The following is a 115,343-nucleotide window of genomic DNA, read 5'->3' as shown; positions in this document are numbered from 1 at the left end:
AGGATCCTTCCATAGGCGCGGATTGAAACCGTGACGCAAAATAATTACGTCTCCTTGCATCCAACGCGGTCTTTCATCGACATGCTTGATGAAGGTTGGTAAGCATGTGGTTGGAAGGATATTTGTAGGTATGATATTGTTACCAAGCAATGCGTTTGCAAGGGTTGACTTGCCTGAGTCAAAATTCCCGAGGATGCAAACGCTTGGTTTTCTATCTATCTCTCTAATTAGACTATTTGATAAACTGGCATACGTATTCCCTGATGAATCATCTACTTCTATATTCGGGATAGTCTCAATATAAGATTTAAGGAGACGCAGATTTCTATCATACTTTTCGTAGGGATTTTTGCGATCAAAAACACTACTATCTATTTCGCGTAAACCATTTTTCATTTTCTTTCGTCCAACAAGCTAATTGTTTACTAGAATCCCAAGTGTCAAGCCTAAAAATCGCTGATAAAACCAGATTTCCGCAAAATTGTTGTTCGAAGAGACAATTCAGCGCACTCTTCGCAACCAAGTCCAAAGTTCATGTTTCTTCGTCATATATCAAAAAACATCTTTGAACTCACTAAACTTATTGCTAACTATACATTTAAGGACAACACAGAACATATGTTCGCAGAACCTGCAATCTGGACAAAAATAATATTTATAAATTTAGCATGCACATATCAGAGTGTCAATTTCTTCATAAAAGTTGAAATAGTTGCGATTGTCAGCCAAGTGGAGATCCATCCTGGCAGTTTGAGATGGATGTGCGTACTGGAGGAGCTTGCTCTTGCAGTTTGCCGTCCAAAAGTTGAGCCGTGGCAATAGAAGAAGGACGAGAGTATTCCGTTTCGAAGGTGCGCAAAGTAGCAGAGTTAGTTTCCCAAGGGCTTACTTACTGCAAGCAGAAGCCATTCAATTCCCAAAGTAATTAACGTATTCACGCCCCAGTTTGTGAACATCGCTTGCCAGTTTTCTTCAGAGACCTCACGAGCACGTGCGGTTACCTGGCGGTTGGCAAAAAGACAGAGCGATCGCACAGCACCCTTCCTCGCTCCTCAACGGGGGATCGCCATCGTTTTGGGACTGTTGGGAGTTGCACAACCTGAATATCAACATCCCTTCAGTCTCGACATTGACTACATCAAGGTGGCGATCGCCTCGTACTTGAATCGCCACTGACTTAAAATGCGATCGCGAGCATATCTGAAAGCTAGATCGTAAAAATGCCGAAACTTCAGTTTTGTGGACATGAAGCTTCGGCAACGTTCACCGAGGGGAGCAAGCTCAGGTGATTATTAGACTCGGGTCTAGCTCTTAGGCTTGGCTTCGGGCAGCATGCATTTATCCGAATCGCAACCCGCCGGACCGGCCTCCACGAGTTCCGCCGTGTCGTACTTCGCGAGCGCGGCGTGAAAGTCGTCCGTCTGACGGCGCACCAGCACCATCTCCATCAGCCGTTCGTAGGTCGCACGATCGATGGGCTCGAATGGCAAACGCGGGAACGTTTGTAGGTCATCGAATCGTGCCAGTAACGCTGCCGAGATGTAGCCCTCATCATTGGCGATCGACTGATGGATCCGCTTGCCCAGGTCTTCGACCTCATGCGCGCGCAACTCCAGCGTCGACGAGGTATTGTGCGTTACGTAATGCCGCTGTACCTGCATTGAGAAATCGAATTGAGCTAGCGCCGAAAACTGCGACACGTCGATCGCGTCGGCACCGGGCAGGTCCGCCCAAGGCACGGCCACGGGGATCTCCACCAACCACTCCGTGCAACGCGGATCGAAAGGATCGTCCAACAGATGACCGCGATCGTCCTTGTCCGACTGCGACGGAACGACGGTATAGCCGTAGTCGATGCATGCCAGTGCGACTGGATCGTTCTTGCGGAAGGTGACGCGGCGTATGAAGCGAACGGCCTTCGGCGGATGCCAGCCCGGCGACGCCCCCGACAGCAGCGACTTCGTCCCGCTCGGTTGAACCGTCGTACAGCGGTTGGGACGCTTGATGCCGCGGCGATCGCAATACTCCCACACGGCTTTGCAAACGGTGTCGCGCCACCGCTCCAGGTACTCGCGTTCTTGCTGCTTGAACTGCTGTCCTGCGAGGGTTTCCGGGCGACCGTCTGCCCACCAATGCAGCCAGTTGACGCCGAACGCGCGCACGCAAAAGTCAAACAGCCCCGTGAAGGACACCCCCACGATCGGATCGAGTTCGCGACTGTACTGATAGCGCGGCTCGATAAAACGGTGGTTGAGCAGCGCCGCAACAGCAATGCCGCCAGCCGCAAAGGCCTCGCGCTGTTCGTCGAAGTCGTGGGGGTCGAGCTGATTGAGGTGGATTTCAGCCAGATTGCAATGGAAATCCGCCCCGATAATCTCGCCGCAATTGTGCACGACAAAACCATTGGCATCGAAGCGCGATACGGCCGGTACGGTGCAATCGAAGACCGGCTCGATGCCATCTGGGGTCAAGCTCGCAACCGTTACCGCAAATTGCTCCCCACTCCAGCGGCCGCGCTCCAGGCACTGCGCCAGTTTGTTGCGCTTGCTCGGTTCCCGGAACCCGACCACTTGCTCGAAGCGGCACAAGTTATCCTTCGTAATCGCTAGCTCGCGCTCCGGGTTGCCGCCGAATAGCCGCGTACTCGATCGGCGATCGGCGATCGCCGAGGCCACCCCCAATCGCAGCAACATCCGCTGCACGGCTTCGAGCAACTGCGGATTGCTGTGCTGAAGCCGGATGCTGGCAGCCCCTTTGGACGCACCGCGCAGCGTGCTGCTGGCATCGAACAACCCTCGCAAGAAGCCGCGATAAAACTCGTAGCTCCCGCGCTCGATCTCTGGCGTCACCGTCAAGCAGTCGCGCTCGATCCCGTGAGCGGCGGCAAGGCGATCGAGGTTCGCCGCGCCAACATAGGTGCGATTGGCATCGTTGCTAATTGCTGCCAATGCCGTGCCCGTAATGCCCTGAATCGACTCGATGGCATGCAGCGCCATGGTCGCCCGCGACTCTCCGGAGTAGCGCAAGACCGCCGTAGCGCGATCGCGGCGGCGCTCGGTGAAGCACCCGTCGCCGACCAAGCTGCCCAACAACCAGCCATCTTGGAAGTTGCCCTTACCGGCCCACGGTTGCAAACCGGAGTGGTTGTGGATCAGCACTTTGTCGCCGGGCTTGAGGGCTTCGGCTTCAACCCACTCGGCGTACTGACGCTGCTGGGTTTGAGCGGTTACCTTCAAAACTTGGTGGTTGCCCGTCAGGCGCAAGGAATACCCTTCGCGCGTGGCGAGCTGGAAGATCGGCTTAACCCCGGTCGCGAAGAAACCATCAGCAGTGGTATCGAACAGCTTGCCGTTGACGTACACGCGCGTGGGTTGTCCGAGCAATTCTTTGATCTGGCGCGCGCCGAATTCGGTATGTACCCAGGTGTCGGCCGTCAGGCAAGGATTGAGTCCGTAGCGCTGGAGGCGATGTTCGAGCTCGCGATCGCTGACGTCGCCCGGCAGCCGCGCGCGCAGAAAGGCTTCAGCCGTTCCGGCTTCGTAGGCGCGGATGAACGCGCGCTTCTCCTCGTGGGAGCTGATAAGGTCGGCATTACCGCGAGCGATCGCCTCACCGGCCCACTGAATTGCACCTTCGCCGGAGTGATACTGAGTACGGACGGCCTCGACGATTTCGGCTTCGCTGGGCTTCTGATGGAACACCCGCGTGTGGTTAGCCATGCGCAGGGCATCGCGATCGGGGTCGATGCGCCAGTTGCCGTTTTCGTCCGGCTGCCACAGATTCTGCTTCAGCAGTGGCGAATCTCCCTCGAACTGACGCATCCCCGCACTGCGGCGGATATTCCCGGCCACGATCGTCGCCGCAGCTTCGTCAATGAGCAAGCAGCACTCCTCTGCATCGAGCTGCCGGCCGATCGCGCGATTCAAAATCCGGGCCGCACGCGGGAACAGTTGCGGTAGCTTCACCGGATTGGCCATGCCACCGAAGCCCTTGAGGGTTTCCCCAGCCGGTCGGATGTGCCCGAGGTCGATCCCCACCTCGATCTCGGCGGCGAAGCGATCGTCCGACGACAACTCCAGCAGTGCTTGATAGGCTTTCACCCAACCCAGGCGGCTGTCACCCGCGCAGATATTGACGCGATCTGCGCTTTCAACGCGCACGTCAGTCGTTTCGCGGCGCTCCGCTGGCGACACCCGACCGATCTCGCGGATCGCACTCACGTTCAGGCGGTTGCGAATCGATGGCAGTTGGCTGATATAGCGGCGCTCCAAGACGGCACCCGTCCCGCACCCCATCATTGCCAAATCCATCATCAAGCCGAAGGCATCCCAGTCCACCACGTCCGTCGACGTGCAGTTGTAAGCTCCCGAAAAATTCTGCGGGTTCTCCAACCATTGCGTACCGCCCACCCATAGCCAGCGACCGGAGGGCAGGCTTCGCAGCGATCGCATCATGCGCTCGACCAGATCGGCTTCAGCATCGGTCAACTGACCGAGCTCGATCAAACCACCCAGGGCGCGATCGCACACCTGCTGCCAGCTCTCGCGGACGCCCTGGTTGCGCCGACTGTAGGTCCGAAAAAATACCGGATTTGCGGCCGGGGCCGACGCAGGAAAATCGGCAGTGCGCTGCCGTCTCATTTTCAGCTCTTTAACCATATCGAAATCATCTGACTGCATTTGTGGCTAGAGCTCCACTATATTTAGGGTCAGAAACGCTGTCAATCCTACTTTTGACGCTGCAGGTGACGTACAACGAGGAAATGAGGGTTTGCAGTACGCGCGATCGCGCGACGCGCGGATGACATCCCGCAGCTAGAGTCGATCCTGGGGAATGTGGCGAAAACTTAACAGATATAGTGCCCCAAACTTTAAATTTCAGGCACTAGCACAATTCTACCAAGATCGTTCGTACTACCAGCTTAATCTAACCGTGGCAGCACTCGGTGTGAGAGAAATGCCGTTCGCCCTCCTGAAGGCTAACCGTGATTTCCCGCGAAGTCATAAAAAAACAGCACCGAGAACGATGCTGTCTGCTTTTCAAACCAATTGAGAGTTGAGGAATTGAGAAACAAATTGAGAAATCGAGCGAACGCGGTTGGGGCAGATTAGCCGCGCGTGCGGCGAATATGGTCCATAACGCGTTGCTTGCGAATGTCTTTCTCTAACGGGCGGGATGAGGGTGTCGAACCGAGGCTTAGCGAACGGCTGACGTGGTCGAGGATAAGGCGTTTGCGGTCTACTCTAACCATGGTGCAAATGGTGTGGGGTGAGTTTACACCTGCCAATTTACCAGCCGACGGGACGCGATCGCGCCGACCGCTGGAGGTATTGGACCGACGCCGTCGGAGTCGTATCAAATCTCTGAAGCATAGTTACGAATAGGCAAGCGAAACATCCTTGCAAAGTCTTAATTTAATTTACGTTAACCGGTTAAATCACCTTTCGATCGGTAATAGAAGCTTCTGGAAAAATAGTGCTTCCAAGCTGGATGCGGCAGGTATTCTACAGACAATCGCCCACGTCTCCAAGTTTCTGTACCGAGAGGAATGCCTTGCCCTGGATTATTCAGCAGGCTCCTTAAGAAAAACTCTAGAGTAAAGCTGGGTTACGTTTCGGACTTTTCCTGACTGAAGCAATGTGTGGGGTCAGGAATTCTACCGTGTCTTCTGGGGAACTCGGCGCATCCCATCTTCTCAACCTTGTCTTCTGGGAGGATTTCCCTTGCCTATCTTCCTCATTGTCTTGCTTCTGGGCACCTCAATTAATTCGCCCGCGACCGAAGGTTGGCATGGCATCAAGGCTATTTCAGCCGCCGGGACGCCTCAATCCGGCAATTGTTCGAAGTACCCTTCGGAAAGTTCTCTTTCAAAATCTCGAAAAGTACCATGTCCACATTGTCCCAGTACTCCCATCAGTCTTGCTTGATACTGGATATGGAAGCTTTGCTCCTCAGTATTTTGACATTTTGACGATCTCGACCTGGTTTAGGAAATAGACTTAGCAGCTCTGGTTTTTCTAGGGAATTGCTTTTACTTCGATGGCGCCCGTTCCGAAAGTGCTTCTGGATCGAGGGCGACTTCACGTTTGCTGAAGGGTAGCTCGTCGTTGATGGCGTCGATCGCCTCTTGCTCGGCGGCGTCGATCTCGCCGATGTAGTGCTGCAGGATCTGCGCCATGCGCGGATCGGTGAAGCGGTGCAGGCTGAAGTTGGGCGTTGCCGGGAAGCCTCGTCGCCGTTTGTGACGGCCGCCCGCCCCGGGGTCGAAGGAGTTGATGCCCTGTGCAATTCCCCATTCAATTGGCTTGTAATAACATGCTTCGAAGTGCAGGCAATCGTAGTCTTCGAAGCAACCCCAGTAACGCCCATAAAGGCGATCGCCCTTGCGGATGCAGAAAGACAGCCCAACGGGATGCGGTTCGTCTTCGGGGTAGGCGACGAAGGTCACAACGCGATCGCGGTAGTTGGGATAGAGCTGTTCGAAGAACTGGCGCGTCAGGTATTTGCTCGAACTGAAAAACCGATCGCAGGTGTGGCTGTAGAATCGATAAATTAGCGGATAAAAGCTGCGTGGGATCTCTTCCCCGACATGAGCCTCCACGCGCAACCCGGCATTCATCACTTTCTTGCGCTCTTTTTTGATGTTGCGACGCTGATTGGCATTAAAGGTTTGCAAGTAGTCGTCAAAGCCTTGATAGTTGTTGTTGCCCCAAATGTAGCTGTGGTGCATCCAACTGCTGAAGCCCAGGGTTTCTAGCAGCGATCGCCAGTCGGGATCGACGAATAAAAAGTGACAGCCGCCGAGCTGCTCGCGATCGCAAAAGCGATCGATTTCTGCAACGATCAGCGCGGTCAGGGCGGCTTCGTCTTCGCCAGGTGCGATTAGGAACCGGTAGCCGACAGCCGGGGTGAACGGCGTCATGCCTAGGAGCTTGGGATAGTAACGCGCGCCGAGTCGGTAGGCAAGTTCGGCCCACTGGTGGTCGAAGACAAACTCGCCGTAGCTATGGCCTTTGACGTACAGCGGAGCCGCTGCCACTAATTGGCGATCGCGGCGGACGACCAGATGGACGGGCTGCCAACCCTCGCGCGGGGTTGCACAACCGGAGGTTTCCAGGTTGTGCAGCCACTCCCATTCCAGGAAGGGGGTTGCCAGGGGAGCGGCGAGTTCGTCCCATTCGAGCTGGGGAATATCGGCAATTTGCGCGACCCAACTGGCGGTGTAGCCTGCGTTGCGTTGTCCGAGCATCGTTTCTTCGGCAGCGGTAGGTACGTACAGCCTAATCCAATCTTCTGCGGTCGTGCCGATTGCAATCGGGTGGAAGCATTCTTCGATCGCGGCGATCGCGGCGGGCGTTGCCGGGAGGCAGAAACCAAGGGCGACAAGCACCTGCGGGTTGTCTTCAAGAGCCATGCGGGCGATCGCGCGGTAGTGCTCAGCCAGTCGGGCAGGGCGTCGATCGCGGCGTACCGCTGTTCGAGGGCGGGGCGCGCCTCGGCTTATTCGGTTTCTTGAGCGAGAATGCCGATGATGCATTCGACAGATTGCTAGCGACGGCGACTGAAACGCTGCAGTATTGGCGACAGCCGCGCGGTGAGAATCTGCATTTCCGGAAGCCGTAGTTGTAAGACGAGGATGCCGAAAAGCGCGATCGCTAGCCCCGCACAAACTCCCAGCTCCAGGGCTTGCAGCCACCACTGCTCGCTGCCGAGGACGCGTTCCCACAGCTGACTTGCCCCCCAGCTCGCTCCCGCTGCGATCGCGCTACAGCCGCACAGAGCCGCGATCGTTCCGTTCCAATCCAGCAACGGCAACCCACCCAGTCGGCGGTGCAAAATCCACAGCAGCATGGCCATGGACGTGATGTTGACCCCGATGGTCGCTAGTACCAATCCTGGCGTCGCGAGGGCGCGAACGAGGAAGAAGTCGAGAACGGCGTTGAGGAAGATGTTGGCAATGCTGATGCGAAAGGGAGTTGCACCGTCGCCAAGGGCATAGAACACGCGCACGAGCACGTCGCGACCGAGATAGAAAAACATCCCCAAGCCGTAGACCATCAGCACCGGCGTCACAAAGTCCGTAGCCGCAGCATCGAAGGCGTAACGTTGGTAGATTAACCGCACAATCGGTTGGGACAGCGATAGAAATACGGCCGTCAGCGGCAGCATCGTCAGCGCCGAAAGCACGATCCCTTGTCGGATGCGCAGCTTGAGGTCGGTGCGGCTTTCGGGTGCGGTCAGGCGCGACAGCACGGGTAACATCGGCACGAGCAGGGCATTGGAAATGATGCCGAGCGGCGTCAGCACGATGAGGTTGGCGTACTTCATCGCGGCTGCGGCACCTTCGATATAGGACGCAAAAAACAAGTCGGTGTAAACGTTGATATGCAGCATGCCCGATGACAGCGTTGCCGGAGCCATCACGTTTGCCACCTCGCGGACGCCCGGAGTGCGCCAGTTGAAGTTCAACCGCAGCGACCCCATACCCGATCGCCACTGAGCCTGCAGCTGCATCAACCACTGCCAAACCGCCCCGAGTAAAGTACACGCAGCAAGCACGATCCCCCCCAATCGCGCCGCTGACGGATCGAGCAAATCGTCGCCCAAGTACCAAACCAATCCACCCAAACCGACGATGACGGTCAGGCTGGAAAACAGCGGACTCACGCTCGGCAGCCAGTATCGATCGGAGGCGTTGAGGGTGCCGAAGCCGATACCGATCGCGCCAGCCAGCACCGCCATTGGAGCCATAATCCGCAACTGCAGGATAGCGACGGAGCGGACTTGCACGCCTTCTGGCGTTTGGCTTAAACCGGGCGCGACGAGATCGATGAAAAATCCGGCAAAGAAGATCAACGCGATCGCCACCACCAGCAACAGCGAGCCGACTAGCGTCGTAACGGCTTCCACGAGCGGCGCGGCTTCGGAGCGATCGCGTCGCGACAGGACGCTGACCAGGGCGCTGTGAAACGGACCGTTGATGCCGCCGAGCAATATCAACAAGAATCCCGGCACAATGTAGGCGTAGGCGTAGGCGTTGACCACCGGACCGACACCGAACGCAGCCGCGATCGCTTGTTCGCGCACGAGCCCGAACACTTTGCTGACGAGCGTGGCAATCGCGACGATCCCGGCAATTCCAGTTAGCGATCGCTTGGCAGGAGAAGATTTAGAAGACGATTCCGGCACGGCAAATCCTCGTATGGCAAGTGGGCGAACGGTGGCAAACCGCGCGGACCTATCGAGTCTACCGTTCGAATGCAGTCAGTGGAGACCGCACCGCGATCGCGTCTTTGGGTTCCCTGGCCGCCCTGCGGCAAAGTAGCCGGGCAAGCGGCGGTACCAGCAAAAGGGTATTGTCAATTGAACGGGCGTGCATCAGAAAATCGACCATATTTTTCGGATGAATGCCTCGGGTCGTTCGTTACGCAGCCGCGCTCATTCCTGTCAAATTCTGCCAACTTTCACATCGTTGGCTGACTTCCCGATATTGTGCAAAGTTTGTGTTGATGAGGGTGGAAATATCCTCGTATTGGTTCGAAGGCTGACCGGAAGCCCTAGCCTGACCTCGAGATTTGAACCGAGCTATCCGCCTTACCCTCACTCGCGTTACTCGGTGCGGGTTCTCCGCTCGATTGTTCAAGCTCATGTGCTGTTAGTGCTCCACCTTTCCAAGCAGCTTCTGCTTCGGCGCACCCTGGCTCTTGAGTTTGTTTGTGACGAGCACTCGAAGAGGACGATCTTGAGGCTTGAGGAGTTTGCGAAAGAACGTGTCGGCGGCTGCCTCATATCGTTGGCTCTGTATTAGATTGTCGATGACCGGATGTCGATGACCTGACATTGCCGGTTGACAGCTCGCCAGAAATAGTCCTGTTTGCGTTTGATTTTGATGACGGCTTCGTCAAGCTGTACCTTGTCGGCGGGTCTGAGGCGATGGCGACGAATTTGGTTGGCGTCAGCTTGGGCGAACTTGCGGCCCACTTCCAAATTGACTAGACAATGACCTGGATGCGGCGGTAGAACATCATCATCTCAATGTCGCGGAAGCCGAGGGGGAAGGAATCTTAGAGCCAAACGCAAGCGGAAATGATTTCTGCCGGGAAGCGGCCGCGCTGGGAGGAATTGCTCATCGGGCAAGGGTCTTGCGAGTCGCGATACCCGGGCAACACGGTTCAGTTGTCTATCCCCTAACGAAGGGTATGCGGGAGTAGTCGCGCGATTGTCATCTGGGTAGAGTGTGCCTTCAATGCGGACCGTCCTCCTGTATCTCGACCTTCGTGCCAAGATAGTCAGGAAAAGCGAAAGAGAAAAACTCGAGGTTCGTGCTCGACTTACTCGCGATCGCGTTGCTGGGATTTTTAGGAAGCTTCGGACATTGCGCGGGCATGTGCGGCCCCCTGACCGTGGCGTTTTCCCTAACCCGCGCGGGCTCGGCCGATGATGCAACCCCCACAACAGCTAAGTCGTCAGCCCCGACTGCTGCTAGCGCATGGCGGTTCCACCTGCTGCTCAATCTCGGCCGTCTTGCCAGCTATGCTGTCGTCGGCGCGGCAATCGGCGGACTCGGCTCGGTACTGGTTGCCGGCGGTCAGATGGCCGGTGTCGGCAGCGACCTGCGGCAGCTTTTGACAATTGCCACCGGTCTGTTATTGATCTGGTGGGCGATCGCCCAGCTCGCACCGGACGTCCTGCCGCGGGTGCCACTGCTACACCCGCTGGCTGCCCGACTGCAGGAGCGCTTGCATTTGGGGATGGGAACCCTAGCGCGATCGACGCACTGGTGGACGCCGCTCGGACTGGGCGCAGTGTGGGGGTTAATTCCCTGCGGCTTTCTCTACGCCGCCCAAATTACCGCCGCCCAAACTGGAAGTGTCTGGCTCGGTGCTGCCACAATGTTTGCCTTCGGAGCCGGCACCCTGCCGATGATGGTTGGCGTCGGGACGGTCGCCGCGCGCCTTAGCCGCGATCGTCGCAGTCAACTGTTTCGCTTGGGCAGCTGGATCGCACTCGGTATCGGCATCCTAATGCTGGTGCGCTCCGGCAATGAAATGACCGATTACTCCGGTCACGCTTCGCTGCTGCTGCTGGGGTTGGCACTTGCCGCTCGCCCCCTGTCCCGTCTTTGGGCAGCCCCGCTGCACTTCCGTCGCGCGCTCGGCGTCGGTGCTTATATCCTTGCCTTGGTTCACGCCGCCCACACCAGCGAGCACGCGCTGAATTGGAACCCGCAGGCGATCGCGTTTCTGCTGCCGCTGCACCGGTGGGGCGTGCTCTTCGGGATTGTCGCGTTGCTCCTGCTCACGCCTGCTGCCCTTACCAGTTGCGATCGCGCCCAAAAGTGGCTCGGCCCGAACTGGCGGCGGCTGCACCTGTTGAGCGTTCCGGCGTTGGGATTGGTAGCAGCCCATGCGTTGCTGGTGGGGTCGCACTATCTCGGTTCGTCGCGCGATACTCTTGGCACCCGAGCGCGTGTCGTTCTGCTGGTGGGTGGCACAGCTGCAGTTTTTCTCGCACGATCGGTTTGGTTCACATCGTTATTTATCCGTGGAGATGCCGATGGTACAGATCAGACGCCGTCATAACGCGATCGCCTCCGCGATCGTCGGGTTGGTTGTGGGCTGGGGCGCGATCGCGTCTGTTCCCGGTAGCGCGCATCAAGTCGAGATTCAGAACGACGTCGGTGCCACGCTCCACATCGAGCCCGACGACACGCCGCAGGCTGGCCGGCCGACCCTAGCGTGGTTCGCGCTGACGCGCCGAGGCGGTCGCACGATCCCACTGTCACAATGCGACTGTTCGCTGGCAGTGTATGCCTTGCCGCTTAACGCCGGTGAACCGCCATTACTAACGCCACCGCTGCAGCCCGTCGACGCCGAACGTTACGCAGGCATTCCCGGAGCCGAACTTACCTTTCCCGATCCCGGTGCCTATCGCTTGCAGCTCAGCGGCTCGCCTCAAGCCGGGGAGGACTTTACGCCTTTCGAGTTTGCTTTTGACGTGACGGTCAGTCGCTGAATTAACCGGTTGCCGAGCCGACCGCTAGCCGACCGGGGAGTTATCACGAAGACTAGCGATAAAACCAACTGCGGGCGAGCTTGAACCCCACCGAGCGAACGCTCGAGCACGAGCGACAGCAATAAGAAAAACGCGGATTGACCCGAAAGGCAAACGTCGCCCCCCCGCAACTCGGGCAACGTGCCGGGAGCAGCCGCTTGCAGATCTGGACTGGAATTGCTCCACCCAGCAAGATGAACAGCGGCATCCCCAGGGCTAAGATGAGACCGACAAGTGGCGTCGGCAGTCTGCCCGGCAACGGAGGTGGATTATCCAACCACTCCAACAGCCACGCTCCATAGTACAGCGCGCCGACAAGACCGGTAAGCTTACCGGCAACGTGCAAGACAACGGTCAAAAGGGCGTGGAGCTTCAGCGGCATCGCAAGTAACCCCGACGCGCGGGCGGGACCGTAAGCCTATCGTTTCTCAAGTAGTATACCCAACGCGATCGCCGTCGGAACTGCGATGACAACGAAAGGGAGTGTCTGGACAGTCTCCAGAACGGAAGTTACAAATCTTCGTTCGATTCAGGCTTGAAATGCTCGAACCAGCTCCTCAACTGCTACGCCAACACACCAGTTACATCTAGGCTGAGGTCTGCGCTGTTTGCTCGTGCAGCAAATAAGAATGCAAGTCTGTGCTCCCCACACGCAAATCGAAAGACTGGTTAGGCGAGCCAGGGTTTCGTGACAAAGTCGCATCTGAGCGCAAATTTGTAAAAATTTCCCGGAGCGAGACTAAGCTCAATATTGGGCTGCAGTCAGTTTGTGTTGGGGCACGCGCGCCCCATTCGGCGATGTTGGTCGTCCTGCTGAGGTTGCTCGGACGGAACGCGAAGGAATTGAACATCAGGTTAACAGTCCCGTTGTGATGTATCAACAAGCTTTGTAGCAAAGACTACTTTACAAAGCAGCGAGAATGATTATGCTGAAGCCAACATCATGTTGTTTCTAAACTGTGTCCCCCTAACACATTTTTTACGCTCCAACAGAGTGTTTTGCTCTGTTTGCAATGCTTGCGAGTTTTAGCGGCATTCCAAGCGTAATAAGGGGGACTAGGTTGGCACAATAAGATTGCTTCTAGGGTTCCGGTTCGAACGGTTTCGAATGTCTGGTCCGAGAGAAGCCAGCTTGCCATCGGGCGCGATCGCCCCGGCAGGTTACACGGCGGGACAAAAGCCCGGGAGAGATTGATGGCATGCACGCGAAACCTCGTGTGACTTGCTATTGTCTGCCCGCGGTTTTTTTTGTTGGATTGGTTTCGTTCAGTTGATAGAGTTGCCCAGACCCAAAGCCTACTGCAATCAGATAATGACCGGATCCCCACCCTTTCAGCCGCCGGATGGCGGCGACACCGAAGCCAATCGCGCGCTCGCTCGCGAGGCCCAGTTGCCCTTGACCGGGTGGCAACAAGAGGTCGATCGCGGCTTGGAATTCGGTTTGGAAGCTGCCGATAGCATTCGCGATCGCTCGATTCCCACTTTTTCACGTGGCGAGCTCCCTCATTATGCGGGAATCAATACTTTCTTGAAGGCACCCTATCTCGAAGACGTCCGCGAGGTTGGCAATTACGACGTCGCGATCGTAGGCGTACCGCACGATTCGGGTACGACTTATCGACCGGGAACGCGGTTCGGTCCCCAGGGAATTCGCCGTATTTCGGCCCTGTATACGCCCTACAACTTCGAGCTAGGCGTCGACTTGCGCGAGCAGATTACACTTTGCGATGTAGGCGATATTTTTACGATCCCGGCTAATAACGAGAAGTCGTTCGATCAGATTTCGCGCGGGGTCGCTCACGTCTTCGCCTCCGGTGCATTTCCAATTATCTTGGGCGGCGACCATTCGATCGGATTCCCCACCGTCCGCGGAGTCTGTCGGCACCTCGGCGACAAGAAAGTCGGTATCATTCACTTCGATCGCCACGTAGACACCCAAGAAACCGACCTCGACGAGCGCATGCACACCTGTCCGTGGTTTCACGCCACGAACATGAAGAACGCTCCGGCCAAAAACCTAGTCCAGCTCGGCATCGGCGGCTGGCAGGTGCCGCGCCCGGGGGTGAAGGTCTGCCGCGATCGCGCCACGAATATCCTTACCGTCACGGATATCACGGAAATGGGAATCGATGCGGCAGTCGAGTTCGCCCTGGAGCGGGCGCTCGACGGCACCGACTGCGTCTACATCAGCTTCGATATCGATTGTATTGATGCCGGGTTTGTCCCCGGCACGGGCTGGCCGGAGCCGGGCGGCTTGTTGCCGCGCGAAGCATTGGCGTTGCTCGGCAAAATCGTCGGTCGCGCACCGGTGTGCGGGCTCGAGATCGTTGAAGTTTCGCCGCCCTTCGACATCAGCGACGTCACGTCGCTGATGGCAACGCGGGTCATCTGCGACGCGATGGCCCATCTCGTGCTGTCGGGTCAATTGCCGCGCCGCGAGCGCCCGGGCTACATCCATACCGAACCGCAACCCGACTTGGGCAGCGATTGGGTTTAAATTTCCAGCCGGGCGATTGCGATTTGCTTTACCTCACGAGCAACCATGCACGAAACAGACATGACCAAAGCCCTCATCCACACCATAAGAGACTGGTGGGAAGTTGAAGGCCGCCCGCACATTGAAACGCTGCATCTCGTCGTGGGGGATTTTACTTGTGTCGAACCGGAGAGCCTGCAGTTTGCCTTCGCTGCTCACACGCGAGGCACGTTCCTCGATCGCGCCTCGCTCGCCATTCGCACGACCCCCCTCATCGCGTTCTGTCATAGCTGCCAAGCGGAATACGAACCCGAAATCGGACGGCACTATGAGTGCCCGATGTGTAACGCTCCCATGGACGATATTCGATCCGGTCGCGAGCTCAAAATCGAGCGCGTCGAGTATACCGCGCTAGCAGTTGGTCGAGCTGCAGGGTAGTCCGGCTCGGCAGCGTTCCGGTTGAGTCACTCCCAGACCGCACCGGTTACGCAAGTCTCTCAGCTAAACGATGAATTTCCGTCCGATCGCCCGCGATCGTCGCCACCATGCACCAAACCCTTGATGCCGCTCTCGAAATAAACCTCCTCCACGCCAACCAGGCCGGAGCAGACCACAACCGCGCGCACTTCGATGCATGGGGAATTACGTGTCTCAATGTCATGAGCGGTCCCGGTGCAGGCAAGACAGCACTGTTAGAAAAAACGCTCGCGGCGTTGAGCGCTGAGTTTGCAATTGGGGTAATTGCAGGCGATATGACCACCGAACTCGACGCCGATCGCCTGCGCCGTTTTGGGGGTCCGGTCGTGGCAATTACGACTGGGCGGGCTTGCCACCTCGATTCGAAGATGGTCGCTGGCGGGCTGCATCAACTCGAGCGCGAGTGCGATCCCAGCAATCTCGACTTAGTGTTCGTGGAGAACGTTGGCAATCTCGTTTGTCCGGCAGAGTTTGAAGTCGGCGAGCATGCCAAAGTTGCGCTGTTAAGCGTTACCGAAGGTGAAGACAAACCGCTGAAATATCCCATTATGTTTCGCGAAGCCGACTGCTTGCTAATTACCAAAATCGATCTTGCACCGTACCTCGATGCAGACCCGAAACGGATTGCTGCAAACGTCCGACAAGTCAACCCCCATGCCACGATCGTGCCCGTTTCGGTTAAAACCAGCAGCGGATTGAATGTGTGGTTCGACTGGGTACGCAGCTGTGTTGCTCGCGGTTCCAAACGCGCGATCGCTCCCCACTAAAGCGACTCCCGAGCGCAAACTTCCCCTCGCATCTAGGTACTTAATTCTCCGCATCGCAATCGAAAACTTAACCCAACATGCACCATGAGACGCAACAAATTCTTCTCCCGCTGTGCCTTGTTTTTAGCGAGTTTGATGCTCGTTGCGAGCTGCAACTCATCGAGCGAGCCGCCTGCCGAGACCGCTCCTGGTTCCGAATCAACGTCAGCTTCGGCCGTTGACAACGGGCCTCCCGTGGTAATGGGCTATAGCAGCTGGGCTGGCTGGTGGCCGTGGGCGATCGCCGAAGAGGAAGGATTGTTCGAAGCCAATGGTGCCAATGTCGAACTCCGCTGGTTTGATGGCTATCTATCATCGCTGGAAGCGATGGCAGCCGGTCAGCTCGATGCCAACTGCCAAACGCTGAACGACACGGTTTCGTTTCTCGATGCTGCTGTGAAGGGTGAAGTCGTCGTTTTAGTGAACGACAATTCGTTCGGCAACGACAAGGTTATCGTCACTGATGAGATCGACTCTTTAGAGGATTTACTGGGCAAACAGATCGCACTTGAAGAAGGTGTTGTGGGTGACTTTTTGCTGACGCTAGCCCTCGAAGAAAACGGATACGCTCGCAGCGAGGTGGATATCGTCAACTTGGAGACGGGGGCTGCTGCCGCTGCTTTTGCAGCCGAGAAAGTCGATGCGGTAGCCGTATACGCTCCGTTTTATCTGACAGCGCTCAAGCGTGAAGGGAGCAAAGAACTCGTGACCTCAGCCGAGTTTCCCGGCGCGATTCCGGACTTATTGGTCACCAGTCAAACGTTGATCGACGAGCGACCCGACCAGGTCCAAGCGCTGGTCGATACTTGGTTTGCCGTCTTGAATTTCATCGAGCAGAATCCCGAACGTGCCGATGAGATTATGGCCAAGCGAGCAGAAGTCAGTGTTGAAGAACTGCAGCTCCTTAAAGAAGGTACGAAGATTTTCACCATCGAGGAAAATCTCGAAGCCTTTAGTGACGGCGATTCGATGGCGAACATGCCTTTTGCGGCCGAACGCATGGCGGACTTTATGGTGAGCGTCGATTTCATCCCTGAAAAGCCCGACATGAGTCGATTGTTCGACGATCGCTTCGTACGCAATTTCGCGGAGCGCAATGGGGACTGATAGCGTACCGAAGATAGTGGCGTCGAGCTCGTTTAGCCATCGCCAGCTCCAGACCGACCCACGAATGGAGACGCAGCGATTGTGATGGAGACTATCCCGAAAACCGCATCCGAGCGATCGCAGCCGCTGCTGCGCGGGTTGCCGCCCACGTTACTCTGGGGCATCGCCGAAGAGATTCCGAAAGCGCTGTCCTATGTCCTTGCCGGGTTATCGATCGCGCTGCCGTTTGCTGCGTGGTGGGCGCTCTCCAATTTCACGGGCATCAACTCTGCCTTCCTGCCGACACCACAGCAAGTGGTTGGAGCCTTCGGACGACTGTACGCTGAAGGACATCTTCTGCAGGATACCCTTGCCAGCTGCTTGCGCGTTGCCGCTGGCTTTGGGTTGGCAGCGCTGCTGTCGGTCCCGCTCGGAATTACCATGGGCGCATTCGCCAGCATCCGCGCGTTAGTAGAACCGCTCTCCGGACTGTTGCGATACATGCCCGCGCCGGCATTCGTACCGCTGCTGATTATTTATCTCGGGGTCGGTGAGGAACCGAAGATCGCTCTAATTTTCATCGGAACGGTATTCTTCAACATCCTGATGATTATGGATGCCGTGAAGTTCGTGCCGAAAGAACTGATCGAGACCGCTTATACGCTTGGCGGATCGCGCTTGCAGGTGCTGTTGTGGGCGATCGCTCCCTATGTCGTCCCCAACATTATCGACACCTTCCGCATCAACATTGCTACCTCTTGGAGTTTAGTCGTGGTTGCCGAGCTGGTTGCTGCAGAACAAGGCTTGGGCAAGCGCATTCTCATCGCTCAGAAATTCCTCAACACCGACGAGATCTTCGCGTGCTTGATCGTACTCGGCGCAATTGGTGTGGCGATCGATCTGTCGTTCCGCGGCTTGTTACGCGCCACGTGCAGATGGTCGACTGAGTAAGAGTTGTAAGCTTGCACCCTGCGGCAGGCAATCGCCTCAACGTCCACAGGAGCGATCGCGATCGCAACCAACTGCAAGCGGTGCTGACTTTCTCCCAAGCTGTAATTCCGACACTGTAATTCCGACACTACAATTGCGAGATCGAAATCGTGCATTTAGAAGTCAGCCATCTCTTTAAGGAATTCCCAACCAAACACGGGACGATTCGCGCTCTTGACGACATCAACTTGCATATCGAAACCGGCGAGTTCGTCTGCGCGGTCGGTGCATCTGGCTCGGGAAAATCGACGCTGCTCCGGCTGATTGCCGGTCTTGAGCGGCCGACGTCGGGCGAGATTTCCGTCGATGGCGCGCGCGTTATCGGTCCGGGCAGCGATCGCGGCATGGTCTTCCAGCGTTACACGCTTTATCCGTGGCTATCGGTGGCACAGAATGTGGAGTTCGGGCTGAAACTACAAGGACTGCCCCGCTTGGAACGACGCGAGCGCGTCCGCTACTATCTCGACATCGTCGGATTAACTCGGTTTGCCCGCGCCCATCCTAAAGCCCTCTCTGGCGGTATGAAGCAGCGGGTGGCAATCGCACGAGCGTTAGCTTGCGAACCGCGGGTGTTGCTAATGGACGAACCGTTTGGTGCACTGGACGTTCAAACCAAAGAGACGATGCAGCAGTTTCTCTTATCAATCTGGCGGCGAACCGGCACTACTATATTGACGATCACTCACGACATCGAAGAAGCCGTTTATCTGGCACAGCGAATCTACGTGTTGAGCGCGCAACCCGGTAGGGTTCAGCGCGAAGTCCACGTGCAGTTACCCCAGGACAAAACCGGACTGCGACCGTTTTCCGCGCGCGGACTGCCACGGTTCAACGATTACCGCGAAGAGATTGCCGGACTCTTGCGTGGAAACTCAGGTGCCTTGGCAGTTTGAGGGGGGCGCGGTGCTATCGGTACGGGGGCTGTGGTGCTAGCGACCGGTTCTGCAAGTATCCTCTCTGGAAATTGCCGTAATGTTGCGATCGATATTACCGACAGCTCGATCGCGTTTTCAAATTAAATTTATCCGTCCCCTAGAAGCCATGTCACCCGAGCAGTTTGCTACCTTGCGCGATCGCAGCTCAGCGCGCTTTCTGCCTGCCTGGACTTACACCGATCCCAACGTGCTTGCACTAGAGCGCGAGCGCGTATTCCCGGCAGCTTGGATCTATGCTGGCGATGCTAGTGGTCTGCAGGAACCGGGAGACGTGTGGGTTGGAGATGTGGCGGGACTGAGCACGATCGTGACGCGCGATCGCGGCGGTCAACTGCGCGCCTTCCACAACGTTTGCACGCATCGCGCCGCGCAGATTTGCTTGCAACCCGGCCTGCAGAAATGCCACCGGCTGGTTTGCCCCTATCATGCCTGGACTTTTGGGCTGGACGGGCAACTGCGGGGGGTGCCTGCGGAAGATCGCTTTCCTGAGAGCTTCCGGCGCGAGGACTATGGATTGACACCGGTGCGAGTGGAGGTGTGGGAAGGCTTTCTGTTTGTCAACTTAGACGGTACGGCCGCGCCACCGCAAACATACCTAGGAATTTTGGCACGGGATCTTGCGGGCGTGCACCACCCGAAGACCCAGTTGCTGGTAAGGAAGCAATACTATCCGCGTTGCAACTGGAAGGTCTATCACGACAATACGTTGTGCGACTATCACGTCGAGATCGTACATCCCAGAACCCTGAGCCCGCTCCAAGGACCGGTGGATGGCTATCGTTATGAATTCGATAAGTACGTTAACCTGCTGTACTCGCTTGTGTCGCCGGAGTGGCGAGCGGGCAATACCGTATTGGCGGGATTGAGCAATCGAGCCAGCACCCAATTGCTGACATACGGAATCTTCCCGAATTTACACTTGGTTGCCATGCCAAATGGCAGCTTGGCGTGGATTCGCATCGACCCAGTGAATGCGGATACCTGCCAGGTCAGCGTCGAGATCTACGGTATTCAGGACCTAACAGAATCGGTCGATAAACTAGTCGCTTTTTTTGACTCATTTATTCAAGAAGACTTGGTCGTGACGGAGGCGGTACAGCGCGGATATGCTAGCGGCGTTTACTCCAGCGGCATTGCGAACGGCTTAGAAGTTCGTATTCTGCACCATCAGGACCTATGGCGATCGCATCTGAGCGCAAAGCCTGCAAGCGATCAAGAGGCGACGCGGGATGCAGCTAGCAGCCGTCGTGCAGGCGGCCGCGCTCAGCTGAATTTATAGTGCTTTTTCACGCCGCTGCGGATATCCCAGGTACAGGACATTCCAGCCGGGAACGTAACAAGATCTCCTGTGCCAACGCGTACAGCTTCGCCGCCGTCTGGAGTGACAATGACATCGCCTGCCAAAAAGTAGCAAGTTTCCGGCGAGTCGTAGGTCCAGCGGAACTGAGAAATGGCTTTGGTCCAGATCGGCCAGTTCCCCACGCCCAGTTCTTCCAATCGTTCCTGCGCTGGCTGACGTTCGACTTGAATCTCCATGACGTCTACCATAACAACTCCTGTATTCTGCTAATACTTCAGACTAACGGATGCTTGCCGGACTGGGATGCAGCTTTCCCACCCAGATAATGGATATATCTGTGCCTCGAGAATCATGTGTTGAGCCAGCTGGGGTAAGGCCGATTTGTAAGCGACAACGCTGGTGGTTGCGAGCAGCCAATCAGTGTCGCTCGAAATGTTGCTTGGAGTCCTCAGCTAGGGGAACTTGTCCGCTCGCCCCTTCGACCTGCCAAGCAGAAGCAGGATCGCCTCGATCCGCTTGAATTGGGACCGCTCGCGCCATGACCGACTTGAACTTTTGGACCCGGCTGGCAGATGCCAAACCGCGTTTGCTGGACCTGATGGATGGTTTCAGTCGCGCGCGCGTGCTCGCCATCGGCGATCTCACCCTCGACGAGTTCCTCTTCGGGCAAGTCGAACGCTTGTCACGCGAGGCTCCCGTGTTGATCCTGCGCCACGAAGTAACCCGTCAAATCCCCGGCGGTGGGGCCAATGCCATCTACAACCTGGCTAAACTCAACGCGCACGTGACCGCGGCTGGATACATTGGTGCCGACAGTCAGGGGGATGCGCTCCGCGACCTGCTGGGGACTGCCAACATCGACACCCGCAGTATTCTGAGCGATCGCGACCGACCCACTGTCACCAAAACGCGCATTTCCGGACACGCCCGTCAATCCGTTACCCAGCAGATCGTCCGTATCGATCGCAAATCCGACGACCCGCCCGCTCCCGACCTCCAAAGGGAACTGGCCGCGCGCGTTGGGGAACAATTGGCAGACACCGATGCGGTTGTTTGCTCCGACTATGGCGACGGCGCGCTTTCCCCGCCCACGATCGCTGCGGCGCTGCAAGGCAATCTCGTTGCCGTTGATGCCCAAACTGGCTTGCACCGTTATGCTGGGGCCACAATTTTTACCCCCAACTTGCCCGAAGCCGAGCAGTCCGTTGGCTACGGGATCGTCGATGCGGACAGTTTGGTACGCGCTGGTTGCGATCTGCTCGCACTCACCCGCGCCGAAGCTATTTTGATCACGCGCGGTGAGGACGGCATGAGTCTCTTTCAGCGCGATCGCCCCGTCGAGCATATTCCCGCATTCAACCGCACCGATGTATTTGACGTCACGGGAGCGGGCGACACCGTTATTGCGGCGTTAACCTTAGCTATTTGTGCGGGCGGCAACTTCTGGGAGGCTGCCATTCTCGGCAACCTCGCTGCTAGCTTAGTCGTCCGACAGTTTGGGACGGCAACAACCTCAACTACTGCCATGCAAGAAGCCCTCCAGGTGCTAATCGAGGAAGCCGATGGCTTGCTCTAAATGATGTAGATAACTGCAGATAATCGAGGAAAAATGAGTCTTAACGTTAGGAAAAGAGGAAGCCAACGATCGGGGTTGAAGCTGCTAGAGCAGGCCGCGATGTTGCCGGAGGGAATAGCTTGCCGACAGCACCTGCAATAGCGGCCCGACGCTCGTTTTGCCCGACGGCGACCAGCTTTTGAACTGTCACACATGAACAGACAGGGCTAAGGGGCGCGCGTAGGATGCCCACCATGGGCGATATGTGAGGCGTATTTTGCCTTATTTATTACGTTTTCGCCACACAATACGCTAGCCTAACTAAGAAGCTGATTTCCGCAGCCAGACCGCGCCGCATAAGGCGGCTACGACCCGGAGAGAGGAGTGGACTCGTGCAAGTTGTAAAGGAATACGTGCGGCGCTGGTATGAAAGCGATCTCGATCCAGATGAATATATTTGTCACCGGAAAGATGGCAACTTAGTCGAAATCGAAGCAGCAGAGACTGGAGAGCGTCATACAGTTACGACTTTCTGCACGAATGACGTTCTCGGTTTAGTACAGGAACCGTCCGTCCGCAAGGCAGCGATCGCCTCGATCGAACAGCTTGGCACCTCGAATAGTTCTTGCTCGGTGCTGAGCGGGCGCATTGACTTGCACCGCCAGCTCGAATCGACGATTTCGGAATTCAAGCACTTGCCCCACACGCAGCTTTTTATTAATGCGTGGATGGCAGCTCAAGCTCTAGTCGATGCCTTTTGCCACCTCGCGATTCCGGTGCCAGGGTTCCAACACACCCGCGAAACCCTGATCCTAACCGACGTGCTCAATCACGGCTGCATCGTCTCGGCAGTCTCCAATTCCAGTACGCGCTCCGGTAAAGTCTTCGGCTACAGTCCCGACGTACGTGTTAAGTCCTACCGCCACTGCAATCCGGATGATTTGGCACGCAAGTTACGCCGCTATGTAAAACCAGGCGATCGTATATTAGTTGTTACCGACTCCGTGTTCTCGATGGATGGCGACATCGCACCGCTACCGGAGATGCTTGAGGTGCTGCAAAACTATGACGGCAGTGTCTTGCTATTAGACGAAGCCCACGCGAGTGGCGCGCTCGGCCCGTCCGGAGGCGGTATTTTTGACCATTTTGGGCTACTGCCCCAACAGGCAATCGAGCGCGGCGTCATCCCTCTGATCATGACGACCTTCTCTAAGTTTGCCGCCTCGGCAGGCGCGGCAATCAGCACCCACGTTGCCGAACTCGTGCCACTGCTAAATGTCTCGCCCACCTCGATCGGGACGATTTCCCTGGCACCGCCGCTGACAGCAGCTGCCCTGGAGAGCATCCGCCAGGTAATGAGCCGCCCCGAACTGGTACGCCGCCTCCAGGAAAACACCCACTACTTGCGATCGCGTTTGCAAGACGCAGGCTTCCACGCCATCGGCGAGACCAACGTGATTCCGGTGCTGTTACCCGGCGAACTCAACCCGAAGGACTTCGGACGCACGTTACTGTCCGAATACGGTATCTGGGTTTCGCCAATTTGGTTTATTGCCAAGCCCCGCCTGAGGATTACGGCAAACGCCCTGCACACCAAAGAGGAAATGGACCGTTTGGTCAGCGCGATGGTTGCCACACGCGAGCGTCTCTATAAGCCGGTCATCAGCGCCTAGATCTTACTGCGTCGCGCTGGGCGTTTGGCGATCGCGAGGGCTGAAGAGAGGACTCAAATGGCGGCAGTAGCACCACAGATTCGGATCCAGCCGGTGACAACGGCTGCAGAGCGCGAGCGCTTCTTAGACGTTCCTGCCCGCGTGTATCGCGACGACCCCAACTGGGTGCCGCCGCTGCGGAGCACGATTGCCAAGGAAATCGCTCCCGAGCGACCGTCTGACGACGACAGCGAGCGTCAGTTCTTCGTCGCGCTGGTAGCAGCCGAGCCGAATGCCGAGGCGATCGGGCGGGTTGGCGTGGCGATCGACCGGCGGTTGATCGAGCGCGAAGAGCGCTCCGTTGGGCTAGTCGGGTATTTCGAGTGCGTGCCGGAGTTTGCCGTTGCCGACGCGCTGCTTTCGGCAGCGTGCGACTGGCTGCGGGAGCGCGGGATGGAATTGGCGCGCGGTCCGATCGACCTCTCGACCCACATCCGCTGCTTGCAGTTGGTCGATGGCTTCGAGCAGCCGTTCGTGATGATGCCGTATAACCCGCCCTATTATGCCGAATTCTGGGAGAGGGCGGGCTGGATGCAGGCGATCGATGCCTACTCGTATCGATTCGGGTCCGACAGCATGTCGCGGGAGATGTTTGCTCGCGCCTACCGCGTGGCAATCACTTCGGGCGTGACCTTCCGACCGCTGCGGTTGCGAGGCAAAGAGTTTGAGGAAGACGTCAACGCACTGTATGACCTCTTTACCCGCGCATTTGCCAACAACTGGAGTTCGGCCCCGCGGACGCGCGAGGATTTTATGGAGGAGGCGCGATCGCTTCAATCACTGGTCGATCCGGATATTTTCCCGATCGCCGAGTGTGACGGTCAGATGGTGGGTTTTTTCATGGCGCTGCCGGACTATAACCAGGCGCTCAAGCACGTCGACGGCCGGTTGAATCTTTGGGGGCTGCTGAAGTTTTTATGGTTTCGCCGCCAGATCGATCGCGTCCGGGTGCTCGTACTGTGTTCGCTCCCTGAGTACCGCCGCAAGATGGTTCCGCTGGCACTGATTTACCTTGCCTTTATCGGCGGCACGCGCGAGAACAAAGGCTACCAAACGGCGGAGCTAGGCTTTGTGTTCGCCAACAACTCGCCCTCGCGGCGCCTGATCGAAGCCGCCGGCGGCACGATCTCAAAAACCTACCGCGCCTATGAAAAGCCGCTTTGAGCGCGGCTTTTGTCCCCGCGACAGCCGTCACCTGCATTCATACGGAAGGTAGTTCTATGAAGGCATTCGTTACGGGAGCTACGGGCTTCACCGGTTCGCATTTAGTCGCGCGTTTACTCGCCGACGGAGCAACGGTTGTCTGTTTGGTCCGAGCGAGTAGCGATCGCCAGCGGCTGTCAGGATTGCCAGTGGAATCGATCGAGGGCGACTTGGGCGATCGCGCCGCGTTGGCACGGGGGGTCGCAGGGGCTGACGTTGTGTTCCATACGGCAGCGTATGTCGAACTCGGCATCGTAGACGAAATAGCCATGGAGCGCGCGAACATAGACGGTACGCGCGCGGTGTTGGAAGCAGCACGTGACGCAGGCGTTTGCAAAGTGATTTATTGCAGCACGATCGGCGTCCTCGGCGACACGGGCGGTCGCGTTGTAGACGAAACCTTTCAGCGCCAGCAGGCGGGTTTTTCTTCTGCCTACGATCGCACCAAGTTGCGCGCGCAGGAGGTTGCCGACGAGTTCGCGGCAGCAGGCTTGCCAGTGGTTAGCGTCTTGCCGGCCGGCATCCTAGGTGCAGACGACCCGCACTTCGGCAAGATCTTACAGCTGTTTTTGCGCGGCAAACTACCGGTTTGGGCCGGCGGCGATCGCCCGACGGGAGTGGTTCACGTCGACGATTTAGTTGATGCCATGCTGCGGGCAGCGGAGGTAGGACGTGCGGGGGATCGCTATATTATCTCGGCGGGCGAGCTTACAACGCGAGCGATGTTCGAGATTGCCGGCAGCGATCGCGGAATTCCGGGTCCGCGCGAAATTCCGCGTTGGTTGGTCCGTACACTCGGCACTATTCTCGACCCGATCGGACGGCTAACGGGCTGGCAGCCACCGCTCAGCCGCGAGCGGGTGCATTATCTCTACGATCGCTGCGTGCGCGTGGACGCGAGCAAAGCAAGGCAGGAGTTGCAATGGCAGCCGCGATCGCCGGAAACGCTACTGCGCGAGTTGGCGGCTCAGCTGAGCGAAGATTGAGGTAGGACTGCCTGACAAGCGGAGGCAAACAGATTTGAGGCGATCGCGGCTGTCTAGGGAAGGCGTTTGAGGCAGATCGGATAGCTGCATGGCGGTCTGCGGACGCACTGCAGCCGCTACTGCACGGGAACTGCTGCGAGATCATCAACACAACCCTTCAAGCTCCAGTTCCTCGATCGTTTGCAATCCACGCGGGTCGCCGAGTCGCAGCAGGGCAGCTTTGGCATCCTCCTGCACGCCCAAGTCTTCGTCTTCTACCATGGCCTCGAGCAGCGCGTCGACGGCCGTCGCGTAAATCACATTACCCGGCAACTCGCGGCAGAGCTGACCCAGCGTCCAAGCGCAGTTACTGCGAACGGCAGCTACCTCGTCCCGTCGCAGGGCTTCGATCGTCGGCGGCACTGCCATTACTAAATCTTCGTAGCTCAATTGTATCAACTGCACCAGTGCACTCGCCGCCCAGAGGCGCACGGCCGCTACATCGGTGCTTAACGCCTGCAGCAGCGGTTGCAGGGAGCGGCGATCGCGGCAGTTCCCCAATGCCCACACCAACCCTTTGCGCACGTAGCCGTTCCAATCACTTGCCAACTGCGCGATCAGCGGTTCGACTGCATGCGGACTGGGATTGTGACCCAGGGCATAGGCAACGCTCACGCGCACGAGCGGACAAACGTCGTCGAGAAGCGCAATCAACGGCACTACGGCTCTTTCATCGGCAACTTCGCAAAACGCTCGCGCAGCCTGCATCCGCTGTGCTGCCTCCGGAGAGGCTAGCAGCAGGAGCATTGCCTCCGGATCGGGCAACGGTTCTGACTCGCTGTCGGCGGGCTCGAGCCGATCTAGCGGGCTGTCGAGCTCGTCATCGACGGCGAGTACGATCGGGTCGTCATCATCATACATAGCGGCCAAAGTAACGTATTTCGGCATCGCCGACCAGTCGCCTACCAACAATTCGCCCGGTAGAAAGCTTCCGATCTTTGGCATGGTGTAATCAGCTGTTCGGTCCGACAGATACCAGCGAACTCCGAACTGCAGTCGTGGCGAACCGGTCAGAACACTCAGTTCATACCATCGAGTCTTTGACAGCGAGCACTCGGCCGGCTGCGTTGCTGCAGTTGCGTCAGCTCAATTCAGATCCTGGAGGTATCCCAAGCTATGTTAATTCCCAAAGCCGTTCGTCAACTCGGCAGCTATCTGGTCGTTGCCATCCTCAGTGTCGTGCTGACGTCGATCGGGTTGCACGGCGTTCCCGGTGGATTCGCACCCGCGATCGCGGACAGTGGCGATCGCGCATCCGCACCGGTCGAGGTCGCCCAAGCCCCCTCTTCGAGCGGCACGCGTAATTTCGTCGCCGCGGCTGTCCGACGGGTAGGTCCGGCCGTCGTCCGCATCAATACCGAGCGCACGGTTGCCCAAGCCAACCCGTTCGACGACGACCCGTTCTTCCGCCGGTTCTTCTCCGATCGCAACTTCCCACCGCCACAGCAACGCGCGCGCCGGGAAGTCGGTCAGGGCTCGGGTTTTATCATCGACAGCAGCGGTATCGTCCTGACCAATGCCCACGTGGTGAGCGGTGTCGATGCCGTGACGGTCGTGCTGCGGGACGGCCGTCGTTTCCAAGGTCGAGTCCGCGGCCTCGACCAGCTATCAGACCTAGCTGTCGTGAAAATCGACGGGTCCGACCTGCCGGTTGCCCCACTGGGCAACTCCTCGCAAGTCAGCGTTGGCGACTGGGCGATCGCGGTCGGCAACCCTCTGGGATTGGATAACACCGTGACGTTGGGAATTGTCAGCATGCTCGATCGCTCGAGCAGCGATGTCGGCATCCCGGACAAGCGCCTGGATTTAATCCAAACTGACGCGGCGATCAACCCCGGCAACTCCGGCGGACCGCTGCTCAACGATCGCGGCGAGGTCGTGGGCATCAATACGGCGATCCGCAGCGACGGCCAGGGCATCGGCTTTGCCATCGCGATCGATCGCGCGAAAGCCATCAAAGATCGATTGGCGCAGGGCGAGCGCATTCGCTACCCGTTCATCGGCATCCGCATGATGACCCTGACGCCGGATACCGCGAGGGATCTAACGGCCGAGTTCGAGCTGAGCCCACCTCTACCGGAGACGAACGGGGTATTGGTTGTCCGCGTTCTCCCGAACAGCCCGGCCGCTCAGGCGGGCGTTCAACCGGGTGACGTGGCGATCGAAGTCGGCGGCGAACGTATTACCGATGCAGGACGGTTGCAAGACATCGTGGAAGCCACGCCGATCGGGCAGCCGCTGGACATTGCCATCCAGCGTGGCGGTCAAACCCTGCGCTTGACAGTCAGTCCGGGCGAACTCGACCCGACAGCCCTACGGCGCTAAAGCGTCGCGCCAGCGCATGTCCTCCTGTGGCGCCGGTACGCGATCGTCTACTAAATCTACAAGGACGATCGGGCCGCGCCGCATCTGCTCGGGCTGGAACAGTTCGAGCGCGTCGGCAAGGGACTCGCCGGCCAATCCCAACCAAGGCAGTATCAACTGCCAAACGCGTGCCGGTTCCCAACCGGCTGCGCGCAGGGCTGCGATCGCCAGACCATTGTGGGATTTGGAAAGCTTGCAGCCGTTTGCCCCAACGACTAGCGGCGCGTGCAACCACGTAGGCGGCGGCGCGCCCAGCGCTTCCCACAAGCGCATTTGGACGGCGGTAAAATCCAGTAAGTCGGCTCCGCGTACGACCTCGGTGACGCGATCGCGCCAGTCATCGGCAACGACCGCCAGGTTATAGCTGTAGATGCCGTCGCGGCGCTGCAACACTGGGTCGCCGAAGCGACCGGGATCGATGCGACGCTCGCCCCAACAGCGATCGCGAAACGCTACCGCCCCGGGGGGCAGTCGGAAGCGCAAGGTACCTGCCGTCAGCCCGAGATCGCGACAGGTTCCGGGATAGGTACCGCCGCCCGCCCGAATTTGCGCACGCGTGCAGCGGCAGAAGTAGGTGCGGTCGCTGAGGCGCTCGCGCACCACCTCGTAATCGCGTGCTTGCTGCCGCGGCGTTTCCACATCCCACGTCAACCCCAACCATTCGAGGTCGTGCCGCTGGTCGGCTTCTACAGCGGGGCGGGCGCGAGTTGTATCGAGATCCTCTATGCGCAGTAACAAGCGTCCCTGCTGCGATCGCGCCGACAGCCACGCGGCTGCGAAGGCACAAATATTGCCCAAGTGTAGCTGTCCTGATGGCGTCGGGGCTAGGCGACCCGTGACCTGCATGGACTGATGTTCCCGGAACGGCACATCGCTGGAGGCGCTCATCTGCCGTATCCTAGCGCTCCCGAGCGCAAACGATTCTGTCCAATTGGTATTTCAACAACTAATCCGCGAGTCGCTAACCAGCAGGCAGTATCTCAGATTGGCTATTGCCAGTAGGTGGTGTAAGCAAAGCAAGTTAGGACGAGCACGCCCACAGCTCCTGCCGGACTTTTCCCGACTTCCTGCCACCGAGAGAACTACGCAGGGAGACCTAAGCAAAAGTTCCTTCGCCCATTACTGCCGCTGCAGCAGTCCCAGCACATCAAAAAATGTCGGTTGCTCTTTTCGGTACCGCGCTGTCTGGGGCCGTTCCCCGTTACCGTCTTTCTGACTCCGGTGCGCCTGCAGCACCCCCAACGAAACTAGACCGAGCAGCGCGGTCGAGGAGCGGGTCGATTATTAGCAGGAGCTGTGGGAAATCCATCGGTCGGGAGCTAAATCAGGATTTTTCTATCCTGTCAGTAGCTAGTTTGCTGGCATGCCTCAGCAAAATGACTCAAGTCGAGCTAAGGTGCAGTTAAAGTAAATGCAATCGCTAGTGTTAACACGGGTCAATTACTAGCGATTGCGATGGACTTCAACAAACCGGAATTAAGCCATTACTTCTTCGTGCTGGAAGTGATCGCGCAAGGATGTTTCCTGCTCGGTAGAAAGATTGGACTGGATAAGCTCCATCTTCTGTCCGGTGAAGGCGGCCTGAACTTTGTCGATAGTGACTTCCGTCGTCAAGAGAAACAGAGCCGATGTGCCTTCTGTAACTTTTGAACGCACTTCGTTAATGAAGTCGTCGTCGATACCGTAGTCGGCGAGGCTGCCCGAGAACATACCCATAGCCGTTCCGATTACCAAACCGAAGATCGGCACAAAAAACAGGATGCCAAAGAGCAAACCCCAGAAGGCTCCGTCGAGGGCCGAGATGCCAACGAGATTGACTGCTTGACGGGTCTTGGGCTTCCTCTTGCCAGATTTCCACGACACGATCGCGGCATCTGAGATTTTAATGAGGTGCTGCTTTTGCAACTCCGCTAGTTTCGAAAGTGCCTGTTCTGCGCCGTTCGGAGTATCGAATTTCCAGACAGTAAGATCGGCCATGAATGGTGCTCCTTGCAATCGGTAATGAGTGGATCTTTGAAGCTATTTAGCCAATTTACAACTCGCTATTGCTGTTGCAAATCGAGCGAACAAGCTTGAAATGACTGGTTGTTAGGACAGCAGGCCGCGTCATGACAACTAAGCCGCAGTTCGCATTGCCAATATCATACACGGATAGCAAATTGCAGAGAGCACGCCGAACGATGGTTTTCAACAAGCAGGGCAAGTGCAAACTGCTTGTATAGCCGGGGAAGGGAGTGTCAGGACAACTTTTAAAACGGAAGTCTTGATAGCACCGTCGTTTCAAGCTTGAAATGTTTGAACCAGCTCCTTGACTGCTGCGGTAAAAACCTTACGTGGCAGCCGAGTGCGGAGGGGTGGAGTCGTGGATTATTCCATGAGCAGGGTATTGCTGATTATCTTGTGAATGCCGAGGGCATCCAATTGCGTTGCGATCGCACGATCGTCCACCGTCCACGCAACGATCTCCACACCAGCAGTTGCTGCTTCCGCAATGCGAGACAGATCGCTAAGGAGTATGTCGTAGGCACACATCAATACAGCGTTACCGACACGAACCGCAGATTGCAAGGCAGGGACAAACTCATCCGGTCGGGCAATGTTAAAGCCGAGCGCGACCCAAGGGGCCCGACCGCGCAGCTTCTGTAAAAATTCATAGTTGAATGATGCCACGACTGCCCGATCGCGCCACGTGCCATCGAGCTGCGCCAACAGCGACGCGATCGCCACCGACGGCCAGCCATCGGCTTGCTTGACTTCGGGAAACAACCGCAACGACGACGGGGCAAGCAGTGTCAGGACGTCCGCAAGCGTCGGAACGCTCTCGGCGGCAAACTCCGCAGCGAACCACGAACCCGCATCCAGCGATCGCAGGGCTACGGCTTCAATGCCCGATACCGGTCCGCACCCATCAGTCGTGCGCTCCAGAGACGGGTCGTGCAGTACTACAGGTACGCCATCCGCCGACAGCCGAACGTCAAACTCTACCCCCGCCGCTCCAGCTTCGACAGCAGCTTTAAAGGCCGCCAGCGTATTTTCCGGCGCGATCGCCGAATAGCCCCGGTGGGCGATGAGCTGCATGGCGATCGCCCGTGCTATTCCGGAATGGGCGTGAGGTCGAGGGGAAACATCTCGGCGGAGATGCAATCCCTGACGGCAATTTCTGCTGGCTCGGTCGCGAGCTCGACCACACCGACGACGCAGTCGGAAAAGCGGAGCGGGAGCAAACTCCTCTGGCAGTTCTCGACGGCAATATCGAGCTCGACCGGAACGCGGTCGTTGATTTCCAGGACGCAGGTTGCCAATTCCAGCGGGCGTCGCACTTGGAAGCATGCCGACAGCGCTGCCTCGGCAGCGACGCCGGCGTCTTTGTTCATGCTGAGAACGCAGAGTGAAAGGTCGTCCGGAATCAACGCTTGCCCGCAGGCAGCCGAGGCATCATCGGACGAAAGTCCGGCTTCGAGCAGCTCTTTCGAGCAGGTCCGGAAGGGATTGCGTTTGGCGTTAGCCGCAGGCGCATAGAGCGCGACAGCCATCCAACCGATTTGCAGCGCGGCAAACGCGCCGAAGGTCGTGCGGCGGACATAACGATTCACATGCATGGCACTTGCCCAAAGATGAAGAAGGATGCCCGAGAAAACATTAATACTCTGGGACCGATGGGTCAATCTCTCGGCTCCACGCGAGGATGCCGCCTTTAAGGTTTGTGCCCTCAATACCCGCTTCCTTCAAGAGTCCCAGCGCCTTTGCCGAGCGCCCACCCATTTTGCAATGGACGATCAATTGGTGCCCGTTGACGAGTTCCTTGACGCGCTCGATGCCTGCACCACTCTCAACCTCTGAGAGAGGTACCAGCTTCGCGCCGGGAATATTGGCGATCGCGTATTCGTTGGGGTTGCGAACGTCGACGAGCACGTAATCGTCGGTGCCGGAGTCGAGAATTTGCTTGAGTTCTTGGACGGTCATTTCGCTAAGCTGGGCGCTAGCTTGCTGGGCTTGCGCTTGGGCTTGGGGAATGCCGCAGAACTGTTCGTAGTCGATGAGCTTTTCAATGACGGGGCGCTCGGGGTTGCGGCGGAGCTTCAGCTCGCGAAAGCTCATGTTCAGCGCGTTATAGAGCAGGAGGCGGCCGCTGAGCGTATTGCCGGTGCCGAGAATAATCTTGACGGTCTCGGTGGCTTGAATGGTGCCGATGATGCCGCAGAGGACACCGAGGACGCCGCCTTCAGCGCAGGAGGGCACCATCCCGGGCGGGGGCGGCTCGGGGAAAAGGTCGCGGTAGTTCGGACCCTCCTGGTAGTTGAAGACAGAGGCTTGACCCTCGAAGCGGAAAATCGAACCGTAGACGTTGGGTTTGTTCAGGAGGACGCACGCGTCGTTAACGAGGTAGCGCGTTGGGAAGTTGTCGGTGCCGTCGACGATGACGTCATAGGGTTCGAGGATGCTAAACGCGTTTTCCGAGCTCAGGCGGGTTTCGAAGAGGTCGACCTGGCAGTATGGGTTGATGTCGAGAATGCGGTTTTTAGCCGACTCGATCTTGCGCTTGCCAACCCAGGACGTGCCGTGGATGATTTGGCGCTGGAGGTTGGAGCGATCGACGATGTCGAAATCGACGATGCCGATACGACCGATGCCAGCAGCGGCGAGATAGAGGAGCAGTGGCGAACCGAGTCCGCCCGTACCGATGCAGCAAACGCTGGCAGATTTGAGGCGCTTCTGCCCTTCCAGCCCGACTTCCGGGAGAATAATGTGGCGGGAGTAGCGCTCGAATTCTTCTTTACCGAGTTCGATCGCGTCGAGGTTTGGGTTGAGCATGATGGGTCGGTCGCAGACACTCACAACGCTGTAGTAGTAACGTACGCCACTTGAGGGAGGCGGAAGCAAACTCAATTCTAGCTTGCGAACTCAGCGACCCGCGTCCGTGCTTTGCAGAGCATTGAGCGAACCGACGGGAGGCGGTCCGGTCGATCGTCCGGCAAGTGGACTGACATCTACAACAGGTATCGCTTGCTGCACGGACGCAAGCTGCATTGGATACGTTGGAAATGCTGTTAGCGCAGAAGAAAGCGATCGATCGCGACCGCAGCGCCATCGGCTTCGACATCGGGGGCAACCCAGTCGGCAACGCGGCGGACGGTGTCGGGGGCGCTGCCCATCGCTACGGCGACACCAGCGTATTGCAACATTTCCAAATCGTTAAAGTTGTCGCCGATCGCCATCACTTGGCTGGCGTCGAGACCGAGCAAATCCTCCGCTAGGTAGCGCACGGCCGCACCCTTATTGACCTGCGGATGACAGGCCTCAAAAAATGTTGCTGTCGATTGTGTGAGATACATCTCGGCCGGCGTATAGCACTGCTGCAAGCGATCGAACAGCTGCGAGATTGCCTCGGGGTCTTCGCTCAACGCCAGGAGCTTAGTCGGCTCGGAGGTTACCAGCAGCGCGCGTAAGTCGCTAACGACGATATCGGTGTTGCTGCGCTGTCGGTAGGCCTCGGTAGCAGGACAGAGGTGTTGGACGTGCAGCGTGTCGTCTACGTAGAGATGCACCCCCAACGGGAGCGGCATTTGTTCGCAGACCTCTAGCAGCTGCAGTGCAAGCGCGGACGGCAGTCCCAGGTGATATAGCCGCTGTTGCTTTCTCAAGTCTTGGATCCACGCTCCGTTATATGCCACTAGCGGTTGGTCGATTGCGAGAACCTCGGCGAAGCGCCGGGCCGAGTGGTACATGCGCCCGGTTGCGATCGTTACGCAAATACCCCGCTCCCGAGCGGCTCGGACTGCCGCTCGCACATGGGGCCGTACGTCGTTGGATTCGCCCGCGATGGTGCCGTCGATATCGAGCACGAGGAGCTGGATATCCGTTGGATCGTTACAGTCACCCATAGTCATTAATCTTGCTGGTGCCAGCGCTTACCGCTATCAGCCTACCGGCAGACGCGCGAACGCGCTCGGCGACCTTTAAGTCCAGCTGAGCAACTCGAACGGCGCAGGTGACGATCGCGCGCTGGGGCAACCCTTTAGAGTTCCCTTACACGCGGATCCAACCTTTGTGCTATAACCCACGTGTTGTTCGCGCGCGAAAGAGTAATGTTTGGCAGGATACAACGCCCGCACTGGCTGCAATTCCGAAAGCCGCATCGCTTCCTCGCCCTCTGTTTTGCGGCGATCGCGACGGTTTACACCCTCTCTTTTATTTACACGACGCGCTCCGCATCGGCTGCCTATCCAGCCGCAGAGTTACGCGGCGTATGGTTGACGAATGTCGATAGCGAAATTTTATTCTCCAGCAAAGGCACCCGCGATGCACTCGATCGCTTGGCTAGGCTGAACTTTAATACGATTTACCCCACCGTATGGCAGAACGGCTACACCCTGTTTCCCAGCCAAGTGACCCAGAGCGAGTATGGCGTGACGGTCGATCCGGCAACCAGTGAAGGCGGACGCGACATGCTTGCCGAATTGGTCGACGGCGGACACGCGCGGGGGATGACGGTCATTCCCTGGTTTGAGTTCGGATTTATGGCTCCCGAGGACTCCGAACTCGTCCGACAACACCCCGATTGGTTGACCAACCACTACGACGGGTCGTTTGTTCAGCTCAAGGGCGACGGCACCTTCCGCGCGGTGTGGCTCAATCCGTTCAACCCCGAAGTGCAGCAATTTATCCTCGATATGGTGCTCGAAACCGTCAAGACCTACGACGTCGACGGCATCCAATTCGACGATCACTTCAGCTTGCCGATCGACTTCGGGTACGATCGCCTTTCAATCCGACGGTTCGAGGACAGCCTGCACGGTGTCAAACTGTCGGATGCCCAACGTGCCCATCAGTGGACGCGGTGGCGAGCTAACGAACTGACAGCGTTCATGCAGCGCCTTCACGACGAGGTAAAGGCGATCCATCCAGACTGCATTATTTCGCTTTCGCCGAATCCGTTTCTGTTCGCACTCACCTCGCACCTACAAAACTGGTTTACCTGGCAAGAACTCGGCTTAGTGGATGAGGTTGTCCTGCAGGTCTACCGCGATGACCTCCAGCGCTTCGTCTCCGAACTCGATCGCCCGGAGATCCGTTTGGCACGCGCACGGGTGCCGATTTCGATCGGGATTCTCAGCGGCTTGAAGAATCGCTCGACGCCAATTAACGTCGTGCGAGCGCAAGTCCAAGCGGTCCGCGATCGCGGCTTTTCTGGTGTATCCTTTTTCTTTTACGAAAGCCTGTGGAGGTGGGCGCGCAGAGAGTCGTACTTCGATCGCGAGAGGGCGCTGTATCAGTTGTTCGCGCGACCCCTCTCGCGTCCGGTAATTCCCACGAGTTAGCGCCGGCACATCTCCGCTTGCCCGGCTGCTGGCGATGCCGCACCTCGGGCACAAATGTTGCATGAGGTTTGCGTTCGAGCGGCTATACCTGACGGGTTCCTAGGCAATGGTTGCGGTCGAGCCTGAAACCGCGACAATTTGATTGTGTCCCCGAGTTCCACTCTTGCGGTTTTTCCGCAACCGATTTGTTGCCGTGCAACCCACCATCACCTCCATCGAGCTGCAGCAATTAGCCTCGGGCGATCGCCTTGCGCTGCAGGTATATAAATTCGTCGGCGCGCAACCCGGCAAAAAAGCTTACGTCCAAGCCAATCTCCACGGGTGCGAAATTGTCGGCAATGCAGCGATCTTTGACGCAATCGAGTATCTCGGCACCCTTGACGCGGCAGACTTGTGTGGCGAGATCTGGCTGGTACCGACGTGCAACCCGCCCGCCACCAACCAGCGCGGGCACTTTTTTTCGACCGGTCGTTACAACCCCTACGACGGACGTGACTGGAATCGAATCTTCTGGGATTACACTGCTGAAGCCAAGGACTTGCCGGACTTCGCCCGCGATCGCCTCGATTGCGACCCCGATGCCATCCGGGGCGAGTTCGTCGATCGCATCCGCACCGCCTGCGATCGCGCCCACGGACGCATCGGCAGTCACAGTAGCCTGCCTTATCGCGAGCGGTATCGCTATCGCCTGCAGTCGCTGTGCTTAGACGCCAACTATCTCATCGACCTGCACGCGTCCAGCAATCGCGGCCGAGAATATCTCTATTGCTTTCAGAGCCGCGAAGCAAGCGCGCCCGACTTCCTGATCGACTGCGGCGTGTTGATGCCCACCTACGATGGATTTGCCTTCGACGAAGCCTTCATGAAACCCTGGCTTGCCTTGGAAGCAGCCTTTGCCGACCTCGGACGCACCCTGCAGTTTGATGTCGAGGCTTGGACCCTCGAACTCGGTGCGGGCAGCACGATCGCGCCAGCGTCGCGAGCGCTCGGCACGCGCGGGATACTCAATTACCTCGCGCGCAAAGGGATGCTCGCGCTACCCGACTTGCCACTCCCTGCAGCCGAGCTACCCGACGTACGGTTTTTCACTCGCGAGCAGATTCGACATTATCACGCACCGGTCGGCGGGATGGCGGTCGATCGCCTCGACCTCGGCACGATTGTCCGGGCAGGCGACCTCCTGTACCGGCTGCAGTGCTTCGATCGCGACGGCAACCTGCCCCACATGCACGATGTTCGTGCGGAAGCCGACGGTCTCGTTTTCGACATTGCCGTCAACCAATCGGCCAACCAAGGCGATTATGTACTATCGATCCTGGAAGATGAGTCAAAATAACCCCGACCCCGCCGCGCGAACGCCCGAGCTGCAGCCATTATCGTGATCGACCCCACCCCAATCGACCGTAACCCGACCGCATCCAACGTCCCTGAAGCTGACGCGGACGCCGGTCCGGCAACTACCGGGCGGCACGTCGTGCCCGGACCCGACGTCGGCGCGCGCGACCGCGCCTTGCCCGCACCGATCCCCATTGCCCCTGAAAGTTTCAAGTCCGGCTTCATCGGCATCGTCGGCCGGCCGAACGTCGGCAAGTCCACGTTGATGAACCAACTCGTCGGGCAAAAAATCGCCATCGCCACGCCCGTCGCTCAAACCACGCGCAATCGTCTGCGCGGCATTCTCACCACCGAGACCGCGCAGTTCATCTTCGTCGATACGCCCGGTATCCACAAACCCCACCACGAACTCGGTCGCGTCATTGTCAAGAATGCACTCGCTACCGTTGAAGCCGTGGACGTGCTGCTCTTCGTCGTCGATGGCTCCGTGCCGGCTGGGGGCGGCGATCGTTTCATCGCCCAGATCCTCCAGCGCGCTGATGTGCCGGTCGTGCTGGGTGCCAATAAGATCGACCGGCGCGCCGAGGTTGATGCCGAGGCGATCGCGGCAAGTTACACCGAACTCCGCAGCGATCGCGACTGGCCGCTGGTAGACTTTTCGGCGCTGACCGGCAGCGGATTGGACGCTCTGCTAGCCCAGCTCGACGAGCGCCTGACACCCGGACCGTATTACTACCCACCGGACCTCGTCACCGATCGACCCGAGCGCTTTATTATTGGCGAGCTGATCCGCGAGCAAATTCTTCTCCACGCGCGTCAGGAGATCCCGCACTCCGTTGCAATTGTGGTCGAAGCCGTTGAAACAACCCCGACCATTGCCAACATCCTCGCTACGATTCACGTCGAACGCCAATCGCAAAAAGGCATCTTGATCGGCAAAGGCGGCAGCATGCTCAAAAGTATCGGTAGCGCTGCTCGCGAGCAAATCCAGAAACTAATTGTGGGCAAGGTTTATCTGGAGTTATACGTACGGGTACAGCCCAAATGGCGTCAGTCGCGCTCCCAACTGGCCGATTTTGGATATGCCATTGAAGACGCATGAATTCAGGGGCGGATGAAGGCTGCGAGCGAGTTCCATGCAGTTGATAGCAGCACGCAGCTCGCCCGGCAATATCCTGCTCGATGGTGCGTTTTACTCTGCGGGATTATACGCAGAACCCAAGGTTTGGCGACGCGAACGAATGCCGTTTCGATCGCCACCTCATTGCCCGGTTTGCATTTAGAATGCTTCCAAGAAATTGGGCATTCCGCACGGACGTTGGGGACGATCTTCGGTACATTAGAAGCTAACTAACGCGATCGTCCGCAGATTCGGAGGCTTGCCGCAGGACGCAGCCGCTCGAACTCGATCGCTACGCGTGAGGTTCTGGTCGAATTCTGTTTCAGACGGGACGCCGACGCGCCAGCCGCAGCGAGGACATCAGCTATGCAGTCGGATAGGGAACAACAGTACGGGCACAGCTTGGCGCAAGCCAAAAAGCATCTGTCCGCAATCGAAAGCGGGATGCAAGCATTGCGCGATTCTCCAAGCACCGTCGATGCGGGCGCGCTGTGCCAAGCTGCTCGGGGCATCCGCGACAGCGCCCTGGCCGGCGGGCTGGCAAATATCGAGACGCTCGCGCGCGGGGTTGAAGATGCTTTCCAGGTCGTGCAGCTCGCCCAAGGCGAGCCCGTTTCGCCGCGTCTGCAGGCGCTGATTCAGCGCGCCGCCGATACGCTTAAGGGGTTGGTGGAAATGCAGGAGATGGCCCTGCTCGCACCCGAGTCATCTTACCTAACAGAAGATGTCGAGCGCGAAGTCATGGCCAGCATCCAGCCGGTGTTGGTTGAGATGCAGGAAGCTCTCGAGCAGTCCTTGGCAGCAGCCAGAGTCACGTCCGAGTCGCCCTTCGCCGACTTCATCGGCAAAGTCCGTCTGGAACTCGAGCGCCTAGCGGCGATCGCTGAGAGTAGTAGTGCCGACGGCCGCCGGACTGAAGTGCAGGCACGCTGCCAACAGTTGCGACTCTTGGGCGAGCGCGAGGGAGTTCCCGGCTGGACCAGCCTGCTCGAGACCGCCCGTGCCGCAGTGGCTCGCACCGATCTTCCCGTCAGTACCGCCGCCCGCGCCGCGATCGCCGACATCCATCATGCTTGCGAGCTACTGCTGGCAGACCGCCTCCACGATATCCGTGCCAGCGCAGCCTTGAAAGCACTCGCTACGCCTTCTCAGGAGCGCACCGCAGCATCCAGTCTGGACGACCTCGCGATCCAGGATGCCCTGGCAAATGCGCCGACTATCGATGAAGATTTAATGTTTGCGGCTCTGAGCGCTGACGAAGCGAGTGAAGCACGGGCTGCTGGTAGCGAGCGAGCAGACGACGACTTCGACTACGACGCATGGGATGAAGCCGAGGACGATTCATTGCTTGTGAGTTCCGAGGGCAGCCTCAAACCCCATGGCAACGCCAACGCCATGGAGGAAAGCGACGAGTTCGCACAGCTGTTCGGTCAGGACTACCCCGATGCTGCCCCGGCAACGCGACCGGCATCTGCTCCACTTATCGCTGAGGAGGCTGCCATTGCCGACTGGGGAACTCATGGCTCGGATGCCGTGATGCCTGCAGGCGAGATCGATCGGGGAAGCGAGTCCGACCCTATCACTATCATTGACGGTTCGCCCGTCGATACCGACGACGAGGTCGACTGGCTGACGACGCTTGAAGGTCCGAACTCGCTGGAGTCTGGGACGTCCTCCCAACGTGATGGCGATTCCCTCGATAGCCTGGAGGAACTGTTTGCCGACGAAGCGGAAGACACGTTTATTCAAGATGACGAAGATCCAGCGGTTGTGGCAGCCGCTTCTCGCGCGTCCCTCGCAGGCTTCCCGTTGGCGTTCTACCCCACATTTGACGCCCTAGATGATTTGATTGCCCAGCCAGCCGCTCCTGCGGCGATCGATTTCGAAGCCCTCGAGCAAACGATCGACAAACCTGCGATCGCGATCGCCGGCTCGCAACCCAACGTCGATCTAGAAGCCACGAAGATGCTGACCGTTACCGGCGATGAGCGCTTCGAGGATGCCGACTTCTTCGATCTCGAAAGCCTGTTGCCGCAGATGAGCGAGTCGGGTCGCGCCAAGGTCAGTGCCCCCTCTCTCGGCAGCACTCGCGGTGCCCCGGGTAACCCACGCTCTGCCGGCTTCGAACAAACTCTGAAGGTACCCGTCCGCATCATGGACGGTCTCAGCAACCTTATGGGAGAGTTAGTGGTTAGCCGCAACAATCTCGAGCAGGATCGAGAGCGCTTGCGTCGCTTTCTCGACAACTTGCTCGAACAGGTGCAGAACCTCAACGATCTCGGCGGGAGGATGCAAGACCTTTACGAGCGCTCGCTCCTCGAAAGCTCGCTGCTCGCCAGTAAGTATGCCGGCCGGCCGGCTGTGGGAACTGGTGGTATTCGCAACAGCGAACGCGTTGCACCGGAGTACGACCCGTTGGAGATGGACCGCTTCACGGGTTTCCATCTAATCTCGCAAGAAATGATGGAGATGATCGTCCGCGTGCGCGAGTCCTCTGCAGATATCGAGTTCCTCGTGGACGAGATCGACAAAGGCGGGCGCACCCTGCGACAGGTCACCACCCAGATGCAGGAAGACCTGACTAAGGCGCGCATGGTCCCCTTTTCGCAAATTTCCGATCGGCTACCGCGCGCCGTCCGCGATATTGCCCTCAAACTGAAAAAACAGGCCAAATTAGAGGTCGATGGCAAGGAGACGCTCGTAGACAAGATGTTGCTCGAGCAGCTTTACGACCCCTTAACGCACTTGGTAAACAATGCCATCACCCACGGGATCGAGTCCCCAGGCGAGCGCAAGACCTCCGGTAAGTCGGCGGACGGGAATATTACGATTCGCGCGTTGCACCAAGGCAACCAGACGCTGATTGCCATTTCCGACGACGGTGCGGGCATCGATCCCGGGCGCATCCGATCTAAGGCCATCGAAAAGGGGCTCGTTGGCGAGGCCGAGGCGCGGGAGCTAAGCGACCTCGAGATCTACAACTTCATCTTCCACCCCGGCTTCTCGACCAAAGAAAAAGCCGATGACTTTGCCGGTCGCGGCGTCGGCATGGACGTCGTTCGCAGCACTCTCAGTAAGCTGCGCGGCACAATCGCGATCGACTCGACCCCCGGTAAGGGGACGACTTTTACCATCGGCTTGCCGCTAACCCTGAGCATTACCAAGGCATTGTGCTGCCTAAACGAGCACTCGCGTATTGCCTTCCCGATGGACGGCGTTGAGGGCATGTTCGACGTGCCGGTGGAAGCCTTGCAAACCCGCGACAGCGGCGAACGGATGGTGCCCTGGCAAAAAGCAGATGGCACGATCCAGCTCCTGCCGTTCAAACCGCTCTCAGAACTGCTAACGTTCAACCGCCAGCTAACACGCGGTAATGTCTACGGCGGGCAGCGCGAGGACGGGCACGTTTCGGTTGTCTTGCTTCGCAGCCCCAGCAGCTTAGTTGCTGTAGAGGTCGATCAGGTCATGGGCGAGCAAGAAATAGTGATCAAGCAGCTCCACGGTCCGATCCCGAAGCCGGCCGGGGTCGCCGGTGCAACCGTTCTCGGCGATGGTAGCGTCATGGCGATCGCCGATACGCTCGAACTAGTCGATTTGTTCCAGGGTCGCCTCCGCCTCGATCTCATCTGTGGCAGTGGCGCGACGCCGACCGTTCCCGAGTTCGATGCGGTGGAAGCGTCGGAGATTGAGAGCGACCCGCTGGTACTGATTGTCGACGACTCGATTACGGTGCGCGAACTACTGTCGGTGAGTTTCATTAAATCCGGTTTTCGCGTTGAACAAGCACGAGACGGTCAGGAAGCATGGGAGAAGCTGCGTTCTGGATTGCCGTGCGACATCGTCTTCTGCGACATCGAGATGCCGCGCATGGACGGACTGGAGTTACTCTCCCGCTTGCAACAGGACGAGGTGCTGTCGCGGATCCCGGTGGGGATGCTGACATCGCGCGGTGCCGACCGGCACCGGCAGATGGCAGCGAAACTCGGTGCGCGCGGGTACTTCACCAAACCATACTTGGAAGAGGTTTTGCTCGACGCCGCGCAGCGAATGATCGAGGGTGAAGTCCTGCTGGACTAAAAGCTCAAGACTTGAGTCCGGTTTTGCCCACTGTCTTTGCGGACGGTCGGATGGCTCTGCGGGAGCGAGTTGATGAGTAGATCGCGAAGGCAGCGGGGAACTCGAGTGCGGTGTGGTGGGGTCGGAAAGGCGGAGCAGATTTTGACGGGAGCCAAGCAGCGTGCGCGGGATCGGGATGGGTATTAGCAGGACGTTAGGGTTAATGCTGGCGGTAGCGAGCGCGCTAGTAATTGCACCCAGTGCAGTTGCCGAACGACTGCTGAAGGTTGGAATTGTCCAGCGATTCGGCGAAGCGGACACAGACGTGCTGGAGTTGGTGGCTCCGAACGGCTCGCTCTCGCTGACCTTCGAGCAAGGGGGAGAGGCCGTTTCGCTGCAGGTGAATACGGCCGTGCTGGAGCTTGCAGCTCAGCCGCTACCCGAGCCCCAACTGTTTGAGCGACTGGTGCTCGGCGATTACGCAACTTTTGAGACGGCTGAGGCCGGCGCACGCGAATGGGAAGCACGGGGCATCGATGTGGAAGTTGCCCAACCCGGTCGCTGGCAAGTGTGGGCGCAGCGCGACGTATACTCGACGCCGCTGGTGCGCCGGCAGCTACTTAAAAATCTGCGCGATCGCGGCTATGACCTGCCGTTTATGATCTCCGAGGTGCAACAGAGCGTACCGCAGGTCGTGCTCGCAGTGGGAGCGGATCGCTACCTGCCCGAGCAATTGACCGTTACCGGAGCGGGCGATCGCGTGCGCGTGCGTGCCAATGCCGAGGATGCTTACACTTACGTCGGGAGCTTGCACCTCCAGCCCGACGCCTACGGCAGCTTCGCCCTCGTTAACCGGGTATCCCTGGAGGATTATCTGCGCGGTGTCGTTCCCTACGAGATCGCACCGGGAGCGCCGGCCGCCGCGATCGCCGCCCAGGCGATCGTCGCCCGTACCTATGCCATGCGCAATCTGCGCCGCTTTGCGGCCGATGACTACGAACTTTGCGCAACCGTTCACTGTCAGGTGTATCGCGGAGTGAGGGTCGCCCGCGGCCAAACCGATCGCGCGATTGCGTCCACGAGCAATCTGGTGTTGACCTATGACTCTGAATTGGTAGACGCCCTGTACTCCTCGACGACTGGCGGCATCACGGCACCCTTCAGCGATATCTGGGACGGCGATCCCCGACCGTACCTGCGCGCGGTGATCGATGCACCGGGGCAGGTGTGGGATTTGCAGCAACTGCCTTTGTCCGACGAGCAGACGTTCCGCAAATTCCTGAGTCTGCAGCAGGGCTTCAACGAGAGCGGCACCAGTGCTTTCCGCTGGCGGCGGCAGAGCAGTCTCGACGAACTGGCCGGCGACTTGCGCCGCTATCTCGATCGCTCCGGTCATCCAAAGGCGAACTTTGCCCGCCTGAAGACGCTAGAAATCGTCGAGCGATCGCCGTCGGGACGCATTTTGCAACTGGACGCGCTGACGGACCTCGGCATCGCGGCGCTGCGGAAAAACGAGGTGCGCAGTGCCTTCGGACCGCCGCGCAGCACGTTGTTCTATCTAGAGCCGTTGACTGACTCCAGCGGAGCGCTCTCTGGATATACTTTTGTCGGCGGCGGCTTCGGTCACGGTGCCGGGTTGAGTCAGTATGGATCCTACAATCTCGCGCGCTTGGGTTGGTCGCCCGAACGAATTCTGGCTTTCTACTATCCCGGTACGAAAATTCGCCCGCTCGACGAGTCGGTCGTTCTTTACGGCGGCGATTGAGCCGGATGGTTGAACCGGCCGTTTTAAGCCGTGGGACCAACTTTGCTGCGAAAATTCTACCGACATGAGGGGCGATCGCGTCTCGCAGCTGCGCCGATTCTAGCTGTGGAAAGGCACGACCAACAGCGGGAGCAAAAGCGGCGACCAAGCCGCTCCGATGGACCACCGCATCCGCTTCTGAGACTCTTCGGCCACAGCCGTCTTGTCTGATGCTGCCATCAACGCGGAAATACGCTGTGCGAGTCGCGAGGGTGGCGTATCGCCGCTCAACGCCGCACAGAGCAGTTTGGTCGGGGGCAAAGGCTGCTGCGCCAACAACAGTAATGTCTCCGCTAGAAGTAGCGGATCGACGTATTGCGTTGCCCAGCGATCGGCGCGCAGCTCGCGCAGGCAGAGCAGTTCTTCCCAAAGCTTGTAGGTGTTGGGCAGCCAAGCACTCACCCAACGCACCCAGCCGAGCCCGGCAAACCACAGCGGATCGCGAAACTTCAGGTGCCCGCACTCGTGAACGAGCACGACAGCAAGCTGCTCCGGCGTCAGCAGTGCGGTCAGCCCGCGACTGACCGTAATTTCCCCCGCGATCGCCGCTGCAAAGGGAGCATCGAGGTCGAGCTGGCGCACGCTACAACTGTCTGCGCAAGGCGCACCCGATAGGCCCGACACCTCCAGGTAAGGACGCGATCGCACGCGTCGCCGCAGTCGCCCGAGCGCGATCGCCTGCCGCAGACCGCCCGAGGCGGCCCAAGCCAGCAGCGCGATCGCCGAGCCCGCACCCAACCATCCGACCGCGAACCCGAACATCTGCCCGTCCGCACCCATGACTGCCACAGCAATTGCCGTCACCAGCACCAACGCTGGCGGCATTGCGAAATCTGTGAGAGCCCACAACCACCGCTCCGACAAGGATCCGGAGCCCGGCTCTCGAAACGCACGCCAGCACCAGGCGATCGCGATCGCCACTGCCAGTACGACCAAATGCATGGTTATATCTCCCCCGAGTGAGACCGGCGAGCAGCTTTTAACTTGCGGGCGATCGCATCGAGTTGCTCGATGCTGTCTCGGTCTAGCTCGTCGGCAAATGCCGAAATCGCGTCGGGTGTACCTACGGTCAGAAAATTCTGGAGGTGCTCGTAGGCACGAAGTGATTTAGCATGAGCGCGAGAAATTGCCGGTTGCCATCGGAAGGCGCGTTCGGAGCGATCGCATTGCAGCCAGCCTTTCTCGGTAAGGCGGCGCAGCACGGTTGTGACCGACGGTGCGGTTAACTCGCGTTCGGGGTCGTTCAGGATGCGCTGGAGAACGTCTTTGACCGTGACAATGCCCAGCTCCCAGGTGATATCCATAATCTCGGTTTCGAGGGGGCCGAGAACCAGGCGCTTTGGGCGACGATCGGGGAGTGGTGCCATTGCTGAGACCAACCGTAGGTCGGCAAACAGTATTGAGATTGAATTTAGATCGATCCTACGCATTTACACGCAATCCGTCAAAAATACGCCTGAGGTTTACGCAACAATCGCATCTGTCGGGCTAGCGTTATCAGCAAGTCAGTGCTGAATGGAAATGGTTTTTAATAACCCTTGCGCAGTTGTGCTTCTGCAGACAACTAAGCCTCACTGGTGGGAACCACCCCAACATCAAGGAAATCAATGAGGGTAATTGGGGTGCTCAAGTCCGAAAACAAGCTCTTGCAGACCGAATTATCTCATTCGCGTCGCGAATGGGATAAGGGCTGATACGGGGCGTTATGTTTCAAATCAGCAATGAAGCTAGTCCCTGTCGTTAGAGCGATGCAAAGCAGCGACGCGAACGACGCCGCGAACGTCCACGCGCTTGCCTTTCCCCGTCAGACCGGATCCCTCGAGTGGATGAAGTGCAGTCTCGCCGCTCATCCAAAGTGCATGGTGTTTGTTTGTGAGGTAGACACAGAGATCGTTGCCTATGCAATCTGGACTCAGAAAAGCGGTTTCAGACCATATGCAGTGCTCGAGCTGGAACAAATAGCTGTCCTTCCCGAACGACGACGGAGAGGAATCGCTACTCTCCTAATTAGACAATCTTTGGAGCTTGTTAAGCGAGAACTTGATAGGCGTGGGGCCAAGGTGAAGGCGATTACCGTGTCGACCCGGACCGACAATTCGGCACTTCGACTCTACCAACGAGCGCTCGGAGCAAGGCATGTCGCAACAATTGCAAACTTATACTCAGCGGATGAAGCGATTTTGGTTGCGCGAACCCTAGGTTCGCCAGATAGAGCTGAACCTGATGCATCTTCTATAGTTGGGTGACGGAATCAAGATTTTTTTCGGTTGAAAAAGCAGAACTTCAGATTTAGAAAACCTATCCGCTGTTTTATAACTGTCGTAATTTTTATCGACAGTTGCCTGATGCTAAAAGGACATTTGAAAAGTCCTCATCACATGCAAGAAAACCCACACCGTCTAATACAAAATTCGGGATATTGTGATGCGAGTAGTAGGTGTCAGGTTCGAGAGATGAGTCATCATGTCGCGAAAGCTCCACATCGATATCGCTGAGTCCGCTGAAGAACGAGCCTGTAAAGTTTTTTGTGTAAGCGGTCAGAGATAACCCAATAGGAGACTGCAACCATGCCCAGACGCAAGTCTGAACCCTCCGAAACCGACCAGCGCCTCAACCCACTCCTGCAGCATTACTCCCGTCCCGAGCAAATCCTCGGCGACAATGGGCTGCTCAAACAGCTCTCACCACTCGCTTGGTCGAACACGCCCTCCAAGGCGAATTGACCCACCCCCTTTAGCTTTAGACTGCCAACCCCGAAGCGCTGCCCAACAGTCGTAACGGCGACTCGCGCCAAACCGTCCACAGCAACCAAGGCAGCCTCGAGCTGCAGATTCCGCGCGACCGTCGCAGCGAATTCACGCCCGTCCTCATACCCAAAGGTCAACGTTGCCTAGTCTGGGATATTCACGAAGATTTTGACGAAGCCTCAAACCCTTGCTCTGAAGAGGCTCCAATCTACGTGTATAGAAGCGCACTGTCATTGAGCGAACAGTCTGCAAGTCTTGCAAGGCAAAAGGTTTAGGGTCTCCGCACAAGAGTTCATGGATAATCCAGGCTAGCACTCAAGAAGATTTCCGAGAAATGGACGATGCCGCTCGCGAACTGGAAGGCGGCGCTAGCGAAATTTGCCATCGAGCATCCCGAGTGTTTCACTGACTGGGTCTACTTGCTAACACAAAAAACTTGGCACCACCGGGCATAGGCACGATGGATTTCTCCTTGAGTAACCCGCCCTGAAAACTAATGTTATCGGCAACAGCGTCCGTCTAGCCTCAGGTTGACACAGAAGGCCTTCCCTCTGATTGCGGAGAAGGGGCTTTTTCTAAGGTACTAAGGACCTTTAACTTGTTGGCAAGCAAACAAGGTACTTCACAAAGTCAACAAGATTGCAGTACTGCGTCCAATAATCTGGCTGTCGATTCATTTCGTCGATTCTGAGACTGGAGCAAGCTACAATATCAGTACAGCTTGGGGACCGATTTAGTTTGGTTTTTATGACCGAGCGATCGTGAAAATCGAACAACGTTGTAATGAAGCACAAGTAAGTTAATCCGATGAACTCACGCAGAGAGGCACTTCACTCTTGGGAGAAAACTCAGATACCCCCGATCTCGGGTACAGTCTAAGTTGCCAGCTCCAGCTACTTTCTTGCGCACAGCGAGGTAAGTTTGCTTGCCCGTGCGAAATCATTATTCTATAGTATCGTAGGTAACTTGAGAAGTTGTAGCTCCTCATAATCATCGGAAAGCAAAGTTTCGAAGTTGTTTTTCTCGCGAATCATCTAGCTTTGCTATAGAAGGTGACACTCACCGTGCTCCGAGCATAGAGGTCGAAGGGCGACGCTGTTGGCTAATAATTGAGAGCCAGAGCGGCGAATCCAGTAGCAATTGAGATAGGCCGTATCGTCGCCTCCTGGTTAATAAAGCTTCATGAATCTTCTCGGTTTTGATCCTGTAGCTAGGCTCAGGGAAATTATGGCTAAACGTAGACTCACTTTACCCGTTGCCCTAATCGGTTTAACAGTCCTAGTGTCCACTGGATGTGCTCAGGAAGTACGTACTGTTCTGGTACAACATCAATTTGCGATCGGCGATCGCTCGTTTAGTATCTCGCTCCCGCCGGAGTTCCAGCGCAACCCAAACGTACCTTTCGTGGAGTTCCGGACCCCGAGAGAACGGACCGATCGCTATCTTCGTTTTACAGCCGAAATCCCTAGCTTAGAGGGCTCACATAATCAAATACGTCTTCGCCAAGGAGGCAAGCTCAGATTTAGTGTTATAACCTCAGGAGTTGGCAGTGGTGGCACCGAGGTAGAACTGTTTGGTTTCATCGTGCTCGACTCAAAAACAATAGGTATTAACGCCCACGACCAGGATGAGTTCTCTCCAAATCCAAAATGGTGCATTGAGTACTTACACACTCTCCGTGTGAAATGATAAGGATGCCTCTAACAATGGTTTCCCCCCAATCTACCTGCCAGTATTATCCATACCTGGCTGACTGAGATATCTCCTGAAACCCTTTAAATTTCTCCACGAGCTTGCGAAGCTTTGAGGCACTTGTATCAATCTTTTAACATTTTTTCTGTGGCAAAGCATCCCTAGAAATTTTAAATTCTGTCATCTTTGCGAAGGACTGAGATCGTAAATTTCTTAGGTCCTTTCTATCTTTAAAATGCTGATGTTCGAGTAGGCTTTTGCCTAAGCCATCGCCGTAGAAAACGTGGATGTTGTGCTTCGAATTTATTCGTACTTCTAGCTATAGCGATAAGTTTAAGGACGTTCGGCCGGGGTAAAACAATGTTTCCAAAAAACAATGATGACTTGTTACTCTGACGTTGGGTTCTGCATTTCGTTCGTAATATTTCTCGATAAGAAGTATCACGAACGAAGAGTTACGCTCAGCTGCAAGCATTTTCGCAACTGATTCTATCTGGGTAATGAAATGAGCGCCATTGATCGAAAGGAAGAAACGCTAAACCTTGCCTTTATCTATTTCCATGTGGTGCGAAATGGAGATACTTCGAATCAGTTTGTTCACAGCAGCGAGTTCTGAGAACTGGAAGGCTTGCCTACTGGCTTAATCGGTTGAAGGTTGCTCTTTTTCCTCTTTGGCTCTTGCGTTTCGACTGGAGGCTCCTCAAGGGCATGTTTGGGAGTATGGCGATCGCGATCGAAACGGTGAAGGAGGTTCGGTACCAAGCGGAAGCTCTACAGCAAGGAGGAAGCGTCAACTTTTCGATGCCAAGACGCCGAATCATCGCCTGATGCGGACAAGGTATTTCGACTAACGAAGTTACACGTGAAATCGCTAACAGCAAATGGAGTTACGTACTCAGGATCTCGATTTGCAGCCAATAACCTAGATGCGTTAAAATGTAAAAAATTGAACGGATAAACACTGTCGCCATAGTCAACTTTTCCGATTCATGGTTGCTTGCAGCTACCCATGTTTCTAGCGTTTTCAACCTACGAATACAAAGGGGTTTTGAGGTGTATGAAAAAAAACCACTCTGTAAGTTTCGAGCTGCTTATTGAGCCCATTTCTCATCCTATTTCGCTTCGCCAAACACCCCGAGTTTAATCTTTACAACAGTATGGGATTGAAGGGGGTACAGGATAATTGACGATCGTTAGTAGGTAATTTGAAAAATGGAGTACGATCGGGAATTCGTTGAGAACCGGCTGCCGGTGTGGAGAGCCTTATCAAATCTATTCCTAGATACAAAGTTGGAACGATCTGATTACAGACTGATTGCGAAAGAAATTAATGATACAGGTTTTTCGGTCACAGAAGTCGAACAAATTCTTTGGGAAGAAGTATTCCCTGCTTTAGCCGATAATTTGAGAATTGTAGCTGGGGAATGGTCTGGTTTCTCGGAAAACTGGCTACAGATTCAAATTATGAATGTTATGAATGGTGACGAAAAAGGAAGAAGGCTTTGGGGTCTGATGACTGTAGGGGCAACACGAAAATTAATTGGAGAAGCTTGGAGTGATGTTAAGCAGATACTCTCTAGTGGAAAATAGTATTTTCGCTTTGCCACCTGACAAATATGTGCATTCAAATAGGGCTGAGCAGAGCCGCGCCGCTGAATCGAAGCAGCATGCTTCCTGAAGTTCTCCCCTCAATCACTTGGTATAAGAGTTTTTCAGAGATTGTATTTGGAGGGCGATCGGTTATATTTACGGCAAGCAAGTACCGGTAACTCTACTCGGCGCAGGAGCGGGGGGTCGGAACTGAATCTGCTCGGACTTCCGAACCTTACTCGCGGCTAACCTTCAGGACGTTATCTACTTCAGATGAATATTGAGACAACACTGAGAATCCTTTTCAAGTATGCTGACGACTGGCAGGTTGTCTTACCAGAACCATTAAAGGTCAGCCCACAAAAACGCTGGCTCAAATGCGTCGAACACCTCATACATCACAACTCGAATGATTGCATCGGCTTAGCCTCAGTTCGGCTCAACGAAGCGACGCCAAATTTTGTTGATTTCCGACCAAGCACCCCCAAACTAAATATGTTCCCTCCATGGGCAGCATATCCTAAATCTGATTCTGTATGGGGCGGTTGGCGGCAAGGATACGGAGACGGGTACTTACAACATTGGAGCGAATGGCTATCCACATTGTCAGACGAACAATATCGGACGTATTTCGACAAATACCCTATCCCCATTGACGATCGTTTGTGGTACGAATGGTTTCAGCGCGTTCGTAAGCGCATGTTTTGAGAACGTATTTGAAAAGGTTTTGTCAAGCTTTCGATCGTGAAGTTGAACATGATCTCAAACATGGATAGGTAAGGCATTATCTAAATCTTGGTCGGCAAATATTCAATATCTTTGCTCTGACGACGGTACTGACCGACCCAGGTAAAGGTGCCTTCCACTACCCAACGTTTGGGCAAGACTTCCAACACTTTCTGGTCCTCGTGGTGCTTCACAACCTCCACTATTCATAAAATGGTTTCCTCGATTCAGGCTACTGTTTTTTCGAGTCCGGTTTCTCATGACAAAGAGAAGGTTTTTGCTGGGTTTTTTGTCGCTCGTTTAATCTTTGAATCTGAACATAGTAAAGCAAGGAAATTAAGCCCATAAAATCCTCCGCTTTGCTCCAAATTCGCTGATGAGGAGCATTTGGTTCCCAAGCCGAACTCAAGCCATGCTTTCATGACAGCAATGTAATCACTTTCTATTGGAGACAGCTACGATGGCGCGAGTCAAACTAGCATATCCTAAGATTCCCGGCAGTTCTCAGGCACCTCTTGACCGTTGCATTGCCTTCGAGAAATACGATGGTACAAATCTACATTGGGTTTGGGAGCGAGAACTGGGTTGGTACGCCTTCGGAATGCGACGTAATCGTTACGACCTCGACGCTTCAGGCATCAAGGAATTTCACGCGGCTCATCCCGGATACCCCGACGCTGTTGAGATCTTTGAGCGAGATTTTGCTCATCCGCTCGCCCAGATGTTTCTGAGTCACCCAACTTACGTGGCTCCAGAGATCCTAGTTTTCACCGAATATTTTGGTCCGAGCTCATTTGCTGGTCTTCACAAAGAGGCCGAACCAAAACGGCTCGTGTTGTTCGATGTAGCTGTGGGAGATGCGATCGTTCCGCCAGCACAATTTATCGACGACTTTTCACATCTCAACATCGCTCGCGTAGTCTACCGTGGCAAGCTCACGGGAAAATTCGTTGATGACGTTCGCGAAGGTCGCTACGATGTCGTTGAAGGGGTAGTTTGCAAGGGTGGCAGCACACCTGATACCCTTTGGATGCTAAAAATAAAAACACACGCCTACATGACCAAACTCAAAGAGGCATTCCAAGAAAATTGGGAGTCGTACTGGGAATAAGGCAAAATAACAAGGTGTTGTTCCCGATCGCCAAAGACCTTTCTCCGGTAGTACAACGAATGGCGGCACGTGAACCTAATCGTTCGATCTATGAAATTCGATCGCTGAATAATGAGACTCCAGTCGAACACAATCGGTTATGTAGACAATCCGACGGAGAAGGACATCCAACGCTCTTTTCATGATGAATGGGAAGATGTTGCTGGCAACTTCTACGCGCTAATTCGAGACGACGGAACAACACTTTGCTCTATATCCGGTAATTATTTAAAAGATTTCTCACTTACTCTCGGAAACCAAGCCGGCTTGTTTCAGATTTGCCAGGCAGACTTTTCACGAGATGAAGCCGAACAGTATTTTCTCAGGTTCTTCCGTGGTGACGATTCATGGATTGAAGACCTGGAGTGGAAGGAAAAAAGAAGGAGATCTTTGGTGGATATGATTAGCAGTCTTTTCAAGAAGGAACGATCCAACTAGGTATTTGAGCTGACCTCAGTCAACCTTCACAGCTCAATGCAGTCGTTAGGCAACAAGGAAGTTACATTGCTGCGTTCTCTACTAAACCTCTTTGGCGCGTCCTCCTCGTCAGTTTCACTAACCGACGACCGGAAGCGTATTGACCGCGAACTATCGAGACACCGGATTGCCTTTGACAGGGTTTCCGCTGCAGAACTTCTCCGCACCCACCCACCGAAGATTGAAAACGCGAAAAAGCGGCTGGTTTTCGATATAGCTTTGGCCAACCACCCTAATGCGGAAGTAACGGTAGAACGCTTCAATGAGATCCCGATCCCCGAGGCTTTTCAGCCGTATTCGCCGCTAACCGCAGTAAAGGCAAGCAAAGGCTACTTTCGTTACTCCGTCGGGGACGCGCACCACTGTCACATGAACTTTGCCTACCACGACCTGTTCAGTGGTTACGGACATTTCATGTTTGCCCAGGATGAAATCCAGGTTGCGGAGCACCCACTTCTAGCCTCCGTTCGAGAATTGATGCTAGCGCGTGCGGATCGACTCCGCCCGAGCACCGTTGAAGATGGCGCTCCAACGCCGATTATCATTCGCTCCGTACCGCGAACCATTAGCATTGACACCAGACAAATCTACGGAGCACGGTTTGCCCGATCCGGCGATCGCTTGATTCGCGACAGCATCAACCCGATCGACTCACCTCAGTTGTCAAACATTCTTGCTATCGAGGCACCGATTTCCACGGGCAATCGCATCTACACGCGATCGGAAATCGAGAAAGCACTAAGTACGGCCTTCTCGGGATTTAGAGCATTCATCTTGGGGTATACAGGTTCATTCACCAATCCAATCGTTCTGCACACAAGTAATTGGGGTTGCGGGGCATACGGCGGCAATCGGCAGCTGATGATTTCCATTCAAATTATTGCTGCATCGCTAGCTGGAATTTCGGAGATCGTATTCTACTGTGGAGCCGATCCAACAGATTCGATCGCCGAGTATGAGTTGCAACTTAAGAGTCGATTTAAGTTTCGTCCTGGAGTCAAACTTGCGAAAGTTGTCGATCGACTGGTCGCATCTGCATTCCCGTGGGGCACACCCGACGGCAACTGATGAGTAGAGCGGCTAACAACGGCATGAACCGGAGTGCCGATCGTCGACACATTTAAATTTAAACAACGCCAACCCTAGCCACCCATTTCACTTCGCGTTATGCTCCGCCCGTTCTCCTCAGTTATTTTGTCAATTGAGGAGTTGCATCAGAGCCTGGCTTGTTGGGGGGGCGATAGGCTATGCTTTCAGCAAGCGAGTCTATGCAAACCTATCGGGTCGTTAAAGCTGACACGGTCGGAATTGGATCTTCTCGCCCTTCCGAGCCTGGCTTGGCTCACATTCGAAGTGTTCGGTGTTAGATGTCTTGCGCCACTGCGGTCTTCGTGCCCAACGTTTCAGAACCCGGAATCTACCTAAGTGGCGCGCGGGTGGCGCTTGCTAAGATGAATATCCCGACTGACCGCGCGAAGTAGGTGTATCAAGACCAGAGCTTCACCTAGCAGTGTCGGAATTGATTGAAGACAGTTCATGCTAGCCCCGACGCTCCTCACTTGGCGCAACTGCTATACCCAAAGTGGGTAAATGTACGATGGATATACTTCGATGGATGTAGCAAGCGTCTAGTAGTGCACCAGGTGGTTGCAAGAACCGGTTGAGGCCGGTCCCCACCATGAGGAGATTCGGGCGGAGCTGGACAGCGGGGTCTCTCAGCAAAAGAATCCAGACGAACGCCGCAGGAAACTAAGCCTCATAGGGAGGAAAACCGCCGAGTTTGCCATGTATCAACGCCGTACTTGCTCATGTCTCCTTGCTGCGTACGTCTCAGCACTAGTTACACTTTGTTGGGGTTGAACCTATGGCTCTTGAATGGCAACAAAAACAGTTGTTGAAGCTCCTCTACGAAGAGGACATTACTAGTCCTGAGAAGAGTTTCGCCGTTCATCTGAAACCTAATAAGAGAGGGATAACATGCTTCTTTATTGAAGGTGTTCAGAGAGCATCAGACGGCCAAGATATGGAGGTGTACAAGATATATCCTGCGGAATATGTGCTCCCTTTGCAGGATAGCGGGTATCTCGGTCTTCGGTATACCGGAGTGAGAAACTCCGTCTATATCACCAAAGGCGATGAGGACGTGACGAATGCCTACAAACTATGGATCACCACTGAAGGCGAGCAACTCGTCCAACGAGACTTCAACGAGAGTTAGCATAGGACGAAAGCTGATTGGCTGACACAAGTGCCTCAAACCCCGCAAGCCTGTGGCAAGATTCCAGGAGTTTCAGGAGATGGTTCTGTCAGGAACGAAAATCTCCTAGCACCTGAGTCGATTGCTTGCTGACCTAGAGAAGCTAGTGACGGTGAAATACGTCAAATCGTTAGATTTAGCACTGCGAGGACTGACCCCTTGCAAAATACTTGGATACCTCGTTTGGCGTGTCACACTGAAAACCCAAATTGCCTCATTAATGAATTTTCGATAACTCCTCAAGTCTCTCCGAGGGAGATTATGCAAGAGTTTTAAAGTGCGGCGAAAATAAGGAGCTGCAGGGGATACTCAACCCGACGGTCGCCTTGACGCCGGAACTCTTCATCGCGTCAATTGCACAAGCGCTTTATCGTTCGAAGTTAGGGATATAAAGGGATTCGATGGCGTATAGTATACCTAAAAACTTACTTTATTCCGCCCTACTTAAACACATTAAACTGACTCTTCACAACAGTGACTCTTCACAACAGTTAGGAGTGTTAGGGTGGGTGTCGATTCGGGATAATTATGCTCAGAAAGGACGGTTATGAAAAAGATCCCAACAGTGTTTCGAAGAAATCCGGACAACATGCGCGAGATCCTCGATGAGGCTCACCCTGACTGCGCGTGGGTATTCGCTGGCGAGGGGATTGCAACTCGAAAGTACGATGGTACCTGCGTCAAAGTTGAAGCCGGGAAGTACTTCAAGCGTCGCGAGGTCGGCAAAGGCAAGCCGATACCGCATGGCTTCATCGAGGCCGATCGCGATGAGGTAACGGGCAAGCGTGTTGGCTGGATCGAGATCGAACCCTGCGATCCCGAGAATAAGTGGCACATGGCGGCCTTCGATGAGTCGCTCCCCGATGGCACATACGAGCTTGTCGGTCCGAAGGTCCAGGGCAACCCTGAAGATCTTGAAGAGCACCAGTTACTCTCTCATGCCGATGCCAAGCGGTACGAGGATGTGCCCAGAACTTTCGAGGGGCTCCTTGAATGGCTGCGATCGCGTGACATCGAGGGATTGGTCTTCCACCATCCCGATGGTCGCATGGCCAAAATCAAGAAGCGGGACTTTGGCCTCAAGCGAAAGCCTTAGGAGTGCCTAACCTGGCTGACGGACAGAACGCCTGAAAACCTTGTCATGCCATCATTTGCGGCTTAGTAAAGTGGGTTGCATACCACTGAGAGAGCATGCCCCCTCCCCTACTTTTTTGCCGCCAACTGTTCGCCTGATAGCAACAGTACTGTCGCTACCAAGATCTGCATCACCTCATTACCTTAGCTTGGATGGTTCTGGGTCTCATTGGCAGCGAATCGTTGAATCTCAAAGCCTGGGAAGCCCACGTTCGCAGTCGCGCCCAGTAGACCCCAGGCTACCAGCGTCGCTGGCACCGCTGCTTGGAAAACCTTCGCATTCGCGTGCCAGCTCTCTACGTACCCCTGCCCCTGTCAGCAGTTGACCCCGAGCCCTGTTTTGCGTCCAAGATGGCTCGGGCTAAACATGACATTCGAATCTGAGTTTCCTGCATTCGCTCCCTTCACTGCTATGACATAACTGAACGAGGTTTTCAGAGATGTGTCAGTCAGCCAGCTGGTTAATTCCAGAGGGTCATCAACCATCCTCCGAGGTGCGATCGCGATCGCTTAGGGGTCAGACCTGGGTTGCAGTTATTTGATGACGATTCTCCAGGTGTGCGACTCCGAGCATGTGGGTTCGAGATCTGAGCTAATTTACTGAGCTTCGAATCCCATGAGGCTCCTAACCTTTCCCGCGTCGCTTGGAGCTTTCGGTTGGTAATACCAATTTGTATAAGGTCTACGACAGATGAGGTAAACAATCCCAAGGAGTAACCGATCCCGATCCGCCATCTGTCGCAGCAGTTCCTAGATTTCGTATAAAATCGACAGATTTGCAGGTCGGTGTAGGCCCAGTTCCTCTGTTGCGAGATATCAAAAGCTCGATTCGTTGGCGTTGGCTGCAGAGCTTGGATCTCCGAGCGCGGTTTTATTAGCAGGCTAGGCTGGAAAAGCCTGACGCTTTCCGTTTTTTGGGCAAGCCCGTTAAGTTCCACCTGACCGTCGGCGAGCTTAAACTACCAAGCGATCGCGGGCAATCTGCACCAAGCGATCGCTCCACTTTCGGGCTAGACGATCCGTGTGGGCTTCAACCATCACTCGCAACACCGGCTCCGTTCCAGAAGCCCGCACAAGGACGCGCCCGCCCACCCCCATCTCAGCTTCAGCATGCGCGATCGCTTCTGTCAGCGCCGTACACTGCTGCCAATTGCGTCGGCGTTGGACATCCTCCACCCGAACATTCTTCAGGACCTGGGGATAGGGCTGGAAGCTTGCATCGCGCAATTCCCCCAGCGTCGCCCCGGTGTCCTGGACCAGACACGCTAGATGTAGTGCCGCCAACAACCCGTCGCCCGTGTGACTGTAATGCCGGCAGATGAGGTGTCCGGACTGCTCGCCGCCCAGCATCGCTCCCATCTCCCACATCTGCGCCTGCACGTAACGATCGCCTACTGGCGTCCGAGTCATCGTGCCGCCGATGTCCGTCCAGGCTCGTTCGAAGCCCAAGTTTGCCATTACCGTCGCGATCAGCAGATTGTCCGGCAACAAACCCCGTGCCTTAAGCGCCTTGCCCCACAAATACAACATGCAATCGCCATCGACCGCGCGCCCGCGCTCGTCCACGGCCAGCACGCGATCGGCATCTCCGTCGAAAGCAAACCCGAACTGCGCTCGGTGTCCCTGCACCGCCGCCTGGAGGACTTGCAAATCAGTCGAGCCGCACCCCACGTTAATGCGATCGCCGTCCGCGCGATCGTGTAAGCAGACGACCTCCGCTCCCAATGCCTCAAAAAGCGATGCACCGATCGCCACCGCTGCACCCCATGCCAGGTCCAGCACGACCGTCTGTCCGCTTAGGTCGATATTGCACGGCAATCCTGCCTGCAGCGCTGTCACGTATTCCCGCACCAGTTCCGGTCGCGACTGAAACTTCCCCCACGCGCCGGCCGCTGGGGCGACCCCATGCCGAATGCCGTTCTCGATCTCCGCAGCTAGCGCCGAGGACAGCTTCATGCCGTCCCGACCAAAAAACTTGATCCCGTTATCTCCTGGCGGGTTATGACTTGCCGAGATGGCGATGCCCGCTATCGCCTCCGTATGCGCGCTGAGATGGGCCACGCAGGGGGTCGGACAAAGCCCGACGTTCCAGACTTCTAGCCCCGCTGACGTCAGTCCCGCTGCCAGCGACATTGCCAGCATATCGCTGGAATTGCGCGAATCCTGTCCGACTACGACCGCTCCTGCCGTGCCTGCCGCTGCCCGGAAGGTCTGCCCCGCCCAAAAACCGATTGCCAGCGCGAGCGGTGCGCTCAGTAACTCGCCCGCACTCCCGCGAATGCCGTCCGTTCCGAACAGCGAACCATCGGGTAAGGCAACCGTGCCCCACGTCGTGGTTGCCATATTGCTGAAAGCGTGCGCGTCCCGCTCGTCGAGCTTTACATGAGATGACCGGCCATTTTGCAGCGGGGATACTACCATCTGTCACAAATCCTCACACTCACACAGTGTGGAGGATATCACGACCGGCTGGGTTGTTCCCTTAGGGCGATCGCATCTCGTCGCTAAAGTCGGCTCAGCAGGCTCGGACCGTGCGTGTCCGTGCCGCACGTATCGAACAGGCCGTAGGTCGCACTCAACTCGCGAACGACTCGAGTCTGCATCGGGCTCGGTTGCCAAGGGATAGGATTCTTGTAGGCGTAGTAAGTCTCTACGCCGTCGACCCCCAGTCTCGCGGCCGCTGGAATCAACTCGGTCACCGACCGACCGTAACGTGCTGGATGCGCTAGCACGACCATTCCACCGGCTTCGTGCAGCGCGTTGATGACTTCTACGGCCTGCACTACGGGCACCGCACTGCCCTGGAGGTAGCGCGATAGTAACCGGCAGTCGGGATCGAACGCATATCCGAGCAGGTGGACTTCCGTTCCATCCAACCAGCCGTTGATTTCCACGCCCGACCACAAATGCGGTAGCGATCGCTGGGGGCAGGCGCGCGCAATCTGCTGGAGCCGCTGCCATGCCCGCCCGAAACCGGAAACCCGGTGGTGATCGGTAATTGCCAACCCTGCCAAACCCAGCTCAATTGCCTGCTCGATGAGAACTTCGGGCTCCAATTTGCCATCAGAGCAAACCGTATGCAGGTGAAAGTTGTACTGCCGGGGGCAACTGTCGGCGTCAACCGTCGCCCAGGCTCGCCGCAGGGCATCCGCAGCCAGCGGATCGCCTAAAGAACCTGTAGATAAGAAACGGGACTGGATCGTACTCGTTGCACTCATGACTGAATGTCCGTGCGAAGGATCGAGAGCGCGTTCCAAAAAAGCAGAAGGACTAATGGCAAGAATTGTTGCAAAATTGTTACTTACACCATAACAGATGGTTTCCTCCACCAACTTGTAGCGTGTGATACTGTTGTTTGCGAATTGCACGTAGATTCTGGTAGCTTTGGCCGCCAAGAAGCGGTGGAGAGGCGATTGTAGCCTTTAAAATAAGAAAAGCCTATCAAGACTTTGTGAAATTCAAGTGCCAGGGCGACTGCTGCACCGGCGGTTGTACCAGATTTCGAGTCGTTTGCCGTGCAGATCCCAGACGATAACCGAGTCACCGCCCACCAGACTTCCTCGTTGCCCGTGCCGCTTCAGCTCCTGCTGTTCGTTGACGAGCGCTCCCGTACCCAGGAGCCCATGCGTCGGATCCAGAATTATCTCCTCAGATTGCAGCAGGATAATGCCTTCGGGCTGCAGGTCATTGGCGTCGAGAAACAACCGCATCTGGCCGAGCACTACCGGATCGTTGCAACGCCATCGCTAGTTCGCATTTGGCCGCCACCCCGCCAAACCTTAGCCGGGTTGAACTTACTGTCCCAGCTCGAAAGCTGCTGGGATACTTGGCTGCAGGCAGCATGGGACCATCGCGACGAGGACGATCCCGAGACCGAGCGCGGCGCGTTGCTCGGTTCGGTCAAGCGCTCTGCGGAGTGGATTCGCCTGTCGGACGAGATTTTCCGTCTACAGCGCGAAAATGAAGAGCTCGTCGAGCAATTGCGCTTTAAAGATCAAATCTTGGCAATGCTCGCCCACGACTTGCGCAATCCGTTAACTGCTGCCGCGATCGCCTTCGAAACTCTCGAGCTCGCCGAGAAAAACGGGAGCGACACCGACAGCAACGGCACGAACGATGCCTCGCGATCGCGGCAGTTGCTACAGCGGCAGATTTACAAGCAGGCGCAGAATCAGTTCCGCATCATGAACCGCATGATCGCCGACATCTTGGAAACAGCTAAGGGCAAAAGTGCGGGACTGCAAATCCAGCCGCAGAGAGTGTACTTGCAGCATCTCTGTGAGGACGTACTGCAACAGTTCGACAGTGCGTTTCGGGCAAAATCTCTGAACGTGCACCGAGATATTCCACAGGATTTGCCCGCCGCTTACGCGGATGAAGAGTTGACGCGCCAAGTCTTGGTCAACTTACTGGACAACGCTGTTAAATACACGCCGGAGAGTGGGGAGGTGTATCTGTCGGCTCTGCACCGCACGACCCAAAAGATCCAAGTCAGCGTCTGCGACAGCGGACCTGGGATTCCTTCCGAGAATCAGGACCATATTTTTGAAGGGCACGTGCGTTTGGAACGCGACGTTGCTAAAGATGGCTACGGCTTGGGGCTGTCGCTCTGCCGTCAGGTCGTCCGCGCTCACTACGGCCGGATTTGGGTCGATAGCGCGCCCGATCGCGGCGGGAGCTGTTTCCATTTCACGCTGCCGACTTACCAGGGACGACCGGGAGCGAGCTAGAAACGCGCGCGAAATCAGTTGATTTAGTAACGGTTGAGTTAGCCAAGGGAGGGAGCGTCTGGCCAACCTCCAGAGCTGAAGTCATGACGATCCGCCTTTGTAGGACTGCAGTGTTCGAACCAGTTCCTCAACTGCTATGGGGTTGCGGCTCACTTTTGAAGTTTCGTGCAATGGCAATGGAAGGCAACTCTAGTGCGGGCAAGGGTTTGAAGCCGATAGGATACTTGTAGAATGACCAAGCGCGACGAAGGAGATTCCCCCATGCACGCACTTCACGCCAAGATCGTCACTGCAGCTACCTTTAGCCTGGCACTCGGGACTGTCGCCCATACTGAAGCCGCGTCGGGTTTGACGCTCGGCGACCTCGATGACACCTTTGCTGCCCTTACCCAAGTCGCTCAAGTCGTCACTGGCGACGACCGTACGCCCCCGGTCGAGATTGAAGAAGATGTGGTTGTTGAGACCGAAGACGATCCGGATGTGACAACCACTGCAGCTAATGGCGATCGCCGCTTCGTGTGTATGTTCGACCGCGGACAGTATTCGGTGATGTACCAACCCTCGGGACAAGGCCGTGCGTATCCATGGGCAACGCCTCGTCAACTTGGCGGCGGCTGGTCGCCGCAGCGTCGTTGCGAAGAGATTAGCAACCGGCTTGAAAGCTACCGTCCCGATGGATTGTTGGAGTTGCGTGCTGGAGTCGAGAACGGTTACGACACGGTGTGTGCCACGACCCAGGACGTTCCGGGCTGCCGGATTGTTTTTACCGTCCCGCCCGGACAGGACCCACTCAACACACGCGATCGCGTCTTCGACAATCTGATTGCTGCCGATGAAGGACGACAAACCGTTGGCATTAACACCTTCGCTGGGTCTGGCGGCGGGTCGTTCGGCGATTTCGGCAGTCTTTTCGGCCGGCCGCAACGCCAGCCATCAGCTGGGATTACTCTCACGCCGTTTCTCTCACCTGAAGATGGCGGCACGGGCACGCGCTTGCAGTCCGGACTTCCGCAAGGAGCACCGCCGGCATCAGTGGTAACACCAGCAGAGCCAACGCCGGCGACTCAACCGCAACGCGGTCGTCTCAATCCGGACAACTTTTTCTAGGCGATCGATTCGGGTACTTCGTATCGACAAAACCCAAACTTGCACTGCACAAGCAGTTCCGACCTCGGCGATCGGTGCTCTTGAGTAGTGCTTTTTTTGTTGAAGACCGTTTCAACAGCATGCATCCGAGCACGCCAAGATCCGGCAAAAGTCTTGAAAGCGAGCTGCTTACCTACTGAGTCAACAGTGCAGAGTGGACGTAACTGGACTCGAACCAGTGACCCCTACGATGTCAACGTAGTGCTCTAACCAACTGAGCTATACGTCCGTGCGATTTCCTAGAGTAGCACGCGCACTCTGGAAGCGCTACATTCCTTGAGGCGAGATCGCCTCCTCATCCCCGCAAATGTTGGCATATAAGTTCGTTTCACAGGGATTGCAGGATGTTCCAGCCCGTTCCAACTGACGATCTGCCGTCGGTGAGTTCCGGCTTAGGTGCTAGCGATCGCTAACAATCTTGCACGTGCGATCTCGGTACCGGATTGGCGCGATCGATGCACGTCGTCCGGCAGCCGGTTAAAATCATCAAACGGTTTCCTGCCACCACTCGCTCTCGTAGGGCTCGGATCGTGCCCAAAGTCGGCATTATTTACAACGACATCAAACCCGTTGCCTGTCGGGTTGCCAAAGAACTGCAAGACAAGCTCGTTGCGCGCGGTTGCAAGGTGGTTGTTACCACTGGCTTTGGGGGGATCCTCGGTTACTCGTGCCCCGAAAGTCCGGTGTGTTTGACGCGCATCGATCGGCTCGTGCCGCCCGGCTTCGACGACAGCATCGACTTCGCAATCGTCCTCGGCGGCGACGGAACTGTTTTGGCTGCATTCCGCCAAATCGCGCCTTGTAACATTCCGTTACTCACGGTAAATACCGGGCACATGGGCTTCCTCACCGAAATTTATCTTAGCCAGCTCCATCACGCCCTCGAACAAGTACTTGCAGGCGACTACCGCGTTGAAGAACGCACGATGATTGTCGTTCGTCTCTTCCGCCAAGACATTCTGCGTTGGGAAGCTCTGTCGCTCAACGAACTGGTGTTGCATCGCGAGCCGATGACGAGTATGTGCCACTTCGAGGTTGCGGTAGGCAATCATGCCCCTGTAGACATTGCTGCCGATGGCGTCATTGTTTCGACGCCGACGGGCTCGACGGCATACTCGCTGAGTGCGGGGGGTCCGGTTCTGACACCCGATGTACCGGTATTGCAACTTGCGCCAATTTGTCCGCATTCGTTAGCGTCGCGGGCGCTAGTATTTTCCGAGTTGTCTCCAGTTACGATCGACCCGGCAACCCCGCATCCGTTGGTTATGGTGGTCGATGGCAACGGCGGCAGCTACGTCATGCCTGAAGATCGGGTCTGTTTGGAGAAAGCACCCTATTCAGCTAATTTCATTCGCCTTCAGCCGCCGGAGTTCTTCCGCGTGTTGCGGGAGAAACTCGGTTGGGGTCTGCCGCATATTGCAAAGCCGACGTCCGTCGAGTTGCCCTAAGCGCCTTAGTTACTCCAACGCGATTGCCCTGCGTTAGGTGGATCCAAGCATTGCTCTCACTGCCGCAAGTTCGACTTTGGCTATCGAGAATGGCATCAGAATTGAACGCACGGACGATCTCCTGAACGGAAATCCCGATGCACTAGACCTCTAGCAAAATACTTGGAAGCCTCATTTGGCGTGTCATACAGAAACCCCAAATAGCCTTATTAAGGGGAGTTCGATGACTTCTAAAGCCTTCCCTAGAGTGATAGTGCAAGAGGCCAGCTGCCGCTCCAGCTTTGAGATGCTCGAACAAGCTCCTCAAAGCTAAACGAGCGTTTGCGTTCCTTTGCGGTCGGCAGCGATTCAGTGCTTGTCGGACCCCAGTTGAGATCGCACCCCGGTGATGACTTGCTCTTATGTTGGGCGGCATCACCCGCAATGGCGAACCGAATGTTTCGCCGTTCTGTTGTTCGCAGCGATCGGCTGCTTAAATCGAGGTTTTTGGTTCGATTTAAGCGGGTCGGCATTGACTGCCACAGCTTGCAGTGCAGTTCATCCGGGTAACATAACGAGTCACCCGACAGGCAGCACGCATCTCTGAGATGGCTGCTTAGCGCCATCCCGCGCGGTTCATGATTTGCACAGCAGATGGGTTGTTGCGACCGAGGATGGCGACGTTGACCGGATCTTCCTTGAAGTCGCCAAAGCGGGCTACGACTGGGTCGAGCGGCACGTTGGGCACGACTGGGTACTCGCTGTTGCCTTGAGCGAAGATGGCTTGGGCAGATGGGCTGACGAGGTACTCCAGAAAACGTATCGCGCCCTCGCGGTTGGGGGCAGTTTTAGTCACACCACCACCGCTGACATTGACATGGGTGCCTCGGTCCTGCTGGTTCGGGAAGAAAACCTTAACACGATCGAACACGTCCGCATTGGCGGCTGCCCGCCCCGGTGCGAACCGCGACAGGTAGTAGGTGTTGGCCAATGCCAGTTGAGCGCGTCCGGACGCCGCCGCTTTGATTTGATCCATGTCGCCCCCGCGCGGTGGAAAGGCCATGTTCGCAACAATGCCTCGGCACCAGTCTTCCGTGGCGCTCTCGCCCAAGTGCTCGACTAGCGAGGCAACCAGGGACTGGTTGTAGACATTGCCAGATGAGCGGACGGCCAGCCTGCCCTGCCATTGCGGTGCAGCTAAGTCTTCGTAAGTCGATAGTTGCGACGGATCGACACTGGTGTTGTGTACTACTACCCGGGCCCGCTTCGTAAGGCTGAACCACAGTCCTTCTGGATGGCGCAGATTGCTGGGGATGCTCTTATCTAGGATTTCCGAGGAGACTGACGCGAAGATCCCTGCTTGCTCGGCGCGCCAGAGTCGTGCGGCATCGACGGTGAAGAGTAGATCGGCGGGGCTGTTGCGACCTTCACTGCGGATACGTTCGATTAGTTCGTCGGCTTTTCCTTCTAAAAGGTTGACTCGAATGCCGGTCTGGAGGGTGAAATCCTCGTACAGACGAGCGTCGGTATCGTAATGGCGCGAGGAATAAAGATTGATGGCATTGGCTTGCGCCAGGCTCGGACGAACGCGACTCACCTGACCAGCCGCGATCGCTGCGACTGCCGTACTTCCCCCCAAAAATGCCCGTCGCGTCAGTTTGCTCATGGCTGCTTGTCAAAACTCCAATTGTTGAAATGCCGCGATCGCTGCTGCGCGGGGCGATCGCCCGCCCCGAATCAATTCGCAATCAGGATAGCTGCTAGCTTTCGGCTCAGTCCGTCCAACAATGTAGCATAGAGATTGACATTAGTTCTCATCTGAACAGTTCGCATTCGCCTCTCTTGGCAGTGAAATCTATTGCCCACATTATTCACCAGTGGGAGCTCTCCTTATTTGCGGCTACAAGAGGTTGAAACTGCTTTGCACTAAGCTATTGGACGGTGAATACTTCTGCGAATGCCTGTGGGAGGCCAGCCGATCCGAAATCGCGCATGCTAGCCTACCCGTTAGTCGTCAGCGATCGCGCGGCCGTTTACTGCGCCAATTTTTTGGCAATCCGGGCCGCTTCCAGCATTTGCGGATAGTTAGCCATGATTCTCTGCATCGGGAATGTTCTCAGCGGCGAGGAGCTGCAACAAATCGTCGGCCAGCTCGACAAGGAAACCTTTGTCGATGGCAAGTTGACAGCAGGCTGGCATGCCAAGCTGGTCAAAAACAACACGCAGCTCAAAAGCGACACCGAATCAGCGCGAGGTGCGATCGATTCGGTGTCGCGGGCGATCGCTCGCAACAACGTGTTTCAGATGGCCGCGCGGCCGAAGATAGTGCGGCCGCCGCTGATCGCTCGCTACGCCCCGGGTATGTCCTACGGCAGTCATGTAGACAACACGATCATGAGCGGACCCAATGGTCCGATGCGAACGGATATTTCGGTAACGCTGTTTCTGAACGAACCGTCTGAGTATGCAGGTGGGGAATTGGTTATCGAAGACTCGCGCGGACAACAGGCGTTCAAGCTACCGGCAGGGTCGATGGCGATCTATCCATCGACCAACTTGCACCGGGTTGAAGAATTAACCGAGGGCGTGCGCTTAGTGGCGGTGACGTGGGTACAAAGTTTGGTGCGGGACGCGAACGATCGCGAGGTGCTGTTCGAATTGGACACGGTGCGGCAGTCGTTGTTCAAGCAGTCGGGCAAGACCCGGGATTTCGATATTCTCAGCAAGGCGTTTGCGAACTTAATGCGCAAATGGGCGGAAGTTTGATGCGCTCGGGTGGCACACCATGTCTCGCCAGTCCACATGCTGCGCCGCGAGCGTTATCGCTAAATTTTTCGTTATTTTTGGAGAATTAGTCCCCGCGATCGCTTCACTCGATCGCTACAACCGAATCGCTACAATCACAGCCCGCACCCGCGTGCCCGGTTAGTTCTTGATGGCTTTATAGCGTTGCTTGAATTCGTTTTGTTGCTGCTTGTGATCGACGATAGGCATCGGGTATCCGCAGCGATCGCGTTCGTATTGAGAGATCGTTCCGGATAGCAACTGTCCGGTGTCGAGCGAGCTGAGTTCCGGCAACCACGTGCGAATATACTCGCCGTCAGCATCGAATTTCTGGGCCTGGGTATAGGGATTGAAGATCCGCAGCGGTTTCGGATCCATCCCGCTGGAGGCGCTCCATTGCCAGCCGCCATTGTTAGCAGCCAGATCGCCATCAACAAGGCGTTGCATGAAGTATTTCTCACCCCAGCGCCAGTCGAGAATGAGGTCTTTAGTCAAGAAGCTGGCGACGATCATCCGGCAGCGGTTGTGCATCCAACCCGTAGCATTGAGTTGCCGCATGGCGGCATCGACTATCGGGTAGCCGGTTTTACCTTCGCACCAGGCTTGGAAGCGATCGCGATCGTCGTCCCAGGGAAAGTGGTTGAACGGTTCGCGATAGGGTCCGTCGGCAAGATTTGGAAAGAAGTACAGGGCGTGTTGATAGAACTCGCGCCAGGCTAGTTCTTGTTGCCACGCATTAATGTTCGATCGCGTCTCGTCGCTGCGCGCTTGACTCAGGCTTTCTGCGGCAACTTCCCAAACCGTTCGTATCCCGATCGCCCCAAATTTCAAGGCCGCACTTAAACGAGATGTGCCGTCAACTGCCGGCAGGTTGCGTTGCTCGTCGTACTCGTCTAAAGCTGTTGCCCGGAACGCTTCGAGGCGATCGTGTGCTGCCCGAGTTCCGGGCGCGATCGGCAGGTCGCCTTCCCAGTTAAAGCCTAGATCTTCAGTAGTTGGGAGCGCGATCGCGCCACAGTCTCTAGCAATCTCTTGCTCGCGATCGCTCAAGCCCTCGGCATGGTCTAAGTCGGCAAATGGAGAGGCTTTTGCTTGTTGCCGCCAGCTTTTCCAAAACGGCGTGTAGACCGTGTAGGGATCGTTGCCAGATTTGGTGCGAATTTCACCCGGTGCGTGGAGCAGTTGATCCCAACAATTGCGGACGGCGATACCTTTTTCTTTGAGGGCAACTCGGACGCATTCGTCGCGATCCCTCGCATACGGTTCCACGTCCGAATTCCACACCACCGCGCGCGCGCCCAAGGCGTCGGCCAATTGGGGAATTGCCTGTACGGGGGGGGCGTGCAGTACGAGCAGTTGGCTGCCGGAAAACTTGTAGCTTTGTTGCAGCTCTTGCAAGCAACCGAGCATGTACTTGACCCGTGCGGGGGCGATGTCGTCGCGCTCTAGAATCTGCGGATCGAGGCAAAACACGCCGATGGTTTTCGCACTCAATTCGCGGGCAGCAGTCAGTCCGGCGTTGTCACAGGTACGGAGATCGCGGCGGTGCCAGAAGAGGATCGAGTCGGACATGAGGTCGAGGGTTAGGTTGAGGAGAATCAATGCGATCGCGATGTTGCGAATGCACACGATGCCCCAGTACGATGCCTCAGCTTAGCCCCAAGAGCGGTTTCGCCATAAAGTAGCTGGCGATAGATTTTGCGTCGACGTTTTGTTCGCCGGTACAGACGATTGCTTCGAACTCCTGGGGCGACATCAGCACGACTTCGATATCTTCGTCTTCGTCTTGGGCGGGCGGCAGGTCGAGTTTTTCGAGTTGCTGGGCTAGGAAGGCGTAGATGTACTCGTCAGAGTAGCCTGGGCAGAGGACGAATTTGCCGAGCGATCGCCATTGATGGGCGCGGTAGCCGGTTTCTTCTTCGATTTCGCGGCGGATTGTCTCGGCAGGGTCTTCGTTGACTTCGACGGTACCTGCAGGGAATTCCAACAATCGTCCCTTGACCGTGAAGCGATATTGCCGCACCAATACGAGCTGTCCGTCAGGCGTCACGGGGACTGCTAGCGCTCCACCGGGATGCCGAATGCACTCCCAGTCACCGCTTGCGCCATTGGGCAAGCAATAGGTGTTGACTTCGTAGCGAAACTTGCGCCCTTGATAGAACAGGCGCTCTTTGAGCAGTTTTGGCGGCTCGGAACCCAGGCTCATCGCAATGTAGGGAGTGACGACCCCGCCAGTCTACCGCGACCGGCCAGTGGGCTTAGACGGATTCGACGTTTAGGGACGCACCAAACAAAGAAGCCGCACCAACGCCCCTAACGCCCTGTTTGAGAGCAAGCCAGGACGGAAAGCGATCGATGTCGCCCAATCGAAAACCTTGTTGTGAAGAAAGGGTCGTCAACTTCCAGTCCCGTCAACTCAAACTCGAGCAAGAATGTGTACCGCTATTGCGAGCCAATGCTTTGCTGACACCATTCAATCATTCTCTCAAGTATTTCCGCCTTCTTTTTTGCACCGGCAAGACCGATCCCATGCTTACTGGCATACGATTTGAGACTTGCTACTGTCATTACATCAAAAAGTTCTCTGTATTCTTTGATTCCTGGAGGTTCAACTTTAGAAATCGTAGTAATTGAAAGGTTGACAGAGAGATTGCCTGCAGCCAGGCCAGCTTCAACTTGCCGAGCAAGACTTGCGAATGCTTCTGTCAGTGACTCACTCGACCCAGATAAAGGCTTGGTAGAGCCAGCGAAGCTGCTACCGGCAAGAGATTTCACAATTTGTGTAAGCTCTCCAATCTCATCTCGAAGTGCTTTATCGTGTTGCTCCAGCCGCTGATGCAAAAGGGCATCGACTTGGGTAAGCGTTAGCCCTGAAGGTGCCGGGACAGCAGGGATACTAACATCGTCAACAACTTCTCCTCTATGTAATTCAGCCATTTCAGCACGTGCAACCTCGACTTGCTCATCAGTCAAATCGAAGACTAAAGCCCACATGCGTTCTATATTTAGTTCTTCTGCAAGAATCACCCAGTCCTCACCGAAAACAACCTCATACTCTCGCTCTTCTTCATCAGGCTCTATCCGACGAATAACAATCGGCAGCAAGTTGACTTCTTGCTCTTGTAAGCTTTTCCTCAAAACAATGCGGCGAGGTTCGGGGATCGTAACAGCATCTCGATTCGGCACCTTAAGCAGCTCTGTTTCGACCTGGCCGCGATTGAGTGGTCTGATTTTCAAATACTCAATGATTCGCTGCTGCCGTTCTGCTCTATCCATAGTGTTGGGCCTCCTTTAACGGCCAGGTTCGCATGCCACTAATAAATGCTTGGCTAAGTTTTTGTAGCATGATAGTGCATCCAAAGCAGCATCTCTGTCCTTAGTCGGCAAACTTTCGTCAAACTCAAACTCGCTTAAGGGCTTGCCATGCAGGGAGTTTGTTGAGACAACATTCAGTTGAGGGATCCAGGTTGATTCAGGTAAAAGCCCTACCTCTTTACGGCGTGGATCGTTCCCAAGCATCCGATAAATCTCTTGGCGCATCTCATCATTGACCTTGCTTGAGGCGCGGCTGAACATACTTACGGCGATACCCAGTATATTCAGGGGTTTTTCTCTGGCATCGTCCACAGCAAAAGCTCTATCCATCACGTACTCCAAAGCGCGAATTGGGTAAGGAGCAAGTTGTGTAGGAATCAGGACACTGTCAGAAGCCATCAGTGAAATGTTGTTAACCTTTCCAAAAGAAGGAGGGGGATCGATAAGGACAAAATCGTAGTTGTTTTTGTACTCCTTTAACTTCTTGGCTAAGACATTGTCCACATCAATAGTGCCAAGTAGGTCGGGCTCCTTATAACTAAGTCGTATATGGCTGGGAACAATTGAGAGCTCGGTAGCCTTCCAGCGCTTCAAGATTGCAACCTCATCTACCTTGACTTTGGCTTTCAAAAGAAGATCGCCCACATCCATCTTGCCAGCTTTTTCCACGTCAGAGAGAGGGTCGACACCCAGACCTTGAGTGAGGTTGGCTTGCGGGTCTATGTCAATGAGCAGTACTCGCTTACCAAGGCGATTGAGTGCTGCCCCCAAATTCAATGTAAGAGTAGTTTTACCTACACCACCTTTGTTGTTGAAAACAGTGACGATCATTCCCGAACCTCCCTCTCTGTTTGGGTTTTGCTTGTATTTTAAGGCAAGTAATGGCTGGCTGTCACCTAGGACGGCTAACAGTCTGCTCAATACAAACGCATGCACTTTCCTGTTGCTGTGCTCGAATCGCTCCACAACTCGCTCACAAGAATGTTTGCACAGCAATCCTCGAAAAATATCGGATTGTTTATGCAAACTATTTTTGTCTAATGTTAGGAGCTCGCAAACCTCTCCATTATGATTGTAGAGAACCTTAAGGCTTAAGCCATTAGTTAACAGTCCGAAAACCGAGCCAGTAATCCGAAGATAGCGGTGAAGTTGCCAAAGTCCGTTAGATGTCGACTTACGGGGTGCCTTGACTTCGACGATCAAAAAATGCTGTGTAAGCGCAGGACGTTGAGTTGCAATGAGGAAGTCAATCCTGCACTTACCTGCATATGCTTGTTCGCTCCAGTCACTTTCTGAGTATCCAAGTAAACGAAGCAGAGGCTTAACAAACTCACTTTCTAGAGCGCTCTCACTGCAGTCTTTCCGGACTTGGAATAGTAAATCGGCGATTTCTTCCTTAAAATTTGCCATCGAAGCTTGTATACAACTGGCGCTCTATTTGCACTGGTGAACAGTATACACCCATTTACCTAACTGACAATACAAGTGAAATAATACATATGATTAAGTATGCAAGTCGATCCAAGATAATAGTTTCTCTTGAATGAGAATCATTAAAAAATGAGAATCATTAAAAATAGCGGCAGGCAGTGTTACAGCTTTGGCAGAAATATTACAAATTCCAAATTTTGGATGACCGATGGGAAGTAATTTGTGAATCTGAAGTGTGTGAATCTTCTCAGTAGAGGAGTTGTTAAAGCCCAAGTCTTAATGATAGGTTTGCTTGGATGTCCTGGAAGTCATCCCGTTCACTCCTTGGCTCAGTGCCCGCTTGCCAAGCTCGGTCCGCGGTTAAGAATGGTCATATCCACATGGGCAAACCGCGCCTTCTCAATGGGCAGGGAGGCAACCAGTTTGTCTAGAGTCCAAGCTACAAGACCTTTGATGCTGCCCGCGCACTCGCCGCATCACTGATGATGGAGCGCGTTTCCATGTTTGGAATTATCCGAGCCGTAAGGGCTTCCGAGCAATGGCTTAGGGATTACGTCAATGTCAAAGCTGCACATTCAGCGCACGGCTTTAGTGTACCTAAAGAACCTCTCTAAAATGCAAGGTGACTAAATGTGGTTGTTTGTTTACGGCATAGGCAATAAGCTTTGGGTCTGGCTGGTGCTCGATGTCCAAACCGAGAAATCTCTGCGCCCACCTCGGTTCGCGAGATCGCAAGCGTGCTGAAGTGCTCTGAGCGTTAATTCTCTCGGCAAATCTAAAGTTTTTCCGTTTCCTATAGCGATGACTGGGAAGCCGATATCGAGGCGTGCTGCCCTCCAAATGCTATCAGGTCTTCACTAACCAGAAAAGTAAGACCCCGACTGACACAAGTGCCTAAAACCATGTAAGCTCGTGGCAAGTTTACAGAGGTTCCTGGAAATTTGTCAGTTAGCCAAGGCAAGACCAGCTATATCGAGCTTCAACTGTATCTTGCGCCAGCAGCTTTGACGGTTTGTGTGGCGGAGTTTAGCTTGTGCTAAGTTTCTGTCCGAACGCATTGGCTGGTTGTGGAATTTCATTCATTACTACACCACATGAATATCTCTTTAGTGCTACTGCCGAGCTTGAGGATAGGAAGTCCCGATACAAACCGAACTCGAAATTTTAGTGGGAGCGATCGGTGTGGGGCGATCGGTGTGGGGCGATCGCTATCGCCGCAGCGGTTTTATATTAAGCGTCGAATCTTTAACTAGTGCCGGTTAAATTGCAGTCACTACATGCTCGGATCCTAGCAACTCTAGCATATAGTTAGGCATCACTTTAGCGCGACCGTACTACCCTCCAGGTTGTTCCATTGATGCAATTAAAGCTTGGTGATCGGGAGAGGCCAGCCCTTTCTCTAGGACCAAAACAACCTGCGACATATCTCCGACGATCGCAGACTGTTGAGATAGCCAAAGTCCAGGGAAGGTGCAACTTCGTATCACTCCCTCTTCGTCGCTATTGAGCTCGATGTAGTCTTCTCCATCAAGAAGAAACCAGTCAATTCGTTCGTCAAAAACTTGCCAAACCAAATACTCTTTAACGCCACTCCGTCGATAAACGCGCAACTTATCGCCCAAGTCAATGCTGGCTGTGCTGGCTGAAATTTCAGCAACCAACTCTGGCGCGCCCTCGATGTAACCGTCTTCGCTAATCTGGGACTGGCCGCCTGCGCGTGCATCTAGCCGCAAAACTGCATCGGGCTGCAGTTCATTATCTCGATCCAATCGGACTGTTGGGTTGTTCCCCAAACGTACTCCAGGTGTTGCAACTTCATACATCCACAGCCATCCAATGAGGTCTGCGTGAGGTTCAGCGTGCGGCTCGAAGCGGAGGGGAGACGCCAAGAAAACAATTCCCTCAATCAATTCTGCCTTTTTGACATCTGGCATCGCTTGATAGCGGCGCTCGAACTCCAAACGTGAGAGTCGATCGCCATTTTCCAGAGGAGGAATTGTGAATTTTGGGCGGCGAAAATAGGTTGTCATAGTGAGCTATTGCACGCTAAAACCTAGTTTAACTACCCGTTCTGCTTGTCTAAATCCAGCGTTTCTCCAACGTCCAAATGCTCAAGTGCAGGGTTTCATATCCAAGTGCAGGGCGAAGCGATCGAGTTTCTGGAGCCGAACGTCCATACCACCCTGCCGAAATCTCAACAATACAGCGACCAGTGACCCTCACCCACGCGGTTGTCCCGTCGCGCCAAACCCAGTCGTGTCAGTCTCTTAGCTTGAGGCAAGTTCGAGTCTCAGGCGAACTTAGATCGCGTCCCGGCAGCCTCCTGTGCCGGTTAGCCACTTGTCAGCCATGCGGTTGAGCAGGTCGCCCGCTTCCCCATCACGGTGGCGATCGCGCATATACTTAACGAAAATTTATACCAATCTCGGAACTAAAGAATCCGTCCCCCAATCTGACGGATCCGTCGATCCTAAATTCGGGTAGCGATCACTATGGAACGACTTCATGGAATTGATGGTGCGTTGTTATAGGTTGAGAGCATGAGACGAAAATCGCTAGTTACGTGGCTGTTGTGTGCCCTCGGGATGGCGGTGGCAATTGCGACCAGTCAGGCGATCGTGCCGGCGGTTGTGAAAGCACAGGGACCGGCTCGTGCTGAAGTCACCATCATTACTGGCAGTGAAGCCGGCAACTACTACGAAATTGCCCGCGACCTAGAGGTGTTGGTCGATCTCACCACTACCGATCTCGACCTCGACGTGATTCCGTCCACCGGTTCTCTCGATAACATCGTTGCGATCGACCGCTACAACAGTATTGTCCTCGGGCTCAGCCAGCGCGATGTCACTGCTTACCTGACTCTCATCCGCAACGAGGATCCGGTTATCGACGAAAATATCGATGCTTTACGACTCGTACTGCCGCTCTACGACGAACAGGTTCACTTACTGGCGCGCGAGGGGATTAATTCCTTCGCCGACCTGACCGGCAAGCTTGTCGCCGTGGGCGAATCAGGAAGTGGCACGTTCATAACATCGACGCTGTTGTTACTTCAAGCCAACGTGACTCCGGCCGAACTCATCGTCCTAGAAAACCGCCGAGCGATCGACGCCTTACTCGATGGCGAGATCGACGCCATGTTCTTCGTTGTTGGCGCCCCCGCTCGACTCCTCCAAGAAGAAATCGACTCCACTCAAGGCATCAAGCTAGTGCCGATCGCGCTCGAGGCCATTGCTAACGACGAGTTTCTGAGCGACTTGTACGAGCCGCGGACATTACCGAGAACAACCTACAGTTGGCAGTCGGAACCCGTCGATACGATCGCCGTCCAGTCTGCGATTTACACGACCGAAGGGGCCAACTGCAGCCACATTACGCCGATTGTTGAGTCCATTCTCGAAAACCTCGACCAATTGCGCGCTAACGGCAATACGGTTTGGCGGCGCGTGGCGTTCGATCGCATTGGTTTACTAGAAGAACCCCGGTTGTCAGCTTGTACGCGTCAAGCACTGCAATCCCTACCTTAGGAATGCGCAAGCTTTGCGGGAAGTCGGGCGCGAACGGACGGTCTATTGTCGAAGGTTCTCCATTCCGTCTGGTGCAGAGTATTGGGTGCAAGGGTAGTTGATTTGACATGGGTCGCTAGCAGGTTGTGGGAATAGCCGCGGCGATCGCCTCCAAGCTTCTATCGGAACTACGCCGATGACCTTAGCCGGACTAGCATTACGTGCAGTGATAGTCCATTGACGATAGCGATCGATATCGAGCTTCTCAACGCGATCGCCGAAGTTGCCGATTTCGAGATCGACTATCCTCCGCATCCGTTCGATAGCGTGATACCGACGCTAGCACCCTGTATCACGCTGATGCTGCCGGTGGCGCGTTCACGATTTCGCCGGAGCGTGCCTCCCGAGTAGACTACTCGCGCCCTTGCATGCGAGCCGGACTAGCGATCGCCACGACAATCCCCGACGCGGTCCTCGATCGGCTGAGGAGTCGATCGGACAAACGGTTGGTGTAGACGCAGGAACGACTGCCGCACGGGTGTTGGTGGCACAACCGAACGTGCGAGTACAAAACTTTTCCTCGGAGCTGCATGCTCTGCAGTCCCTGTGTGCGGGCTGCATCGATGCAGTGGTAAAAGATTTGCCGCTGCTGTAATGTGCGATTGCTAGCGCGCTCGACCAAACCCAACTAGAGCGCTGCAGGTGGGCTAGCCGTTTCAGGTGCAATCTTATGGCATCGCGATCGCGTCAGAATCGGACTACCTAAACGACATCCTCGACGCGATTGAAAGGATTTTAGCAACGGCACCCACGAAGCACTCTTTCAAGTGTGCTTCGCCGTCGACACGCCGCCCCTAGCCGCATCAGTATCGGAGCTGCTCGACCCTTAACCCCGTAACTGGTTTGCCCGGCCGACCGTCACGCGCGTTCGAGTTGGCGTAGGTATTCCCTCTCGGTGTAAAGATCTCGGGTGCTGGCGAGACGATCGACGTAAAGGATGCCATCCAGGTGATCGAGTTCGTGCTGGAAGATGCGCGCGACGAAACCGGTTAGCTCCTGGCGTTGCAAGGTCCCAGTGCAATCGCAGTACTCGACCTCGATCGCAACGGCGCGAGCGACGATGCCGCGCATCCCCGGCACGCTCAAGCATCCTTCCCACCCGCGCTTGGTGTCAGGCGATCGTGCCAGCAAGCGTGGGTTGAGCATCGGTGTTGGATCCATTTGTGGAGCATGCGGGTACCGCAATGTCGGGCGCGAGGCAACGATAACTAGCCGCTGCAGGACGGAAATCTGCGGGGCAGCGATACCGACCCCATGAGCAGCCGTCATCGTCTCAAGCAAGGTTCTAACGAGCGCTTGCACATCCGGCGCGCCCGGATCGCTGACAGAAGAAGCCACTCGACGCAATCTCGGATCGCCGAGCTGGGCGATCTCGGGCAGCTCGGAGGGTAGTGAGTCGGTCGGTCGGTCGGTCATGATGCACGCACAGTAACGGATTGGTTGCGAGACTAGTCGCGAGATTAATTGCAGGCCGATCCGTAGCTTGCATCCATTATCTGACGTGCGGAGATGCTTCGCCCACCGAGCGAAATCGACATCGCCTGCCAGTGTTCTGACGAACTCCCCAAGCGGGAATCTCCCCCTGTGGCGATTGCGGTGTCGTCTCCGACATCCCCGGCTACACTAATCCCCAGTACCACTTTGCCGGATGCCGCAGCCGGTCGCTGAGCGATCGCTTGTTCGCTTACCTATTTATTGCCCCTGTCATGATGCAATTCTTCCGCGCTTATATCGCGCCGCTGCTGGTCGTGTTAGTGTTCGTCATCGCCCTCGTTGCTGTCAGTGCCCGCATCTTCCTCCCCGGTGACATGCTGGCTCCTGCTCCTGTCGAAACAGAGGTCGGGACGGCAAGCGGGCTCGGGGGTGCGGCCGCACTAACCGCGCGGTCATAGAGCTCAGTGCCATCGCTGCCGTTTGGTTATCACCTCCGCTCGGGTTCCGGACGCGATCGCGCGCTGCTGGTGAAATTCATGCAGCAGACCTACGAGGAACTGTTCCCGGACCTACAAGACTTCTCGCACCTGGCGCAGACTGTCGAGCGTTACTGGAGCCCGCAGACGCCCCTGTGGTGGGTCGTGACCACAGCGGCAGCGCCCGCGGCCTGTGCGTGGGCGGGAACGGCCGTAGACCAAGTCAGCGGCGATCGCTACACGCATCTTTTTTTGTTGTATGTTGCAGCCGATCATCGACGTCGGGGGATTGGTACTCTGCTGTTAGCAGAAGTGCTAGCGTGGGCGCGCGCGCGCGGCGATCGCCAAGTCGGCCTGCAGGTGTTTGCCGACAACCAGCCGGCTCTGTCCTTGTACGAGCGTTTGGGGTTCCGCACGCAGTCGCTGCTGATGCTCAAGCCTGTAAACGACGCTCCCGATCGGCAATGATTTCGAACGCCGGCACTAAGTCAACTTGGCGCTCTCAGTCAGAGGCTCGGCGGTAAGCGGGTCGGGAGTGGGCGGGCGGTTCGCACCGGCTTTTCCAAGTAAGGACACCGCGCGGGGATAGCGGTTGAACTCGGCCAGCACGAGCGCAGTGTGACCGCGAAGATTGGCGCGATCCACCTCTACGCGACCGGTTTGGAGCAGGGCCGCCATTGCCTCTAAGTGCCTGCGATGTGCCACCCACATCAAGGCCGTCGCAACCCGCGCGAGCGAGCGCATTCAGTTCGGCTTCGGCTCCAACAAGAGTTGCACAACCGCTGCATCGTTCCCATCGCAGGCACGCATAAACCCGGTCATACCTTTAGGCATGTGCGTATTGGGGTTCGCCCCAGCTGCCAGAAGGATGCGGACGAGTTCGGTCTGACCTCGGGCGATCGCGGAGCCCAATGAAGTTTCGCGTTCATTGCTGGCATTGGCATCTGCACTAGCAGCGAGTAAGGTTTCGACTACCCCCACGTGACCTTGCAAGACCGCTAAGAGGAGTGGGGGATCGCCAACCGGATCGACAGTCCGGATCGACAGCATTGGGGTTGGCACCTGCCTGCAGCAGCAGCTCGACCGTCTATGTCCCCGTTCTTAATCTCCAACAGCATTCTCGCCGGCAATGTATAGAAGTAGGTTTGGCTGCAGGCTGCATCTTCCGCGAGCTCACAGTGGGGTTTTGGTGGGAATTCCGATCGCGCGGGGGAAGGCAGAAGGAGTTTTGGCGCGTTTGCGCACGTAAAGGCAATGGCGATTGCTACGGCTCAGAGGCGTTTTGTAAGCAGCAATCTCGACCAGCTCGCCGCCGAGTTGCGCAAGCGCCGGGCGCAGTGCCTCGGTGTCGGCGTTGCTCCAGCGGCCGCGATACAGCACCGCCGTGCCGCCGATTTTGAGTAGCGGCAGCCCGTATTCAGCACACACCGATGGCGGTCCGACTGCCCGCACCATGGCAGCGTCGTAACGAGCCCGGTGACCGGGATGGTGTCCGATCGCCTCCGCGCGCCCGGCGAGCGTCCGGACGTTCTCCAACCCGAGTTGCGCGACGAGCCCGTCCAGAAACGCCAGCTTCTTGCGCGTGGCGTCGTTCAGCGCAACCGTCGCCTGAGGAACCGCGATCGCTATCGGCAGGCCGGGAAACCCGCCACCCGTCCCGATATCGACGATCGCGGGAGCGGTAGCACCCGCGTTCAACCACCCCAACGGCGCGATCGCCCGCAGCGAATCCCATAGGTGCTTTTCCCAGAAGTCCTCTGGCGAGATAATGCGCGTGAGATTGAGCTGGCGGTTGACCGCGATCGTCCGAGCATAAAGTGCTTGCAGGAGTTGTGCTTGAGCGGCATCGGGCTGCCAGTCGCAAGTTTCCTGCCACAGCTCGTTCGGCTCGGGCAGGAGAGGATCCGGAGCATCGGGTGCGGCGATCGACACGGTTCCAACCCGGCTCATACGGCGGCGCGATCGGTCAGAATGTCGCAGCCGCTCTCGGTGACGAGGACGGTGTGCTCGAACTGCGCGGACAGACTGTTGTCTGCCGTCACTACCGTCCAGCGATCTTGCAGCGTCCGCGTGACTTTAGAGCCGGCATTGACGATCGGCTCGATCGCCAGGGTCATGCCGGGCCGCAGCTTGACGTTGGGTAACCGATGGGTGCGGTGGTGGAACACGGCGGGCTCCTCGTGCAGGTTGCGCCCGACGCCGTGACCGGTAAAGTCCTCGACAATGCTGTAGCCGGTTGCCCTGACGACGTCTTCAATAGCGCCGGCGATATCGAGCAGGCGATTGCCCGGTTTGACTCGATCGATGCCTGCGTAAAGGGCGCGCTCGGCGATTTCCAGCAAGCGACGTGCCTCCGGACGCACCTTGCCGACAGCGATCGTAATGCAGGAGTCGCCGTGGAAACCGCTTTGATACGCGCCCGTGTCGACCTTAAGCAAATCGCCGGCGCAAATGCGTTTCTTGCGGCTGGGGATGCCGTGGACGACTTCATTATTAATGCAAATGCAAATCGAAGCGGGGAATCCGTAGTAGCCCTTGAAACTGGGGACTGCCCCCAGAGCACGGATGCGTTTCTCTGCATAGTCATCGAGGTCTGCTGTCGTCATTCCAGGCTCGACGCGCTCGGCAATTTCCTTAAGAACTATTGCCACAATGCGCGCCGATCGACGCATGGCAGCAATCCCTTCCGGAGACTTGGTTTCGATCCCGCGCCGCCGCGATCGCAAAACATAACCGTCTGCAGGATCGGCTTTGGTACTACCGGCAGATTTGGCACCCGCGAAAAATAAATTTGATAAAAGGTTCTTCATGATGGAGGCGATTCAGGTCGACGCGCGATCGCTCGGAGCAACGTTTTGACAATCACTACAACATTGTAGGGACCGCATCGAACCCCGATCGAACCCTCATCGAACTCGGTTCCTTACCAAGCAAGAGTGGTAACCGCCCTCGCGACTCGACGCACCCACGAGCTCCCACCCAAGACATCGTATCCAGCGACCGCGGTTGCGGTCCTTGTCGGCCGAGAGCAACCATCACCCATGCTAGATCGACCGGAATGCTCGGCTAGTCCGAAAGTTGTGATACTCGTGCTGAGTTTTGAGCATAGCTAGGGGCGGGTCATGCACCCGGGCCGACCCTCACTGTGCAGGACTAGCTAAGCTCGTTGTTTAATTTGAATGTTGCAGTTTCTGCACTGACAACGTTTCAGAAATAATGCCGTCAAGCAAGCGCGCTCGGGCACCTGCCCGAGCGCGATATCACTCGCTCGTTCTAAACGATTGCCCGGGCTGGGTAAGTCGTGTTACTGTCACGGAAAATCGCGCGTAAGTATTTGCTCGCATTAAGCACCGATGCTAATTGTTGACTGGAGTCTTCGGAATCCCGCCAACCGTGTTAGCGAGGTGTGGCAGCATTACTTAACCTTGCCTTTACTATTTGAAGGTATGCTGCTAGCGCGATTGGCCGCGCTCGGGCAAGAACACGCGCATTAACATAACCCTAGCAACTGAAACCTAAAGGATTGTGACGATGCAGAAACTCAACTCCAAGTTCGTTTTTGGGGCCGCTGCGCTCCTTGCCGCCGGCCTGGTTTCCTGCGGCGGTTCCGATCCGGAATCGGACGGCAACTCTGGCAGTACCTCTGAGAGTGCTTCGGCGGACGGAGCCATTACCGAGCTGGCTCTTTCCAGCAATATTGCCCTCAATGGTGCAGGTGCATCGTTCCCGGCTCCGCTTTATCAGCGCTGGTTCCAAGAATTCAGTAACGCTCAATCAGAACTGCAAGTTAACTACCAGTCTGTTGGGAGTGGGGCAGGCGTCGAACAATTCACTCAGGGAACGGTGGACTTCGGTGCGAGCGATGTCGCCATGACCGATGAAGAAATGGCGGCGATCGAGCGCGGTACGATTCTGCTGCCGATGACTGCGGGTAGCGTCGTGCTCGCATACAATGTTCCGGGCGTCGAGAGCGGCTTGAATCTCTCGCGCGACAACTATACCGGCATTCTGCTCGGCGAGATTACGAAGTGGAACGATCCCGCGATCGCAGCCGACAACCCCGATGTCGAGCTGCCCGACCAGCAGATTACGGTCGTTTATCGCTCCGATGGCAGCGGCACCACGGGCGTCTTCACCAAGCATTTGAGCGCGATCAGCTCCGATTGGTCGGAGAAGATCGGCGAGGGCAAGTCGGTTGACTGGCCGACCGGCGTCGGTGCGAAAGGCAATGAAGGCGTAACCGCACAAATCACCCAGACTCCGGGCGCGATCGGCTACATCGAGTATGCTTACGCCAAGCTCAATGAGGTGCCGTTTGCAGCCCTCGAAAACCAGGAAGGTAACTTCATCCTGCCTAGCGACGAATCTGCCTCTCTGACGCTAGCGGCTGTGGAGCTTCCCGACAACCTGCGCGCCTTCATCACCGATCCCGAAGGAGCTGACTCTTACCCAATCGTGACGTACACCTGGATGTTGGTTTACGGGTCCTATGAGGATCCCGACACGGCAAAATCCATAGAAGCCACGATCGAATTCGGGTTGAATCAAGGCCAGGACATTGCGCCGGAGTTGGGCTACATCCCGCTGCCGCAAAACGTGCGGGAGCGCGTCGCTGCTGCGGCTGATGTCCTTTCTCCGGACTACGAGATTGTCGTCAAGTAAAGCTTGTTGGGAGCCGCGCGGCGCGCGGCTCCCAAACTGCGACCCGAGCCACGCTGGCTAGGGGTTGCTACGACCTGTTGGATCTTGACGCTCGCGTATTTACCATGAACGCCCCCCCCGCGCCCAAAAATACGTTCCAGTTGCCGCGCCGCGCTGCCATCGAGCTCAACCTCGACCGCGGCTTCTTGTGGACTACCCGCATTTTTGCCTATAGCATCGCCTTCGTGATCCTTGCCATCGGCGTGCTGATTATCCAACGCGCCCTGCCGGCAATCGGTGCTTTCGGGCTTGGTTTTATCTTCAGAAGTGCTTGGAACCCCGTTCAAGACGACTACGGCGCGCTGCCGATGATTGCCGGAACGCTCATCAACAGCGCGATCGCGCTATTTTTTGCGATTCCTCTGGGCATCGGCTCGGCAATTTTCTTGAGCGAAGACTTCATGCCCAAGGCCGTGCGGACGCCACTGGTGTTCCTCGTCGAATTGCTCGCAGCGATTCCGAGTGTCGTGTACGGCCTGTGGGGGATCTTCGTACTGATTCCACTCTTACGGCCGTTCCAACAGTTTTTGCACGATTCCTTCGGATGGTTTCCCCTGTTCAGTACGCCACCGGCCGGACCGGGGATGTTTCCCGCCTCGATCGTGTTGTCGATCATGGTCCTCCCGATAATCATTGCGATTTCGCGCGACTCGCTGGCGCAGCTACCGCCAGAGTTGCGGCAAGCTTCTTTGGGCCTGGGTGCAACCCGCTGGGGCACGATCTTCCGAGTCTTGCTTCCAGCCGCGTTTTCCGGAATCGTGGGCGGCATCATGCTGGCATTGGGACGCGCCATGGGCGAAACGATGGCTGTAACGATGCTCGTTGGTAACTCCAACCGGCTTAGTGCATCCCTGTTTGCACCGGCTAATACGATCGCCTCGCTGATCGCGAACCAATTTGCAGAAGCATCGGGATTGCAGGTAGCAGCACTCATGTATGCTGGCTTAGTCCTGTTCGCGCTCACGTTTGTTGTCAATGTCCTGGCCGAGTCTATCGTCCGTCAGGTGAAAAAGTTTTAAGTCGCTCTTCTCGGTAGGTATTGCCGTTCGCGGCGGCTGCCGTTTGTCTTTAGGAGGTCGAGCAGACCGTGGCATCCCCCAATCTCGAAGCAACATCAGCTCCGCTTACACTGGCCAGCCTCCAACGCAAAACCGACAAGTCTTCCTTGTTTGGCATGGCAATGACGGTCCTATCGGGGCTGTTTATGGCAATTGTGTTGCTGCCGCTCTTTGCAGTTTTGATCTACGTATTGATTAAGGGTGGCGCACGCCTCAACCTCGACTTGTTCACCCAATTGCCACCGGCAGCTGGTTTGCAAGGGGGCGGGATCGCCAACGCGATCGTCGGGACGATTGTCCTACTGGCGATCGCCTCGGGGATTAGCGTACCCGTAGGCATATTGGCAGCAGTGTACCTCTCGGAGTTCAGCAATCCGCGCACCGCACGCTGGATTCGCTTTGGCACGAACGTGCTCAGCGGCGTGCCGTCGATTATTGCCGGCATTTTTGCCTATGGTTTGGTCGTGATCGTAACGGGTACCTTCTCGGCGATCGCGGGGGGCGTGGCCCTATCCGTGCTGATGTTGCCGACGATCGTGCGCACAACCGATGAGGCACTTCAATTGGTATCCCAAGAGGTGCGCTGGGCGTCAGTAGGCTTAGGTGCATCGGACTATGCCACGGTACTAAAGGTGGTGATACCGGCAGCGACTTCGGCAATCTTGACCGGCGTGACCCTGGCGATCGCGCGGGCAGCCGGCGAGACGGCCCCGCTAATTTTCACGGCATTGTTCAGCTTCTTCTGGGTTCAAGGCGTGATGGAGCCGACGCCGTCGTTGGCGGTGCTGGTGTATAACTTCGCGATCGTTCCGTTCAAAGACCAGCAAGAGTTGGCATGGGCGGCGTCGCTGATTTTGGTATTGTTGGTGCTATTGACGAGCATATTATCGCGGTTGGCAACGCGGGGTCGCTAGATAGCCATCCGCTCTGGCTCGCCAGCAAGCATGAAACGCTCGATCTCAAGCCATCCTGACGCAAACGTCGATCTTAATGAGAGACCAAGACTATGACCTCGAACGGTAACGCCGAGAAGCCTGTTTTCAGAACTGAAAAGCTCGACATTTACTATGGGAAATTCCTGGCAGTCGAGCAAGTGGTATTAGAGGTCCCCCAGAAACAGGTAACGGCTTTTATCGGACCCTCGGGCTGCGGCAAAAGTACGTTGCTGCGCTGCTTTAACCGCCTCAACGACTTGATCGATGGCTTCCACATTGACGGCAAGATTTACTACCACGACATCGACCTTTACGATTCAAGCGTTGATGCCGTTCAGGTACGCCGCCGCATTGGGATGGTCTTCCAGCGTCCAAATCCATTCCCGAAGTCGATTTACGACAACATCGCCTACGGTCCGCGCATCGTCGGTCACGAGGGGAGTATGGACGATCTCGTCGAAGACTCGCTGCGACGCGCGGCGCTGTGGGATGAAGTCAAAGATAAGCTGCAGGAGAACGGTCTATCGCTGTCAGGGGGTCAGCAGCAGCGCTTGTGCATCGCCCGGACGATCGCGGTGAAACCAGACGTGGTGTTGATGGACGAGCCTTGCTCGGCACTCGACCCGATCTCGACGCTGAAGGTAGAGGAGCTGATTCACGAACTCAAGCAGGATTACAGCATCATCATCGTCACGCACAACATGCAGCAAGCAACGCGCGTGGCGGACATGACCGCGTTCTTTAATGCGCGGGCTACCGAGACCGGTGGGAAGCGCGGCTACTTAGTGGAGTTCAATCGCACGCGAGAGATCTTCGAAAACCCACAAGAGCAATCTACTCAGGATTACGTCAGCGGTCGTTTCGGCTGATTTCCCCCCGCACTGGCTCTCGTTCGCCGCCAAGAGGAGAAAGCAGAGGAAGGCAGCGACTCTTGAGCCGAAGTTAATCAATTCGCAAAATATAGCAACGCTCAATAAGGGGTAGGCACGCGATCGCAACAGACATGCCCGAAATGCTTTGCGCCCAATTGCTGCTCGCTGTCCGGTGCGTATAGCAATCCTCATTGGGGTTGAGACAAACACCGTCCAAGAGGCAATTGCTGGACGCAGCGAGCTGCCCTAACTGAATTGGCGGCTGCTATATGCCTAGGTTGCCAGATTCGCGGCCCGGTGGTCGGAGCTTCCCATTGGGAAGGCCCGTTACTCGGACCGAGCGGCGATGTCACAAGTTGCGCGCGCCAGGGCAACCAGTTTTAGCGTTGGCGGAAAAGCACGCTCCGCCTGGATCCGTGCGATGTCTTCCGGGCTTGCCGACCACCCCCCCGCATCCGCGATCGCCCGCACGACGTCGCCGCGATCGATCGTGCCCGCCAGCGTGCCGGCCGGCGAAAGCACCGTGATGTGCGGATCGGTCGTTGCGTCGAGCGCCAAGACGACATCCGCGAGTGTTGCCTTTTCGGCAATGGACGGCACGCTTTCTAACGGCCGTGCGATGTCGGCTAAGGTCAGGTGCTCCCAGTCCGCGCGCGCGATCGCCTGTAGATCGGAGACGACAATCGCGCCGCGGTAGCGACCGTCAGAGGCTGCATACAGCGGCCGGGACTGCAATTTGTCGTCCAGAATAACCGTATCGGCAAACTCGCGTAGGGTTTGCGTGGCGTCGAGAACGCGCAGCTTGCGGGTCATGGTGTCGGCCGCAGCAATCTGAAGCAAGATTTCCTGCAATGCCGTCACGCGCTGGTAGCGGCCGGCATTCTGGAACACGAACCAGCCGATAGCAGCAATCCACAGCGTTGCGAATGACCCGCCGACCAGGGATGCGAACAATCCCAACGCGATTGCCAGCAGCCCCAACGTTTGTCCCGAGGCAGCCGCCCAGCGTGCTGCCCGCAGGCGATCGCCTGTCAGCTTCCAGAGCGCGGCTTTGAGCACCTGACCGCCATCGAGCGGCATGCCCGGAATTAAATTAAATAGCCCCAGTACCAAATTGATCCGCGCCAGGTCGAGGACGAATGGCTGCAACGCGGTTGCGTTTGACGCCAGTGCCAGCGCGAAGAACATGCCGCCCAAGCTCAAACTCACTACCGGACCCGCGATCGCCACCTGAAAGGCTTTGCCAGGAGTCTCGGATTCGCGATCGATCGTAGCAATACCGCCGAACAGAAACAGAGTAATCGACTGCACGGGAATGCCTTGAGCCTTAGCCACGAGGCTGTGTCCTAGCTCGTGAAGAAGCACCGACCCAAATAACAACAAGGCAATCGCGAACCCGATTGCCCAACCGAGCAAAGGATTGCTCTCGGTCACCCACCCTTTCGCGTTTGCATTTGCCGCATTCGCAAAGGTAACGAACGCCAGAATGAGAAACCACGATGCATTGACATAGAGCGGAATGCCAAAAAGCGTTCCGATTCGCCAGTTTGCTCCCACCTACCAGCCCTCCGCGCTAGGGATTGCTTCCCAGCATAGACGACCCCGCCGCATCGCTACGGGCAGGCGATCGCCCGACCGGGTTAATCCGTTGCAGCACCGAGTTCGTCGGTAGCTTGCTGGATCTGCTCCTGCGACGCATCCAGATCTTGCTCGATCTTGTCTTCAATATCGGCAAGGACGCCGCTTTCGTTTTCCTCAACCGTTTGCTCGTCCGGAATTTCGTATCGCGAGTCGCTCGGACGCTGTGACAGAACCGCACAGCTTGCCAGCGTCAGGGCGATCGCGCCCAACAAAAAATCGCGCACGGGGAACCTCCTGCGATCGGCAGCGTTACATGCAATCCCGCCCGCCTGCAGCAAAAAACTCGGCGATCGCCCGACCGCAAGCCGTGAGGGGAATTCCATTTTCAGTCAGGAACCTGAAGTCGGCGAACGCCTCGGTGAATCCCTGCAGTAATGCCGCGTCAAAGATAGTAAGCGGTCATTGCATTGGCTGACGCTCCTCCCACTATTCTCACTATGATAATTCCACTCGCGAGCTAATTATGTCGAAGCCAAAACGCGTGACCGCTCCCAACTCGCTGAGGATGGATCCAGTGGGTGTGTCGACAGCTACCCAGTCAGAGGCAAATACCTAGCTGACGGACACATCTCCTGAAACCCCTGAAATCTCACCAAGAACTTGCGTGGCTTGAAGCGCTTGTGTAAGTCAGAAAGGGGAAAATACTTCTAGCCGGGCTGTCCCAGGTTGCGGCAACTGACTGCTAGAACTGCACCCAGAGAACCGAGTTTTGGGCAAGACATCCTCGGAACTCCACTCGAAATTGCGCCTGAGACGACATCTCAAGAGTTGCGCTAAACTATCACAACTACTTCTCTATTCAAGCAGCATAATGAAAGATTTGACACAACAAACATGCATTCCCTGTTCCGGAAATTCCCCGCGCTTGAGCTCGGTGGAGATTGCAAGCTTGACCCCGCAAATCCCTGAATGGCAAGTAGTTGAAGACGATGGGGAACTACATCTACAGAGGATCTATCGGTTTCGGAATTTCACGAATGCGCTATCTTTTACCCTTTTCGTTGGTGCGATCGCCGAGGAAGCCGGGCATCATCCGGTGTTGCTAACCGAATGGGGGAAAGTGACCGTAACTTGGTGGACTCACGCGATCGGTGGACTGCATCAAAACGATTTCATTATGGCAGCTAAAACAGATTTTATCGCGCTGAATCTACAAAAGATGGCAGAGGAGTTCCCCCTACCATCTAATGTTGGGTTAAGCTTTGCCGACTTGCCGAGCAAGCGGAACCCGTCAGTGAATTGACTCCGTCAGACTGTTCTATTGAGTGGTTTCGCACTCCCTTCGAAGTCACAAATCGGGGGAAACGGCAAAAACCCCGAACTTCAGCAGCTCAACCATTTGCCCTACTAAACGTTGAAACGTTCCAACTTCCAGCAATGGGCTTGGTGGCACGCATCCCACATGCAAAATATTCTTCTCCCTTCCTCCTGGCGCCGTTCTCCTTCGGAGGAACTCGATCGAGTCAAACAGCAAAAGTCCCGATAGGGCGAGCTTGTATCTCTTTCTACCTTGTATCTCTTTCTGCCTTGGGCGCGCGTACCTTCATATCTTTACCCTACCCCTGTCAAACAAGAAGCGCCGGCTAAAGATGAGAGAACGACAAAAAAGTACAAGTTTCGATTCAATCCGCTTAATGTCTTGTCATCTTAAACAGATGCTTGGCGACGGTGATGCTGCTGGCGGTTGAACTGCCGTTCGGATGCGCTGAGAGTGGGAGACTCGACCGGAGGACGCATGTCCCATTGCAATTCCGATAGCAACACCAGGCTGCCCCCAATGACAAGGCCGGTAAAGAGGAACTGCCAGCCCAGAACGAGCGGCAGCAGGGAGATGGCAAGCAAATGAATGCTGCCGATGCCCAGAAACGTTCGCGATCGCAGGCCGATACCCGTGAAGAAATAGCCCAGGGCGACAATACCAAACCACAGAGGGCAAAGATTCATCAAAACAATCCCCCACCCTAGGAAGATGCCGAGATCGGTCAGGACGACGCCCGAGATCGTCAGCAGCCCCCACATGCGAACGACCCAAGACAGCTGCTCGACTCGCGCCCAGAAACGAGTTAGGGTTGCCACGATTATCGTGCCTGTTATCGTCAAAGCCGTCCAAAGGTAGGCTTGAAACACCCAACTAAGGGGGGAGAACTGAGCGGTAGCGAAAATCGCGATCGCGATCGAACTCCAGAGCAGCAGCGCTTGGTCGACGCGCGTATAGAATGCGGAGTGCAGCTGCACGGTTCCAAGTTGCAGTCGAACCTGCAGCAAGCCGCGTAGGTCTTGAATATCTAATTCTGATTGTTTAGGGCGCAATAAGGGCTCTTGGCTAATACCGAACGACATTCCTGAAAAGTATAAGCTTCTTAGTTTTTCTTAATCAATCTTAACACCTGGCGGGTTTTGCGGTCCGGTGGGTGCAGCGCGGGCGGACGGCGTTCGCTACGCTTTTACCTGACGTTATTTTCCGTGGGGCTCGGAGGACGGGGTCCCAGGCGGTGTCATGCAGGATAGCAGTACGCCGGTTGCCAGCGATCTCGTGTTGATCGGCGGCGGCCACAGCCACGCGATCGCGCTGCGGATGTTTGGGATGCAACCGCTGCCGGGCGTTCGATTGACGTTAATTAGTGACGTCACTCACACGCCGTACTCGGGCATGTTGCCGGGTTACGTAGCTGGGTTTTACGGCTACGACGAGGCCCACATCGACCTGCGCCGCTTGGCCGAGTTTGCTGGCGCGCAGTTTTATCGGACGCGCGCGATCGGTCTCGATCTGGAGGCGCAACGCATCCTCTGCGATCGCCGCCCGCCCGTTGCGTTCGATTGGCTGTCGGTCGATATTGGCAGTACGCCTGTTGCTGCCGCCGTCCCCGGTGCCGCCGAGCATGCCATTCCCATCAAACCCGTGCCGCAGTTTCTGGGGGCGTGGGAGCAACTACTTGCCGAGGTTGCCGCACAACCTGATAGTCTTTGGCGCCTTGCGATTGTCGGGGGCGGTGCGGGCGGCGTGGAACTAGCCCTAAATGTCCAACACCGCCTGCACGAGGTGTTGCAATCCGCCGGCCAGTCCCAAGATCGCCTGGAACTCCATTTGTTCCATCGCGGCAAGGTGCTTTTGAAAGAGCACAGTCGTTGGGTGGGCGATCGCTTGCAGCGCATCCTGACCGCACGCGGCGCACACATCCACCTGAATGAAGACGTTCGGGAAATCTTCCCGGACAAAGTTGTATGCGCGTCGGGGTTGACGGCGGACTGCGATCGCGCGTTCTGGGTAACGCAGGCCTCGGCGCCAGCATGGGTAGCAGCGTCGGGATTGGCAACGGACGCCCGCGGCTTCGTTCTCGTGGGCGACACGCTGCAATCGGTGTCCCACCCCCGCGTCTTTGCAGCTGGCGACATTGCCACCATGCGCGATCGGCCGCGGCCGAAAGCCGGCGTGTTTGCCGTGCGGCAAGGACGACCGTTATTTGAGAACCTGCGGCGCTGTTTGCAAGTCCGCCCGGCCCGTCCGTTCGTTCCGCAGCGGCGTTACTTGAGCTTGATCGGTACCGGCGACCGCAGCGCGATCGCGTCGTGGGCGGGGTTGGGCTGGCACGCTCGCTGGTTGTGGGTTTGGAAGGATCGTATCGACCGCCGTTTCATGGAGCAATTCGAGCACCTGCCCGCGATGACCGCATCGTCTGCTCCGGGGTTGGCGTCCGTGCCGGCGAACGCGGACTTGCGGCACATGTACTGTGCGGGTTGCGGTTCGAAGGTCGGCAGCAGAACGCTAGGGCGGGTCTTGCAACGCCTGGAAGCGGTCGATCGCCCGGACATTGCGATTGGCTTGGAAGCTCCAGACGACGCCGCGATCGCCCGCATCCCCACCGGTTACGCGATCGCCCATACGGTCGATTACTTTCGCAGCCTTGTCAGCGACCCGTTTGTCTTCGGGCAGATTGCGGCCAACCACTGCCTCAGCGACTTGTTCGCCATGGGAGCAGCGCCGCAAAGCGCGTTGGCGATCGCGACCGTTCCCCATGGGACGCCGGCCAAGACCGAAGAAGTGCTCTACCAACTGCTGGCAGGTTCATTAGAGGTGTTGAGCGATTGCAACGCCGCGCTCGTGGGCGGTCACTCCACGGAAGGCAGCGAGCTAGCATTTGGACTGGCGTGTAACGGTCTCGTGCCCGAGGATGCAGTGTTGCGGAAGGGCGGCTTGCAAGCCGGTCAGGTGTTGATATCGACCAAAGCGATCGGGACGGGCGCGCTGTTTGCCGCCCACTTGCAGCGACTCACGCGCGGGCGCTGGATCGATGAGGCGATCGCCTCAATGCTGATGTCGAACCGGGTAGCGGCGGACTGCTTCCGCGCCCACGGTGCTGCGGCATTAACAGACGTAACCGGCTTCGGCTTACTCGGTCACCTACACGAGATGCTGCGCGGGTCTGCAACTAATGCTGCAGTGGGAGCCGAGATCGATCTCGATTGCGTGTCGTTTTTGCCCGGCGCGATCGCGGCCGTGCGGTCGGGAGCAACGAGTTCGCTGCACCCCCAAAATGCTGAAGTCGCGCGCTTCGCGCGCTGTACCGATGCCGTGCGCCAACTGCCCCAATTTCAGCTGCTGTTCGACCCGCAGACTGCCGGCGGTCTGCTTGGAGCGGTGCCGGGCGATCGCGTTTCGGACTGTCTGGATGCCCTTCAAGCAGCTGGTTACGACAGTGCTCGGGCGATCGGGCGGGTGGTACGAGCAGACAACCCAACTCGACCGATCGCGATCGACAGCACAATCTAAGCGCGGTTGCCGCTCTTGGCTAAAGGTTAGGTGAAGCAAGGTTGCTGCAGATCCTGGCGATCGCTTGCCCCTCAATCGACCGCTTGCAGTGGGCGAGAGACCGCCTGCAGGACCGACCGCGGACCGAGGGTGCGGAGCAACTCGAATTGCGCGCGATTGCGCGCGAATAGCGTTCCGGCAAACCCCAAGGCGTTGACCGGAATGCCCTGGTACTCTGCATGCGTGCGGGGGACCACCATTAACCAGTCCCGCGTCAACAGCAAATTGTGCGGCGGCGGCATTGCCGCTTCCCGTTCTCCATCGATCGCCGCGATCGCCTGACGATATCGTGCCTGCATCGTCGCTACTGTTGCACCTGCTGGCAGAAACGCAAGCGAGTGGGCAAACGGCAGCAAAGGACTGCGCGCGATCGCCTCGGAGCTACCAGCTGGCACAGCCGCCGCGATTGCCCCGGCAATTGGCAAATCGGCGCCACCCGGACCGAGCGGCAGCGGTACGACTTGCAAATGCTTGTGTTGCTGACTTGCCCCCGCCACCGGACCGGAATTATAGAACGCCAGTCCCGGGGCTTCCGCCAGGCACGCCCGAGTTGCTTCCCAGTCGCGATCGCTCAGCCAGCTAGCTTGCTCCTCGTAGGCTCGCGTCACGATCAGCAGGTGTCCGTCAACGACGTTGAACTTGTTGAGCAAACACACGTGCGTTGCCGAAATATCCATTACGAATAGGTCGCGTTCGTAAGGCAAAAACGGATCGAAGGGCTTGCTATCCGCTCGGGACTGACGCTGCACCTGCGTTGCTCGTTCTTTGCGCGCGATCGCCGCCAAAACCCGCACAACAAATTCGATCCCGTCCTGCTCGACAATCGCGGTCGTCGTCGGCAGCGACTGCAACGCTCCGCTAGCCTTCGCACTCACCTGTCGCTGCCGGACAGTCTCCCAAAGCGTGTCCGGATGGTGCAGTAAGGTCGGACTGGGGGGATTCGTCTCGGTCATGGCGAGCATCGGGGATGAGTTGAGGCAATCGCGCACAACTTGGCAGCTGTGTTGTTACTCCAGTTCGCTCTGCGGCAGCTTGCCGCATCGAAATCCTACCTCACGCGACGAACCAAGCAGGCGGCTGACTCCGGTCAGATACCCGAACCGTCAAGAAACTCCTGGATCTCGCGGTCTCGCAAACGGCAAGCTGGCTGCTGTGGCTCATTGCGCTCGGTAGTCACGCAATTGCCGACCAATTCTTCCTTCGGCGATTGAAGGCTGCGCAGTTCCTTTACCTGCTGCTCGAGAGATTCGATGCGATCTAACAGCACTCGAATAGCCGACGCCTCAGAATCCGGTAAGCTGCCGTGCTCTAGCGGGTTCACCTGCACGCCCGAGCGGTGCACCACCCGGCCCGGAACGCCTACCACCGTGCAATCCGAGGGTACGCCGCGTAACACTACCGACCCCGCACCGATCCGCACGTTGTCGCCGATTTGAATATTGCCAAGCACCTTCGCGCCCGCACCCACCACTACGCACTCGCCGAGCGTCGGGTGGCGCTTGCCTATTTCTTTTCCGGTGCCACCAAGGGTCACGCCCTGATAAATCAAACAATAATCGCCGACGATCGCTGTCTCGCCGATAACGACGCCCATCCCGTGATCGATAAACACGCCCCTGCCGATTTGCGCGCCGGGGTGAATCTCGATCCCGGTCAGCGATCGCGAGAGCTGCGAAATTAAGCGGGGGATTAACGGTAGACCCAACGTGGATAGCCAGTGGGCGCAGCGGTGAAAGATCAGCGCTTGCAAACCGGGGTAGCACAACAAGACTTCTAGCCAATTGCGCGCGGCCGGGTCGCGTTCGAAGATAATGCGAAAGTCGGCAAACAGGGTAGACAGCATCAGCGGCGTGCGGAGGCGATATTAAAGCTGGAAATACTCAAATCATCCTATCGCTTTGGCGAACGGCCGCCAATCCTCTCGGCGAATGGTTACCCCGCGATCGCCACCCATCTTTAAGTCGATCGCTCACGAGCCCCCTTCCAAAAAAACGGATTAAACGGGGCGTCCAGCGCTAGCTAGGGCAACCTACAACTGCCACGAACGCCGACCGGGCGACTGCCGCAATACCGCGCGTAGGTGCGCCACAATCGGAAATTGGTAGTACTCCATCATCAGCCAGACCATGCAGGCTGCGTGCAGTACTAGCGTCAGGATCGTCCAGACAACTGGCAGCCACGCCAGCGCGCTGCTCGGGTCCGACGGGAACAAATAGGCTGCTGTCCCGACGATCGTCGGCGGCAACCCCACGAAGACTAGCGCCGCGATCGCGTAGCTCCAGCTCATCTCCGATCCGCCGTGCCGGACGCCACGCCAGCCGCGCCCGTGCCAGTACCAGCTGAGCGGAACTTGGCTGTCGGCTAGTTTGAGAATCTGCCGATCGAGATCTGCCGTGAAGATGTGCTGGCAGAAACTGCAAGCGAAGGCATCTTCCATCAAGGGCATTGCTTGCGTTTCACCGCGGTGGCAAATGGGACAAGGATAACTATCGCGTGGGTCCAAGCGGCGAACGGACGAGTTGGACATCGGATCGCTCGAAGTTACATAACAACGGTCGGAAGGAAGCACTCGCGCCAGCGATCGCGCTGGAAAAAGAACTCGCCAGGTGGTTCAGGCTAAGTTTGATGGAACCTGCGACGCCTGCCAGCGCTCCAGCTCCGAGCGGATGTCGGTTTGCAGGCGATCGCGTTGCACCTCGGTGCCGGACTGAAAGTTGCCCGGCTTGTCGAAGAAAATAATGCTGTCGACGGATTGCATTGCTGTTAGCCGCCAAATTACCTCGACCACAGGCACCGACAGCGCCACAACCTTCATATCTGCGTTCGGCTGCGAGCATATGGCATCCTCGCGCTTGGCAAAGGCATAAACGAGGCGCTTCTCAACTCCAGGTTGAGTGCGGCTGCGGACGGTTGTCAACAACCAGTCGCCGCGATCGAGGGTCTGCAGAATGTAATAGTGTTCGCTAGCCAGCAGGCGGGCATAGCGCGCCAGAATCGGACCGATTGCCTCGGCGATCGCGCGAGGCATATGACTGCCATCTTGCGGGGCATCGGCGACGAGAACCTGAATTTGCGCGTCAATATCCATGCCGGCTTTACGTACGGGCTGTTTTGCGAAACTACCGCCATTATAAGAATTGCTTGCCCGCTCGCCGGCGCTTGCAACGACTCGCAACGACATTGCTTGCCATCTTGCCATGACTGCTGCTCGAGGCTCTCAGCGCCCGACCGGTTTTACCTCGCTGCGCCGCCGTTTGGCGACTCTCCCGCCTCCCATCCCCGAGGAATCCATCCCGCTGCGCGTGATGGTCCAAGTACTCGTGGCCATTGGCATCGGTGCGACCGACCTGGCGGCGGGAACGTCCACGGCTCTGTGGGCGGTGCCGGCCAGCTGCGTGGGGGCGTACTGGAGCTGGCTGCGCCGGCGCGATCGCAACGTCTCCACGAAGTTCGCGATCTCGATCGGGATGCTGGTGGCGACGGTGACGTTTTTTGGACGTTTGCTTGCCAGCCTTAATGACACGCGCTTGGTGCTGGCGGAGCTGCTCATCCACCTGCAGATTCTGCACAACTTCGATCTGCCGCGCCGCAAAGACCTAGGCTATTCGATGGTCATCGGACTGATTTTGCTTGGAGTAGCGGGTACGTTGTCGGAAACGCTGGTTTTTGCACCCGCGCTCCTTACCTTTTTGGTCGCCGCGCTGCCGGTCCTTGTCCTCGATTATCGATCGCGGTTGGGGCTGGAGACGCGCTGGTTTGCCGGTCGCAAGCCAGAATCCCCGGCAGCCCGGATGCAATCGCCCCTAGCACCGCAGCAGTTGGGCGTGTTGTTGCTGATGGTGTTGGGGCTGGGGCTGGGAATTTTCGCGGTGATGCCGCGGTTTCCGGGCTACCAGCTGCAGCCCCTGTCCGTGGGCGCGCCGTCGGATGTCAGCGATCGCGGCTTCGACTCCGAGGCACGCGTCACCACCAATCCCGGTTACGTCAACCCCGGCGACCTGGGAAGTGGACTCGGCGCAAACGAATATCTCAATCGCGCCTCCGGCGCAGGCCCGCTTAATCCGACCTACTACTACGGATTTGCCGATCGCATCAACCAAAACCTACGCGGACGCCTCGAACCGCGTGTGGTGATGCGCGTGCGCTCGCAAGCCCGCGGGTGGGCGCGGGTGCTGGCATTCGATCGCTATACCGGTCAGGGTTGGGAGATTTCCAAAACCGAAGAGCTAACCTCAGACCTAGAGCGCCCGCCATGGACGTATCGTTTCCGGCTGACCCTCCCCCGGCCGACGGAGGCGCAGACCCGACGGGTGGTGCAAACCTACGCAGTCACCGCCGATTTGCCCAATGTCATTCCGGCACAGTCGCTGCCCGAGTCGGTGTTTTTCCCGACCCGCGAGATTGCCCTCGATCCCAACCACGGCTTGCGCTCGCCGCTCCCGTTGCCCGACGGGTTAACCTACACGGTCATTTCGCAGGTGCCCATCCGCGATCGCACGGCATTGCGGCAAGCCAGCACCGACTATCCGCGCCACTTCAACGATCGCTATATGGAGGTGCCACCTGCCATTAAGGCGCGCGTGCGTGCGCGGGCGGAAGAACTGCTGGCCCAGTCGGAGCAACCACTCGTCGCACCCTACGAACAAGCGCTGTACCTGGCACAAGCACTCAAGCAGAATTACGAACTCCTGCCGGATCTCCCGTTTCTGAGCGAGGGAGACGATGTCGTCGATGCCTTCTTGTTTGCGTACGGTGGCGGCTACCCCGATCACTTTGCCACGACGCTGACGGTAATGTTGCGATCGCTGGGGATCCCGGCGCGACTGGCGACGGGGTTTGGACCGGGACAGTTCAATCCGTTCACGGGTCTCTACGTCGTGCGCAACACCGATGCTTACGCCATAACCGAGGTGTATTTTCCCGGTCACGGCTGGCTAGCATTCGACGCGATTCCGGGACACGAGATTATTCCGCCGTCGGCAGATGAAGTACAAACCTTTGGCGTACTGCGTCAATTCTGGCATTGGGTGGCCGGCTGGCTGCCGCCGCCGCTGACAGCGATTGTTGCCGACGTTTGGAGTGCGATCGCCTCGGGTCTGGCCTGGGCGGTGTCGGCGGTGTGGCGGCTGATGACGCGCGGGTGGGGCGGTGCATTTGTCGGACTGACGGGCGCGCTCGCGCTCGGCTGGCTGAGCTGGTTTGTTGGGCAGCAAGTGCAGGCATGGCGTTTCCGCCGCTATCTGTCACGGCTGCATCCAGCCGAGCGGCTGTATCGGCGCATGTTGCAGCTGCTAGCAATGCGAGGATATGCCAAGCATCCGGCACAAACGCCGCGGGAGTACGCGCGCGGGGTGTCTCCGCAGCTTGAAGCGGCACTTGCTGAGGCGATCGCGGATATCTGCACGGCTTATTCGAGCTGGCGCTACGGCGGCGTGGTACCAAATGCGGACTTCCTGCATCAGCAACTTCGCCTGCTCGCGCGCGGTCTCGACCGCGGGAGTTCGTAGGCGCAAGTGTTAGCCACCGCACTGGCAATTGCGCGGAATGGCCGTTCGACTGCCTAGGCTATTTCGCTCGTCAGGGCGCAGTGTTGGTCGGCATTGATGCGGCCGGCAGCGAGCAAGGTTTCCGCGATCGCCTCCAGAGTCAAGACAGCATGAGCCTTGTAGCCACAATTTTCGAGGCGAGCGCCGACGCCGCGACCGTGGTCCACGAACACGACGATGTCGCGAACCTTCAACCCCGCCGCTTCTAGTTTCTGCGCGCCCTCGATCGCACTTTTGCCGCTAATCAGGATGTCGTCCACGACGACGGCTGTTTCCCCCGGCAAAAAATGCCCTTCGATCGCGCGACGGGTACCGTGGGCTTTCACCTCTTTGCGCGGATAGATCATCGGTTGCTGCAGGTACAGCGACAAACCGGTTGCCGTCGGCAGTGCGCCGTAGGGAATGCCCGCAATGCGATCGAACTCCAGCGGTCGCAGCAGTTCGGCATAGGCGTGAAGCATCAGCTGGAACACTTCTGGATTGGAGATGGCTTTGCGTAGGTCTATGTAGTAGGCAAACCGCTCTCCCGAGGCTTGCACGAAGTTGCCGAACAAAAAGCAATCCAGGTCGAACAACTGCAAGATCAGCTGCTGGTGCGGTCGCGAGACCAGCAAACACACGTCCGGTTGCCAAAGCTCGCAGCGCAGCTCGGCGCGGGTTGCCTCGGCACGCGATTGCGCGATCGTCTCGTTGAGGGCCGCCACCTCACGTCCGACGTCCGGACCTGCCAGCACATCTACTGGCGCGGGAACGAGCAACCCGCTGCCATAGCGATCGAGACCGGCTTTAAGCAACGGCGATACATCCGCCAGCGACCACAAGCTCCGCACCAAAATCCAGCGCTCGGGAGCGAGCGATCGCACGGCCGCGAGCACCGCCGGGTCGGTCGTCCCCACCTCCAGCGCTACCTGTTCGTGCGTGCCCCAACCCCGAGCCGCCCGTACGACTTCTAAATACAGCGGCTCGATGTCAGGCGATCGCGTTGCCGGATAGTCCTGAATTTCAGCCGCCGTGGGATTGGAGGTGTGGCAGAGCACGAACACGGCGTGGTTCGAGTACAGCAGAAACGGCGCGATCGCGTCTTGGCCGGCGTAAGGCGTTACCGTGATGGCATCAATGCCCCACGTTGCGAAGGCAGTTTCGGCAACATACGAGCTGGCATTGAGATCGCCGTGTTTGGCATCGAGGATCGTCGGCATGTCGTCGGGAATCGCCGCCAGCACCTGCGTTAACAAGTCCATGCCCGCCGCACCTTGCGCTAGATAGAGTCCCAACGAAAGCTTGTACGCACAAGCGCGATCGTAAGTTTGTTCGACGATCGCCTGCAGGTGTGCCAGCCAGTCGGTGCCCGGCGGCAGCAGCTCAGGGTTGGGATCGAGTCCGATCGCGAGCAGGCTGTTGTTCCGGGCGATCGCGCGGTTTAACGTCTCGGCAAAACTCATTGTGTCTTAGGACAGGAGGTGGAATGGGGTCAGCCGACTGACGGTTGCGTCCGTCTGCTTCCCATATTTTGCGATCGGTCCGGCAATTACTACTGGTAATTGCTTATTCTCGGCGTTGCGAACTGAGGCCGGGACGAACCACGGGCGGCACGCCCGGACCAACAGTTGTTCTGCGGCCGGCGGTCGAGCAGATTGCTTGGCAGTAAGGGTGGGGGATAGTCCGGCGCGAAAGCAGGGGCACCTGTCCTCAGTAAGGTAGATTAAGGCGAAAAACTATTCTCCCGTTACCAACCCATGATGCCTACCGTTCTCCCACCCGGACCGCGCACGCCGCGCCCGGTGCAACAATTGCAGTGGATTGCCGATCCCTTTGGCTACCTCGATCGCGCCGCAGCTCGGTTCGGGCACTGCTTCAGCACCAAGATTGCTGCTGGGGGCAATGTGCCGTTTGTAATGTGTTCCGATCCGAGTGCCATCCAGGAGATCTTCGCCCTCGGTCCCGATCGCAGCCTCTCGGGTAGGATTAACGCCTTCCTGAGCGATTTCTTTGGCGATAACTCCATCTTGCTGCTCGACGGCGCTCCCCACAAACGCGCGCGCAAGCTATTGATGCCGCCTTTCCATGGCGAGCGTATGCGCGCCTATGGCAACCTTATCTGCCAGATCGCCCGCGACGTCTACAGCCAACTCAACGCTGGCGATCGGGTTATCGCACGCCAGCTGATGCAGACGATTACCCTGCGCGTTATCATTCGCGCCGTTTTCGGGTTGAGCGACGAACGCGCCGAAACCGAACTGCTGCAATGGTTGGACATCAACCGTTCGCCAGCGGGAGCTGCCATTGTTTTCTTGCGCTTCTTGCGCCAAGATCTCGGTGCGTGGAGTCCGTGGGGTCAATTCGTGCGGCGACGCGAGCGCACCCGCAGCATGTTGCAAGTGGAAATCGACGCGCGCCGCCAGCATGGGGACTTTTCTGGGGACGACATCTTGACGATGTTGCTCCAGGCGCGCGATGAGGAGGGCATGCCCCTTGACGATGTGGAAATTGTCGACGAATTGCTGACGTTGTTGGTCGCCGGTCACGAAACAACGGCAACAGCTCTGGCGTGGGCTTGCTACTGGGTGCATCGCGACCCGTCGGTGCGCACCCAGCTCCTTGACGAACTAAAGGCTCTCGGTCCCGACCCCGACCCTAGCGCGATCGCCCGCGCGCCTTACCTAAGCGCCGTCTGCAACGAGGCACTGCGCATCTATCCAGTCGTGCCGATTGCCGTGCCGCGCATCCTCACCCAAGCCGCTACTATCGGCGATCGCGAGTACCCCAATGGCAGCATCCTCGTGCCGTGCATTTACCTGGCGCACCGCAATCCCGACCTGTATCCCGACCCCGAACGGTTCTGCCCCGAGCGCTTCCTAGACCGACAGTACGGTCCGGGTGAGTTTTTGCCCTTTGGAGGCGGCAGCCGACGCTGCATTGGCTACGCCCTCGCGCTGACGGAAATGAAACTCGTCCTGGCCATGCTGATGCTACACGTCAACTTCGAGCTAGCCGAACCGGAACCTGTGCTGCCCAGTCGGCGCGGGGTAACGCTAGCACCAGCCACCGGCGTGCGGATGACCGTCCTCAGTCCAACTAGCGATCGCGCCGTTGCGGCTGTCACTAGTTGACGGACGCGATCGCTCTACCAAACTGTCGCCCGCCGATGGGAGCCAGCCCACAGCATCCAACTGCGGGTTGGCCGGTAATATGGGTAGGTGCAATAAGGTCGAACCCCAACGGCGAGCTTGGCATAGAGGTCGCTGGGCAGGCGAACGGCTGACAATTAGCACGAAGTGAGTTGCCCAACCCTGCAACAGAGCGGAACATAGAGGAGGTAGACAGGGAAGATCGGTCGGCACGGGCTCAGTCGGCAACTAGTGTGATCTGAGTTACCTGGCTCTGCGTCCCGTCTTTGGATGCGGTTGCGCGAACGGTATAGCGGGTGCCGCTACCGGTAGATGCTTGCGGCACTTGCACTCGAAACTTGCCGTTATCGTCGGCAATAACTTCGGTATCAACCAAGCGATCCTCATTCAGGCTTGCTAGTCCGCCGAACAAAGGTCGGCTGGCATCGGCCTCGATTGCAACCGTTGCATTGGGCTGTGTTTGCCCGACGATCGTGAACCCCCCGCGGACAGAATCGCCGTTAGTGTGACTGGTGAATGCGGGACGCAACGGGAAGGTGTCTGGCGAATCCGCTGTTTCGTCGCTGCTATCGCCCGCATCACCTGCCTCGACTAACGGACCCTCTAAAGCCGCCGTCGCGCCGCTGAATTGTACCGATTCTGGTGCCGCTGCATTCAACACCTGACCGTCGCTGGTCAAACGACCGACAGCTACGCCGCCATCAAAATTGTCGTTCTGACCGACAGCTAGCGTTGCTACATAGATGCCCGATGAAACTTCCTGGGCTGGTAACGTGCGGACGCGATCGCTCGTTACCAGCAATACCGACCCGCGCGCTCCGGGCGTCCCTTCAATCGTGACCAAGAATGTTGCACCCGCCCCCAGGGCTTCACTAGCAGCATTGTGCGTTACCGAGTCAATATCTAATTGCTCGGCTGGCTTTCGGACGGTGAAATTCCAGCGCACCGTGCGTTTTTCTCCGCCGTTACCTTGGTAGGTAACCCGCACGTTGTTCTCGCCACTAGGCAGCGGCGAATCGGGTTTGTAGCTAAAGAAGTTGGGGTCGATCGTGCTCCGACCGGTGACATCGGTGTCATTCACAAACACTTTCACCGTTCTCGGATCGACGGTTGTCTCTCCCGGAGTGCGAAACAACCCCGAGATAGACGTGGTCGGCGACACGTCCTGACTGTCGATTGCCGGCTCGACGTTTACAACACGTTGAGCGCGCGCGGGTGGTGTCAGCTCGGGTGCCAATACTAACAGCCCTACCCCTGCCAATCCCACAATGAATGAATTTCGCATGAGACAACTCCTCCTTAGGTCTGCTCGAATCGGTTGCGTTCGATCTGCGTCGGTCGAGCGGCTGCTCGAAACTTTACTCAGTTTTGAGCTTTATTTGCGCTTTCACCGATCGACCTACCAGAGTTCTTAAGTAAACCGCGCGAGATTCCCTTTGCGGGCAAACATTTTTAGTACTGAATATACGTTAGCTCGATGGAATCATCTGCAGCAACTCTTGCCAAGAGTGAATCAACCATCAAGGGTTCGTAGTTTAGTCGCTACAAACCCTTTAGTTGAGAATACGGACGCTTTTCGTAAGAATTCGCAACTATTAAGAAATGCAACTACATCGCGATCCCGAAAAGCCATTTCCAGTAAGGATCTTGCTATCTAGCGCATTGTAAAAATGACGTCGATCTCTAGAATTGCTCGTTTATTGATAGATGGCATCCACTACTCCCGCATCCACCGAACTCGCAGCAAGTTTGCCAAAGGAATGGGAACTGGAGATCGGCCGTGAAGTTGGAGAGGTCCGAATGTATTCGAGCGAGGTTCGTGTTTTCAAGTCAGCGGACTTCGATGACGACCTCGCTGTCGAAGATGCCATTTCCCGACACTTGCTGGCTGGCTTGAATGCCACGTCCGATCAATTCAACGCGGACCCCAGCTGAGGCAGGAGTATAGCGTCCCTTCAGAGAGAGCGCATTACGACCGCGCTGCAAGTGAGGGGACAAGTCGAGCAGAATTCCGTTACTGCCGAAAACCTCAAATAAGGAACGACCGTCGAGTTCCACTTGCCCCGAAAGCGTTGTAGTCGAATCTTGAGCTCGAACCTTAAGCAAGAGCGGTTCCCGTAAGGTATCTGGGCTGACTACTATCGTTAGGCTTTGACGAGAGGCTGCCTCGGCAGGAAACGGTCGCGCGATCGCCGATGTTGCTCCCGAAATCGGGACGGGAGTACCATTCAGCCAAATTCCGGCAAATGAAGCCGTTACCAATAAAAGTAGAGTTCGATCGGCGCGCAGGCCAAACATCGTTTTAAGCTCCCCAGATAATAAATGTGAATGAGAGTGATTCTCCGCCCGAAAGTAAATCTCTTGCTCGGATACACTCACACGCCACTGCTAATTTACAACCATCAAATTGCAAAAAAAACACTTCGCCAATAGTTTCTTTTCACAACTGGCGTTGCGATCGCCTCTGACCGAGACGTGCTCGGAGGTTGTTGTTGGTGCGCGGCGATCGAGCAAGAGGTCGGACTTCTTTTCCTCTGAATTGTAGGAAGTGCACTTGGGATTGTGGTTCGGCTAGTCTAAGAGGTCGTCTGCTGGATTGCGGACATCAACCCCAACATTACTGCGTACGTTTACTGTCGGACCGTTCACACCCGTTGGATTACCTTCACCTCCGCGAAGCTTGTGGCGGACGTTCCGCTCTTGACGGACGGGTCCGTCGCCACCAACATTGACCTGCACGCCAGTTGTAGTGCTCGAATTGCCCGAGCACGTTCCTTCGTTGTCAAAATTGACGCGATTACGGCGTTGGGTATTCGGATTGCGGCTGACATTCATTTGAACGGATATGTCAGATTGAACGCACTGAGCCACAACAGGTTCGGGAATGCAACAGAAAAGCAACGATCCCAACGATACGAGACTTCCCAGATAAATTCGCTTCAGCGTCATGGTTGATATCCTCATGTCCTGATTTGTTGGCTTTCGATTATCGACAAATAGTGCGGATGCTGCTGCTCTGGCGACTGTATTGACCGGAGCGATTGACCCTCGTGCTTTGTCGGATAGTACTGACCTCGTTGCCAGTGCAGGGAAGAATCACAGGAGGTTTGAGCGGCCGGGTCCCCAATGGGGCGGGCAAACGGCGATGGGATGGCGGTGTGGGAGAACCCACCCGCGTGTTCCCGGTGTCGATCGTACTGCTATTACCATCGATGCTGATTCTGACGTCACCCGCTTCAATATCGATCTCGCTGGCACTGACTTGCGCTCCAGTGGCCAAAACTGCCACTGCGAGCGGGAACAGAAATTGTTTATAGAGCGGCATGTTACTTCATCAATTTCAATCCTTCGTGGAATATCTTACTCAAACTCCTGGGCAAGTCTAATCTGAAGGAAGGTGGCAGAATTAAGTCCGAGAAAACTGTCTCGTTCTATCTGCCACCGTCTCCCAGTCTGCGTGCCATCAAGCACGCATTTCTTTCTATTCGCGATCGCGAGGAGAGAATCAAGCGTCCTGCTTCGAAGGCAGTTTAATCTTTCTAGCGAGAGCGAGAACGTTTGCGGCTGGTGCGCGCGCGCCGATCGATTTGTCGCTGCTCTTGTACGCAAGTGCTACTGTTACCATAAACGTCGCAGGATTGATAAGCATCCTGGATAACAGCACTGTCACCGCTAGAGCGATCGCGCACGCTTTGTTGAATTTGCTCGCTGCGCTGATAGGTCGTGTTTCCGTCACCGGTCACAATCGATTCTTGGGTCGTTGTTTGAACGGTACCGCTGTCACCTCCCCCAGCCAATGCAGGGGTTGCAGTCAATCCGACCGTTGCCAGCGTCATAAGTCCAAGGGCGAGCTTTTTCATGGTTTTCTCCACTTCGTTTAGTGATTGTGAGCTAGAGCAGATGTTGCCCTCGCTAGCCGAACGAGCGAGCTTTGTTCGCAACTGGAAGCAGTCTACAAACTTGCATCAAAAACTAGCAACGATGTTTCAAGAAACCCCTTCGTTGATTTAGGTAATAGGGATGTCCGAATAACTCATCGACCTTTGCAGAAAAGTTTTGTCCCCTACAAACAAGGGATCGAGCAATTTCTTAGGGTTGGAATCTAAACGAAGCGATCGCCACGGGTTCAAATGGCGATCCAGATCGTTGACAAAATCGCCACTTTTCTATAGGCACTGAAGCTATTTTGGGCTTGCTGAAAAAGGCTGGAATCCATGCAATGAAAGGATCTCAGCGTTTTCTATTCCAGAAAAGTGCAAGGTTATAGGCACCAGAGCCTCAAAACCCTTGCACTTGGGCCGAGAATCCGAGGCAAAAAGCTGGGGCTAGATGGTAAAAGCCAGATTCCATAAGCTCTCTGCCTCCTAAATTCGTTTTGTGGACTTTTTCAGCAAACCCTATTTTGGCAAGAGCCTGCTTATCCAAGTCAAACCCCCGGCTGACTGACACAACTCCTGAGACCCCTAAAATCTCGCCACAAGCTTGCATGGCTTGAGGCACTTGTGTCAGTCAGCAAGGACTGAACCTCTGATGCTGGAGTTATTGCAAAGTATTGACGGCAGCTCAGAGGATCCTCCCGTCACTCTTAAAGGAAAAGAGAGTTTACTGGTTGCCTAGCAGGAGGCTTCTTGTCAAATTCATCAGAAACAAGCGGATAGAGCAAGTTCTTGATGTACGTTTTTGCCGTAGAGCCGAGTGAGATCGGTTTCACTGACGATAGCTGTACCTGAAGTAGACGCTTGTTATTCCGTAAGCGTTTTCTAAAGCAATGAGGTGCCTTTCAGCTTGCTTTGGAAGGAATAGCGGAATTCTCCAAGTCACGATCGCACTAGTTTTCAAAAGTAAATGCACTCGCATTGAGAGCGTCAAGCTCGCTATTGAGTAAGACTGCCAAATCTTGCCCGAGAGCGCCGATCGCGACGTTCTCGCCCTCCTGGCGCAAGCTGAGGTCGCTAAAGCCAATACCCAAGCCACCAATCCCGATTTCATCTACATCTACAGTGAAGTCAGTAATCGTGCTAGGTGCAGTGGGGAGTGCCGCATTCGCGATCCAGAAGCGATCGCGGCCGGGGCCGCCAGTGAGGAGGTTGTCGCCCGTGCCGACAACGAAGAGACGATCGTCTCCAGCACCGCCAAGCAGGCGATCGTCATTCAATCCGATCAGGGTGTCCGAACCGTCCCCACCGTAGAGACGGTTCCCGCCGCTCCCGGCGGAGGCGTCGAGGATATCGTTGCCGCTGCCGCCGAAAGCGCGATCGCCGCTATTAGTGAATATCTCGTCATCGCCAGACCCCCCAAAGAGGCGCATGTTGCTGGGAATATCTAAGAAATCTAGCCGCTCGACCTCTGGGGATACCCCCGTGAGATCGATTAAGTCTGCACCGCTGCCTGCGAAGACGAAATCGCCGAAGCCGTTGACGTCAAGGTTCCGGCCCGGCTCGATATCATCATTCGCTAACGTACCAAATACCAGTGGCTTGGGACCCTCAACAATCAACTCTTGGTTGGCTTCTTGCACCTGCTGGCTGCCATTTCCGGTTGGGGTCGCGCGTTGAGCGGTTGTTTGAACCGAGTCTATTTGGGTTTGGCCTAGAATAGTGGCAATAAAGTTGTCGATGTCCAATTCGGCATCATTTAACTCGCGGCCCGTGCTAGTTTCGATCTCGCCAGCGACCCCAAGGGGTTCGAAGAAAATCGTTTGCGTGCCACTTTGCGCGATCGCGTTATCATTCGCCAGCCCTGCCTCTTCACCAGCAAATGTTTCTTGAATGGCAAACTGGGTGGGACTGCCCGCGGATTCGGACAAGCTTGCAATGTCTGCTTCGTCTAAGACAATAAGGGATATAAGTATTTGATCGATCTGCTGCCGGATGACGTTTCCGTCTCCTTCAATAAGGATCTCTTGGATGCCGAACTGAAGTGCGTCGAGAACTCCAGAGTCCGAGATCGTTGCCGCTAAGTCTTCGATTCCTCCATCCAAGAAGTCGTTCGATCCGTTGGCCAGCCCGAGATCGATCGCGAAAGGAATGACCAACTCTTGCTGAGTTTCCTGAACGACCTCATTCTCGTTTCCTAATACATCCGCTTCCTGGGAGACAAACTGTAAGGAGTCTAGGCTTTCATCCGCATTTAGAAAGCGATCGACTTCCAAAGAGAAGGGATCTGAAATATCGCTATCCAGTCGATTTGGGAATAGTGGAATAACCGGTGCTGTTTGTTCGATCCCTTGTTCGATCTGGTTTTCGTTGCCCAAGTCAAACTCGTCTTGGATAAAGAACTGGGCCAGTGGTGAACTCTCTAGAGCTGATGGTGTAACCCCTAAAAAGAATATAGTTTGATTTATAGTTTGCGAAACTTGGTTCTCTTCACCCTCAAAGATAAACACTTCTTGGATATTAAATTGTGGGATTGCAGCTGCGCCGAGCATAACAGTTTGTACTCCAAAATTTCAAGCAACTTGATGAGGAGAGGATTGCTTCATCTAAACTCTCCAACTAGCTGCTTGTTCGACTGCTCCAGGATATCAGAAATGAGACGGTGATTCCCAGACTCAACTGCTTGAAGATCTATACCACGTTCGAGCTTCAAGACCAAACGCGATCAGTGTTTGCGTTTCCAACAGGGGGGACTTACCTAAACTAGAAGAGTGTTAGATCATAGTACATCGAAAGCTTGTAAAGTCGAAAAATAGCTATTTTGAAACATGCTAACCTAGACCTCCCCCCTCTGTGTCAACCTGGGACTAGACAGACACTTGCAGAGATAACAGAGATTTGAGGGCGGGTTACTCTTGGAGAACACCATCATGCCTAAGCCTGCCACCGACCCCCTGCCCGATAACCAAGTCAAACCCGAGCCCGCCCTCGAGAAGAGGAGGGCAGCATCGAAACCGAAACGGGTGTTAACTTCCCCACCCTGAGTGCAGCCAAGGAGGTGGCAAAACTACATTAACTGAAATTCACGTGTCCAAAAAGGTTGACATCTTCCGCACCTGAATCCTTACCTACCACCTTCTCATAGTCAAGAATGGTATTCACGACCATAAAATATTTCCTCTCTCATAAATTCATACTTCTCATTACTGCAAGCTAGAAGTTTATCAGAGTCTAATCTGTATACAGTATATGTTTCCGCAAAGTCCTCAGCCTTGCCTTGCAGACTACGTTCAGAGATCAAACCAAATCCACCCTTGACGAATTGTTCCAAACTCCTGTGATGTATATCTGACCATTTGGCTTCGAGTTCTAGTCTAGTTACTAGAACATCAAAATAGACTTTTAAACCTACTTCATATGTAAGATTTTCGCGAAAACTTTCTACCGATTGTTCTGGGGATGATTTTGCTGATACCCATCCTTCAATACCAGGCAGCCTTAACTTGATGGTGCCTTTGATTTCAGCTGAAGATTCAGACTTAGGTTTGGGCTCATACTTGATGGTACAAATATTTTCCAGGTGAGTAGGAGGTAAAGTATTGAGGTATTCAGCAATCTCTGCGTTTACGATCAACTCACCAGCTTCAAACTGACTGATTTCAGAAGAACCAAGCCTCTCAACACCTTCCTCAATGGACAAGGTGAGAGGCTCTGATAGTTCTGCCGAGTTTGCTTCTAAGTTTTGACCTTCGTTTTCCCAAGAATAAGCCATTAAGCCCTCTACTACTTTCATTCAATAACAAACAGAAAAATCACTTAGATATTTGCACCCAAGCTGCCAAGTCGTCTTGTTCTCCATAGATGATTGATTGTCCTGGACGCAAGCGATTTATTATGTTTGTTTGTTCTAAAGTTAGTGCCATTGCAGTACTCATAGAATCTCGGTCATCAGAAGCAACTAAGCGGTGGACAATCTTAAGATTAGTGTTTTTAACAACGTCAGGAATAAGTCGAGATGGTACTTGATCTACGATCAGAAACCCTTCACCATATGCGCGGATTTCTGAAAGAATATTGGAAAACATCTCAGCTACTTTGCCTTGGGGGCTTGCTTGCTCTAAAGAACTCGCCCTAACATTTGATAGAATTCGATGAGCTTCTTCGATTACTGTTAAATGAAAGAGAGGTTGCTGTTTAATCCCTAACTCATATTGAGCTTGGCGGTATTCGTAAAGGAAATTCAATAGAATTGCCATAGTAAAGGCTTTGTCAGCATCATCTCCCAGATGAGAAAGGTTTATGATTGCTGGACGATCAAAAATCTTGTTCCATTTAGTCGATGGAGTCCGATCAAATAATTGCTTTTTCCATCCTCGACGAAAACTCTGTATGCGGGCCGTCAAAGCAGCAGTGAGATTAGCAGTTATTTTTGTTTCATATCCCAAACTTTTGACAACATCTCCTACTTTATTTCGCAATTGACTGAAGGTTGGGCGAGAGGTACTAAGAGGCGGCAACTCATCATCTAGCCATCCATGGTGATTGTAGGCATCAAATATCAGCTCTTCAAGAATGATAGGTAAGACTTCCTGCATGGGAAAAGCAGCATTTAAAATAGACTTTAGCCGATCAATGTGAGGTAGAACCTGAGGAGTATTATTATGCAGCCAGACAACATCAAAAGGGTTAAGAACCAGTTGTTCTTTTAGCACAATGCCACGCCAAGTCTTAACACCAGGCATATAAACTGCAATATGTTTTTCTTGCGGCAAGGTTTTGTTTAGCTCCATTGCCCAGTCAACATACTCTGTTTTGGCAGGCTCGATAACTAATAGAGGAATCTTTTCTTGGTGTAACTCACTCAAAAGCTTCTGGCAAGTGCTTGTTTTTCCGCTCCCAGTAATTCCAGTGACCAAGCCATGCTTTGCCAAGGTTTTTTTGGGAATGCCATAGTTTAAACCTGTTTGTTTGCCGCCTTCTAATAAATACCCCAAAATAATATCATTGTCCTCGATAGTTGGAGGATTGAGGCTAAAACTAGCGCTAGCCATCACTTTTACACCAGGTATTTCTCGTTGAGGGATGTTAACAAGTAATGCCAACTCTTTAACATTCAGTGGTGTTGTTAGATGGTTAAAAGGGGTGCCGAGAGGATGGACAAGGGGGGTTTGATTATTAGGCGTTACAAGTGTTAAACTAGGTTGGCAAAACTCCTGCAAAGCTTTGCGAACGGCATGTCTCCACCCCTCTCCATTTCCTGGGCTCAGATTGTGAACACGGATCGGTTCAAAAAAGCTTTGTTCACCACTCAGTAAAGCTTTGAGTTGGATAGCTCCTTGCTGTGCAACATTCGGCTCTTCAGCCAACAAGTAAATACCTACATTCCAACACCCTAAGGCACGAGATTCCTCAAAGCGATTCAAGTACCTCTCAACTATTCTTTTTGCTGCCTCAGCATGAGTATTGATATACTCCCGACCAAAAGCCCGTGCCAAACCTTTTCCCAAGGTAGTTGTTGTAGAGAGGCTTTCACCAAAACTATCAGTAATTGTTGAGCTCATCCCCGAAGATTTTTGTTTCGTTGGTGTAAAATCCTTAAGGAGCAAAGCGCCTAAGCCTACTTCAATCAGTAACTCGGCAGGAGGAAAGAATGCTCCGACAGCAAGAGTCCCAGCGCTGACCAAATTAATGATATCCTTAATTTTTTGATCTGATTGAGCTTCATTGAAATTTATTCCATCAGCGACTGATTTCCCAAAACTTTCTGTTCTTCCCAGGGCTTCGGAGATATTTTCAGAAAAGGTTTCATTCGAAGTAACCTTACTTAGAGAATGCACTCTTCCCATTAATTCTCGGAGTTGATGAATCGCCTGATTGACATCTCCTTGGTCCATTGGCTCAGCTACAATCATGTACATAAACGGTGAGCCACGTAACCCAGTAATCAAACGATCCAAGCTTTGAGGATAACCAGGATTTTCCCCTGCTTTCAGGGAAGGAATCCCTGTTAAAGCATTAATATACCTCAAGTTTTTGTTTAAAGGATTGATAATACGAGTTTGAAATTCTGAGCTTTCTGGATAACATGGAACAAGCTTTGTGCCAGACCAATTTCCTTCCAGGAAATTACCCACATTCTTGACGAAATCTTTGGTTAGATAGTCAGTATGATCACTACGACGAATACCTAAGTAAATGTGAGTATTATTTCCATCACTAGAAACAATAAAAATTAATGTGCAATGTTTGGGGTGATGGCAAGAGGCTAAAGCTGTTTGCAAAGCCATCAATGGGTCATTGAATAAAGAATCACTAGAGTCACCCACCATTTCTAACCGTAAAAACTCTATACCATCAAAGCTTTCACTGCTTCGTGCTAGAGGCGATTCTGGTCGAATATATTTGCCCTTATCTAATGGAATATCTAAATATTTCCGCCCCAAGGTGTATAGCAAAGAAATTGATATGGCATTTGCCATTGCTAGTTCCAGTTGAGGCGGAGACAACTCACTTTCAATCATTACATTAAATTAATGCTGTTTGGTTGAATGGAAATGTGGGGAGCTTGATGCGGTCTAGATATCATCACTAGCAATCAGTAATCTAGCCTTATCCACCTTTTCTTTTATGGCATCCTCTAGAACCCGGCTCATTTTTTGCAGCAGCTGTTTCTTTAGCTCTGAATCGACGCTAAATCTTTTTTGAAGTTCTTGAGATAAATGCTCTCTCTGTTTCTTTACCTCTTCGTCAATATCTTGCTCAGACAAATCTCTTCTTTCTTGTTTAGTCACTTGGGTCACTGTTTTAGCATTTGCGCTTGCGCCCAAAGCTGCACCAAGCAAACCGACACCCAAAGCAGCCCATCCCACAGGTCCTGCAAGTATCTCTGCCGTAATCAAAGCAACAACCCCACCTCCACCTATAGCTCCCAATGCTCCTCCTAGGGCAGCCCCAGTCCCAACTCCATGGGTGTATGTTTGAGTATCGATATCAATAACTGCCTCTTTAATAAAGATCGAGCTTGAGATTTCTTCAGTTTTGGGGTTAAGTTGAAATTTAGTTATGCCCAAGGCAGCTCTACTGAGGGCATATTCCTCATATAGATCGGAAAGCCGATCTTCTACTTCTTTGCTAACAATGGGTAACCAATTATTTAGTTCCGATGTGATGATATCGCTTGCTTCAACTCCATTTAACCAGTCTTCTATTTCTTGATTGACTTTAGATTCAAGCTCTTCTAATGTTGAAATTTCGTTGTCACGCCATTGAATTAGTAATGGTTTTAGTCCTTTATTAACAGCACCAGCCGCTATTTTTTTTGCTTGATTTTCGAGTAAGGTTTCAATGTGTTTTTCCACAATACCACTTAAATCGCGATCAAGGATTTGATTAGCTTCATTGCTAAAACTTTTTGTGTTGATATCAATTCGCCCCCAACGAGCTAGCCCTCTAGCAATAGCAAATTCAGGTTCGACATCTCTTATCCAAGGTGAATCGGGAAAAATGTTATCACATATAGTAGTAATAAAGTCCATTCTGGAGGCGCCACCTGTGAGCAGAATTTTACTCGGCTCAATCTGTCGATACTCTAACTCTTGTTTTACTGCACGCAAATGATCTCTGAAGGTGGATTTCCAGCTTTTTCCTCCCAGTTCTTGCATCGATTCATTAAGTATTTCTTCCATTATTGGACCATTGACTTTTGGCATAAATTCGTACATACGTTGGACATGTTCATAAGCTGCTGTAACATCAGTATCGCCATATGCATAAGCATCAGGATTTTGAAAATACACTTCTTTATTAATACGGCAAGCAAATTCACAACGACGCAGGTATACAGGATATTGCTTAAAGATTACCTCTAACTCTGCTCTTTGAGCATGAGCATTTAGAGTCCGTTCAAAAATTGCTTTGTCAATAAGCGAAGCCCCTAGATTTTTGCCATAGTCTATGGGGTTATCATTTTCGTTTATTACCCAAGTAAAATCCGTCGTAGATGAGCCAATATCAATGACTAGAACCGACTTGGTCAATTCAGATGGTCTAATTTTCTTGATTTCTTTAGCGTGCATCAGAGCTGCACGAGATTCTCTAACTATAGTCACGTTTTTAAGCATAGCTTCAATCATCATCATCTGATAATCTCTTACTGCTTCTGCTTGCCAACCTGAAGGACAACCAACAAAGAAATAGGTGTTGCTAGGATCTTCAACATATCGACCCTCAATCAACTTTTTGTAGACTGCTTTAACAAAGTCATGAATAGATCTTTTGTTTGACTCCGAGCTAGTCAGAGGATTTTGTTTAAAACAAATATCAAAGCTTTGCATATCCCTTTGCATGATCGCACTATTTCCAATTATTGTCTTACCATCCTTGTTTTTGCCGACAGCAGTAATTTGAGAAGCTTTATTGTTGATTTCGATGGTTTGCGGCTCTTGCCCCAATTGCATCGAAACCTCTGTCAATGAAAACTCTCCATGCCCTAAATCAAAACCTATGACCTTGACAATATTTTCTTCACTCATGATGTATACCTCTTGATTATTCACATCCAAAACGAACTGTCTTCTTTAATTCGTTACATCTTGCTTGTTCTATTCGTTACAACTTACTTATTCTAACTCTCATTGTTGTCAACTGTTTTCGAGACAGGTTTGATGACACGTCCTTGAGATAACATATTCTCCTCTTTGACCAGAGCAGGAACAAGAGTGACATAATCTTTAATATTTGGATCGAGACTGGGTTCAAACTCAAACATTTCTTCTTGTTCTTGGGTTGGATGCTTCTCTCCTTGATTTAATTCAAAAAACTCAGCTCTGATCTGATACTTCCTTAAAATTGTTGGAAGCTGATCAATTCGTTTACGCGTATAACCAGGAAGTGAGCTTTTCTCAAAATGAGCATCGCCCATAAGATTTTGCAGAAATTCTAAAATGTCACGATGATTTTCTATCGTTGGTTCTGGTGGTGGCTTTGGTTCACTATACTTGGAAATGTCTCGATCAATCCCTTTTAGTTGCTTTTCTAACTCTGTTAATAGATGTTCAACATCCATTAAATCAAGTGCTGGGGTTTCCATCTTTAGGTCATTGTTTTTGTCTAATAGCCTAGTTTTTTGACGGTCTTTAGCTATTTCTACAATACTCCCAACAGTCACACCCCCTAATGCTGCCGAAGCTAGCAACAATGGTATAGCAAAGTTAGACACGGTTCCTATTATAAATGCGGTTCCGACTGTTGCAGCAGTACTTCCTAAAGTGCTCCCCCAAGTACTTGCAAGAGCTCTCTCTATACTTGCCTTGCTTTCTTCATTACCGAATGGTGAAGGTGAAGCTTCATTTCTTTTCGTTGTGGACTCTGATGCTCTACTTTCTCTGAATACAACCAACTGCTCAAGAGATACGCTTAGCACTGTTAGTTGCCCTATGGCAACACGTCCTTGCAAAGGGGTTAATCCGTTAATATAATCACCAGATATATCTGCAAGCTTGCTGATTTCATATCGGACTATTTCCACAACTTTTTCAATCGTTAATGCCTCCTTCAATTTTTTCTTAAGTCCTTGTCTTTCTTCTTGAAAATATTCGACTAAGGTTTTCATGGTCTATTCCCTATGTAAGATTGAGCTCTTGAACTCTTTGTTGTAGAGCAATCAACTATCTACCCTCGTTTGTTATATCCACCCCTCTTTCTGATTGACTGACAAAAGTCTGCCCGGAATCACCAGGACTCCCTCCAGGAGCGGTTTTCACCTCATGCCTGGAGATCTCCGTGATCGCAGTGGCTGCTGTGGGAAGGATCCAAGAAGCTCCGAAGCTCCGCCAGCAAATGCTTCTGGATGTGCTGCCCTCCTGGAGCTGGAGCCCCCACGATGCGGTTTTCTCAGAAGTTTTGTCAGTCAACCAGTTTCTCTTTACTTTCCATTTGCAAACTGGAGAGTTGCGCCCAGGGTGGTATGTGCCAATAAAACTCCACCTAATTATCACCACTCACTGAAGCCGGGGTTGTCCAGCACAACCCAATATTACAATTTATCAAGTTATTCTTAACAAACCAAGACTGGGTGTTAGCTCTACCCTAAGGAACTGCCCGAAAAGGTCCTAAATAGTTCGACTTTTCAATTTTCTTCAGAAGATACGGCCACTTTTTATTGTTTTCTCTAAAGTCCTGAAAGAGAGCTAGATAAGGACAGAAGTTTGAGAAGTTGTTTGAAGAGTCAGGTGACATGTTTTTTTGTACATGCTCTATAGCGACAGAAAAAACCTGGGAAACCTTCTTGTGGGCACCTCAAAAAATTTCTGGATTGTGGCGCATCAGCGGCTGAATTGCTCTTGCTACCGTGCCGACCTTCGGTCTTGAGCGAATTAACCGAGGTGCTCTTGTAAGTCTGGCATGACTTTTATATAGCTGGGCATACCCTTAGCAGTCAACCTCTGACTGAATTGTTTGACTAACACCCCTCAATCTTAAGGATGCGTTAGAGATTATGGTCACTCCAAAGTTATATACTGGATAGTTATTAACTATAGTTGAGATTCATCAAGGCATGCCAGTCGTTGAAACATTTCTTCATTTGAGGCGATGCTTGAGCTTGACTTTAGTACATAGGTTTAGTCCATAGAACTGAAGTTCCAGCCACGAAGCCTGAATCCTTGTTGAGCTGTCTCCACAATTTTATTTTGAAAGTTGCTTTATCGCTTTCTTGAGATAAGGTTCTGAGCTGAAAACTTTCATGGTAGAAATTTCAACTCTTGCTGGTGCTGACTTTAACCTCCCCCTATTACCTCACCGGCACCCACATTACGTGCAGGCAAACGCTCAACGCTCTCGTTATCGGAGCTTGAACATACGCACCGAAAGATTGGGTCTTTGCGCTAGCGCGCGCGTTGAGTCTCTCTAGCCCCATCCGTGACAAGTTAAGGCCGAAGTCCCTTTGTCAAGGACTTTTCAGATATGCCGAACATGCTGCTGTGCAAGGTATCCAAGCCTAGCAATCAAATGTACTTACGAGTCCAGCATTTGGGGCTCTAGAGCATGTTTGGGAGCAATGTCCTTTCAATACTCCATATATGGGGCTTGACAAATCGCGAGATTGCTTATCTTGTCACTGATGCTCTAGCCTGGATTATTCATGAACTCTTATGCGGAGACCCTAAACCTTTTGCCGTGCAAGGCTTGCAGACTTTTTCGCTCAATGACAGTGCGTTTCTATACGAAGTACATTGGAGCCTAGTCAGAGCAAGGGTTTGAGGCTTCGTCAAAATCTTCGTGAATAATCCAGGCTAGCCCCCTCTGTGTCAACCTGGGACTAGACAGACACTTGCAGAGATAACAGAGATTTGAGGGCGGGTTACTCTTGGAGAACACCATCATGCCTAAGCCTGCCACCGACCCCCTGCCCGATAACCAAGTCAAACCCGAGCCCGCCCTCGAGAAGCGGACCCGTCGCACCTTCAGCGCCGAGTACAAGCTACGGATTGTCCAGGAAGCTAACGCTTGCCAACACGGCGAACTGGGGAGTTTGCTGCGGCGCGAAAAGCTTTACCACAACCAAATTCAGCAATGGCGTCGCGAGTGCGAGCAAGGCGGCATCGCCTCCCTGTCCAAGACAGCTCCAGGTCCCAAACCCCAACTCACCAGCGAGCAGCGCCAGATTGCCGCGTTGGAGAAGAAGATTCAACGACTCGAGCATCAGCTCCAGCTCAAGGATGATTGCCTAGCCCTACAAAAAAAAGCCTTGGCGATGCTCGCGCACCAGGAGAGCGAGGGCGACGCATGAAGATACTCCGCGACCACAAGCCCGAGCGGCTACCTTTGAGCCTGGCCTGCCAGCATCTGGACCTGAACCGCAGCAGTTTTTATGCCGGCAAAGCGACCTCAAGGGTCGCACCAACCGGTCAAGGTGATGAAGCTCCGAAACCGCGACAACCCCGTGCCTTGAGCTCGAGCGAGCGAGCGCAGGTGTTAGCAACCCTCAACAGCGAGGAGTTTTGCGACCAGCCTCCGTCTCAGGTGTACATGGAGCTGCTGGAGCGCGGTCGCTATTTCTGCTTGGTCAGCACGATGTACCGTGTGCTGCGGGAGCAGGGGCAAAGTGGCGAGCGGCGTCAGCAGCGACCGGCACAGAAGCATGCCGTGCCCAGACTGGTGGCAACCGCCCCGAATCAGGTCTGGACGTGGGATATCACCAAGTTGGCGCTGAGCCAGAAGGGAGTCTACCTATCGCTGTACGTGATTATCGATTTGTTCAGTCGTTTCGCCTTGGCGTGGATGCTGTCGTGCAAGGAGAACAGCGCCCTGTCGCACCAACTGATGCGCGAGGCGATGGCGCGCTATCCCCATGCGCTGGGTGGTCGGACCATTCACCAAGACCGCGGCTCGCCCATGATTGCCCGGCGCTTCCTCGAGGTCATCGGTGAGATGGGAGCAACGGCCAGTCATAGCCGGCCGAGAGTGAGCAATGACAACCCCTTCAGTGAGAGCCAGTTCAAAACCCTGAAGTATCAACCCGACTACCCCGGACGGTTCGAGCACTATGCGCATGCGGAGCAGTGGTGCCAAGACTACTTCGAGTGGTACAACTTCAGCCATCATCACAGTGCCTTGGAGGGGTTCACGCCAGCACAGGTGTTCACCCAGCGCTATCGAGAGTTAGCTGCGCAACGGGAGGCGGTCATGAGCGCGGCATACGAGGCGCATCCGGAACGATTCGTGGGTGGGCGCCCGCGAATCAAACTGCCGCCGCAAGTGGTGGCAATCAACCCGCTCTATCGAGAGGACGGCAGCATCGAGACCGAAACGGGTGTTAACTTCCCCACCCTGAGTGCAGCCAAGGAGGTGGCAAAACTACATTAACTAAAATTCACGTGTCCAAAAAGGTTGACATCTTCCGAGCCCCCTATTAGCAACCTCTGGGAGCAGCGATGTGCAGACTACATTTCGGCTTGGTCTCCGCCGGTGCCCGATCCAGCCGAGATATCGGTATAGGGCGATGAAGCATACACCAAGGTGTGGCTGATTCGCCCGGCTAGCCCTGACTTTTCCCCGCTAATTCTGCAACAAGCGCACAGCC

At 55.4% G+C, this 115,343-nt stretch carries 95 protein-coding genes, 1 tRNA gene, 1 pseudogene and 1 riboswitch (1 of these 98 running past the window's edge); of the genes and pseudogenes, 48 read left to right on the top strand and 49 right to left on the bottom strand.

Features of this window, described 5'->3' with window-relative positions:
• Positions 1-396, bottom strand: partial view of a dynamin family protein gene (locus tag KR51_RS10720; RefSeq protein WP_022607593.1) — the 5' portion only. Its footprint begins 1,746 nt before the window's first position; 396 of the gene's 2,142 nt are visible here — the first part of the coding sequence; the start codon lies at positions 394-396; its stop codon lies off the left edge, out of view.
• Between the two features lie 552 nt (positions 397-948).
• Here KR51_RS10720 and KR51_RS19735 point away from each other — a divergent pair.
• The gene (locus KR51_RS19735; RefSeq protein WP_156915086.1) at positions 949-1,176 is read left to right on the top strand and encodes a hypothetical protein; all 228 of its coding nucleotides are present in this window, start codon (positions 949-951) and stop codon (positions 1,174-1,176) included.
• A 128-nt stretch (positions 1,177-1,304) separates the two neighbouring features.
• Here KR51_RS19735 and nrdJ read toward each other — a convergent pair whose 3' ends face one another.
• From nrdJ to KR51_RS20240, 5 genes are all read right to left on the bottom strand, one after another.
• Positions 1,305-4,640, bottom strand: a complete 3,336-nt coding sequence (nrdJ, locus tag KR51_RS20670; protein ID WP_232214591.1) for a ribonucleoside-triphosphate reductase, adenosylcobalamin-dependent — start codon at positions 4,638-4,640, stop codon at positions 1,305-1,307.
• Between the two features lie 467 nt (positions 4,641-5,107).
• Positions 5,108-5,251 (bottom strand): hypothetical protein, encoded by a 144-nt coding sequence (locus KR51_RS19730; protein ID WP_022607590.1) that lies wholly within the window; start codon positions 5,249-5,251, stop codon positions 5,108-5,110.
• A 780-nt stretch (positions 5,252-6,031) separates the two neighbouring features.
• A complete protein-coding gene (locus tag KR51_RS10705; protein ID WP_022607589.1) occupies positions 6,032-7,249 on the bottom strand; it encodes a GNAT family N-acetyltransferase in 1,218 nt (405 codons plus the stop codon).
• 299 nt (positions 7,250-7,548) lie between these two features.
• The gene (gene murJ, locus KR51_RS10700) at positions 7,549-9,189 is read right to left on the bottom strand and encodes a murein biosynthesis integral membrane protein MurJ (RefSeq protein WP_022607588.1); all 1,641 of its coding nucleotides are present in this window, start codon (positions 9,187-9,189) and stop codon (positions 7,549-7,551) included.
• A 615-nt stretch (positions 9,190-9,804) separates the two neighbouring features.
• The gene (locus tag KR51_RS20240; RefSeq protein ID WP_198016754.1) at positions 9,805-9,981 is read right to left on the bottom strand and encodes a DDE-type integrase/transposase/recombinase; all 177 of its coding nucleotides are present in this window, start codon (positions 9,979-9,981) and stop codon (positions 9,805-9,807) included.
• Between the two features lie 341 nt (positions 9,982-10,322).
• Here KR51_RS20240 and KR51_RS10690 point away from each other — a divergent pair, with 341 nt between their 5' ends.
• Both KR51_RS10690 and KR51_RS10685 read left to right on the top strand, forming a co-directional pair.
• Positions 10,323-11,582, top strand: a complete 1,260-nt coding sequence (locus KR51_RS10690; protein ID WP_022607587.1) for an urease accessory protein UreH domain-containing protein — start codon at positions 10,323-10,325, stop codon at positions 11,580-11,582.
• Positions 11,557-12,015 (top strand): hypothetical protein, encoded by a 459-nt coding sequence (locus KR51_RS10685; protein ID WP_022607586.1) that lies wholly within the window; start codon positions 11,557-11,559, stop codon positions 12,013-12,015. Before KR51_RS10690 ends, KR51_RS10685 begins: the two co-directional genes overlap by 26 nt.
• Positions 12,016-12,067: 52 nt before the next feature.
• Here the strand turns inward: KR51_RS10685 and KR51_RS10680 are convergent, their stop codons facing one another.
• Positions 12,068-12,436, bottom strand: a complete 369-nt coding sequence (locus KR51_RS10680; RefSeq protein ID WP_022607585.1) for a hypothetical protein — start codon at positions 12,434-12,436, stop codon at positions 12,068-12,070.
• 688 nt (positions 12,437-13,124) lie between these two features.
• Positions 13,125-13,244: riboswitch (guanidine-I (ykkC/yxkD leader) on the top strand.
• Positions 13,245-13,366: 122 nt separating this feature from the next.
• Between KR51_RS10680 and KR51_RS10675 the strand changes: the two genes are divergently transcribed.
• The 7 genes from KR51_RS10675 to KR51_RS10645 all read left to right on the top strand — a co-directional run bounded on the left by KR51_RS10675 (position 13,367) and on the right by KR51_RS10645 (position 20,103).
• The gene (locus tag KR51_RS10675) at positions 13,367-14,551 is read left to right on the top strand and encodes an agmatinase family protein (protein ID WP_022607584.1); all 1,185 of its coding nucleotides are present in this window, start codon (positions 13,367-13,369) and stop codon (positions 14,549-14,551) included.
• A gap of 45 nt (positions 14,552-14,596) precedes the next feature.
• Positions 14,597-14,968, top strand: a complete 372-nt coding sequence (hypA, locus tag KR51_RS10670; RefSeq protein ID WP_022607583.1) for a hydrogenase maturation nickel metallochaperone HypA — start codon at positions 14,597-14,599, stop codon at positions 14,966-14,968.
• Positions 14,969-15,075: 107 nt separating this feature from the next.
• A complete protein-coding gene (gene hypB, locus KR51_RS10665) occupies positions 15,076-15,774 on the top strand; it encodes a hydrogenase nickel incorporation protein HypB (protein WP_022607582.1) in 699 nt (232 codons plus the stop codon).
• Between the two features lie 84 nt (positions 15,775-15,858).
• A complete protein-coding gene (locus KR51_RS10660) occupies positions 15,859-16,920 on the top strand; it encodes an ABC transporter substrate-binding protein (RefSeq protein WP_022607581.1) in 1,062 nt (353 codons plus the stop codon).
• An 84-nt stretch (positions 16,921-17,004) separates the two neighbouring features.
• Positions 17,005-17,850, top strand: coding sequence for an ABC transporter permease (locus KR51_RS10655; protein WP_022607580.1), 846 nt, complete (start codon positions 17,005-17,007; stop codon positions 17,848-17,850).
• A gap of 149 nt (positions 17,851-17,999) precedes the next feature.
• Positions 18,000-18,782 carry an ABC transporter ATP-binding protein gene (locus KR51_RS10650; RefSeq protein ID WP_022607579.1) on the top strand — a complete coding sequence of 261 codons (783 nt, stop codon included), beginning with the start codon at positions 18,000-18,002 and terminating at the stop codon, positions 18,780-18,782.
• Between the two features lie 79 nt (positions 18,783-18,861).
• Entirely contained in the window at positions 18,862-20,103 is a 1,242-nt protein-coding gene (locus tag KR51_RS10645; RefSeq protein ID WP_022607578.1) for an aromatic ring-hydroxylating oxygenase subunit alpha, read from the top strand.
• On the opposite strand, the gene KR51_RS10640 is transcribed toward KR51_RS10645, so the two are convergent.
• Positions 20,088-20,372, bottom strand: coding sequence for a cupin domain-containing protein (locus KR51_RS10640; RefSeq protein WP_022607577.1), 285 nt, complete (start codon positions 20,370-20,372; stop codon positions 20,088-20,090). The two genes, KR51_RS10645 and KR51_RS10640, sit on opposite strands and share 16 nt — an antisense overlap.
• A gap of 290 nt (positions 20,373-20,662) precedes the next feature.
• Between KR51_RS10640 and KR51_RS10635 the strand changes: the two genes are divergently transcribed.
• The 4 genes from KR51_RS10635 to KR51_RS10620 all read left to right on the top strand — a co-directional run bounded on the left by KR51_RS10635 (position 20,663) and on the right by KR51_RS10620 (position 25,580).
• Positions 20,663-21,700 (top strand): bifunctional heptose 7-phosphate kinase/heptose 1-phosphate adenyltransferase, encoded by a 1,038-nt coding sequence (locus KR51_RS10635; RefSeq protein ID WP_022607576.1) that lies wholly within the window; start codon positions 20,663-20,665, stop codon positions 21,698-21,700.
• 371 nt (positions 21,701-22,071) lie between these two features.
• Positions 22,072-23,352, top strand: coding sequence for an aminotransferase class I/II-fold pyridoxal phosphate-dependent enzyme (locus KR51_RS10630; RefSeq protein ID WP_022607575.1), 1,281 nt, complete (start codon positions 22,072-22,074; stop codon positions 23,350-23,352).
• A gap of 57 nt (positions 23,353-23,409) precedes the next feature.
• Entirely contained in the window at positions 23,410-24,555 is a 1,146-nt protein-coding gene (locus tag KR51_RS10625) for a GNAT family N-acetyltransferase (RefSeq protein WP_022607574.1), read from the top strand.
• Between the two features lie 56 nt (positions 24,556-24,611).
• On the top strand, positions 24,612-25,580 hold the full coding sequence (locus tag KR51_RS10620; protein ID WP_022607573.1) for an NAD-dependent epimerase/dehydratase family protein: 969 nt from the start codon (positions 24,612-24,614) through the stop codon (positions 25,578-25,580).
• A 144-nt stretch (positions 25,581-25,724) separates the two neighbouring features.
• On the opposite strand, the gene KR51_RS10615 is transcribed toward KR51_RS10620, so the two are convergent.
• Positions 25,725-26,480, bottom strand: coding sequence for a HEAT repeat domain-containing protein (locus KR51_RS10615; RefSeq protein WP_040655949.1), 756 nt, complete (start codon positions 26,478-26,480; stop codon positions 25,725-25,727).
• A 255-nt stretch (positions 26,481-26,735) separates the two neighbouring features.
• On the opposite strand from KR51_RS10615, the gene KR51_RS10610 reads away from it, so the two are divergent.
• Complete coding sequence (locus KR51_RS10610) at positions 26,736-27,944, top strand: HhoA/HhoB/HtrA family serine endopeptidase (RefSeq protein WP_022607571.1); 1,209 nt, start codon at positions 26,736-26,738, stop codon at positions 27,942-27,944.
• Here KR51_RS10610 and KR51_RS10605 read toward each other — a convergent pair.
• The 6 genes from KR51_RS10605 to KR51_RS10580 all read right to left on the bottom strand — a co-directional run bounded on the left by KR51_RS10605 (position 27,933) and on the right by KR51_RS10580 (position 33,871).
• The gene (locus tag KR51_RS10605) at positions 27,933-28,871 is read right to left on the bottom strand and encodes a glutamate--tRNA ligase family protein (RefSeq protein ID WP_022607570.1); all 939 of its coding nucleotides are present in this window, start codon (positions 28,869-28,871) and stop codon (positions 27,933-27,935) included. The two genes, KR51_RS10610 and KR51_RS10605, sit on opposite strands and share 12 nt — an antisense overlap.
• A gap of 588 nt (positions 28,872-29,459) precedes the next feature.
• Entirely contained in the window at positions 29,460-29,960 is a 501-nt protein-coding gene (locus tag KR51_RS10600; RefSeq protein ID WP_022607569.1) for a DUF1269 domain-containing protein, read from the bottom strand.
• A gap of 390 nt (positions 29,961-30,350) precedes the next feature.
• On the bottom strand, positions 30,351-31,061 hold the full coding sequence (locus KR51_RS10595) for a glycerophosphodiester phosphodiesterase (RefSeq protein ID WP_022607568.1): 711 nt from the start codon (positions 31,059-31,061) through the stop codon (positions 30,351-30,353).
• Positions 31,062-31,075: 14 nt separating this feature from the next.
• A complete protein-coding gene (locus tag KR51_RS19725; RefSeq protein WP_022607567.1) occupies positions 31,076-31,582 on the bottom strand; it encodes a hypothetical protein in 507 nt (168 codons plus the stop codon).
• A 40-nt stretch (positions 31,583-31,622) separates the two neighbouring features.
• Entirely contained in the window at positions 31,623-32,795 is a 1,173-nt protein-coding gene (moeB, locus tag KR51_RS10585; RefSeq protein ID WP_022607566.1) for a molybdopterin-synthase adenylyltransferase MoeB, read from the bottom strand.
• Between the two features lie 236 nt (positions 32,796-33,031).
• The gene (locus KR51_RS10580) at positions 33,032-33,871 is read right to left on the bottom strand and encodes a Cof-type HAD-IIB family hydrolase (protein WP_040655915.1); all 840 of its coding nucleotides are present in this window, start codon (positions 33,869-33,871) and stop codon (positions 33,032-33,034) included.
• Positions 33,872-34,069: 198 nt separating this feature from the next.
• Here KR51_RS10580 and KR51_RS10575 point away from each other — a divergent pair, with 198 nt between their 5' ends.
• From KR51_RS10575 to KR51_RS10555, 5 genes are all read left to right on the top strand, one after another.
• Positions 34,070-35,302 (top strand): glycoside hydrolase family 10 protein, encoded by a 1,233-nt coding sequence (locus KR51_RS10575; RefSeq protein ID WP_022607564.1) that lies wholly within the window; start codon positions 34,070-34,072, stop codon positions 35,300-35,302.
• Positions 35,303-35,495: 193 nt separating this feature from the next.
• Complete coding sequence (locus KR51_RS10570) at positions 35,496-36,638, top strand: succinylglutamate desuccinylase/aspartoacylase family protein (RefSeq protein ID WP_040655944.1); 1,143 nt, start codon at positions 35,496-35,498, stop codon at positions 36,636-36,638.
• Positions 36,639-36,812: 174 nt separating this feature from the next.
• The gene (gene era, locus KR51_RS10565; RefSeq protein ID WP_040655943.1) at positions 36,813-37,739 is read left to right on the top strand and encodes a GTPase Era; all 927 of its coding nucleotides are present in this window, start codon (positions 36,813-36,815) and stop codon (positions 37,737-37,739) included.
• A 384-nt stretch (positions 37,740-38,123) separates the two neighbouring features.
• Complete coding sequence (locus KR51_RS10560) at positions 38,124-41,834, top strand: hybrid sensor histidine kinase/response regulator (RefSeq protein WP_022607560.1); 3,711 nt, start codon at positions 38,124-38,126, stop codon at positions 41,832-41,834.
• A 175-nt stretch (positions 41,835-42,009) separates the two neighbouring features.
• On the top strand, positions 42,010-43,578 hold the full coding sequence (locus KR51_RS10555) for a SpoIID/LytB domain-containing protein (protein ID WP_022607559.1): 1,569 nt from the start codon (positions 42,010-42,012) through the stop codon (positions 43,576-43,578).
• Between the two features lie 99 nt (positions 43,579-43,677).
• Here KR51_RS10555 and KR51_RS10550 read toward each other — a convergent pair whose 3' ends face one another.
• Together KR51_RS10550 and KR51_RS10545 are read right to left on the bottom strand one after the other, a co-directional pair.
• The gene (locus KR51_RS10550; RefSeq protein WP_022607558.1) at positions 43,678-44,559 is read right to left on the bottom strand and encodes a M56 family metallopeptidase; all 882 of its coding nucleotides are present in this window, start codon (positions 44,557-44,559) and stop codon (positions 43,678-43,680) included.
• 2 nt (positions 44,560-44,561) lie between these two features.
• On the bottom strand, positions 44,562-44,984 hold the full coding sequence (locus KR51_RS10545; protein WP_022607556.1) for a BlaI/MecI/CopY family transcriptional regulator: 423 nt from the start codon (positions 44,982-44,984) through the stop codon (positions 44,562-44,564).
• 354 nt (positions 44,985-45,338) lie between these two features.
• Here KR51_RS10545 and KR51_RS21295 point away from each other — a divergent pair, with 354 nt between their 5' ends.
• The 5 genes from KR51_RS21295 (at position 45,339) to KR51_RS10520 (ending at position 49,646) form a co-directional block, all read left to right on the top strand.
• Complete coding sequence (locus KR51_RS21295) at positions 45,339-45,863, top strand: GNAT family N-acetyltransferase (RefSeq protein ID WP_022607554.1); 525 nt, start codon at positions 45,339-45,341, stop codon at positions 45,861-45,863.
• Positions 45,864-46,184: 321 nt separating this feature from the next.
• Positions 46,185-46,340, top strand: coding sequence for a hypothetical protein (locus KR51_RS19720; RefSeq protein WP_156915085.1), 156 nt, complete (start codon positions 46,185-46,187; stop codon positions 46,338-46,340).
• Positions 46,341-46,378: 38 nt separating this feature from the next.
• Entirely contained in the window at positions 46,379-46,639 is a 261-nt protein-coding gene (locus KR51_RS21290; RefSeq protein ID WP_156915087.1) for a transposase, read from the top strand.
• 907 nt (positions 46,640-47,546) lie between these two features.
• The gene (locus tag KR51_RS21285) at positions 47,547-48,053 is read left to right on the top strand and encodes a hypothetical protein (protein ID WP_040655913.1); all 507 of its coding nucleotides are present in this window, start codon (positions 47,547-47,549) and stop codon (positions 48,051-48,053) included.
• 1,215 nt (positions 48,054-49,268) lie between these two features.
• The gene (locus KR51_RS10520) at positions 49,269-49,646 is read left to right on the top strand and encodes a DUF7079 family protein (protein ID WP_022607548.1); all 378 of its coding nucleotides are present in this window, start codon (positions 49,269-49,271) and stop codon (positions 49,644-49,646) included.
• Positions 49,647-50,434: 788 nt separating this feature from the next.
• On the opposite strand, the gene KR51_RS19710 is transcribed toward KR51_RS10520, so the two are convergent.
• Complete coding sequence (locus KR51_RS19710) at positions 50,435-50,575, bottom strand: hypothetical protein (protein ID WP_408638111.1); 141 nt, start codon at positions 50,573-50,575, stop codon at positions 50,435-50,437.
• A 257-nt stretch (positions 50,576-50,832) separates the two neighbouring features.
• Between KR51_RS19710 and KR51_RS10515 the strand changes: the two genes are divergently transcribed.
• From KR51_RS10515 to KR51_RS10495, 4 genes are all read left to right on the top strand, one after another.
• On the top strand, positions 50,833-51,483 hold the full coding sequence (locus KR51_RS10515; RefSeq protein WP_022607544.1) for an RNA ligase family protein: 651 nt from the start codon (positions 50,833-50,835) through the stop codon (positions 51,481-51,483).
• A gap of 111 nt (positions 51,484-51,594) precedes the next feature.
• Positions 51,595-51,960 carry a hypothetical protein gene (locus KR51_RS10510; RefSeq protein WP_022607542.1) on the top strand — a complete coding sequence of 122 codons (366 nt, stop codon included), beginning with the start codon at positions 51,595-51,597 and terminating at the stop codon, positions 51,958-51,960.
• Between the two features lie 258 nt (positions 51,961-52,218).
• Complete coding sequence (locus tag KR51_RS10505; RefSeq protein WP_198016752.1) at positions 52,219-53,067, top strand: poly(ADP-ribose) glycohydrolase; 849 nt, start codon at positions 52,219-52,221, stop codon at positions 53,065-53,067.
• Between the two features lie 1,778 nt (positions 53,068-54,845).
• Entirely contained in the window at positions 54,846-55,352 is a 507-nt protein-coding gene (locus tag KR51_RS10495) for a DUF5565 family protein (protein WP_232214590.1), read from the top strand.
• Positions 55,353-56,344: 992 nt separating this feature from the next.
• On the opposite strand, the gene glmM is transcribed toward KR51_RS10495, so the two are convergent.
• A complete protein-coding gene (gene glmM / locus KR51_RS10490) occupies positions 56,345-57,811 on the bottom strand; it encodes a phosphoglucosamine mutase (RefSeq protein WP_022607534.1) in 1,467 nt (488 codons plus the stop codon).
• An 83-nt stretch (positions 57,812-57,894) separates the two neighbouring features.
• Positions 57,895-58,608, bottom strand: coding sequence for a PHP domain-containing protein (locus KR51_RS10485; RefSeq protein ID WP_156915084.1), 714 nt, complete (start codon positions 58,606-58,608; stop codon positions 57,895-57,897).
• 297 nt (positions 58,609-58,905) lie between these two features.
• Between KR51_RS10485 and KR51_RS10480 the strand changes: the two genes are divergently transcribed.
• Entirely contained in the window at positions 58,906-60,120 is a 1,215-nt protein-coding gene (locus KR51_RS10480) for a histidine kinase (RefSeq protein WP_022607530.1), read from the top strand.
• Positions 60,121-60,381: 261 nt separating this feature from the next.
• On the top strand, positions 60,382-61,227 hold the full coding sequence (locus tag KR51_RS10475) for a COP23 domain-containing protein (protein ID WP_022607529.1): 846 nt from the start codon (positions 60,382-60,384) through the stop codon (positions 61,225-61,227).
• 194 nt (positions 61,228-61,421) lie between these two features.
• Here the strand turns inward: KR51_RS10475 and KR51_RS10470 are convergent.
• Positions 61,422-61,495: transfer RNA gene (locus KR51_RS10470), tRNA-Val, on the bottom strand.
• Between the two features lie 301 nt (positions 61,496-61,796).
• Between KR51_RS10470 and KR51_RS10465 the strand changes: the two genes are divergently transcribed.
• A complete protein-coding gene (locus KR51_RS10465) occupies positions 61,797-62,714 on the top strand; it encodes an NAD(+) kinase (RefSeq protein ID WP_022607527.1) in 918 nt (305 codons plus the stop codon).
• A 595-nt stretch (positions 62,715-63,309) separates the two neighbouring features.
• Here the strand turns inward: KR51_RS10465 and KR51_RS10455 are convergent.
• A complete protein-coding gene (locus KR51_RS10455) occupies positions 63,310-64,359 on the bottom strand; it encodes a Fe(3+) ABC transporter substrate-binding protein (protein ID WP_022607525.1) in 1,050 nt (349 codons plus the stop codon).
• A gap of 425 nt (positions 64,360-64,784) precedes the next feature.
• Between KR51_RS10455 and KR51_RS10450 the strand changes: the two genes are divergently transcribed.
• The gene (locus KR51_RS10450) at positions 64,785-65,459 is read left to right on the top strand and encodes a Fe2+-dependent dioxygenase (RefSeq protein WP_022607524.1); all 675 of its coding nucleotides are present in this window, start codon (positions 64,785-64,787) and stop codon (positions 65,457-65,459) included.
• Positions 65,460-65,618: 159 nt separating this feature from the next.
• Here the strand turns inward: KR51_RS10450 and KR51_RS10445 are convergent, their stop codons facing one another.
• The 5 genes from KR51_RS10445 to KR51_RS10425 form a co-directional block, all read right to left on the bottom strand.
• The gene (locus KR51_RS10445) at positions 65,619-67,049 is read right to left on the bottom strand and encodes an FAD-binding domain-containing protein (RefSeq protein WP_022607523.1); all 1,431 of its coding nucleotides are present in this window, start codon (positions 67,047-67,049) and stop codon (positions 65,619-65,621) included.
• A gap of 76 nt (positions 67,050-67,125) precedes the next feature.
• Positions 67,126-67,683, bottom strand: a complete 558-nt coding sequence (locus KR51_RS10440; RefSeq protein ID WP_022607522.1) for an NUDIX hydrolase — start codon at positions 67,681-67,683, stop codon at positions 67,126-67,128.
• A gap of 236 nt (positions 67,684-67,919) precedes the next feature.
• On the bottom strand, positions 67,920-68,753 hold the full coding sequence (locus KR51_RS17550) for a hypothetical protein (protein ID WP_022607521.1): 834 nt from the start codon (positions 68,751-68,753) through the stop codon (positions 67,920-67,922).
• A gap of 15 nt (positions 68,754-68,768) precedes the next feature.
• Entirely contained in the window at positions 68,769-70,202 is a 1,434-nt protein-coding gene (locus KR51_RS10430) for an AAA family ATPase (protein ID WP_022607520.1), read from the bottom strand.
• 1,355 nt (positions 70,203-71,557) lie between these two features.
• Positions 71,558-72,253 (bottom strand): Uma2 family endonuclease, encoded by a 696-nt coding sequence (locus KR51_RS10425; RefSeq protein ID WP_022607519.1) that lies wholly within the window; start codon positions 72,251-72,253, stop codon positions 71,558-71,560.
• Between the two features lie 510 nt (positions 72,254-72,763).
• Between KR51_RS10425 and KR51_RS10420 the strand changes: the two genes are divergently transcribed.
• From KR51_RS10420 to KR51_RS19700, 3 genes are all read left to right on the top strand, one after another.
• On the top strand, positions 72,764-73,750 hold the full coding sequence (locus KR51_RS10420; RefSeq protein ID WP_022607518.1) for a TAXI family TRAP transporter solute-binding subunit: 987 nt from the start codon (positions 72,764-72,766) through the stop codon (positions 73,748-73,750).
• 216 nt (positions 73,751-73,966) lie between these two features.
• Positions 73,967-74,140, top strand: coding sequence for a hypothetical protein (locus KR51_RS19705; RefSeq protein ID WP_156915083.1), 174 nt, complete (start codon positions 73,967-73,969; stop codon positions 74,138-74,140).
• 13 nt (positions 74,141-74,153) lie between these two features.
• Positions 74,154-74,384 (top strand): type 2 periplasmic-binding domain-containing protein, encoded by a 231-nt coding sequence (locus tag KR51_RS19700; RefSeq protein ID WP_156915082.1) that lies wholly within the window; start codon positions 74,154-74,156, stop codon positions 74,382-74,384.
• 263 nt (positions 74,385-74,647) lie between these two features.
• Here KR51_RS19700 and def read toward each other — a convergent pair whose 3' ends face one another.
• Complete coding sequence (gene def / locus KR51_RS10410) at positions 74,648-75,205, bottom strand: peptide deformylase (RefSeq protein ID WP_022607517.1); 558 nt, start codon at positions 75,203-75,205, stop codon at positions 74,648-74,650.
• A gap of 293 nt (positions 75,206-75,498) precedes the next feature.
• Between def and KR51_RS10405 the strand changes: the two genes are divergently transcribed.
• Together KR51_RS10405 and KR51_RS10400 are read left to right on the top strand one after the other, a co-directional pair.
• Positions 75,499-75,681, top strand: coding sequence for a hypothetical protein (locus tag KR51_RS10405; RefSeq protein WP_040655930.1), 183 nt, complete (start codon positions 75,499-75,501; stop codon positions 75,679-75,681).
• Between the two features lie 6 nt (positions 75,682-75,687).
• Positions 75,688-76,167, top strand: a complete 480-nt coding sequence (locus KR51_RS10400; RefSeq protein ID WP_022607515.1) for a GNAT family N-acetyltransferase — start codon at positions 75,688-75,690, stop codon at positions 76,165-76,167.
• A gap of 15 nt (positions 76,168-76,182) precedes the next feature.
• Here KR51_RS10400 and KR51_RS17545 read toward each other — a convergent pair whose 3' ends face one another.
• The 4 genes from KR51_RS17545 to map all read right to left on the bottom strand — a co-directional run bounded on the left by KR51_RS17545 (position 76,183) and on the right by map (position 78,509).
• The gene (locus tag KR51_RS17545) at positions 76,183-76,443 is read right to left on the bottom strand and encodes an ankyrin repeat domain-containing protein (protein ID WP_022607514.1); all 261 of its coding nucleotides are present in this window, start codon (positions 76,441-76,443) and stop codon (positions 76,183-76,185) included.
• Positions 76,444-76,749, bottom strand: a complete 306-nt coding sequence (locus KR51_RS17540; protein WP_022607513.1) for an ankyrin repeat domain-containing protein — start codon at positions 76,747-76,749, stop codon at positions 76,444-76,446.
• A 123-nt stretch (positions 76,750-76,872) separates the two neighbouring features.
• Positions 76,873-77,649 carry a 16S rRNA (guanine(527)-N(7))-methyltransferase RsmG gene (gene rsmG, locus KR51_RS10390; RefSeq protein WP_022607512.1) on the bottom strand — a complete coding sequence of 259 codons (777 nt, stop codon included), beginning with the start codon at positions 77,647-77,649 and terminating at the stop codon, positions 76,873-76,875.
• Complete coding sequence (gene map / locus KR51_RS10385) at positions 77,646-78,509, bottom strand: type I methionyl aminopeptidase (RefSeq protein ID WP_022607511.1); 864 nt, start codon at positions 78,507-78,509, stop codon at positions 77,646-77,648. The genes rsmG and map overlap by 4 nt, the downstream gene beginning before the upstream one ends.
• Before the next feature lie 721 nt (positions 78,510-79,230).
• On the opposite strand from map, the gene pstS reads away from it, so the two are divergent.
• From pstS to pstB, 4 genes are all read left to right on the top strand, one after another.
• Positions 79,231-80,361 (top strand): phosphate ABC transporter substrate-binding protein PstS, encoded by a 1,131-nt coding sequence (gene pstS, locus KR51_RS10380; protein WP_022607510.1) that lies wholly within the window; start codon positions 79,231-79,233, stop codon positions 80,359-80,361.
• 104 nt (positions 80,362-80,465) lie between these two features.
• Positions 80,466-81,419 (top strand): phosphate ABC transporter permease subunit PstC, encoded by a 954-nt coding sequence (pstC, locus tag KR51_RS10375; protein WP_022607508.1) that lies wholly within the window; start codon positions 80,466-80,468, stop codon positions 81,417-81,419.
• A gap of 155 nt (positions 81,420-81,574) precedes the next feature.
• Positions 81,575-82,372 (top strand): phosphate ABC transporter permease PstA, encoded by a 798-nt coding sequence (pstA, locus tag KR51_RS10370; RefSeq protein ID WP_084202443.1) that lies wholly within the window; start codon positions 81,575-81,577, stop codon positions 82,370-82,372.
• Positions 82,373-82,464: 92 nt separating this feature from the next.
• A complete protein-coding gene (pstB, locus tag KR51_RS10365; protein WP_022607504.1) occupies positions 82,465-83,262 on the top strand; it encodes a phosphate ABC transporter ATP-binding protein PstB in 798 nt (265 codons plus the stop codon).
• Positions 83,263-83,592: 330 nt separating this feature from the next.
• Here the strand turns inward: pstB and KR51_RS10360 are convergent, their stop codons facing one another.
• Together KR51_RS10360 and KR51_RS10355 are read right to left on the bottom strand one after the other, a co-directional pair.
• On the bottom strand, positions 83,593-84,822 hold the full coding sequence (locus tag KR51_RS10360; RefSeq protein ID WP_022607500.1) for a site-2 protease family protein: 1,230 nt from the start codon (positions 84,820-84,822) through the stop codon (positions 83,593-83,595).
• A gap of 83 nt (positions 84,823-84,905) precedes the next feature.
• Positions 84,906-85,229, bottom strand: coding sequence for a hypothetical protein (locus tag KR51_RS10355; protein ID WP_156915081.1), 324 nt, complete (start codon positions 85,227-85,229; stop codon positions 84,906-84,908).
• Positions 85,230-85,717: 488 nt separating this feature from the next.
• Here KR51_RS10355 and KR51_RS10350 point away from each other — a divergent pair.
• Positions 85,718-86,047, top strand: a pseudogene (locus tag KR51_RS10350) (4a-hydroxytetrahydrobiopterin dehydratase); the annotation flags it as partial.
• Positions 86,048-86,553: 506 nt separating this feature from the next.
• Here the strand turns inward: KR51_RS10350 and KR51_RS10345 are convergent.
• Positions 86,554-87,216, bottom strand: coding sequence for a hypothetical protein (locus KR51_RS10345; RefSeq protein ID WP_232214589.1), 663 nt, complete (start codon positions 87,214-87,216; stop codon positions 86,554-86,556).
• Positions 87,217-87,403: 187 nt separating this feature from the next.
• Between KR51_RS10345 and selD the strand changes: the two genes are divergently transcribed.
• The gene (selD, locus tag KR51_RS10340; protein ID WP_022607492.1) at positions 87,404-89,674 is read left to right on the top strand and encodes a selenide, water dikinase SelD; all 2,271 of its coding nucleotides are present in this window, start codon (positions 87,404-87,406) and stop codon (positions 89,672-89,674) included.
• Positions 89,675-89,745: 71 nt separating this feature from the next.
• On the opposite strand, the gene KR51_RS10335 is transcribed toward selD, so the two are convergent.
• The 4 genes from KR51_RS10335 to KR51_RS10320 form a co-directional block, all read right to left on the bottom strand.
• A complete protein-coding gene (locus KR51_RS10335; protein ID WP_040655924.1) occupies positions 89,746-90,666 on the bottom strand; it encodes an ATP adenylyltransferase family protein in 921 nt (306 codons plus the stop codon).
• 134 nt (positions 90,667-90,800) lie between these two features.
• Positions 90,801-91,556 (bottom strand): serine O-acetyltransferase, encoded by a 756-nt coding sequence (cysE, locus tag KR51_RS10330; RefSeq protein ID WP_022607488.1) that lies wholly within the window; start codon positions 91,554-91,556, stop codon positions 90,801-90,803.
• Positions 91,557-91,742: 186 nt separating this feature from the next.
• The gene (locus KR51_RS10325; protein WP_022607487.1) at positions 91,743-92,240 is read right to left on the bottom strand and encodes a hypothetical protein; all 498 of its coding nucleotides are present in this window, start codon (positions 92,238-92,240) and stop codon (positions 91,743-91,745) included.
• An 84-nt stretch (positions 92,241-92,324) separates the two neighbouring features.
• Positions 92,325-92,912: a hypothetical protein gene (locus tag KR51_RS10320; protein WP_156915080.1), complete on the bottom strand. Its 588-nt coding sequence runs from the start codon at positions 92,910-92,912 to the stop codon at positions 92,325-92,327.
• Between KR51_RS10320 and KR51_RS10315 the strand changes: the two genes are divergently transcribed.
• Entirely contained in the window at positions 92,911-95,220 is a 2,310-nt protein-coding gene (locus KR51_RS10315) for a transglutaminase TgpA family protein (RefSeq protein WP_022607482.1), read from the top strand. The genes KR51_RS10320 and KR51_RS10315 overlap by 2 nt on opposite strands.
• Positions 95,221-95,273: 53 nt before the next feature.
• Here the strand turns inward: KR51_RS10315 and KR51_RS10310 are convergent, their stop codons facing one another.
• A complete protein-coding gene (locus tag KR51_RS10310) occupies positions 95,274-96,701 on the bottom strand; it encodes a bifunctional orotidine-5'-phosphate decarboxylase/orotate phosphoribosyltransferase (RefSeq protein WP_022607480.1) in 1,428 nt (475 codons plus the stop codon).
• Positions 96,702-96,995: 294 nt separating this feature from the next.
• On the opposite strand from KR51_RS10310, the gene KR51_RS10305 reads away from it, so the two are divergent.
• Positions 96,996-98,369, top strand: coding sequence for a cytochrome P450 (locus KR51_RS10305; RefSeq protein ID WP_022607478.1), 1,374 nt, complete (start codon positions 96,996-96,998; stop codon positions 98,367-98,369).
• Between the two features lie 235 nt (positions 98,370-98,604).
• Here KR51_RS10305 and KR51_RS10300 read toward each other — a convergent pair whose 3' ends face one another.
• The 9 genes from KR51_RS10300 to KR51_RS10250 all read right to left on the bottom strand — a co-directional run bounded on the left by KR51_RS10300 (position 98,605) and on the right by KR51_RS10250 (position 111,872).
• Positions 98,605-99,672 carry a hypothetical protein gene (locus KR51_RS10300; RefSeq protein ID WP_022607477.1) on the bottom strand — a complete coding sequence of 356 codons (1,068 nt, stop codon included), beginning with the start codon at positions 99,670-99,672 and terminating at the stop codon, positions 98,605-98,607.
• A 545-nt stretch (positions 99,673-100,217) separates the two neighbouring features.
• Entirely contained in the window at positions 100,218-100,685 is a 468-nt protein-coding gene (locus KR51_RS10295; RefSeq protein WP_022607473.1) for a hypothetical protein, read from the bottom strand.
• 273 nt (positions 100,686-100,958) lie between these two features.
• The gene (locus KR51_RS10290; RefSeq protein ID WP_022607471.1) at positions 100,959-101,336 is read right to left on the bottom strand and encodes a hypothetical protein; all 378 of its coding nucleotides are present in this window, start codon (positions 101,334-101,336) and stop codon (positions 100,959-100,961) included.
• Between the two features lie 590 nt (positions 101,337-101,926).
• Complete coding sequence (locus tag KR51_RS10280) at positions 101,927-102,247, bottom strand: hypothetical protein (protein WP_022607466.1); 321 nt, start codon at positions 102,245-102,247, stop codon at positions 101,927-101,929.
• 968 nt (positions 102,248-103,215) lie between these two features.
• Positions 103,216-104,814 carry a calcium-binding protein gene (locus KR51_RS10270; protein ID WP_022607462.1) on the bottom strand — a complete coding sequence of 533 codons (1,599 nt, stop codon included), beginning with the start codon at positions 104,812-104,814 and terminating at the stop codon, positions 103,216-103,218.
• A gap of 593 nt (positions 104,815-105,407) precedes the next feature.
• Positions 105,408-106,055 carry a hypothetical protein gene (locus tag KR51_RS10265; RefSeq protein WP_040655906.1) on the bottom strand — a complete coding sequence of 216 codons (648 nt, stop codon included), beginning with the start codon at positions 106,053-106,055 and terminating at the stop codon, positions 105,408-105,410.
• Between the two features lie 19 nt (positions 106,056-106,074).
• Positions 106,075-108,783 (bottom strand): ATP-binding protein, encoded by a 2,709-nt coding sequence (locus KR51_RS10260; RefSeq protein WP_022607456.1) that lies wholly within the window; start codon positions 108,781-108,783, stop codon positions 106,075-106,077.
• 54 nt (positions 108,784-108,837) lie between these two features.
• Positions 108,838-110,793, bottom strand: coding sequence for an Hsp70 family protein (locus KR51_RS10255; protein WP_022607454.1), 1,956 nt, complete (start codon positions 110,791-110,793; stop codon positions 108,838-108,840).
• 92 nt (positions 110,794-110,885) lie between these two features.
• Positions 110,886-111,872 (bottom strand): hypothetical protein, encoded by a 987-nt coding sequence (locus KR51_RS10250; protein WP_022607452.1) that lies wholly within the window; start codon positions 111,870-111,872, stop codon positions 110,886-110,888.
• Between the two features lie 1,770 nt (positions 111,873-113,642).
• Between KR51_RS10250 and KR51_RS10240 the strand changes: the two genes are divergently transcribed.
• A complete protein-coding gene (locus KR51_RS10240; protein ID WP_022607446.1) occupies positions 113,643-114,050 on the top strand; it encodes a transposase in 408 nt (135 codons plus the stop codon).
• Positions 114,047-115,126 (top strand): IS3 family transposase, encoded by a 1,080-nt coding sequence (locus KR51_RS10235; protein ID WP_022607444.1) that lies wholly within the window; start codon positions 114,047-114,049, stop codon positions 115,124-115,126. Before KR51_RS10240 ends, KR51_RS10235 begins: the two co-directional genes overlap by 4 nt.
• Positions 115,127-115,343: the final 217 nt, after the last annotated feature.

The organism is Rubidibacter lacunae KORDI 51-2 (assembly GCF_000473895.1).
Lineage (GTDB): Bacteria > Cyanobacteriota > Cyanobacteriia > Cyanobacteriales > Rubidibacteraceae > Rubidibacter > Rubidibacter lacunae.
The sequence above is the reverse complement of the archived record's forward strand: the minus strand, read 5'-3'. Positions and strand labels throughout refer to the sequence as shown.

Coding starts and splice junctions, on each gene's coding strand:
- KR51_RS10520 (WP_022607548.1), top strand. CDS start 49,269: ATGGAGTACGATCGGGAATTCGTTGAGAACCGGCTGCCGGTGTGGAGA.
- KR51_RS10235 (WP_022607444.1), top strand. CDS start 114,047: ATGAAGATACTCCGCGACCACAAGCCCGAGCGGCTACCTTTGAGCCTG.
- KR51_RS17540 (WP_022607513.1), bottom strand. CDS start 76,749: ATGCTGTCGATCCGGACTGTCGATCCGGTTGGCGATCCCCCACTCCTC.
- KR51_RS10575 (WP_022607564.1), top strand. CDS start 34,070: ATGTTTGGCAGGATACAACGCCCGCACTGGCTGCAATTCCGAAAGCCG.
- KR51_RS10640 (WP_022607577.1), bottom strand. CDS start 20,372: ATGGTAGACGTCATGGAGATTCAAGTCGAACGTCAGCCAGCGCAGGAA.
- KR51_RS10300 (WP_022607477.1), bottom strand. CDS start 99,672: ATGCGAAATTCATTCATTGTGGGATTGGCAGGGGTAGGGCTGTTAGTA.
- KR51_RS10515 (WP_022607544.1), top strand. CDS start 50,833: ATGGCGCGAGTCAAACTAGCATATCCTAAGATTCCCGGCAGTTCTCAG.
- KR51_RS19725 (WP_022607567.1), bottom strand. CDS start 31,582: ATGCATGTGAATCGTTATGTCCGCCGCACGACCTTCGGCGCGTTTGCC.
- pstC (WP_022607508.1), top strand. CDS start 80,466: ATGAACGCCCCCCCCGCGCCCAAAAATACGTTCCAGTTGCCGCGCCGC.
- cysE (WP_022607488.1), bottom strand. CDS start 91,556: ATGCTGTCTACCCTGTTTGCCGACTTTCGCATTATCTTCGAACGCGAC.
- KR51_RS10625 (WP_022607574.1), top strand. CDS start 23,410: ATGGCGGCAGTAGCACCACAGATTCGGATCCAGCCGGTGACAACGGCT.
- KR51_RS17550 (WP_022607521.1), bottom strand. CDS start 68,753: ATGGATAGAGCAGAACGGCAGCAGCGAATCATTGAGTATTTGAAAATC.
- hypA (WP_022607583.1), top strand. CDS start 14,597: ATGCACGAAACAGACATGACCAAAGCCCTCATCCACACCATAAGAGAC.
- KR51_RS10290 (WP_022607471.1), bottom strand. CDS start 101,336: ATGACGCTGAAGCGAATTTATCTGGGAAGTCTCGTATCGTTGGGATCG.
- KR51_RS10445 (WP_022607523.1), bottom strand. CDS start 67,049: ATGTCCGACTCGATCCTCTTCTGGCACCGCCGCGATCTCCGTACCTGT.
- KR51_RS10600 (WP_022607569.1), bottom strand. CDS start 29,960: ATGGCCGATCTTACTGTCTGGAAATTCGATACTCCGAACGGCGCAGAA.
- KR51_RS10405 (WP_040655930.1), top strand. CDS start 75,499: ATGCAATTCTTCCGCGCTTATATCGCGCCGCTGCTGGTCGTGTTAGTG.
- KR51_RS10325 (WP_022607487.1), bottom strand. CDS start 92,240: ATGTCCAACTCGTCCGTTCGCCGCTTGGACCCACGCGATAGTTATCCT.
- KR51_RS10595 (WP_022607568.1), bottom strand. CDS start 31,061: ATGCAGCTCATCGCCCACCGGGGCTATTCGGCGATCGCGCCGGAAAAT.
- KR51_RS10550 (WP_022607558.1), bottom strand. CDS start 44,559: ATGCATTTGGTCGTACTGGCAGTGGCGATCGCGATCGCCTGGTGCTGG.
- pstB (WP_022607504.1), top strand. CDS start 82,465: ATGACCTCGAACGGTAACGCCGAGAAGCCTGTTTTCAGAACTGAAAAG.
- KR51_RS10425 (WP_022607519.1), bottom strand. CDS start 72,253: ATGACAACCTATTTTCGCCGCCCAAAATTCACAATTCCTCCTCTGGAA.
- KR51_RS10320 (WP_156915080.1), bottom strand. CDS start 92,912: ATGGCAAGATGGCAAGCAATGTCGTTGCGAGTCGTTGCAAGCGCCGGC.
- KR51_RS10705 (WP_022607589.1), bottom strand. CDS start 7,249: ATGCTCGGACAACGCAACGCAGGCTACACCGCCAGTTGGGTCGCGCAA.
- KR51_RS10440 (WP_022607522.1), bottom strand. CDS start 67,683: ATGAGCCTGGGTTCCGAGCCGCCAAAACTGCTCAAAGAGCGCCTGTTC.
- KR51_RS10555 (WP_022607559.1), top strand. CDS start 42,010: ATGGGTATTAGCAGGACGTTAGGGTTAATGCTGGCGGTAGCGAGCGCG.
- pstS (WP_022607510.1), top strand. CDS start 79,231: ATGCAGAAACTCAACTCCAAGTTCGTTTTTGGGGCCGCTGCGCTCCTT.
- KR51_RS10305 (WP_022607478.1), top strand. CDS start 96,996: ATGATGCCTACCGTTCTCCCACCCGGACCGCGCACGCCGCGCCCGGTG.
- KR51_RS10420 (WP_022607518.1), top strand. CDS start 72,764: ATGAGACGAAAATCGCTAGTTACGTGGCTGTTGTGTGCCCTCGGGATG.
- KR51_RS10280 (WP_022607466.1), bottom strand. CDS start 102,247: ATGAAAAAGCTCGCCCTTGGACTTATGACGCTGGCAACGGTCGGATTG.
- KR51_RS10355 (WP_156915081.1), bottom strand. CDS start 85,229: ATGGAATTCCCCTCACGGCTTGCGGTCGGGCGATCGCCGAGTTTTTTG.
- KR51_RS10685 (WP_022607586.1), top strand. CDS start 11,557: ATGGTACAGATCAGACGCCGTCATAACGCGATCGCCTCCGCGATCGTC.
- KR51_RS10430 (WP_022607520.1), bottom strand. CDS start 70,202: ATGGCAAATTTTAAGGAAGAAATCGCCGATTTACTATTCCAAGTCCGG.
- KR51_RS10680 (WP_022607585.1), bottom strand. CDS start 12,436: ATGCCGCTGAAGCTCCACGCCCTTTTGACCGTTGTCTTGCACGTTGCC.
- def (WP_022607517.1), bottom strand. CDS start 75,205: ATGACCGACCGACCGACCGACTCACTACCCTCCGAGCTGCCCGAGATC.
- KR51_RS10315 (WP_022607482.1), top strand. CDS start 92,911: ATGACTGCTGCTCGAGGCTCTCAGCGCCCGACCGGTTTTACCTCGCTG.
- KR51_RS10255 (WP_022607454.1), bottom strand. CDS start 110,793: ATGAGTGAAGAAAATATTGTCAAGGTCATAGGTTTTGATTTAGGGCAT.
- KR51_RS10580 (WP_040655915.1), bottom strand. CDS start 33,871: ATGACTATGGGTGACTGTAACGATCCAACGGATATCCAGCTCCTCGTG.
- KR51_RS10250 (WP_022607452.1), bottom strand. CDS start 111,872: ATGAAAACCTTAGTCGAATATTTTCAAGAAGAAAGACAAGGACTTAAG.
- KR51_RS21295 (WP_022607554.1), top strand. CDS start 45,339: ATGAAGCTAGTCCCTGTCGTTAGAGCGATGCAAAGCAGCGACGCGAAC.
- rsmG (WP_022607512.1), bottom strand. CDS start 77,649: ATGAGCCGGGTTGGAACCGTGTCGATCGCCGCACCCGATGCTCCGGAT.
- KR51_RS10335 (WP_040655924.1), bottom strand. CDS start 90,666: ATGACCGAGACGAATCCCCCCAGTCCGACCTTACTGCACCATCCGGAC.
- KR51_RS10450 (WP_022607524.1), top strand. CDS start 64,785: ATGATTCTCTGCATCGGGAATGTTCTCAGCGGCGAGGAGCTGCAACAA.
- nrdJ (WP_232214591.1), bottom strand. CDS start 4,640: ATGAGACGGCAGCGCACTGCCGATTTTCCTGCGTCGGCCCCGGCCGCA.
- KR51_RS10295 (WP_022607473.1), bottom strand. CDS start 100,685: ATGTTTGGCCTGCGCGCCGATCGAACTCTACTTTTATTGGTAACGGCT.
- selD (WP_022607492.1), top strand. CDS start 87,404: ATGCAGGATAGCAGTACGCCGGTTGCCAGCGATCTCGTGTTGATCGGC.
- KR51_RS10645 (WP_022607578.1), top strand. CDS start 18,862: ATGTTGCGATCGATATTACCGACAGCTCGATCGCGTTTTCAAATTAAA.
- KR51_RS10475 (WP_022607529.1), top strand. CDS start 60,382: ATGCACGCACTTCACGCCAAGATCGTCACTGCAGCTACCTTTAGCCTG.
- KR51_RS10605 (WP_022607570.1), bottom strand. CDS start 28,871: ATGAGCGCCTCCAGCGATGTGCCGTTCCGGGAACATCAGTCCATGCAG.
- KR51_RS10510 (WP_022607542.1), top strand. CDS start 51,595: ATGAGACTCCAGTCGAACACAATCGGTTATGTAGACAATCCGACGGAG.
- KR51_RS10495 (WP_232214590.1), top strand. CDS start 54,846: ATGCGCGAGATCCTCGATGAGGCTCACCCTGACTGCGCGTGGGTATTC.
- KR51_RS17545 (WP_022607514.1), bottom strand. CDS start 76,443: ATGCGCTCGCTCGCGCGGGTTGCGACGGCCTTGATGTGGGTGGCACAT.
- hypB (WP_022607582.1), top strand. CDS start 15,076: ATGCACCAAACCCTTGATGCCGCTCTCGAAATAAACCTCCTCCACGCC.
- KR51_RS10560 (WP_022607560.1), top strand. CDS start 38,124: ATGCAGTCGGATAGGGAACAACAGTACGGGCACAGCTTGGCGCAAGCC.
- KR51_RS10620 (WP_022607573.1), top strand. CDS start 24,612: ATGAAGGCATTCGTTACGGGAGCTACGGGCTTCACCGGTTCGCATTTA.
- KR51_RS10635 (WP_022607576.1), top strand. CDS start 20,663: ATGACCGACTTGAACTTTTGGACCCGGCTGGCAGATGCCAAACCGCGT.
- KR51_RS10655 (WP_022607580.1), top strand. CDS start 17,005: ATGGAGACTATCCCGAAAACCGCATCCGAGCGATCGCAGCCGCTGCTG.
- KR51_RS10675 (WP_022607584.1), top strand. CDS start 13,367: ATGACCGGATCCCCACCCTTTCAGCCGCCGGATGGCGGCGACACCGAA.
- glmM (WP_022607534.1), bottom strand. CDS start 57,811: ATGGTAGTATCCCCGCTGCAAAATGGCCGGTCATCTCATGTAAAGCTC.
- KR51_RS10545 (WP_022607556.1), bottom strand. CDS start 44,984: ATGGCACCACTCCCCGATCGTCGCCCAAAGCGCCTGGTTCTCGGCCCC.
- KR51_RS10265 (WP_040655906.1), bottom strand. CDS start 106,055: ATGAAAGTAGTAGAGGGCTTAATGGCTTATTCTTGGGAAAACGAAGGT.
- KR51_RS10240 (WP_022607446.1), top strand. CDS start 113,643: ATGCCTAAGCCTGCCACCGACCCCCTGCCCGATAACCAAGTCAAACCC.
- pstA (WP_084202443.1), top strand. CDS start 81,575: ATGGCAATGACGGTCCTATCGGGGCTGTTTATGGCAATTGTGTTGCTG.
- KR51_RS10485 (WP_156915084.1), bottom strand. CDS start 58,608: ATGAGTGCAACGAGTACGATCCAGTCCCGTTTCTTATCTACAGGTTCT.
- KR51_RS21285 (WP_040655913.1), top strand. CDS start 47,547: ATGAATCTTCTCGGTTTTGATCCTGTAGCTAGGCTCAGGGAAATTATG.
- map (WP_022607511.1), bottom strand. CDS start 78,509: ATGAAGAACCTTTTATCAAATTTATTTTTCGCGGGTGCCAAATCTGCC.
- KR51_RS19720 (WP_156915085.1), top strand. CDS start 46,185: ATGCCCAGACGCAAGTCTGAACCCTCCGAAACCGACCAGCGCCTCAAC.
- KR51_RS10660 (WP_022607581.1), top strand. CDS start 15,859: ATGAGACGCAACAAATTCTTCTCCCGCTGTGCCTTGTTTTTAGCGAGT.
- KR51_RS10455 (WP_022607525.1), bottom strand. CDS start 64,359: ATGAGCAAACTGACGCGACGGGCATTTTTGGGGGGAAGTACGGCAGTC.
- moeB (WP_022607566.1), bottom strand. CDS start 32,795: ATGCTCAACCCAAACCTCGACGCGATCGAACTCGGTAAAGAAGAATTC.
- KR51_RS10615 (WP_040655949.1), bottom strand. CDS start 26,480: ATGTATGATGATGACGACCCGATCGTACTCGCCGTCGATGACGAGCTC.
- KR51_RS10270 (WP_022607462.1), bottom strand. CDS start 104,814: ATGCTCGGCGCAGCTGCAATCCCACAATTTAATATCCAAGAAGTGTTT.
- KR51_RS19730 (WP_022607590.1), bottom strand. CDS start 5,251: ATGGTTAGAGTAGACCGCAAACGCCTTATCCTCGACCACGTCAGCCGT.
- KR51_RS10310 (WP_022607480.1), bottom strand. CDS start 96,701: ATGAGTTTTGCCGAGACGTTAAACCGCGCGATCGCCCGGAACAACAGC.
- KR51_RS10610 (WP_022607571.1), top strand. CDS start 26,736: ATGTTAATTCCCAAAGCCGTTCGTCAACTCGGCAGCTATCTGGTCGTT.
- KR51_RS10260 (WP_022607456.1), bottom strand. CDS start 108,783: ATGATTGAAAGTGAGTTGTCTCCGCCTCAACTGGAACTAGCAATGGCA.